The sequence below is a fragment of the Rhizobium sp. CB2179 genome (genome assembly GCF_057653455.1).
Genome location: NZ_CM172781.1, coordinates 3,313,834 through 3,426,031, shown reverse-complemented (window position 1 = coordinate 3,426,031; position 112,198 = coordinate 3,313,834). Strand labels below are relative to the sequence as shown.

Annotated in this window: 105 protein-coding genes, 1 tRNA gene and 7 pseudogenes (2 of these 113 running past the window's edge); 52 read left to right on the top strand and 61 right to left on the bottom strand. The window is 58.9% G+C overall.

The window, feature by feature from the left end; genetic code table 11:
* Positions 1-29, top strand: partial view of an RNA polymerase sigma factor gene (locus tag AC244Q_RS17145; protein WP_003542247.1) — the 3' end only. It extends 529 nt beyond the left edge of the window; 29 of the gene's 558 nt are visible here — the last part of the coding sequence; the start codon falls outside the window, past its left edge; it ends in the stop codon at positions 27-29.
* Positions 30-285: 256 nt separating this feature from the next.
* Here the strand turns inward: AC244Q_RS17145 and AC244Q_RS17140 are convergent, their stop codons facing one another.
* From AC244Q_RS17140 to hemP, 7 genes are all read right to left on the bottom strand, one after another.
* On the bottom strand, positions 286-687 hold the full coding sequence (locus tag AC244Q_RS17140) for a hypothetical protein (RefSeq protein WP_012758655.1): 402 nt from the start codon (positions 685-687) through the stop codon (positions 286-288).
* Between the two features lie 9 nt (positions 688-696).
* Entirely contained in the window at positions 697-1,041 is a 345-nt protein-coding gene (locus AC244Q_RS17135; protein WP_012758654.1) for a DUF883 family protein, read from the bottom strand.
* 147 nt (positions 1,042-1,188) lie between these two features.
* Entirely contained in the window at positions 1,189-1,983 is a 795-nt protein-coding gene (locus AC244Q_RS17130; protein ID WP_113546096.1) for a heme ABC transporter ATP-binding protein, read from the bottom strand.
* A 36-nt stretch (positions 1,984-2,019) separates the two neighbouring features.
* Entirely contained in the window at positions 2,020-3,132 is a 1,113-nt protein-coding gene (locus AC244Q_RS17125; RefSeq protein WP_128406843.1) for a FecCD family ABC transporter permease, read from the bottom strand.
* A gap of 2 nt (positions 3,133-3,134) precedes the next feature.
* Entirely contained in the window at positions 3,135-4,064 is a 930-nt protein-coding gene (locus AC244Q_RS17120; RefSeq protein ID WP_012758651.1) for a heme/hemin ABC transporter substrate-binding protein, read from the bottom strand.
* 11 nt (positions 4,065-4,075) lie between these two features.
* Entirely contained in the window at positions 4,076-5,125 is a 1,050-nt protein-coding gene (locus tag AC244Q_RS17115; protein ID WP_128406842.1) for a hemin-degrading factor, read from the bottom strand.
* 8 nt (positions 5,126-5,133) lie between these two features.
* Positions 5,134-5,316, bottom strand: a complete 183-nt coding sequence (hemP, locus tag AC244Q_RS17110; protein ID WP_012758649.1) for a hemin uptake protein HemP — start codon at positions 5,314-5,316, stop codon at positions 5,134-5,136.
* A gap of 177 nt (positions 5,317-5,493) precedes the next feature.
* Here hemP and AC244Q_RS17105 point away from each other — a divergent pair, with 177 nt between their 5' ends.
* From AC244Q_RS17105 to hmuQ, 5 genes are all read left to right on the top strand, one after another.
* Positions 5,494-5,916, top strand: coding sequence for a hypothetical protein (locus AC244Q_RS17105; protein ID WP_003542212.1), 423 nt, complete (start codon positions 5,494-5,496; stop codon positions 5,914-5,916).
* Between the two features lie 54 nt (positions 5,917-5,970).
* Complete coding sequence (locus AC244Q_RS17100) at positions 5,971-7,302, top strand: TonB C-terminal domain-containing protein (protein WP_128406841.1); 1,332 nt, start codon at positions 5,971-5,973, stop codon at positions 7,300-7,302.
* A gap of 109 nt (positions 7,303-7,411) precedes the next feature.
* Entirely contained in the window at positions 7,412-7,819 is a 408-nt protein-coding gene (locus AC244Q_RS17095; protein WP_012758646.1) for a DUF2325 domain-containing protein, read from the top strand.
* Positions 7,816-8,088: a hypothetical protein gene (locus AC244Q_RS17090; RefSeq protein ID WP_003542206.1), complete on the top strand. Its 273-nt coding sequence runs from the start codon at positions 7,816-7,818 to the stop codon at positions 8,086-8,088. The genes AC244Q_RS17095 and AC244Q_RS17090 overlap by 4 nt, the downstream gene beginning before the upstream one ends.
* Before the next feature lie 9 nt (positions 8,089-8,097).
* Positions 8,098-8,412 (top strand): heme-degrading protein HmuQ, encoded by a 315-nt coding sequence (hmuQ, locus tag AC244Q_RS17085; RefSeq protein WP_128406840.1) that lies wholly within the window; start codon positions 8,098-8,100, stop codon positions 8,410-8,412.
* A gap of 241 nt (positions 8,413-8,653) precedes the next feature.
* Here hmuQ and AC244Q_RS17080 read toward each other — a convergent pair whose 3' ends face one another.
* Positions 8,654-9,025: a DUF423 domain-containing protein gene (locus tag AC244Q_RS17080; protein WP_128406839.1), complete on the bottom strand. Its 372-nt coding sequence runs from the start codon at positions 9,023-9,025 to the stop codon at positions 8,654-8,656.
* On the bottom strand, positions 9,022-9,432 hold the full coding sequence (locus AC244Q_RS17075) for a group II truncated hemoglobin (RefSeq protein WP_011653148.1): 411 nt from the start codon (positions 9,430-9,432) through the stop codon (positions 9,022-9,024). Before AC244Q_RS17075 ends, AC244Q_RS17080 begins: the two co-directional genes overlap by 4 nt.
* Positions 9,433-9,600: 168 nt before the next feature.
* On the opposite strand from AC244Q_RS17075, the gene AC244Q_RS17070 reads away from it, so the two are divergent.
* From AC244Q_RS17070 to AC244Q_RS17055, 4 genes are all read left to right on the top strand, one after another.
* Positions 9,601-10,164: a TetR/AcrR family transcriptional regulator gene (locus tag AC244Q_RS17070; RefSeq protein ID WP_012758642.1), complete on the top strand. Its 564-nt coding sequence runs from the start codon at positions 9,601-9,603 to the stop codon at positions 10,162-10,164.
* A gap of 18 nt (positions 10,165-10,182) precedes the next feature.
* On the top strand, positions 10,183-10,524 hold the full coding sequence (locus AC244Q_RS17065; protein ID WP_003542195.1) for an SMR family transporter: 342 nt from the start codon (positions 10,183-10,185) through the stop codon (positions 10,522-10,524).
* A 191-nt stretch (positions 10,525-10,715) separates the two neighbouring features.
* A complete protein-coding gene (locus AC244Q_RS17060; RefSeq protein ID WP_012758641.1) occupies positions 10,716-11,501 on the top strand; it encodes a ThuA domain-containing protein in 786 nt (261 codons plus the stop codon).
* 9 nt (positions 11,502-11,510) lie between these two features.
* Positions 11,511-12,554 (top strand): Gfo/Idh/MocA family protein, encoded by a 1,044-nt coding sequence (locus AC244Q_RS17055; RefSeq protein WP_003542190.1) that lies wholly within the window; start codon positions 11,511-11,513, stop codon positions 12,552-12,554.
* A gap of 93 nt (positions 12,555-12,647) precedes the next feature.
* Here AC244Q_RS17055 and AC244Q_RS17050 read toward each other — a convergent pair whose 3' ends face one another.
* From AC244Q_RS17050 to AC244Q_RS17025, 6 genes are all read right to left on the bottom strand, one after another.
* Complete coding sequence (locus tag AC244Q_RS17050) at positions 12,648-13,043, bottom strand: DUF1236 domain-containing protein (RefSeq protein ID WP_003542187.1); 396 nt, start codon at positions 13,041-13,043, stop codon at positions 12,648-12,650.
* A gap of 120 nt (positions 13,044-13,163) precedes the next feature.
* A complete protein-coding gene (locus tag AC244Q_RS17045; RefSeq protein ID WP_003542186.1) occupies positions 13,164-14,273 on the bottom strand; it encodes an ABC transporter permease in 1,110 nt (369 codons plus the stop codon).
* A 1-nt stretch (position 14,274) separates the two neighbouring features.
* Entirely contained in the window at positions 14,275-15,402 is a 1,128-nt protein-coding gene (locus tag AC244Q_RS17040; RefSeq protein ID WP_128406838.1) for an ABC transporter permease, read from the bottom strand.
* Complete coding sequence (locus tag AC244Q_RS17035; RefSeq protein WP_017994937.1) at positions 15,399-17,144, bottom strand: ATP-binding cassette domain-containing protein; 1,746 nt, start codon at positions 17,142-17,144, stop codon at positions 15,399-15,401. The genes AC244Q_RS17040 and AC244Q_RS17035 overlap by 4 nt, the downstream gene beginning before the upstream one ends.
* A complete protein-coding gene (hlyD, locus tag AC244Q_RS17030; protein WP_128406837.1) occupies positions 17,141-18,154 on the bottom strand; it encodes a secretion protein HlyD in 1,014 nt (337 codons plus the stop codon). The genes AC244Q_RS17035 and hlyD overlap by 4 nt, the downstream gene beginning before the upstream one ends.
* Positions 18,151-18,852 (bottom strand): CerR family C-terminal domain-containing protein, encoded by a 702-nt coding sequence (locus AC244Q_RS17025; RefSeq protein WP_012758635.1) that lies wholly within the window; start codon positions 18,850-18,852, stop codon positions 18,151-18,153. Before AC244Q_RS17025 ends, hlyD begins: the two co-directional genes overlap by 4 nt.
* 843 nt (positions 18,853-19,695) lie before the next feature.
* Between AC244Q_RS17025 and AC244Q_RS17020 the strand changes: the two genes are divergently transcribed.
* Entirely contained in the window at positions 19,696-20,010 is a 315-nt protein-coding gene (locus AC244Q_RS17020) for a hypothetical protein (protein ID WP_012758634.1), read from the top strand.
* A gap of 45 nt (positions 20,011-20,055) precedes the next feature.
* On the opposite strand, the gene AC244Q_RS17015 is transcribed toward AC244Q_RS17020, so the two are convergent.
* Positions 20,056-21,072 (bottom strand): NAD-dependent epimerase/dehydratase family protein, encoded by a 1,017-nt coding sequence (locus AC244Q_RS17015; RefSeq protein ID WP_017994933.1) that lies wholly within the window; start codon positions 21,070-21,072, stop codon positions 20,056-20,058.
* A 281-nt stretch (positions 21,073-21,353) separates the two neighbouring features.
* On the opposite strand from AC244Q_RS17015, the gene AC244Q_RS17010 reads away from it, so the two are divergent.
* Positions 21,354-22,310 carry an endonuclease/exonuclease/phosphatase family protein gene (locus AC244Q_RS17010; RefSeq protein WP_128406836.1) on the top strand — a complete coding sequence of 319 codons (957 nt, stop codon included), beginning with the start codon at positions 21,354-21,356 and terminating at the stop codon, positions 22,308-22,310.
* Between the two features lie 37 nt (positions 22,311-22,347).
* Here the strand turns inward: AC244Q_RS17010 and AC244Q_RS17005 are convergent, their stop codons facing one another.
* The 3 genes from AC244Q_RS17005 to AC244Q_RS16995 form a co-directional block, all read right to left on the bottom strand.
* Positions 22,348-22,653, bottom strand: coding sequence for a hypothetical protein (locus AC244Q_RS17005; RefSeq protein ID WP_026157454.1), 306 nt, complete (start codon positions 22,651-22,653; stop codon positions 22,348-22,350).
* A gap of 118 nt (positions 22,654-22,771) precedes the next feature.
* On the bottom strand, positions 22,772-24,199 hold the full coding sequence (locus tag AC244Q_RS17000) for a mannose-1-phosphate guanylyltransferase/mannose-6-phosphate isomerase (protein ID WP_012758630.1): 1,428 nt from the start codon (positions 24,197-24,199) through the stop codon (positions 22,772-22,774).
* A gap of 39 nt (positions 24,200-24,238) precedes the next feature.
* Positions 24,239-25,663 carry a phosphomannomutase gene (locus tag AC244Q_RS16995; RefSeq protein ID WP_128406835.1) on the bottom strand — a complete coding sequence of 475 codons (1,425 nt, stop codon included), beginning with the start codon at positions 25,661-25,663 and terminating at the stop codon, positions 24,239-24,241.
* A 236-nt stretch (positions 25,664-25,899) separates the two neighbouring features.
* Here AC244Q_RS16995 and ung point away from each other — a divergent pair, with 236 nt between their 5' ends.
* The 3 genes from ung (at position 25,900) to AC244Q_RS16980 (ending at position 28,340) form a co-directional block, all read left to right on the top strand.
* Positions 25,900-26,601 carry a uracil-DNA glycosylase gene (gene ung / locus AC244Q_RS16990; RefSeq protein ID WP_128406834.1) on the top strand — a complete coding sequence of 234 codons (702 nt, stop codon included), beginning with the start codon at positions 25,900-25,902 and terminating at the stop codon, positions 26,599-26,601.
* Between the two features lie 189 nt (positions 26,602-26,790).
* Entirely contained in the window at positions 26,791-27,723 is a 933-nt protein-coding gene (locus AC244Q_RS16985; protein WP_128406833.1) for a VOC family protein, read from the top strand.
* Between the two features lie 11 nt (positions 27,724-27,734).
* Positions 27,735-28,340 (top strand): alpha/beta hydrolase, encoded by a 606-nt coding sequence (locus AC244Q_RS16980; RefSeq protein WP_113546082.1) that lies wholly within the window; start codon positions 27,735-27,737, stop codon positions 28,338-28,340.
* Positions 28,341-28,441: 101 nt separating this feature from the next.
* Here the strand turns inward: AC244Q_RS16980 and AC244Q_RS16975 are convergent, their stop codons facing one another.
* Entirely contained in the window at positions 28,442-28,684 is a 243-nt protein-coding gene (locus AC244Q_RS16975) for a KTSC domain-containing protein (protein ID WP_012758625.1), read from the bottom strand.
* Between the two features lie 348 nt (positions 28,685-29,032).
* Here AC244Q_RS16975 and AC244Q_RS16970 point away from each other — a divergent pair.
* Positions 29,033-29,347: pseudogene (locus AC244Q_RS16970) on the top strand (TolC family protein); the annotation flags it as partial.
* Positions 29,348-30,139, top strand: coding sequence for a metallophosphoesterase (locus AC244Q_RS16965; protein ID WP_113546081.1), 792 nt, complete (start codon positions 29,348-29,350; stop codon positions 30,137-30,139). It begins immediately after the preceding pseudogene.
* Between the two features lie 114 nt (positions 30,140-30,253).
* On the opposite strand, the gene AC244Q_RS16960 is transcribed toward AC244Q_RS16965, so the two are convergent.
* Together AC244Q_RS16960 and AC244Q_RS16955 are read right to left on the bottom strand one after the other, a co-directional pair.
* Positions 30,254-31,582, bottom strand: a complete 1,329-nt coding sequence (locus tag AC244Q_RS16960; protein ID WP_113546080.1) for a UDP-glucose dehydrogenase family protein — start codon at positions 31,580-31,582, stop codon at positions 30,254-30,256.
* 268 nt (positions 31,583-31,850) lie between these two features.
* On the bottom strand, positions 31,851-32,450 hold the full coding sequence (locus tag AC244Q_RS16955) for a transglutaminase-like cysteine peptidase (protein WP_026157453.1): 600 nt from the start codon (positions 32,448-32,450) through the stop codon (positions 31,851-31,853).
* A 308-nt stretch (positions 32,451-32,758) separates the two neighbouring features.
* On the opposite strand from AC244Q_RS16955, the gene AC244Q_RS16950 reads away from it, so the two are divergent.
* The 5 genes from AC244Q_RS16950 (at position 32,759) to AC244Q_RS16930 (ending at position 39,499) form a co-directional block, all read left to right on the top strand.
* On the top strand, positions 32,759-34,183 hold the full coding sequence (locus AC244Q_RS16950) for an O-antigen ligase family protein (protein ID WP_017994926.1): 1,425 nt from the start codon (positions 32,759-32,761) through the stop codon (positions 34,181-34,183).
* Positions 34,184-34,472: 289 nt separating this feature from the next.
* Positions 34,473-35,684: a polysaccharide biosynthesis/export family protein gene (locus tag AC244Q_RS16945; protein WP_050563528.1), complete on the top strand. Its 1,212-nt coding sequence runs from the start codon at positions 34,473-34,475 to the stop codon at positions 35,682-35,684.
* Positions 35,685-35,762: 78 nt separating this feature from the next.
* Positions 35,763-36,467, top strand: coding sequence for a sugar transporter (locus tag AC244Q_RS16940; protein WP_206641087.1), 705 nt, complete (start codon positions 35,763-35,765; stop codon positions 36,465-36,467).
* A 51-nt stretch (positions 36,468-36,518) separates the two neighbouring features.
* A complete protein-coding gene (locus AC244Q_RS16935) occupies positions 36,519-38,795 on the top strand; it encodes a polysaccharide biosynthesis tyrosine autokinase (RefSeq protein WP_003561870.1) in 2,277 nt (758 codons plus the stop codon).
* Positions 38,795-39,499, top strand: a complete 705-nt coding sequence (locus AC244Q_RS16930; protein ID WP_012758618.1) for a hypothetical protein — start codon at positions 38,795-38,797, stop codon at positions 39,497-39,499. The genes AC244Q_RS16935 and AC244Q_RS16930 overlap by 1 nt, the downstream gene beginning before the upstream one ends.
* 148 nt (positions 39,500-39,647) lie before the next feature.
* Here the strand turns inward: AC244Q_RS16930 and rapA2 are convergent, their stop codons facing one another.
* Entirely contained in the window at positions 39,648-40,346 is a 699-nt protein-coding gene (rapA2, locus tag AC244Q_RS16925; RefSeq protein ID WP_012758617.1) for a calcium-binding lectin RapA2, read from the bottom strand.
* 688 nt (positions 40,347-41,034) lie between these two features.
* Here rapA2 and AC244Q_RS16920 point away from each other — a divergent pair.
* The 4 genes from AC244Q_RS16920 to AC244Q_RS16905 all read left to right on the top strand — a co-directional run bounded on the left by AC244Q_RS16920 (position 41,035) and on the right by AC244Q_RS16905 (position 47,053).
* The gene (locus AC244Q_RS16920) at positions 41,035-42,648 is read left to right on the top strand and encodes a right-handed parallel beta-helix repeat-containing protein (RefSeq protein ID WP_164902323.1); all 1,614 of its coding nucleotides are present in this window, start codon (positions 41,035-41,037) and stop codon (positions 42,646-42,648) included.
* A 476-nt stretch (positions 42,649-43,124) separates the two neighbouring features.
* Positions 43,125-44,891, top strand: a complete 1,767-nt coding sequence (locus AC244Q_RS16915) for a type I secretion system permease/ATPase (RefSeq protein ID WP_012758615.1) — start codon at positions 43,125-43,127, stop codon at positions 44,889-44,891.
* Between the two features lie 15 nt (positions 44,892-44,906).
* The gene (locus AC244Q_RS16910) at positions 44,907-46,214 is read left to right on the top strand and encodes an HlyD family type I secretion periplasmic adaptor subunit (RefSeq protein WP_012758614.1); all 1,308 of its coding nucleotides are present in this window, start codon (positions 44,907-44,909) and stop codon (positions 46,212-46,214) included.
* Between the two features lie 143 nt (positions 46,215-46,357).
* The gene (locus AC244Q_RS16905) at positions 46,358-47,053 is read left to right on the top strand and encodes an SGNH/GDSL hydrolase family protein (RefSeq protein WP_113546079.1); all 696 of its coding nucleotides are present in this window, start codon (positions 46,358-46,360) and stop codon (positions 47,051-47,053) included.
* A 45-nt stretch (positions 47,054-47,098) separates the two neighbouring features.
* On the opposite strand, the gene AC244Q_RS16900 is transcribed toward AC244Q_RS16905, so the two are convergent.
* The 12 genes from AC244Q_RS16900 to AC244Q_RS16845 form a co-directional block, all read right to left on the bottom strand.
* Positions 47,099-47,575, bottom strand: coding sequence for a glycosyltransferase (locus AC244Q_RS16900; RefSeq protein WP_003561862.1), 477 nt, complete (start codon positions 47,573-47,575; stop codon positions 47,099-47,101).
* Positions 47,572-48,030 carry a glycosyltransferase family protein gene (locus AC244Q_RS16895; protein ID WP_033180050.1) on the bottom strand — a complete coding sequence of 153 codons (459 nt, stop codon included), beginning with the start codon at positions 48,028-48,030 and terminating at the stop codon, positions 47,572-47,574. Before AC244Q_RS16895 ends, AC244Q_RS16900 begins: the two co-directional genes overlap by 4 nt.
* Before the next feature lie 210 nt (positions 48,031-48,240).
* Positions 48,241-49,221, bottom strand: coding sequence for a glycosyltransferase family A protein (locus AC244Q_RS16890; RefSeq protein WP_113546078.1), 981 nt, complete (start codon positions 49,219-49,221; stop codon positions 48,241-48,243).
* Positions 49,218-50,102, bottom strand: a complete 885-nt coding sequence (locus AC244Q_RS16885; RefSeq protein WP_113546077.1) for a glycosyltransferase family 2 protein — start codon at positions 50,100-50,102, stop codon at positions 49,218-49,220. Before AC244Q_RS16885 ends, AC244Q_RS16890 begins: the two co-directional genes overlap by 4 nt.
* Positions 50,103-50,126: 24 nt before the next feature.
* The gene (locus AC244Q_RS16880) at positions 50,127-51,071 is read right to left on the bottom strand and encodes a glycosyltransferase family 2 protein (protein WP_113546076.1); all 945 of its coding nucleotides are present in this window, start codon (positions 51,069-51,071) and stop codon (positions 50,127-50,129) included.
* A gap of 83 nt (positions 51,072-51,154) precedes the next feature.
* Positions 51,155-51,976 (bottom strand): hypothetical protein, encoded by an 822-nt coding sequence (locus AC244Q_RS16875; protein ID WP_012758608.1) that lies wholly within the window; start codon positions 51,974-51,976, stop codon positions 51,155-51,157.
* A 39-nt stretch (positions 51,977-52,015) separates the two neighbouring features.
* Positions 52,016-53,020: a polysaccharide pyruvyl transferase family protein gene (locus AC244Q_RS16870; RefSeq protein ID WP_113546075.1), complete on the bottom strand. Its 1,005-nt coding sequence runs from the start codon at positions 53,018-53,020 to the stop codon at positions 52,016-52,018.
* 31 nt (positions 53,021-53,051) lie between these two features.
* On the bottom strand, positions 53,052-54,554 hold the full coding sequence (locus AC244Q_RS16865; RefSeq protein WP_003561854.1) for a lipopolysaccharide biosynthesis protein: 1,503 nt from the start codon (positions 54,552-54,554) through the stop codon (positions 53,052-53,054).
* A gap of 151 nt (positions 54,555-54,705) precedes the next feature.
* Positions 54,706-55,608 (bottom strand): exopolysaccharide glucosyl ketal-pyruvate-transferase, encoded by a 903-nt coding sequence (gene pssM, locus AC244Q_RS16860; protein ID WP_113546074.1) that lies wholly within the window; start codon positions 55,606-55,608, stop codon positions 54,706-54,708.
* Positions 55,605-56,111, bottom strand: a complete 507-nt coding sequence (locus tag AC244Q_RS16855) for an acyltransferase (protein ID WP_003561851.1) — start codon at positions 56,109-56,111, stop codon at positions 55,605-55,607. Before AC244Q_RS16855 ends, pssM begins: the two co-directional genes overlap by 4 nt.
* Positions 56,111-57,262, bottom strand: coding sequence for a glycosyltransferase (locus AC244Q_RS16850; protein ID WP_012758605.1), 1,152 nt, complete (start codon positions 57,260-57,262; stop codon positions 56,111-56,113). The genes AC244Q_RS16855 and AC244Q_RS16850 overlap by 1 nt, the downstream gene beginning before the upstream one ends.
* A 31-nt stretch (positions 57,263-57,293) precedes the next feature.
* Positions 57,294-58,367, bottom strand: coding sequence for an endo-1,4-beta-xylanase (locus tag AC244Q_RS16845; RefSeq protein ID WP_128406831.1), 1,074 nt, complete (start codon positions 58,365-58,367; stop codon positions 57,294-57,296).
* Between the two features lie 206 nt (positions 58,368-58,573).
* Between AC244Q_RS16845 and AC244Q_RS16840 the strand changes: the two genes are divergently transcribed.
* A complete protein-coding gene (locus AC244Q_RS16840) occupies positions 58,574-58,948 on the top strand; it encodes a hypothetical protein (RefSeq protein WP_012758603.1) in 375 nt (124 codons plus the stop codon).
* Positions 58,949-58,979: 31 nt separating this feature from the next.
* On the opposite strand, the gene AC244Q_RS16835 is transcribed toward AC244Q_RS16840, so the two are convergent.
* On the bottom strand, positions 58,980-59,870 hold the full coding sequence (locus tag AC244Q_RS16835; RefSeq protein ID WP_017994918.1) for a DUF6030 family protein: 891 nt from the start codon (positions 59,868-59,870) through the stop codon (positions 58,980-58,982).
* A gap of 501 nt (positions 59,871-60,371) precedes the next feature.
* Here AC244Q_RS16835 and AC244Q_RS16830 point away from each other — a divergent pair.
* The 7 genes from AC244Q_RS16830 to AC244Q_RS16800 all read left to right on the top strand — a co-directional run bounded on the left by AC244Q_RS16830 (position 60,372) and on the right by AC244Q_RS16800 (position 66,025).
* The gene (locus AC244Q_RS16830) at positions 60,372-61,064 is read left to right on the top strand and encodes a class I SAM-dependent methyltransferase (protein WP_128406830.1); all 693 of its coding nucleotides are present in this window, start codon (positions 60,372-60,374) and stop codon (positions 61,062-61,064) included.
* A 171-nt stretch (positions 61,065-61,235) separates the two neighbouring features.
* Complete coding sequence (locus AC244Q_RS16825; RefSeq protein ID WP_012758600.1) at positions 61,236-61,661, top strand: helix-turn-helix domain-containing protein; 426 nt, start codon at positions 61,236-61,238, stop codon at positions 61,659-61,661.
* 9 nt (positions 61,662-61,670) lie between these two features.
* Complete coding sequence (locus AC244Q_RS16820; RefSeq protein ID WP_012758599.1) at positions 61,671-63,518, top strand: SARP family transcriptional regulator; 1,848 nt, start codon at positions 61,671-61,673, stop codon at positions 63,516-63,518.
* A 20-nt stretch (positions 63,519-63,538) separates the two neighbouring features.
* Positions 63,539-63,751, top strand: coding sequence for a hypothetical protein (locus AC244Q_RS16815; protein ID WP_003561841.1), 213 nt, complete (start codon positions 63,539-63,541; stop codon positions 63,749-63,751).
* Between the two features lie 42 nt (positions 63,752-63,793).
* Positions 63,794-64,969 carry a YcaO-like family protein gene (locus tag AC244Q_RS16810; protein ID WP_113546070.1) on the top strand — a complete coding sequence of 392 codons (1,176 nt, stop codon included), beginning with the start codon at positions 63,794-63,796 and terminating at the stop codon, positions 64,967-64,969.
* Positions 64,966-65,673: a TfuA-like protein gene (locus tag AC244Q_RS16805; RefSeq protein ID WP_017994914.1), complete on the top strand. Its 708-nt coding sequence runs from the start codon at positions 64,966-64,968 to the stop codon at positions 65,671-65,673. Before AC244Q_RS16810 ends, AC244Q_RS16805 begins: the two co-directional genes overlap by 4 nt.
* Positions 65,674-65,776: 103 nt before the next feature.
* Complete coding sequence (locus tag AC244Q_RS16800) at positions 65,777-66,025, top strand: hypothetical protein (RefSeq protein WP_017994913.1); 249 nt, start codon at positions 65,777-65,779, stop codon at positions 66,023-66,025.
* Positions 66,026-66,429: 404 nt separating this feature from the next.
* Here the strand turns inward: AC244Q_RS16800 and AC244Q_RS16795 are convergent, their stop codons facing one another.
* Positions 66,430-66,636, bottom strand: a complete 207-nt coding sequence (locus AC244Q_RS16795) for a hypothetical protein (protein WP_003542083.1) — start codon at positions 66,634-66,636, stop codon at positions 66,430-66,432.
* 269 nt (positions 66,637-66,905) lie between these two features.
* Here AC244Q_RS16795 and AC244Q_RS16790 point away from each other — a divergent pair, with 269 nt between their 5' ends.
* Positions 66,906-67,202, top strand: coding sequence for a hypothetical protein (locus tag AC244Q_RS16790; RefSeq protein ID WP_128406829.1), 297 nt, complete (start codon positions 66,906-66,908; stop codon positions 67,200-67,202).
* 639 nt (positions 67,203-67,841) lie between these two features.
* Here AC244Q_RS16790 and AC244Q_RS16785 read toward each other — a convergent pair.
* Positions 67,842-68,225, bottom strand: a pseudogene (locus tag AC244Q_RS16785) (glycosyltransferase family 2 protein); the annotation flags it as partial.
* Between the two features lie 137 nt (positions 68,226-68,362).
* Between AC244Q_RS16785 and AC244Q_RS16780 the strand changes: the two are divergent.
* Together AC244Q_RS16780 and AC244Q_RS16775 are read left to right on the top strand one after the other, a co-directional pair.
* A pseudogene (locus AC244Q_RS16780) lies at positions 68,363-68,479 on the top strand (non-homologous end-joining DNA ligase); the annotation flags it as partial.
* A 219-nt stretch (positions 68,480-68,698) separates the two neighbouring features.
* Positions 68,699-69,775, top strand: coding sequence for a glycosyltransferase family 2 protein (locus tag AC244Q_RS16775; protein WP_245460522.1), 1,077 nt, complete (start codon positions 68,699-68,701; stop codon positions 69,773-69,775).
* Here AC244Q_RS16775 and AC244Q_RS16770 read toward each other — a convergent pair.
* Complete coding sequence (locus AC244Q_RS16770) at positions 69,738-72,785, bottom strand: trifunctional glycosyltransferase/class I SAM-dependent methyltransferase/polysaccharide deacetylase (protein ID WP_113546068.1); 3,048 nt, start codon at positions 72,783-72,785, stop codon at positions 69,738-69,740. The two genes, AC244Q_RS16775 and AC244Q_RS16770, sit on opposite strands and share 38 nt — an antisense overlap.
* A gap of 115 nt (positions 72,786-72,900) precedes the next feature.
* On the opposite strand from AC244Q_RS16770, the gene AC244Q_RS16765 reads away from it, so the two are divergent.
* From AC244Q_RS16765 to AC244Q_RS16750, 4 genes are read left to right on the top strand one after another with little or no spacing between them, the layout of a single operon-like run.
* On the top strand, positions 72,901-73,749 hold the full coding sequence (locus AC244Q_RS16765) for an ABC transporter permease (protein WP_012758593.1): 849 nt from the start codon (positions 72,901-72,903) through the stop codon (positions 73,747-73,749).
* Positions 73,746-75,047, top strand: coding sequence for an ABC transporter ATP-binding protein (locus tag AC244Q_RS16760; protein ID WP_113546067.1), 1,302 nt, complete (start codon positions 73,746-73,748; stop codon positions 75,045-75,047). Before AC244Q_RS16765 ends, AC244Q_RS16760 begins: the two co-directional genes overlap by 4 nt.
* A complete protein-coding gene (locus AC244Q_RS16755; protein WP_113546066.1) occupies positions 75,047-76,231 on the top strand; it encodes a glycosyltransferase family 2 protein in 1,185 nt (394 codons plus the stop codon). Before AC244Q_RS16760 ends, AC244Q_RS16755 begins: the two co-directional genes overlap by 1 nt.
* Entirely contained in the window at positions 76,224-77,591 is a 1,368-nt protein-coding gene (locus AC244Q_RS16750; RefSeq protein WP_113546065.1) for a glycosyltransferase, read from the top strand. The genes AC244Q_RS16755 and AC244Q_RS16750 overlap by 8 nt, the downstream gene beginning before the upstream one ends.
* 20 nt (positions 77,592-77,611) lie before the next feature.
* Here the strand turns inward: AC244Q_RS16750 and AC244Q_RS16745 are convergent.
* The 3 genes and pseudogenes from AC244Q_RS16745 to AC244Q_RS16735 form a co-directional block, all read right to left on the bottom strand.
* Positions 77,612-77,927: pseudogene (locus AC244Q_RS16745) on the bottom strand (glycosyl transferase); the annotation flags it as partial.
* A 28-nt stretch (positions 77,928-77,955) separates the two neighbouring features.
* Positions 77,956-78,909, bottom strand: coding sequence for an NAD-dependent epimerase/dehydratase family protein (locus AC244Q_RS16740; protein WP_012758588.1), 954 nt, complete (start codon positions 78,907-78,909; stop codon positions 77,956-77,958).
* A 337-nt stretch (positions 78,910-79,246) separates the two neighbouring features.
* A pseudogene (locus AC244Q_RS16735) lies at positions 79,247-79,390 on the bottom strand (NAD-dependent epimerase/dehydratase family protein); the annotation flags it as partial.
* Positions 79,391-79,545: 155 nt separating this feature from the next.
* On the opposite strand from AC244Q_RS16735, the pseudogene AC244Q_RS16730 reads away from it, so the two are divergent.
* Positions 79,546-79,729, top strand: a pseudogene (locus AC244Q_RS16730) (ABC transporter permease); the annotation flags it as partial.
* A 21-nt stretch (positions 79,730-79,750) separates the two neighbouring features.
* Here the strand turns inward: AC244Q_RS16730 and AC244Q_RS16725 are convergent.
* The 6 genes from AC244Q_RS16725 to xylF all read right to left on the bottom strand — a co-directional run bounded on the left by AC244Q_RS16725 (position 79,751) and on the right by xylF (position 85,868).
* Positions 79,751-81,127, bottom strand: a complete 1,377-nt coding sequence (locus AC244Q_RS16725) for a peptidoglycan L,D-endopeptidase MepK (protein ID WP_113546064.1) — start codon at positions 81,125-81,127, stop codon at positions 79,751-79,753.
* 463 nt (positions 81,128-81,590) lie between these two features.
* Positions 81,591-81,953, bottom strand: a complete 363-nt coding sequence (locus AC244Q_RS16720; RefSeq protein WP_245460520.1) for a hypothetical protein — start codon at positions 81,951-81,953, stop codon at positions 81,591-81,593.
* Positions 81,954-82,168: 215 nt separating this feature from the next.
* A tRNA-Arg gene (locus AC244Q_RS16715) sits at positions 82,169-82,245 on the bottom strand.
* A gap of 205 nt (positions 82,246-82,450) precedes the next feature.
* Positions 82,451-83,233, bottom strand: coding sequence for an ATP-binding cassette domain-containing protein (locus tag AC244Q_RS16710; RefSeq protein WP_003561812.1), 783 nt, complete (start codon positions 83,231-83,233; stop codon positions 82,451-82,453).
* Between the two features lie 14 nt (positions 83,234-83,247).
* A complete protein-coding gene (locus tag AC244Q_RS16705; protein WP_012758585.1) occupies positions 83,248-84,561 on the bottom strand; it encodes a sugar ABC transporter permease in 1,314 nt (437 codons plus the stop codon).
* A gap of 266 nt (positions 84,562-84,827) precedes the next feature.
* Positions 84,828-85,868, bottom strand: a complete 1,041-nt coding sequence (gene xylF, locus AC244Q_RS16700; RefSeq protein ID WP_003542055.1) for a D-xylose ABC transporter substrate-binding protein — start codon at positions 85,866-85,868, stop codon at positions 84,828-84,830.
* Between the two features lie 227 nt (positions 85,869-86,095).
* Here xylF and AC244Q_RS16695 point away from each other — a divergent pair, with 227 nt between their 5' ends.
* Positions 86,096-87,346, top strand: a complete 1,251-nt coding sequence (locus AC244Q_RS16695) for an ROK family transcriptional regulator (RefSeq protein WP_113546063.1) — start codon at positions 86,096-86,098, stop codon at positions 87,344-87,346.
* A 143-nt stretch (positions 87,347-87,489) separates the two neighbouring features.
* Here the strand turns inward: AC244Q_RS16695 and AC244Q_RS16690 are convergent, their stop codons facing one another.
* Positions 87,490-88,698 carry a helix-turn-helix domain-containing protein gene (locus AC244Q_RS16690; RefSeq protein WP_128406828.1) on the bottom strand — a complete coding sequence of 403 codons (1,209 nt, stop codon included), beginning with the start codon at positions 88,696-88,698 and terminating at the stop codon, positions 87,490-87,492.
* 337 nt (positions 88,699-89,035) lie between these two features.
* The gene (iolG, locus tag AC244Q_RS16685; RefSeq protein WP_012758583.1) at positions 89,036-90,028 is read right to left on the bottom strand and encodes an inositol 2-dehydrogenase; all 993 of its coding nucleotides are present in this window, start codon (positions 90,026-90,028) and stop codon (positions 89,036-89,038) included.
* Positions 90,029-90,341: 313 nt separating this feature from the next.
* On the opposite strand from iolG, the gene AC244Q_RS16680 reads away from it, so the two are divergent.
* Positions 90,342-90,623, top strand: coding sequence for a hypothetical protein (locus tag AC244Q_RS16680; protein ID WP_026157448.1), 282 nt, complete (start codon positions 90,342-90,344; stop codon positions 90,621-90,623).
* Between the two features lie 170 nt (positions 90,624-90,793).
* Positions 90,794-91,020, top strand: a pseudogene (locus tag AC244Q_RS16675) (hypothetical protein).
* Between the two features lie 120 nt (positions 91,021-91,140).
* On the opposite strand, the gene AC244Q_RS16670 reads toward AC244Q_RS16675, so the two are convergent.
* The 3 genes from AC244Q_RS16670 to AC244Q_RS16660 form a co-directional block, all read right to left on the bottom strand.
* A complete protein-coding gene (locus AC244Q_RS16670) occupies positions 91,141-92,019 on the bottom strand; it encodes a Hint domain-containing protein (RefSeq protein ID WP_012758580.1) in 879 nt (292 codons plus the stop codon).
* A 310-nt stretch (positions 92,020-92,329) separates the two neighbouring features.
* A complete protein-coding gene (locus tag AC244Q_RS16665; RefSeq protein ID WP_128406827.1) occupies positions 92,330-92,803 on the bottom strand; it encodes a hypothetical protein in 474 nt (157 codons plus the stop codon).
* Positions 92,804-92,985: 182 nt separating this feature from the next.
* Positions 92,986-93,990, bottom strand: a complete 1,005-nt coding sequence (locus AC244Q_RS16660) for a LysR family transcriptional regulator (protein ID WP_020487016.1) — start codon at positions 93,988-93,990, stop codon at positions 92,986-92,988.
* A 270-nt stretch (positions 93,991-94,260) separates the two neighbouring features.
* Between AC244Q_RS16660 and chvE the strand changes: the two genes are divergently transcribed.
* The 6 genes from chvE (at position 94,261) to araD (ending at position 102,582) form a co-directional block, all read left to right on the top strand.
* Positions 94,261-95,325, top strand: coding sequence for a multiple monosaccharide ABC transporter substrate-binding protein (chvE, locus tag AC244Q_RS16655; RefSeq protein WP_012758577.1), 1,065 nt, complete (start codon positions 94,261-94,263; stop codon positions 95,323-95,325).
* A gap of 92 nt (positions 95,326-95,417) precedes the next feature.
* The gene (mmsA, locus tag AC244Q_RS16650; protein WP_012758576.1) at positions 95,418-96,956 is read left to right on the top strand and encodes a multiple monosaccharide ABC transporter ATP-binding protein; all 1,539 of its coding nucleotides are present in this window, start codon (positions 95,418-95,420) and stop codon (positions 96,954-96,956) included.
* A complete protein-coding gene (gene mmsB / locus AC244Q_RS16645) occupies positions 96,953-98,164 on the top strand; it encodes a multiple monosaccharide ABC transporter permease (protein WP_003561801.1) in 1,212 nt (403 codons plus the stop codon). Before mmsA ends, mmsB begins: the two co-directional genes overlap by 4 nt.
* Positions 98,165-98,282: 118 nt before the next feature.
* A complete protein-coding gene (gene araD1 / locus AC244Q_RS16640) occupies positions 98,283-99,278 on the top strand; it encodes an AraD1 family protein (RefSeq protein ID WP_128406826.1) in 996 nt (331 codons plus the stop codon).
* Between the two features lie 69 nt (positions 99,279-99,347).
* Positions 99,348-100,781 (top strand): aldehyde dehydrogenase family protein, encoded by a 1,434-nt coding sequence (locus AC244Q_RS16635; RefSeq protein ID WP_012758574.1) that lies wholly within the window; start codon positions 99,348-99,350, stop codon positions 100,779-100,781.
* A 61-nt stretch (positions 100,782-100,842) separates the two neighbouring features.
* Complete coding sequence (araD, locus tag AC244Q_RS16630; RefSeq protein ID WP_017994899.1) at positions 100,843-102,582, top strand: L-arabinonate dehydratase; 1,740 nt, start codon at positions 100,843-100,845, stop codon at positions 102,580-102,582.
* 90 nt (positions 102,583-102,672) lie between these two features.
* Here the strand turns inward: araD and AC244Q_RS16625 are convergent, their stop codons facing one another.
* From AC244Q_RS16625 to AC244Q_RS16605, 5 genes are all read right to left on the bottom strand, one after another.
* On the bottom strand, positions 102,673-103,734 hold the full coding sequence (locus tag AC244Q_RS16625) for an HD domain-containing phosphohydrolase (protein WP_012758572.1): 1,062 nt from the start codon (positions 103,732-103,734) through the stop codon (positions 102,673-102,675).
* Between the two features lie 362 nt (positions 103,735-104,096).
* Entirely contained in the window at positions 104,097-104,921 is an 825-nt protein-coding gene (locus AC244Q_RS16620; protein ID WP_012758571.1) for a transglutaminase family protein, read from the bottom strand.
* Between the two features lie 12 nt (positions 104,922-104,933).
* Positions 104,934-105,875: an alpha-E domain-containing protein gene (locus AC244Q_RS16615; protein ID WP_003561792.1), complete on the bottom strand. Its 942-nt coding sequence runs from the start codon at positions 105,873-105,875 to the stop codon at positions 104,934-104,936.
* Entirely contained in the window at positions 105,875-107,284 is a 1,410-nt protein-coding gene (locus AC244Q_RS16610) for a circularly permuted type 2 ATP-grasp protein (protein ID WP_012758570.1), read from the bottom strand. Before AC244Q_RS16610 ends, AC244Q_RS16615 begins: the two co-directional genes overlap by 1 nt.
* On the bottom strand, positions 107,266-107,433 hold the full coding sequence (locus tag AC244Q_RS16605) for a hypothetical protein (protein ID WP_155248925.1): 168 nt from the start codon (positions 107,431-107,433) through the stop codon (positions 107,266-107,268). Before AC244Q_RS16605 ends, AC244Q_RS16610 begins: the two co-directional genes overlap by 19 nt.
* 218 nt (positions 107,434-107,651) lie before the next feature.
* Here AC244Q_RS16605 and AC244Q_RS16600 point away from each other — a divergent pair, with 218 nt between their 5' ends.
* Complete coding sequence (locus tag AC244Q_RS16600) at positions 107,652-108,551, top strand: DMT family transporter (protein ID WP_128406825.1); 900 nt, start codon at positions 107,652-107,654, stop codon at positions 108,549-108,551.
* A gap of 95 nt (positions 108,552-108,646) precedes the next feature.
* Here AC244Q_RS16600 and AC244Q_RS16595 read toward each other — a convergent pair whose 3' ends face one another.
* From AC244Q_RS16595 to AC244Q_RS16585, 3 genes are all read right to left on the bottom strand, one after another.
* Complete coding sequence (locus AC244Q_RS16595; protein WP_128406861.1) at positions 108,647-110,374, bottom strand: DEAD/DEAH box helicase; 1,728 nt, start codon at positions 110,372-110,374, stop codon at positions 108,647-108,649.
* A 246-nt stretch (positions 110,375-110,620) separates the two neighbouring features.
* Positions 110,621-111,736, bottom strand: a complete 1,116-nt coding sequence (locus AC244Q_RS16590; protein ID WP_128406824.1) for a DNA alkylation repair protein — start codon at positions 111,734-111,736, stop codon at positions 110,621-110,623.
* A 151-nt stretch (positions 111,737-111,887) separates the two neighbouring features.
* Positions 111,888-112,198, bottom strand: partial view of a LacI family DNA-binding transcriptional regulator gene (locus AC244Q_RS16585; RefSeq protein WP_128406823.1) — the 3' portion only. It continues 718 nt past the right edge of the window; the window shows 311 of its 1,029 coding nt (coding positions 719-1,029); its start codon lies beyond the right edge, outside the window — the gene reads right to left on this strand; its stop codon occupies positions 111,888-111,890.

The following is a 112,198-nucleotide window of genomic DNA, read 5'->3' as shown; positions in this document are numbered from 1 at the left end:
CGCTGACGTCGAAGGCTTTCGCGTTCTGACAAGAGTCATATTTGGGAGGAAAGCCGGTTGCCCTTCGGGGCGCCGGCTTTTTTGCGTTTTTCGGTTATGCCATTGATATAATTGTGTGTATTCGCCCCTCATCCGGCTGCCGCCACCTTCTCCCCGCGAGCGGGCGAAGGAACATGTCGCACCCTCACCGTTCCCACCTCGCTCTCGCAGGGCACGTCCCCTCTCCCCGTTTTTACGGGGAGAGAGTTAGGGTGAGGGGCAGCCGCTTGCTGCGCGTCTCCTCAATCAATCCTCGCGCTTTGACCCTACCAGATTGGCCGCGACGATTGCCGCCAGAACACCGGCGGTCAGGAGCGGCTGGGCGCGGATAAGACCGAGCCCGACCGTTGCCAGCGATTCGAGCGACGCACGGCGTTCACGGGCGCGGCGTGCTTCCCGGGCGTTGATGATCGACATCGCCACCAAGGCGATGATGGCGATCAGCAGCGCGCAGGCGGCCAGGAAGAGAGCAGCGCCGACCGGGCCGTAGATGCCGGCGAGCCAGATAGCGCCGGCGGTGACGGCCAGCGCGTAGGCGGTGAGGAGGAAGAGCACGGCAAGCGCAATGAAGATGCCATTGCGCTTGGCGCGCGCAACGGTCCGGTGCACGCTTGCGCCCGTCAGCAGGCTGAGGATCGGTAAGAGCATCGCGCTTCCTCAGCGCCGGGCGAGGAAGGCGATGGCAAGGCCGAAAGCGGCCGCAGCGCCGATGGTTGCCAGCGGATGCTTGCGCACGGTCTCGCGCATTTCCGTCGTTCCACGCTCATAGCCGTGCTGCAATTCGCGCAGCAGATCCTCGCTGCGGCCGAGCAGTTCCTCATAGCCGGCACCAGCCTGGCTGCGGATTTTTTCGCCCTGATGGCGTGAGCTCTTGCCGACGAGGCGCGTCAGTTCGGCGAGTTCGCCGCGCAGCGCCTCGATCTGCTCCTCGATGCCGGATTCCAAATTGTGGAAGGTGCCGTTGCGGCGGCTGCGGCCGGACTGGAAGATAGAATAGCTCATGGCTGTCTCCATTGGCTGGGGCGCGCACAAGCCCGCCTGTTTCGCACGAGGGTCACCACCGTCCGTTGCATGAATGATATCGCCCGGCATTGACCCAGATCATGCCGGAAACGTGCCGGGCGATCAAAAGTTCCGCTCGCGCGGTGCTCAGGGGCGGGAAACGGCGCTATGGGCGAGTACGAAGGGCGTGCCATCTGATGGTACCTGGTTGATCCGCAGCGCGCAGCCGAACACCGAGAGCATCGTTTCGTTCGTCAGCACTTCGCCTATGCTGCCGGCAGCGGCGAGACGGCCGGATTTCATCAGCACGATGCGGTCGGCAAAGAGCGCCGTCAGGTTGAGATCGTGCATGACGGCGATGACACCGCCGCCGCGTTCGCAGAAATTGCGGGCGAGCGTCATGATGGTCAGCTGGTGGCTGATGTCGAGGCTCGAGACCGGCTCGTCGAGCAGCAGCCAGCAGGGCTTGCCGTCGACGATGGGCTCGGCGATCTGGCAGAGCACGCGGGCAAGCTGCACGCGCTGCTGCTCGCCGCCGGAGAGTTCCTGATAGAAACGGCCTTCGAAGCCGGTCAAGTCGACGGAGGCAAGCGCTGCCGTCGCCGTCTGCTCGGCCTTGTCGGGACGCAGGTTGAGGCCTGACGTCAGGCCCATGCGGACGATCTCGCGCACGGTGAAGGGAAAGGAGATGGTGCTTGCCTGCGGCAGTACCCCACGAATGGCGGCAAGCTGCCAGGGTTTCAGCGCCTGTACTTCGTCGTCGCCGATGCGCACCGAGCCGCCATAGGCAAGTTCGCCGGAGATGGCTTTCATCGTCGTCGTCTTGCCGGAGCCGTTCGGCCCGGCAATCGCCGTCAGTTCGCCGGCCTTTGCCGCAAAAGTCACGTCGCTGATGATGGTTTTGCCGGAAAGGCGCACGGAGACGCCGGAAACTTCGATCATCTCAATGTCACTCACGGGGGTCACTCACGACATCACTCACAGGGCAAGGCGCGAACGCTGCCTCAGCAGGATCCACAGGAAGAACGGCCCGCCGACCGCCGCCGTGATGATGCCGATCGGCAGCTCGGCCGGGGCGACCAGGGTGCGCGCCAAGACATCTGCGAAGATCAGCAGGGAGCCGCCGAGAAGAGCTGCGGCCGGCAGCAGGAAACGATGGTCGGGGCCGATCGCCATGCGCAGGATATGCGGCACGACGATCCCGACGAAACCGATGCCGCCGCTGACGGCGACGGACGCGCCGGTCGCCGCAGCGACACCGACGATCGCGACATTCTTCAGCCGCTGCACCGGCACGCCCATATGAAAGGCGGCCGCCTCACCGAGCGTGATGGCATTGAGGCCGCGGGCCATGAAGGGCAGGGCGGTAAAGGACAACAGGATGATCGGGCTGGCGGCGGCGATCTTCGTCCACGTGGCGCCGGCAAGCGAGCCCATGCTCCAGAAGGTCAGGTCGCGCAGCTGCTGGTCGTTGGCCATGTAGATCAGCAGTCCCGTGATGGCGAGGGCGAGCGCGCCGAGCGCGATGCCGGCAAGCAGCATCGTCGCCACCGAGGTCTGTCCGTGACGGGTGGCGATCCTGTAGAGCAGCAGCGTCGTGACGAGGCCGCCGCCGAAAGCGGCTGTCGGCAGAGCGTAGATGCCGAGAAGCGCCTCGATCGGCGCTGCGAGACCGCCACCGAGGACGATCATGGCAACCGCGCCAAAACTTGCGCCGGAGGAGACGCCGACGAGGCCGGGATCGGCCAGCGGATTGCGGAACAGGCCTTGCATCACCGTGCCGGAAACGGCCAGCGACGCGCCGATCAGGAAACCGAGGATCGCCCTTGGCAGGCGGATATCGAAGATGATGATCCGGTCACGCGTGCTGAGCGCCGTCTCGGAACCGGCCATGTTGCTGATGACGTCGAGGATCGAGGCATCCGAGGCGCCTGTCGTCACCGAAAACAGCATCGAAAAGACCGAGCCGACGACGAGCAGCGCGATCGCCAGCAAGGCGAGCCGCGTCCTGTCGCCCGCCTGCCTGATTTCGCGGATGTCCGCCATCGTGAATCGTCGCCTTTGTTCCATCATGGCTTGCGGCAGGGCCATGATCAGCCCCCGTAGATCGCCGTGTTGAGCTCGCGCGCGGCGGCTGCGGTGCGCGGGCCGAAGCCGAGCAGGTAGACGCCATCCATTCGGATGATCGCTTTTTTCTCGCCTGCCGGCGTCAGCGCGATCGCCGGCTGAGCCAGCAGGTCCTCGTTCTTGGTGCCGGCGCCGTCGCCGCGATTCATCATCAGGATGATGTCGGGCTTGGCTTCGATGATCGCCTCGTCCGTCAACGGCTTGTAGCCCGGGAATGCGCCGACTGCGTTGATGGCGCCGGCGAGCTTGACGATGCCATCGGCGGCCGTGCCGGTGCCCGATGCCATAATCCGGCCGTTCTGGGCGCTGAGGATGAAGAGAACGCGCTTGCGCTCGGCCTCCGGGCGCTTTTCGGCATCGGCGATCGCCGCGTCGAGATCGGCCGCGACCTTTTCTTCAAGCGCCTTCGCCTTGTCGGGCACGCCCAGCAGCGTGCCGACACGGTCGATCTTGGCGATGATGCCGTCGCGGGTAAAGGCGCTCGGCACGGACTCGAAGGGCACGCTGGCATTTTTCAGCACGGAGAGCGCCTCCTGCGGGCCCGAACCTTCGACGGCGATGATCGCCGTCGGGTTCATGGCGAGGATGCCTTCCGGCGAGAGCGCGCGCATGTAACCGACATTGGGCAGCTTCAGCGCCGCCTCCGGATAGATGCTCGTCGTGTCGCGGGCGATCAGCCGGTTTTCTTCGCCGAGCGCATAGACGATCTCGGTGATGTCGCCACCGACAGAAACCAGGCGCGACGTGTCGAGCTTCTTTTCTTCGGCGTGGGCGGCGCGGACGAAGGCAAAGCCGTCGACCGCCCGCGCCGTCGGGATTAGCGGCAGCGCCATGACGGCCGCCGTCAGGGCCAGTTCCCAAGGGCGGATCCGGCGCAGATTGTTACGCGTCGTCATCGTTGCGATCCTTATGCGGCCACGCTTGCTGCCCGCGGCAGGTTTTCGATGATCTCGCGCCACTCCGCGCGTTCGTCGGAACCTTCCTGCCGCTTGCCGAAGAACTGGATGATCATCTCGCCTTCGGCATTGTAGGCCTCCAGCGAGGTGACGTGGCCGTCGGTGGTCGGCTTGCGTACGGCCCAGGTCTCGGCGATGTGATCCTGGCGCAGATGCAGGTGAAAGGTCGGGTCCATGATATTGATCCACGGACCCATCGGCTGCACGTTGAAGATCGGGCCGGAATGGATCTGGACGATGCCGTTATTGGCGACGAAGCACATGATCGGCAGGCCGGATTTCACCGAGGCATGCATCATGTCTGCCGTCGCGCTGTTGTCGAGCTTCCAGGCATAGTCGTCGCCGACGGTGCGCACGGCCGCCTGGCGGCCGATCTTCAGGCGCTTCAGCATGCCGAAGAACTCATGCGTATCGGTGAGCTTGCTCCAGTTGTCGCGCAGTTCGTCGCGGTTGACGTCGGCGGTTTCATCGACGGCGTTCGAGGTCTCAGCCTCGACAAATTCCTGCGACTGTTCTTCCAGCTTCAACTCGGCGACGATCGCGTGATAGGCCTCGACATTCGAGCTCGGGCGCAGGTGCACCTTGTGCACCGCGTTGCCCGCCTTATCGAAATATTGCAGGCTGAGGCGCTCCTGGTCACCATCCTTCTTGGATACGGCGAAACCATGCTCCCAGCGGCTCGGGAAGATGCGCAGATCGATATTCTCGCCGAGAACGATCGCGGCCTGCGCGCCGCTCTTGATGTTTTCGAAGACACCGATCTTCTCGTGAACGGCACTTTCGTTGCGCGACAGCGCCATGACTTCGCCGAGGCCGGCCACGCGCTCGAGAAGCTTCAGCGCACTGCCATCGATTCGGGTCACGCTGATGCCTGTTTCGGCGGCGACGAGGGCTGCCTCGGAAATCTTCAGCTGGGCGGCGATATCACGCTCGCGCATCTTCGGATTGTCAGCGCGAAACGCACGGATTTCGGCTGGCGCCGGTCTTGTCTGTTCGGTCATATCCTACCCTACTTATTGAGAATGAGCTTGCCCTGACGGGTGATCTTCAGGCGATAGACCAAGCCGTCATGTCTTATCATGATCTCGTTCGTGCCGCGGAAAAGATCCGCGCTTTCGACGATCCGGTGCTGCGCCGCAGGCTCGCTCTGCAGCGGCACGTGCTTAAAGTTATCTGGCTTTTCAACCATCATTTCGGTTGGCAATTCCATAAGGCCGGTGATCAGGGGTCCCCGGTTGTGATGACAATTATCTTGACTTTCTTACTCATAGTTTTTTAAAGACGCAATAGGAGACAAATGCAGTCAAGTTTTTGAGATTGCTGATATGAGGCCGCCTGGCGGCGGTTCGCGACAATGGCGGAGAAGATGATGACGGGTAGGTTTGCGGCTGTTGCAGCCGGCATGGTGATGGCGGTTTCAGGCATTTGCCAGGCGCAGGATGCGGCAACCGCCAAGCTGGATGTCGAACTCAACGCTCTGGCGCCATCGCAAAAGGGCTGCATGATGACTTTCGTCGCCGAGAACAATCTCCAGACCCCGATCAACAAGATCTCCTTCGAGCTTGCTTTTTTCAACGACAAGAATGCCGTCGACCGCATCACCGTGCTCGACTTCCGCGATCTGCCGCAGGGCAAGAAGCGCGTGCGCCAATTCGATATGCCGAATGTGAAGTGCGAGACGGTCACCCGCATCATCATCAACGACACGCCGGTCTGCGACGGTCCGGCGGCCGGCGAATGCATGAAGGGTCTCGTCACCCGCTCGCAGATTTCGGTTCCCTTCGAGGGCTAAGAATACGCCGGGAATGAATCCCGGCGGGCATGTCCAGACTGTCCGAGGCATAAGATGGCAATTTCAGCGAAGACCAGATCGAGACAGGTGCTCATCGGGGAGCCGGACGCTGACGGCGGTCTGAACGATAACAACATGCATCCCGGCCACGAGCTTTCCGACCTGCGCAATGTGCAGCGGCAGCCGGCCGGTGAGGCGGTGGTCCACTACGCGCGCTTCGCACAGATCTCCTCCTTTCCCGATCATCCGGAAACCGAACCGACAGCCTCTGTCCCTGCGCCGCCGATGGATGCAGCGGTGGAAAAGCAGGAGGACGAGAAGGCACCGGTGCGGCGACGGGTGGCGCTGACTTGTGTCGGATCGTTTTTTTTTCATACTGCACTGGCCGTCACGCTGTTCCTGGTCATACCCAAGCCTTCGGATGAAACACTGATGGAGGCGGGCGAAGCGATCAGCGTCGTCATGCTCGGCAGTTCTGACGCCGATCAGAGCGCCGCTGGCGAGACCGAGGTGACCATCCAGCAAGAAATTGTTCCGGAAGCTGTCGAACCCGACACGGTCAAGCCAGTAGAAACAACGGAAATGCAGCCGGAGGCCGTCCAACCGGAAACCGTCCAGCCGACCGATGCAGAGCCGGTCGAAGCCGTTCAGCCCACGCAGGAAGTCACGCGTCAGTCAGCGGAGACAGTGACGACAGCGGAACCAGAGGTGCTCGTATCGGAAACTCCTGCGGAAACTTCAGTTGCGCAGCCAATGTCGGCAGTGGTGCCGGAGCAATCCCCGGAGATGCCGATAACATCCACCGCGCCACCCGTCGCAACCGCGATGCAATCCGAACCGGACGAGATCAAGCCTGTCGAGACGGCCGCGATTTCTCCCGAGCCGGAACCGCCGACAGAGATCGTCACGCCGCAGCCGAAACCGAAGTTGGAAAAGCCGGTAGAAAAGAAGCCGATCGAAAGAAAGCAGCCCCCGAAGAAGGCACAGGGTTCAGAGGGAGAGGCCAAACAGGAGTCACGTAGGGGCGCCGCGGACGGGCAGGCAGACGCCAATTCAGACAATAATTCACGCACGTCGGGCGGACGGAGTGGATCGGGCGGTGCATCCGAAGCCAATTACAAGGGCAAGATCGTCTCGCGACTGTTCCGTTGCGTTGACCGGATTGAATCGCGATATCGTCGCAATTCTGCATCCTTGAATGTCCGCATTACGATCAATCGCAACGGAGATGTCACCGCGTCGGGCCTTGTCCGAGGTTCGGGCTTGGCCGAGGTGGATGGCGCCGTTTTGTCCCGGATCGCTTCCTGTAATCTTCCCGCTATGCCGGATGACTGGGCCGGATCCTCGCGCTCGTACAGTTTTCCTGTCCAAGTCACGGCTCGATAAAATATGATAAAAATAATCAACTTTATACTTTACTCTAAAAATCAAGTTTAATAAGGTCCGCTCGCACACGCAGGAATCGTGTGACGATCAACGAGCGAACGGGTGGCATATGGCTCGCAAGGGCAAGAAGGGTTCGAACCGGGATGTCCGCGATAGCGTGGGCGAGGACGCTGGTCAGGCATCCCTCGGACGGTCCAAACTGGATGGCCGCAGTTTCCTCTATGTCGGTGGCCGTGACTGCCAGGTGGCGCATCTTCGCCAGATCTGCAGCAATTTCGGCGCTGAGCTCATCCACCATGATGGCGGTCTGCGCGAAGCGGTTTCCCGCATTGATACTCTGCTTCCCTCGGTCGACTGCGTCTTCTGCCCCATCGACTGTATCAGCCACGATGCCTGCCTGCGTGTGAAGACCGGCTGCAAGAAGTTCAGCAAGACCTTCATCCCGCTTCGCAACGGCAGCAAGTCCAGCCTAGAGCGTGCGCTGCAGACGATGAACGAACGAGACAATTCCCGATGAACGACCAGCGCCCCGACGGCTTCACCATGATCGGCCTGCATAAGCTCGCCGCGCAGACAGGCGAGGGCCTCGTGCCCGAACTCTACGAACTTTTCCAGCAGCATGCCGAACGCCAGCAGATCTACCAGAATGTGACGCTGTTCCCGACCTGGGAAGCGCGCATGCCCGGGGAAGCGACAACAAGACCGCTTGGCCCAGCAGCGGCAAACGGCGATAATGTTCTCGCCTTTCCCTTGCGTTCTGCAAGGGCGGGCAAGAGGAAGGCGTAGGGAGATTCCATGTATATCGCAATGAACCGCTTCAAGGTTGCAACCGGGAGCGAAGGCGATTTCGAGACGGTCTGGCGCAATCGCGATTCCAGCCTGCCCGAGGTGCCCGGTTTCGTCGAATTCCGCCTGCTGCGCGGCAAGGTCAACGACGAGGAAGGCTATACGCTCTACTCCTCGCACACGATCTGGAAAAGCGAAGCAGATTTTCAGAACTGGACGAAGTCCGAGAGCTTTCGCGCGGCGCACCGCAATGCCGGCGATCACAAGGCGATCTACAAGGGGCCGCCTGTTTTCGAGGGTTTCAACGTGGTCGACGGCATTTAATTGCGGTTGATGCGGCGTGACTTAGCTCTTGGTTGAAATCTTGGCTTTGTATTCGCCTTGGCCCCACGCGCATCCTCATTCCTGTGCTCGTCACAGGAATCCAGCCACGGTGCGTCCGCGCCGTGAATGAACCCATATCGCGGGGGAAGAGTCTTTTGCGCCCAAGGACTTGGGCGCACTGGATTCCTGTGACAGGCACAGGAATGAGGGAGGAGAGGGCTTGAACGGTCAGTAAAAGCTCTCAAGCCCTGACGCGCAGAACCGCGCCTGCCGCAACGGCCAGCCAACCAAGCATCATTGCCCAGCCGCCGGTCGGCGCGGCATAGGGGAAGAGGCCGGAGCCGGAAAAGCGCAGAGTGACGAGATCGCCCGCAAAAAGCAGCGTTCCGACAATCATCAGCAAACCGGCCAGCCAGGCGGTTCTGAGCCTGACGTTGCCGAGAGCCAATGCCAGCAGGGCAGGGGCGTGGGCAAGGCACATGGCAGATGCGGATGCCGCAAGATTGGCCTCGCCGCCGCCATGGGCAGCAAGGGCGGCAAGCGCCACGCCGGCTACGCCAAACAGGCCGGCAAAGAGATAGAGCACCGGCTCCAGACGCGCGTTCAAGCTCATGGTTGTTCCTTGTCGTCAGGGGCCTTGTTCTGCATGTGATAGGCGAGCCGTTCGACCGGTGCCCAGATGAGATCGCGCAGCTCCTGGCTCGATATCGTCTCGTCCAGGGCGCGGCGAAAACAGAGCAGCCACTCGTTGCGCTCGACAGGGCCGATCTCGGCGACGAAATGGCGGCTGCGCAGACGCGGATGGCCGCGCTTGTCGGTATAGAGCGGCGGGCCGCCGAGATAACCGGTCATATATTCGTAGAATTTCTCTTCGCTGCCCTCAAGGCTCGGCGGGTGCACGGCCCGCACGTTGCTCGCCTCCGGCAGCCTGTCCATCAGTTCGTAGAAGCGGTGCGTCAGTGCCCGCACGACAGGATCGCCGCCGATCGCCTGATATAAGGTGGTGACCTTCTCCGTCACGAAACCATCCCCATTGCCTCAACCATTCCCCGGCCTCTTCATGCACCGGTCGGAAAATGATCGCAACTGTCATCAAGTTGCCGCGGCATTTCGCGCATAATGCCGGCACGGCAGGGGTTGCGGCCGATTCTCCTTGACAAAACCGTCCGGACGGTATCTTTTATCTGCATGTCGAACGCTCATCATCGCAAGAAACAGCCCGTGCTCGTGCGCCAGCAGTTGCTGGAGGTCGCCGCGCGCCTTGCTGCCAGCGACGGCATGGCCGCCGTCACGCTCGATGCGGTTTCCGCTGCGTCCAGCGTCAGCAAGGGCGGGCTGCTGCATCACTTCCCGACGAAGAATGCGCTGCTCGATGCGCTGTTCGAGAGCCTGCTCGAAAAGTTCGACGCCGATATAGAGGAACTGATGCGCGGCGATCCGCTGCCGCAGGGGCGCTTCACCCGCGCTTATCTGAGGGCGGTATCCGGTCTCAAGGAGCGTCCCGACGATTCCAGGAGTTGGACGCAGGTGACGATCGCGCTTCTTGCCGAACCCCGGCTGCGTCTTCGTTGGCGCCAATGGGTGCAGGCGCGGGCGGAGGAATATATCGGCACAGACTCCTCCCTCGACGCGCAAGTCGTGCGTTTCGCCGCCGACGGTCTTTGGTTCGCAGATACGTTGGAAAGCCATGATATCAACGGCGTTGTGAGGCGGGATCTTATCGATCGCCTTGTCGAACTGACCGGCAAGTAATTCGAAAAGGAATTCGCCATGAGCCAGGCCGCCGTCTACGGGCTGCTGTTTGCAGCCATCGTGCTCGAGGTCATCGGCACGACCGCACTGCAGCTGTCGCAGCAGTTTACCCGCATCGGGCCGACGGCACTCGTCGTCGCCTGTTATGCGGCCGCCTTCTATTGCCTGTCGCTGACTCTGAAAAGCATCCCGGTCGGTATCGCCTATGCGATTTGGAGCGCTTTGGGAATCGTGCTGATTTCCTCGGTCGGCCTGGTGTTCTTCAAGCAGCGCCTCGACCTGCCGGCGATCGTCGGCCTTGGGCTGATCATATCGGGCGTTATGGTCGTCAATCTGTTCTCGAAGTCCGTTTCGCATTGATATTGCTGTGATATTGGCAGGCGGCTTCTCCGCCTTCGGCCGATAAATTTTCCCCTTTGTCAAAATACTGACAAAGGTCTATGTGTTCCTTGGACGTGGAGGAGACGAGGCGCAGCCAGCGCCGTTTTCCAAAGCGCTTTGAATCCTGCCTTCCCGCCTATCGATATTTCCAGGTTCTACAGGAGCACATCATGGCCATTCGCACCGTCGTCTGGGGAGAGAATATTCACGAGACTACCAATGAGATCGTCCGGGGGATCTATCCCGAGGGCATGCACACTACGATCGCCAATGCGCTGAACACCGATCCAAGTATCTCGGCGACGACAGCGACGCTGCAGGAGCCGGAGCACGGCCTCAGCGAAGCACGTCTTACTGAGACCGACGTCTTGACCTGGTGGGGCCACAAGGATCACGGCGCGGTCTCCGATGTGGTTGTCGAGCGTGTCGCCAAGCGCGTCTGGGAAGGCATGGGCCTGCTTGTGCTGCATTCCGGCCATTTCTCCAAGATCTTCAAGCGGCTGATGGGCACGCCCTGCGCGCTGAAGTGGCGCGAGGCGGGTGAGCGCGAGCGACTGTGGACGATCAACCAGCGCCATCCGATCGCCGCCGGTATCGGCGAGCATTTCGAGCTTGAGAACGAGGAAATGTATGGCGAGCAGTTCTCTGTGCCGGAACCGCTCGAAACGGTGTTCATCTCCTGGTTCCAGGGCGGCGAAGTGTTCCGCTCAGGCCTGACCTGGCGCCGCGGCGCCGGCAACATCTTCTATTTCCGCCCCGGCCACGAGACCTATCCGACCTATCATGACGTCAATGTCCAGAAGGTGCTGATCAACGGCGTGAAGTGGGCCTATAATCCCGAGGGTGCATTGAAGAGCATTACCGATGCTCCAAATGTGCCGGTAGAAAAAGCACTGGAGCCGATCGTCGAACGCGGCCCAAGACTGCACCAGGCCGGCGAAGCCGGTTACCGCTGAGGAGCATCCATGCGACTACTCGTTCTTGGCACGGGGGTGATGGCGAAAAACCAGCTCGCCCGCTTCCCCCTCATCGACGGCGTGACGGTGGTCGGCGCCGTCGACACCGATCCCGAGCGGCTTTCGGCCTTTGCCGACAAGTTCAACATCGAAAAGCGATTTCTTTCGCTGGAGGAGGCGATCGCCTGGGGTGAATTCGATGCGGCGACAAATGTCACGCCCGACCGCATCCATCACCCGACGACGATGGCGCTGATTGCTGCGGGCAAGCATGTGTTCTGCGAAAAGCCGCTGGCGGAGAACTATGCGAAGGCGCTGGAGATGACGGAGGCGGCCGAAAAGGCCGGCGTCATCAACATGGTCAACCTCACCTATCGCAACGTCGCGCCGCTGCAGCGCGCCCGCGAGATGGTGCTCGCCGGCGAGCTCGGCACGATCAGACACGTGGAAGCCTCCTATCTCCAGAGCTGGCTGGTGTCGCGCGCCTGGGGTGACTGGCGCACGGAATCGACCTGGCTGTGGCGGCTTTCCACCGGCCACGGTTCGAACGGCGTGCTTGGCGACGTCGGCATCCATATTCTCGATTTCGCCGCCTATGGCGCGGCGACCGACATCGATCACGTCTTTGCCCGGTTGAAGACGTTCAACAAGGCGCCGGGCGGCCAGATCGGCGAATATCTGCTCGATGCCAATGACAGCTTCACCATGTCCGTCGATTTTGCCAACGGTGCGCTCGGCGTCATCCATGCCAGCCGCTGGGCGACAGGGCATCTGAACGAGTTGAAGCTGCGCATTTATGGCGAGAGGGGCAGCCTTGAGGTCATCCATCGTCCCAGCGGTTCCGAGCTGCATGGCTGCCTCGGCGAGGATGTCGAAACCGCCACCTGGACGAAGATCGAGGTTGAACCGGTGGCGACCAACTACCAGCGTTTTGCCGAGGCCGTGGCAAGCGGCATCCAGCCGGACCCGAACTTCCGCCACGCCGCCAACCTGCAGAAGGTGCTCGACCTCGCGATGGTGACCGAACGCGAGCGCCGCGAGCTGAAGGTCTGATCCGCCCGATCAGACAGCACGACCGCCGTCCTTTCCGGGCGGCGGTTTTCGCTTAGAGAAGAAAGGGTCCGGAAGCGGACCCTTTCTTCCTGTTTATTCAATCACCTGCACCACGCGGTGGGTGCGCGGTTCGACAATCACGTGTTGATTGTTGATGACCGTATAGGCATATTTCGGATTGTCAGGTACCGGTGTCACGACGACATCCGCCGGAAGCGGCTTGCCGACGACAATCGGTTCCTGGACGACCACGGAAGCGGTCGGGGCCGGCTGCTGCTGGACATAGGTGACGACCTCGCGCGGCGGCGGATCGACAACGGCACCGGCAACACCGCCGGCCACGCCGCCAATGGCAGCACCCACGGGGCCGCCGACGATTGCGCCGGTGATGGCGCCACCGGCTGCACCGGTGACGGCTCCGTCAGCCAGCGCATTGGTGGCGAGCGACGAAAGCGCAAGGGCGCTGGAGACAAGTAGGATCTTGTACATTTTGCTTCTCCTTTGCTGGGGTTGCGTTTGGGTAACGACCGCGCCAATCCGAGGTTCCGGCAGGAGAGAGTCACGCTTTGGAAGGCCGGTTCACATTCTGTGAGGCGGCCGAAGCATTGGTTATTCCAGCCGCCGGCGGAAGAGCCAGGCGGCGGCGCTGAGCGTAACAGTGGCGATCAGCGCCAGCGGAATCGTCTGGTTCACCACCTCGCTCAGCGGAATATCCTTGAGGAAGACGCCTTTGACGATCACCAGGAAATAGCGCAGCGGATTGATCAGGGTCACCGGTTGCAACCAGCCCGGCATGTTCTCGATCGGCGTCGCAAAGCCTGAGAGCAGCATGGCCGGAACCATGAAAAGGAAGGCGCCGAGGATCGCCTGCTGTTGTGTCATCGACAGCGCCGAGATGAAGAGGCCAAGGCCGGCGACCGAGCCGAGATAGAAGATCGCGCTGCCGTAAAGCAGGAAGAGCGAGCCGCGCAGCGGCACCTCGAAGAGGAAGACGGCGGCCAGGATATAGACGGTAATGTGGAAGAGGCCGATCATCATCGGCGGGATCAGTTTGCCGATCAGGATCTCGTGGATGCGCAGCGGCGAGACCATCAACTGGTCGAAGGTGCCGAGTTCGCGCTCGCGGGCGATCGACAGCGCCGTGACGATGAGACCGATCAGCAGCGCGATGCTGGCGATCAGGTTCGGCACCATGAACCATTGATAGGTCAGGTTCGGGTTGAACCAGTTGCGCGGCACTGTCGAGACGATGTCGGCGCCGGCACGTTTGCCGGCTGGCGTCTCGGCGGCGAGGGCGGCGCCGATCTGCGAGAGATAGCCCGCGACGATCTGCGAGGCGTTGGAGCGGCGGCCGTCGAGCACCACCTGCAGGTCGGCCGGCGCTCCCGCCTCAATATTGCGGGAAAAGTCCGGGCCGATCTCAACGGCCGCAATGGCCGTCTGGTTGTCGATCGCCACCCGGACCTCCGCCTGGCTTCCTGCAATCTCGATTTTCCGGAAGGTTGGCGAGCCATCGATGCGCTCGATCAGTTCCTGGCCCCAGTGACCGTTGTCGCGGTTGAGGATCATCACGTCGACATTGCGGACTTCGAGCGTCGCCGCATAGGAGAAGACGAGAAGCTGGACGATCGGCGGGCCGATCAGGATGGCGCGGCCCTTGGGATCACGCAGGACGGCGAGCAGTTCCTTGACGATCAGGGCGTAGAGCCTTGTCCACATCTCAACCGATCCTCTTTCTGGTGCTGCGGGCTGCAAGCACGAACATGATGGCGCCGATCGTCAGCATCACGCCGATCGCCTGCAGAAACATCGGCCAGATATCGCCGGCCAGGAACACCGTCTGCAGGCTGGGGATCAGGTAGCGCGCCGGCACGATGAAGGTGATCCACTGGATCGCGGTCGGCATGGAATTGATCTCGAAGAGGAAGCCAGACAGCAGGAAAGCAGGGAGAAAGGCCGAGATCAGCGCCAGCTGCGAGGCAAGGAACTGGTTCTTCGTGGCCGTCGATATCAACAGGCCCTGGCCAAGCGCCGGGATCAGGAAAGCGGCCGACAGCGCATAAAGAGCAGCGACGGAGCCGCGGAACGGCACGCCGAAGAGAAAGACCGCAAGCAGCACGCAGAGCGTCATCGAGGTGAGGCCGAGCAGAAAATAGGGCAGGATCTTGCCGGCGAGCAGTTCGACCGCTGTCACCGGTGTCGCCATCATCGCTTCCATCGTACCCCGCTCCCATTCGCGGGCGACGACGAGCGAGGTCAAAAGCGTGCCGACCAGCGTCATGACGATGGCGATCGAGCCGGGCACGAGGAAATTGCGGCTGGTCAGTTCAGGATTGAACCAGAAGCGCTGTTCGACCGAAATGGCGGGACTGTGGGAGGCGACGTCCGCCTGCCTCTGCCGCTCCCAGTTGGCAACGGTGCCTTGGGCATAGTTCTGCACGAAATTCGCCGTGTTCGGTTCGGAGCCATCGACGATCACCTGGATATCGGGGCGGTTGCCGGCGGTGTAGCGCGTGGTGAAGTCGGCGGGGATGACGACGATGCCGCGCAGCTTGCCGAGCACGAGGTCTTCCTCGAACAGACGCCGGTCGCGGCCGATGGCCACATCGAAATAGCGCGAGGCCTGGAAACTGGCCGAGAGATCCTGCGTCAGCGGCGTCATCTCCTCGGTCACGAGGCCGATGCGGGTGCGGGTGGTATCGAGCGAGACGCCGTAGCCGAAGAGAAAGAGCAGGATCAGCGGCAGCACGAAGGCGATGAGGATGCTGCTCGGATCGCGGATCGCCTGGAAGCTTTCCTTGCGCACGAGGGCCAAGAGACGTCGCATCCGGCCGGAAGAGGTGCTCATGCTGCATCCTCCTTCTCGGATTGCTGCACCAGGGCGATGAAGGCATCCTCCATTGTCGGGTCAGGCAGCTCCTTGGTCGCGACGCGGGCCTTCAATTCATCGGGCGAACCAAGCGCGATCGAGCGGCCGCGATAGATCAGCGAGATGCGGTCGCAATATTCCGCCTCGTCCATGAAATGGGTGGTGACGAGCACGGTAACGCCCTTTTCGACCAGCGCGTTGATATGCGTCCAGAATTCGCGCCGGGTGATCGGATCGACGCCGGAGGTCGGTTCGTCGAGGAAGAGGGCGCGTGGCTCGTGCATGACGGCGCAGGCAAGCGCCAGGCGCTGCTTCAGGCCAAGCGGCAGGTCCTTGGCCGGCTGGCTGATATGGCGGCCGAAATCGAAGATGCCGGCCATCAGGTCAATGCGCTCGCGCCGGTGTCTTCCGCGAAGGCCATAGACGCCGGAGAAGAATTCGAGGTTCTGCATGACGGTCAGATCGCCATAGAGCGAGAATTTCTGCGCCATATAGCCAAGCTGGTTGCGGGCTTCGGCGGCATCGCGACGAAGGTCGAAACCGGCGACGCGGCCTTCGCCACCGGTCGGCTTCAGCAGGCCGCAGAGCATCTTGAAGGTGGTGGATTTGCCGGCGCCGTTCGGGCCGAGCAGGCCGAAGATTTCGCCGCGACGGATATCGAAGCTGATATTGTCGGCAGCGGTGAAATCGCCGAAGCGCTTGGTCAGCCCCTTGGCCTCGATCACCGGCCGGTCGTCATCGCCTTTCGTCGGCCCTTGCGCCTCGGCCAGTCTCGATCGGCCGCCAGGACCACCACCCAGCATGTCGATAAAGGCATCCTCGAAGCGCGGCGGGGCAGGGGTGAGCGTCGCGCCATCGCCGGCCGCGCCGATATCCGGTTTCTTGTCCCTGGCGGCGACGAGGCGGATCGCTTCGCCCTGGATCACGCCGTCGATGACGCCATCGGCCTGCAGAAGCCCGGCGAGCACCTGCCGGCGGCGCCCTGTCATGCCCGAGACGCGGAAAACCCGGTCGCTAACACGGCCGGTCATGTCATCAGGTTTTCCCGAAAACAGCAGCTTTCCCTGGTTCAAGAGCAGCACATGGTCGCAGGCTTCAGCCTCGTCGAGATAGGCGGTCGACCAAAGCACGCCGATGCCTTCCTTCGTCAGGTTCTCGACCATCTTCCAGAGGTCGCGGCGCGAGATCGGATCGACGCCGACGCCCGGCTCGTCGAGCAGCAGCAGGCGCGGCTTCTTCAGAAGCGCGCAGGCAAGACCAAGCTTTTGCTTCATGCCGCCGGAGAGCTTTCCGGCGAGCCTGCCGGTGAAACGCTTGAGGTCGGTAAAAGTGAGCAGTTCGTCGAAGGCGCTTGCGCGTTCGCTTTTCGGCAGGCCCCGCAGATCGGCATAGAGATCGAGGTTTTCCTGCACCGAAAGGTCCTCATAGAGACCGAAGCGCTGCGGCATGTAGCCGATCGCCGCCTGGATGCCGGCGGGGTTCTTGCGCGTGTCGAAGCCGAGAACCTCCATCGTTCCCGTGTCGGGCAGCATCAGGCCGGTCATCAGGCGGATCAGCGTCGTCTTGCCGGCGCCGTCAGGGCCGACGAGACCGGTGATTGCGCCGCTGCCAATCGTGCCGGAGACGGCGTCAAGGGCGGCTGGCGCATCGCCGAAGCGCTTGGTGACACCGTCGATCCGGACGAGCGGCTTGTCGCCCCGGCCGGTCTCGGCGGCGGTCATTGTCCGCCCGCCGTCGGCGTGGGAAAACGCACGGTAACCGGCATGCCCTGGCGCAGATCCGGGCCGGGCTTGTCGATGACGATCCTGAGGCGATAGACGAGGTCTGTCCTCAGTTCCGGCGTTTCCACCGATTTCGGAGTGAATTCGGCAACCGGCGAGATGAAGCCGATCGTGCCTTCATAGGGTTTGTCGGGCGCCGTATCGGAGGTGACCGCAACCTTCATGCCGGGATGGATGAGGCCGAGATCGGGTTCGGCAACATAAGTGCGCACCCAGACGGGTTCCGTCAGCGACAACACGAAGACGGTGTCGGCGGGGGAAACGATAGCGCCGTTCTCCCGCACACGGGAGAGCATGACGCCGTCGTTTGGCGCGCGCAGTTTGGCATCATCAAGCGAGGTGCGGGCCGAAGCGAGCGTTGCCTGCGCCGCCTTCAGCTGGGCGTCGGCAGCGGCGATATCCTCGACGCGGGAGCCTTCCAGCAGTAGTTTCAACGCCTCGTTGGCGGAGTCGGAGCGTGCGGCGGCCATCGCCCTTGCAGCGGTCGCCTGATCAAGGCTCGCCTCGGAAATCGTGCCCTGCGGGCGCAACTGGCGGGCGCGGTCATAGGCGAGGTTGGCATTGCGGAGATCGGCGATACTTTCGTCATAGGCGGCGCGCGCCTGGGCGATCTCGGTCGGCCGCGGACCGGCCTTCAGCTTGTCGAGCGTTGCCTGAAGGGCTGCGACATTGGCTTCGCCCGAGCGGACCGCGAATTCATAGGGTGCTGCATCGAGCTTTGCCAGAACCGTTCCAGTTTTGACGAGGTCGCCTTCGTCGGCATGGAGTTCGGCGAGGCGGCCGCTGACGCGGAAGCCGAGCGAGACCTGGCGGATATCGACATTGCCGTAAAGGACGAATTCGCGGCTGGCCTCAGGCAACCAGCCGAGCTTTTGGGGCAGCGCGTACCACCAGGCGGCGGCACCCGAAGCAACGAGAAGAAGGATGACGAGGGGAAGGACGCGTTTCATGCTGCACTTCCTTTCGGCGGGCCGATGGCATCGACCAGCTCTGCGGCAAGGCCCCGCACGGTTTCCACCTGTTCCGGGCCGACGCCGTCCCATTCCATCTGGGCGAGCACGGCTGCATGGGCGACACGAAAGACGAGGATGCTGCCGAGAAGGGTAAAGGTGCGCAGGCGCACATGTTCCGAGGCGGGATCCTCATGAAGGATGGCGCCGATCAGCCGCCGGCCCATCTCGATCATCGGCCGCATGAGGCCCTGATAGACCCGTGTGAAGGCTTCGGTCGGTTCCATCTGCTCGCGGATCAGGAAGCGCGCCCAGGATTCGGATTCCTTGCCGACGAACAGCGTCACCATGGTCTGCAAAATCTCGGTCAGGAAATGGCGAGCCTCCGCTTCACCGAGCGATTTTCCCGCCGCGTCGAGCGCCAGCAAATGCGCGCCGACGCGCGCCCTCATGTCACCGACATGCGTATTGATCCGCATCATCAGATATTCGGCGGTGGCGATGTAGAGACCTTCCTTGCTGCCGAAATAATAGGGGATTGCCTGCAGGTTGACGCCGGCCGCTTCTGTGAGCTGGCGTGTCGAGGCGCCGTCGAAACCATAGCGGCCGAAGACGTCGAGGGCGGCGGACAGCATCTTCTGGCGCGCGATATCGGCACGGGCGGAGGCCGGTGACTGGCTGTCGTGTTCTTTGATCATGACAGCTTTATAACATTGACGACAAAATAAGTCAATCGATTGATATATTCTGAGAGCAGATGTTGTCGACCGATGCCTTTGCTGATGCGAAGGTGACATCGCTCATGGCTGGATGCTTTGCCTGATTGGGGATCGAGATGTGCCGTTCAGCGGTTCAGCGTCAATTCGGACCAGGCGGTCTCAGCTGTTCTGCAATGTCCGGAAAGAAGGCAAAGAGGCCCGTGGGAACGGGCCTCTCAGGGTTCTAGGGGTAGGGAAGATGAACCAAGCCTCGGGGTCGGCTGCTAAACAGGTAGCGATACAGTATCGCTAATTTTCACGACACTAATGTGTCTGGCGCCAACCGACTGCGAAACAAAAAGCCCGCCACTTTTTCGTGATACCTGTGACCATGTTTTGACACAAAACTGCCTTGCTCGTTCCGTATCGCCGGTTCGATGCGTATTCAGATTTATATCATCGCGCTACTGCTCAGCGCCATCATGTGGTCGATCTCGTTCGATGCGGCCCGCGAATCCTATCATGCCGCGCAAAGCGCGGGAGTGATGCCGAACCTTCATATAAACAAGAAGCTGGATCGCATTTTGTAGACTGCGATACAGCGTCCAGGTCATTGCCGATGTTGCATTCCCGGCTCGCGGCCGGGATCTATTTCCTTATGCGTTCCGAGCCCTTCCGGACAGAAAATCAAATTTCGTAAAATTTGACCGATCCGCTTAAAAGCCCTGAAAATACTGATGTGTAGAGTGGTCTCATGAAAGCGACCGAAGCGTGGACAGACGCGTCGATCGTTTGGAGCCGGGCAAACCGAACGCCCGCCGATCCGCAAACGGGGACTTCGACATGCACAGAACTTTTGCCGCCATCGCCTTGAGCCTGACCATCACTGCCGCTGCCGAGCCGGCATTCGCCATCGGCCCAGCCAGCCTTGCCCGCGACCTGATGTACACCTCCGCCATCGGCCATTCGCCCGAGGTTCCGTTGACGACCCGCGCCGGTTTCGTGCGCCCCGGCGTTCCGTTCGTCCTGCGCAGCCCGGCCGAGATCGAAGGCGAGGGTTACCGGCTCAAGACCTATTCGCAGAGCCTGACCGTTGTTGTCGACTACGTGTTTTCGACGGCGGTCGAGGCCGTACAAGCGGTTGCGTTTCTGCGCTGACACCTGACTAGATTCTAGGTCGATCCGGCCTAGAATCATCCTGATCTAGGCGTCGAGTTCGCTGCGGACGTCGAGATACCAGTCGACGAAGGCCTTGACGCCGACATCCAAGGTCGTAGCCGGCTTGTATCCGGTCAGCGCGACCAGCAGATCCGGGGCTGCGAAGGTGCGCGGCACGTCACCCTTCTGCATTGCCAGCATCTTGCGAATGGCAGGACGGCCGAGCGCCTTTTCCACCGTTTCGACGAAATCCATCAGGCTGACCGGCTGGCCTCCGCCAATATTGACGACACGGAAGGGCGCCTGGCGCGAGAGCGTTTCGACAGCCGTGTTTTCGAGGCGATTTTCCTCGGACGGGACGACCGCCGATAGCCTGACGATCGCCTCGATGAGATCGTCTATATAGGTGAAGTCACGGCTCATGTTGCCTTCGCCGTAGATCTCGATCGGCTGGCCTTCAAGCATGTTCTTGGTGAATTTGAACAGCGCCATGTCGGGCCGGCCCCATGGGCCATAAACGGTGAAAAAGCGAAAAGCCGTGGTCGGAATCTTGTGAAGATGGGCATAACTGTGCGCCATCAGTTCCATCGATTTCTTCGTCGCCGCATAGATGGTCAGCGGCTCGTCGGCGCGATCGGTCTCGTGAAAGGGGACGGTCGCATTGGCGCCATAGATCGATGATGTCGAGGCCAGCATCAGATGGCGGATTTCGACGCGCCGCGCAATTTCCATGATGTTCCACGAGCCTTCGACATTCGAGCGAAGATAGGCCTCTGGATTTTCCAGGCTGTAGCGCACGCCGGCCTGCGCGGCGAGATGAATCAGGATATCGGGCTTGGCCGCCAGAACCGCCGCTTCCAGCGCTGGCCGGTCCTCAAGCATTGATATGACGGGTCTGAAGGCCGGAAACTGGGAGAGTGCGGCATGGCGCATCTCCTTGAGCTTGACGTTGTAATAGGGAGTGAGTCCATCAAAGCCTGTGACGTCATGCCCTTCCTGCAGCAGGCGCCTGGCCAGATGAAAACCGATAAAGCCGGCAGTCCCTGTAATGAAGTAGCGCATTCCCACCTTTTCTCGGCTCCCTGCCGACGGCAAAGAGCCGATTCCGTATCAAGTGACCCCACTTACAAGATAAAAAGAGGCCGAGTCGATAGGCCTTTGAAAGAGAAGGCCACAGCACTGTCCCTACTGCCGGCCGCCTGTCCGCCGCTGCCTTGCCGGATGAGGACGAGACTATCGATATCGTCTGCCGGTCAGCCGCAACTCTCTGCCGTTATGCTGCGTTGCAACATGATTGCTGGCATGTTATGGCCGGCCGGTCGTCTGCAAGCAGGTCAGGATCGATGAGAGATATAGTTTATTGGATTCTCTGCGCCTTTCTGACCGTTGCCATCGCCATCGTGTCGTTACGCTATGTCACGAACTTCTGGCTTCTGTCCTTCGTCTACAGCTTTCAGGTTCACCTCGGCGTCGTGTTCGTCGCCGCCAGCCTCGTCATTCTGGCCATCAAGAGACAGATTTACGGCTTCATCCTTCTGCTTGCCTCGCTTCTTCTCGTCGCTCACGGCGTCATCATGCTGCGCGAGTTCTCGGAGGGCGACAGAGGCACCGACAGGCCGCCGCTTTTTCGTCTGATGTCGTTCAACATCGCGATCGACAACTGGAAAAACTCGACTGAAATCACCGATATGGTGATCGCGTCGAATGCCGACGTCGTCAATCTGCTCGAAGCCAAGCCGCTGACGTTCCACCTGCAGCAATTGTTCAAGGCCTACCCCTACCATATCGGTTGCGATGCCGGGAAGGATACATGCGATACGCTGGTGCTCTCCAAACGCCCGTTCGTCAGCCGTCAGGTCGCAAGTATGGGTAGTCTTCGAAAAAACAGGCTTGTTATAGCAAGCGTCGACTTCGGCGGCGAAACTATCAATCTGGTTTCGGCGCACCTGACCAAACCATATTTCGACGATTTCCAGATGGCTGAATTGGAAGATCTCGGCAAAGCGCTTGGCTCGATCGACGGCCCTCTGGTGCTGTCAGGTGATTTCAACTCTTCGGCGATCGCCCCGAGCATCCAGGTTTTCCTGCGCGAGCAAAAGCTGAAAACGATCACGCCAGAACCAGCAACATGGCCGATCGGCGCCGGCGCGCTCGGGATCGCCATCGACCACATATTTGCGCGCGCGCCGCTTCAGCTGACATCGCTGAAACGTCTCGATGATAATCTCGGCTCGAACCATTCGGGCCTGGTCGCCGACTTCGTTCTCGACAAGGACGGCGAAACTTCACCGGCAAAATGATGTTGCCTGGGCACGGAAATCTTGCCGGGGCCACAAATCAGAATCTGGTTCGGCCGCCTTTTTTGTCGATCATCTGAAACCTCTTGCCGTCGGTCTTCACGTTGACGCAATCGGTCTTCTTGCTGGGGAACAGGACGCACACCTGGCCATTGGTTATCTTGTAGCCATTCTTATTGCCGTCGCGATATTCGTAGCCGTTCTTGGCTTCTTTCAGTTCGGACGTACCGGGCAGGTGCTGGCGAATTTCCGACTCGTTTGCGGTTCGCATGCTTGCCGTTTCGGCAAACGCCATTCCCGGCACCATGATTGCAAGGAATCCGGCGAGGACGGGCAAGGTACGCATCAGGGGGATATCTCCGGTCATGTCTGTCGGTACATCCATTCTACGAGAACCCCAAGAGGAAATTCAACAGTGAGGAAGGTCGCGCCGGAAAAGGCCCGACCATCGCTCCGGCTGCGATTTACGTTCTTCCAAACTCATCGACGATACGGATGATGTCGTCCTCGCCGAGATAGGAGCCCGTCTGAACCTCGATGAGCTCGAGAAGAATCTTGCCGGGGTTGGCGAGGCGGTGGACTTCGCCGAGCGGGATGTAGACGCTTTCGTTCTCGCGCAGCATCCGCACGTTCTCGCCGACCGTCACCTCAGCCGTTCCCTTGACGACGATCCAGTGTTCGGAACGATGGTGGTGTTTTTGCAGCGAGAGCTTCTTGCCCGGCGTGACGAAGATACGCTTCACCTGGAAGCGGTCGCCGTTGAAGATCGAGGTATAGCCGCCCCAGGGTCGATAGGATGTCGGATGGGTTTCGGTGAATTTCGCGGTAATGGAAGAAGACGCCAGCATCTTGACCAATTGTCCGACATTCTGGCTGTCTTTGAGCGGTCCGACATAGACGGCGTCCTCGCTGGCGATAACGGCGACATCCTCCATGCCCTGGACGGCAAGATGCACACCACGGGTCATGACGAGCGAATTGCGGGTATTGACGACGGTGGTGTTTGCGGCGGCGACATTGCCGTTGTCGTCGCGGGCGCCTGATTTCCAGACAGAATCCCAGCTGCCCATGTCCGACCATTTGAACGGCGAGGGGACGACGGCTGCCTTGGAGGTCTTTTCCATGATCGCATAATCGATGGAGATATCGGGGCTCTTGGCGAAATGGTCGGCGTCGAGACGGGTGAAATCAAGGTCGCGGCTCGCCTTCGAAACGGCCTTGCTGGCCGCCTTCAGCACATCGGGTGCATATTCCTGCAGTTCGGCGATAAGTTCCGTCACCGGGAACATGAAGATGCCCGAGTTCCAGTAGAAGCCGCCGTCGGCGAGCATCTGCTCGGCCTTCTCAAGTGCCGGCTTTTCGACAAAGCGCTTGACCTTGTGCGCACCGTTTTTGAGGGCATCGCCGATCTCGATATAGCCGTAGCCTGTCGCCGGCTCAGTCGGGTTGATGCCGAAAGTGACGAGGCTGCCGTCGGCAGCGGCATCGCGGGCGATGCGGATGCAATCGAAATAGCTCTTGTCGGCGAGAATTTCGTGATCAGAGGCGAGCATCTGGATGATGGTGCCCTTGCCGAACAGCTCGCCAGCGAGCGTTGCAGCGGCGGCCACTGCTGCGGCTGTGTTGCGGGCGACCGGTTCGAGCAGTACGGCAGCGAGCGGGATGGCAAGCTCGCGTGCCTGCTCGGCGACCAGGAAGCGGAATTCCTCATTGGTGACGACGATCGGGGCTTCATAGAGCTCGGGATCGGAAACGCGTTCAAGAGTTTCCTGAAACAACGTCTTGTCGCCGACGAACTGGATGAATTGTTTCGGTGCGGTGGCACGGGAAAGCGGCCAGAGCCGCGTGCCTTTGCCGCCGGCCATGATCACGGGAACGATTTTCTGCGTCATAGGCGGGTTCCTTGAAGTAAACGGCTTGTTGGTCGCATGTTACCGGGCGCCTGCCCAGTCTGTTATTCGATTGAGCCCTGTATTCAGCAGCTCCAGGGCTGCAGCTTCGCTGCCGGCCTCCGTGTAGCAGCGCATTTCCGGGGCATTGCCGGACGGGCGGAAATGAATGATGCCGCCATCTCTCAGCGTCACCCGAAGTCCGTCGATGTCGGATTTCGTCGCTACCTCGCCGATCGGCTGCAGGAAAGCCGAGAGATTTTCGTCCGAAGCACGCAGATGTTCCATCAGTGCGGCACTCGTCTCCAGCGGAAAATTCTCCAGGCGGTCGGCGGCGGCAAAGGGCAGCTGATAGGAGGCGGCAACGGCCGAAAGCGGCTGCTTGCGGATGGCTGCGAGCGACAGGATCGCGAGCATCGGGATAAAACAATCGCGTGTCGGCAAGGCACGCACGTTCCGGCCGTTGATATCAAAGGCGGTTGCGGTCAGCAGCCCGCCATTGGCTTCAAAGCCCATGACATGATCCTTGCCAGCCGCCACGGCCTCTTCCATGCCTGAAATGACGAAGGGTGAGCCGACGCGGGTGCGCCGCACGGCGAAAGAGCCCGCGGCCTCGATGCCGGAATTGGAGGTAACCGGTGTCACCACCGTGCCGGCGTCGAGGAAATTGGCTGCCACAAGGCCGAGAAGGTCACCGCGCAACGGCGTGCCGGTTTCGTCTGCGACCAGCGGACGGTCGCCGTCGCCATCGGTCGAGACGATCGCATCGAACTTGTGCTCGGACACCCAGCGCTTCATCAGCGTGATCGTCTCGTCTGAAACGGCTTCGGTGTCGACGGGAATGAAACTCTCCGAACGTCCAAGAGCGGTGATCTCGGCGCCGTAATGGGCGAGAACATCAACCAGCAGGTCGCGGGCGACGCTGCTGTGCTGGTAGACACCGATCTTCATGTCGGACAGCGCGCCCTGCGGAAGCAGGGCTGCATTGCGTTCGAAAAAGAGCTGCCGGCAGATCGCTTCATGCTCCTCCGTCTCGGCTGGCGCCTGCGCCACCGTTTCACCGGTTCGCTCGATCTCGGCCGCCAATGCGGTGATAGCAGCCTCGTCCGATTTGTCGATCTCACCATCCGGGCGATAAAACTTGATGCCGTTGCGGTCCGCCGGAATATGCGAGCCCGTCACCATCAGGCATGCGGCCTTGCTCTCGAGACCATAGAGGGCAAGGGCGGGTGTGGGGACGGTGCCACAGTCGAAGATCCGGAAGCCGAGGGCGGCAAGCGCACCGGCACAATTTCCCGAGATTTCAGGGCTTGAATCGCGAAAATCGCGGCCGATCAGAATGACGTCGCCGGCCCGCGCCTTGCCGGTCTGCAGCAGATATTTGCCGAACGCGGTGGCGTAGAGGGCAGAGGCGCGTCCCTTGAGGTCGACGGAAAGTCCGCGAAGGCCGCTCGTGCCGAATTTCATGGGAAGACATGGCTCCGATTTCACCATCAAAGTTCTACTCAGGCCGCCTGCCGGCGTAAATACCAAAGCCATCATATAGTTAAATACGGACGACGATGCCTCGGACAGCCTCGCAATCTTCTCTCACCGAATTCTGAGGGTGTAGACCATTGCCGAGCCGGCAGGCATTGCAGCGTAGATCGATTTTGTTAGAACCGTGTGTCCGTTGTTTCGTCATATGCGAAGGATTTTCCTAGATGAGCGATACATCCATCAGTCTCGAGGGGAGCTGGAAGGCCGCGCTGGAGGGGGAGTTTTCGAGCCCCTACATGCAACAGCTCAAATCCTTCCTCGTCACGCAGAAAGAGGTCGGCAAGCGGATTTTCCCCAAGGGCAGCGAATATTTCCGCGCCCTCGATCTGACGCCGATCTCCAACGTCAAGGCCGTCATCCTCGGCCAGGATCCCTATCATGGACTTGGGCAGGCCCATGGGCTGTGTTTCAGTGTCCGGCCGGGCGTGCGCATACCGCCCTCCCTGGTCAATATCTACAAGGAGATGGAGACGGATCTTGGCATATCGCCGGCACGTCACGGTTTTCTCGAACATTGGGCAAAGCAGGGCGTACTCCTGCTGAACAGCGTGCTGACCGTCGAGGAAGGGCAGGCGGCTGCTCATCAGGGCAAGGGGTGGGAACGCTTCACCGACGCCGTCATCCGCAAGGTCAACGATGAATGCGAATCCGTCGTCTTCATGCTCTGGGGTTCCTATGCCCAACGCAAGGCCGCCTTCGTCGACACGACGCGGCATCTCGTGCTCAGAGCGCCGCATCCCTCGCCACTTTCGGCCCATAACGGGTTTTTCGGCTGTGGGCATTTTTCGAAGGCGAATGCCTTCCTGCAGTCGGGCGGCCGTGCGCCGATCGACTGGCAATTGCCGGCCGATCCCCATGGGGCCTAAGCGGGACGCAATCTTTCAGATTCGCTGATGCACACTTTTGCGCGACATGCTTTAGTGTGAACACAAGTCGATGTTCGTTCACTAAAAGAAGACAATGCGTTTTGCTCTGCGGGTCTGTTATACGGGCGCTTCAGCGCGCATCTTAGCCTCATCGAAAGCCCGCAACGGCGGGCATGAAAGGGGTTTGACATGCTCGATCAGATCAAGGGTCTGCACCACGTCACGTCGATGGCGCAGGACGCCCGCACCAACAACCAGTTTTTCACCCATGCGCTCGGCCTGCGCCGCGTCAAGAAGACTGTCAATTTCGACGCGCCTGATGTCTATCACCTCTATTATGGTGACGAGACCGGTGCGCCCGGCACGGTCATGACCTATTTCCCGTTCCCGAAGATGGCGCAGGGCCGTCCCGGCACCGGAGAGGTCGGCACGACGGTGTTTTCCGTTCCCAAGGGTTCGCTCGGCTTCTGGAGCGATCGCCTTGCCGCGCTTGGTGTCGGCGGCCTGAAGGCCGAGGAAAGTTTCGGCGAAATGCGGCTGAATTTTTCCGGCCCCGATGGCGATGGCTTCGCCCTCGTCGAGGTCGAGGATGATACCCGCCAGTCCTGGACACATGGCGGCATCAGCGAGGACCATGCCATTCGTGGCTTCCACTCCGTCGCCATACGGCTGAGGGACGAGGGCGCAACGGCCGAACTCCTGAAGTTCATGGGCTATGAGGTCGCCGAGGAAAGGGACGGCGTCAGGCGGCTGATCATGCCCTCCGGCAATGGCGCGCATCTCATCGATCTCGAGACCATGCCGAACATTGCCCGCGCGCTTCCCGGCGCCGGCTCCGTCCACCATGTCGCCTTCGCCGTCGAAAACCGCGAGAAGCAGCTCGAAGTGCGCAAGGCACTGATGGACACCGGCTATCAGGTCACGCCGGTGATCGACCGCGATTATTTCTGGGCGATCTATTTCCGCACGCCGGGCGGCGTGCTGTTCGAGGTCGCGACCAATGAACCTGGCTTCGACCGCGACGAGGATACGGCTCATCTCGGCGAAGCCCTGAAACTGCCGCAGCAGCACGCCCATCTTCGCGCGCTGCTCGAGCAGCACCTGCAGCCGCTCGAAGCGTAAGGAGAGGCGATATGACCGAAACCGGATATGTGCACCGGCTGCATGCCGGTGCACCTGATAAACCCATCCTGCTGGTGCTGCACGGCACGGGTGGCGACGAGAACCAGTTTTTCGACTTCGGTCGGCACCTGCTGCCCGAAGCGACGATTCTCTCGCCGCGCGGCGATGTTTCCGAACACGGCGCGGCGCGGTTCTTTCGCCGCACCGGGGAGGGGGTCTACGACATGCCCGACCTTTCCCGGGCGACGGAGAAGATGGCCGCCTACGTCAAGGCATTCGCGGACGAGTACCAGGCTTCCAATATTCTCGGCCTGGGTTTTTCGAATGGCGCAAATATTCTTGCCAATGTCCTGATCGAGAAGGGTATCTTCGATGCCGCGGTTCTGATGCACCCGCTCATTCCGTTTCAACCCGAAGCCCAGTCGCCGCTGGCGGGAAGAAAGGTGCTGATGACGGCCGGGCAGCGAGACCCGATTGCGCCTGTCTCCATGACCGAGGCGCTGTCCGAACATCTGAAAAACCGAGGGGCGGAGGTCAGGACGGTCTGGCATCCCGGCGGTCACGAGATTGCGCCGCTCGAGATCGATGCGGTTCGCGATTTTCTCGGCCGTTATTGACGTGTGCACCGCCGCTCGGCGGGAAAATGATTGCGGGACCGGGAATGCCGGTCCCGCATCTTTGCTGGAACAATGATCCTATCGTCGTGATCGATAGGACATTAGGGGCGAGGAGGATATTTGCCCCTGATTGCCTTCATGTAGAAATTTCCCGGTGATTCCGCCATCGTCAACCCGACGACGACGCCCTTGGGAACGCCTTCATATTCTCGCCTCTGACCGTTGGTCAGATAGACCCGTAGATGCCGGCTGTCTTCGTCGTAGGTGATCGCCTCGATAAGTTTCGAATCAACCGCAGTTTCCACTTTGCACCCCGCAGTTTTGGATCTGAGATTCCTGATCAAGAAATGTCATTCACACTCGCAACGCGCCATCATCATGCTGCGCCGCGGGGGCGTCAAGCATCATCTTCTTTAACGTTTATTTTTTCCTGATGGCTCTCGTTATGGTTGATTTTTGCAGCTTTTCCGAAGGTCTCGCCTGTGGATATCCGATACCCGTGGCTCCTCCATTTGGGGAATATTAGCCGATAACGTCGGGAGAAACGCAATAATCGCCGGTTTAACGTCGGATTAACCATCATATAGCAAACTATAGCGTAATATTAACCGCAGCACCCTCCCAAGTATGAATGATTACATCCGCAAGACCTCGCCGCTGCAACGACCAATATCGGTGTTGCCGAGTCGCAGGCGCTGCGCGCTCAGATGAAGACCACGCAGGAGACTCTTGCGCTTTCAATCGGGAGCCACAAGGATGGACGATCATCCTTGCTTGATGTGCTGGATGCGCAGCGTTCGGCCGCGACCAGTCAGACCAACCTGGCGCAGGCGGTGCAGCAAATGGCGAAGGACTATGTCACTCTGAATGTGGCAATTGGTTCCGGTTACAACTTCGGTGGGCCGCGATCAGGCCAAATTCTTATGAACACTGAGCCTCATGCCGTTGCAGCGATGGATAAGAGATGGATTATTTCCGACAACCCGCCATTCGGTCGGGTCTCATAAATGGGTTCCATGTTTAACTATCTGGGGCCATGGCGACAACAGATACAGATACTGGCTGGCAACCGTAAAAAACGCGCTCGGCTGACGTTTGCCGAAGGCGAATTCGCTGCGGTCTACGCGATGAGCGATGTTCACGGCTGTTATAATGAACTCGTTGAGGCACATCGCCGCATCGAGCAGGATGCCGCGCGCATTCCGGGACCGAAACTCATCGTCATGCTCGGCGATTATGTCGATCGCGGGCCCGATTCGAGCGCGGTGCTGGAGTTCCTGAGCAAGACCCCGCCGCCGGGGTTTCAACGTCTCGTCCTGTGCGGCAATCATGACGCGGAGCTGGTGAAGCTCTATCGCAAACCGGCGAGCATTCTCGAATGGCTCGGCTTTGCCGGAACGGAGACGCTGCACTCATACGGTATCGATATCGAGCATCTGCTGCAGTCGGCGGCTGGAAGCGAAACAATCGCCCGCGTCATTCGCAACATGATACCCGAACGGCATATCCAATTCCTTGAATCATTGCCGATCATGGTGCAGATGGGAAGGGTCGTCTTTGTTCATGCGGGCATCAAGCCGGGCATCGACCTCAAGAAGCAGAAGGACAGTGACCTCATGTGGATCCGTCAGCCCTTCCTGAATGAAGGGCCGCAGCTTCCTGTCCTGGTGATCCATGGGCACACCCCGGCGCGAATCCCGACATTCGGTCCGCAACGCATCGGCATCGACACTGCGGTTTCGGCGACGGGCCGGCTGACCGTGCTGACGATAAAGGGAACGCGGGTCGGAATTCTTTAAGTCGGCGAGCATGGTGTCGTCCGAAACGCTTGCACTTTCGGCATCATGCTCAAAACCAAACGCCGCGGTTTATGCTCCGCGGCGTCAGGACGATCAGATATTCAGCAGGCTATCTCAGGCGCCGGTCACGTCCTGATAAAGGTTGGTGCCGATGCCGGTATAGGTAAAGCCGTGTTTGCGGACCTCGTCGCTGCGGTAGATATTGCGCAGATCGACCAGGTTCGGAGCGCGCATCGACTGCTTCAAGCGATTGAAATCGAGCGCGCGGAACTGGTTCCATTCGGTGACGATGACAAGCGCATCCGCACCAGCGGCTGCTTCATAAGGGCCGCTCGCATATTCGATGTTCTCGATCACCTTACGGGCGTTTTCCATGCCCTCGGGATCGTAGCCAACCACTTCGGCTCCGTTGTCCTGCAGGGTCTGGATGACTGCGATCGCCGGGCTGTCGCGCATATCGTCGGTGTTCGGCTTGAAGGTCAGGCCGAGGATCGCGATCTTCTTGCCGCGAATGTCTCCGCCGACGGCCGAAATGACTTTGCGTCCCATTGCCCGCTTGCGGTTGTCATTGATCGAGATCGTCGTCTCGATGAGACGCATCGGCGCGTCGTAATCCTGCGCCGTCTTGGCAAGGGCAAGCGTATCCTTGGGGAAGCACGAACCGCCGTAACCCGGGCCGGCATGCAGGAACTTGGAGCCGATACGGCCGTCGAGACCGATTCCGCGCGAAACGTCCTGGACGTTTGCGTCGACCCGTTCGCAGAGATCGGCGATCTCGTTGATGAAGGTGATCTTCATTGCGAGGAAGGCATTGGCCGCATATTTGATCAGTTCCGAGGTGCGGCGGGTGGTGAAGACCAAGGGGGCCTGGTTGAGATAGAGCGGGCGGTAGACCTCGGTCATGGTTTCGCGCGCCCGGTCGTCGTTCAGCCCGATGACGATACGGTCGGGCCGCTTGAAGTCTTCGATCGCCGCACCTTCACGCAGGAATTCCGGATTGGAAACGACGGCGACATCCGCCGCAGGATTGGTTTCGCGCATGATGCGCTCGACCTCGTCTCCCGTGCCGACCGGCACCGTCGACTTGGTGACGATGACCGTGAAGCCTTCCACATAGGTGGCAATCTCGCGTGCAGCGGCATAGACATAGGAAAGGTCTGCGTGGCCGTCGCCGCGCCGGGACGGCGTGCCGACTGCGATGAACACGACATCGGCGCTGCGGACACTTTCGCCGACATCCGTCGAAAACGACAGTCGGCCGGTGCTGGTATTTTCGGCGACCAATTGTTCCAGACCCGGCTCGTAGATCGGAATACGGCCTTCGCGAAGGGCTTCGATCTTACTCAGATCCTTGTCGACGCAGATGACGTCGTGGCCGAAATCCGCAAAGCAAACGCCTGAAACGAGGCCGACATAGCCTGATCCAATCATCGTGATGCGCATATTTCCCTCAAATCATTAGAGTAGAACGTCATGCTGCGTCGCAGCATGAGTTCGTCATAGTTAATCTGGACGAAAAGACAATACCGAAGATCGCCTGGTACCCATATCGGAAATCGAACTCCGGGCACCGCAGCTTACCGCGCGCTGCCCCGTCGATAGCCAAAACATAGGTTTGTGTGGGCGATATGACAAGTCGAGCGGCTCGTCAGAGCAGGCTCGACTTCAATCCGGAAACTGGATCAATCAGTCTATGTCGCTGCCTCGGCTGTTATAGCCGATACCAGACGTAGGGGTCTGTTCCCGATTGAATCTTGTCCCAGCGCAGATCGGTATCGCGCCAGTTCTTGATGCTACTTTTCCGGTTGTCGAGGACGAGATCGCCTCTGTCGGTTCTGACGACGAGGACCGCATGTCCTTCACCGGAGGGCGTATATGCCGTCGCGATCCGCAAAGCGCGCGACGACCAGCCCATCGCGATTAGCCGGCTGCGCTTGGTCAACGCGAAATCTTCGCAGTCGCCGCTGCGTACATTCACCTTCCAGACGTCGCCATTCAGTTCGTTGCGGGAGTCGTTCCGGCCGACCATCGTGCGATTGACGGCGGTGTTGACGTCCTTCAGTTGCAGCATTTGCTTATCGGTCATCGCAACGACCGCCAAACCGTTGTTGTCGCGGCATTCGGTCGGGTTCTGGGCGCAGAACAGCACCTGGGCGAAAGGCGGAATGATCTTGCCTTTTTCAGAGATATAACTGACCGCCGAATTACCGGTCAGACCGCGGGCAAAACCTGCGGGACCGGCGGCAAATGCCGAGCACGCATTGCCTGCTGTAAGGGCCAGTGCCAGAAGTGTAACGAATGTTTTCTTCATCTCTTAAATCCCTGTCAGGACAACCGATTGAGATCAGGCTTGCCTTTTTTCTCGGTCAATGGCATGGCGATCTGATGATTTGCCAAGTATTGGGCGCAGAATATCTGTCCCGTTTCTGCTGCTTGGAAGGAGCATAGCCGGACCTTGTCTCGATTGGCTTAAACCTTTCGCGACAATTTTAAACGATGTGGAATTCTGTTACACTTTAGCACGCAAGTGCTTGATGTTCAACTTATGTTAGTACGAGTAAATTAATCTCTTTGGTTGCAATGGCTTTGGTCGCTGCCTACTCTGGTAAACGAATTCACATGTTCTCCAACCTCATCAATAAGCGGGTCTTGCGAGAGGTTTTGCTTTTTGCCTTCATCGGCCTCGTTATATTGACGCTCATACCGTTCGGGAGCGTTACACCCTTTCCCTTCGCCTTCGCCGCGATCGGGATGTTTGCCCTCGCCATCATTTCGGGATTGCTGTTTAGAGAGCCGAGACAAAGCAGATGGGTTTTCAGTATCGCTTTGTTTCTACTCGTCGTCCTGGCGGGCTGGGCGTTCATCCAAACCACCGAACTGCCCGCCAATTGGTTGGCGAATCCCGCCTGGAATGCTGCGCGTGACCTTGCAGGTGCCCAGTCCGCGGCGATCTCGGTCGAACCGGCCGACACGCTCGCGTCGATCCTCTGGGTCGCGCTGCCTTTCGTCACGTTCCTGACCGGGCTTCTCTTATGCGATACCGATCAGCGCGCGAGGAAAGTGCTCACCGGGCTCGGGCTTACGGCGGGTATCATCGCTGTTTTCGGCCTGATGCAGTTTTTGCTGTTTCCCAAAATTTTGATCGTCGTCGAAAAACACGCCTACCTCGACAGCCTGACTGCGGTCTTCGTCAACCGTAATACTGCTGCGACCTTCCTCGGGCTTGGAACGCTGCTGATGCTGACCTTGGTCAGGGATATTACCCGAGCCTATTCGAAGTATCCGCCCGGCGAGCCGGGCCGAAACGCTCTCCTCTTGAGATCGTGGATCTATATCCTGTTCTTATGCGCATGCTTCACCGCGCTGATGCTGAGCCGCTCGCGCGCCGGGATATTTGCGACCTTTGTTGCCGCTCTCGTCTATTTTCCATGGCTTGTCATTAATTGGAACGGCTCGAGGCGTCATCTGAGACCGGCGCCAAGATGGCGTTCGCTGCTGAAGCTCCTCTCGGCGATTGCTTTCGTCGTACTGTTGCTGACCGTGTTTGCGGGCCAGGCGATTTTGCGTGCGCAAGAGCGGCGACTCGAGGATGACGATCGGTTTTGCATTCTGCCGGGCATATGGCGTGCCATCTCGGATCATTGGTTGACGGGAACGGGGCTCGGAACCTTCCGGACCGTGTTTTCCGCCTACCGCGATCCGGCTTGCGGTATTTTTGGAGTCTTCGACCGTGCGCATAATTTCTATCTCGAAGGATTTCTGGGCCTCGGAATATTGTTCCCGATTGCGACAGTCCTTGCCTTGTCGGTGCTTGCCAGAGTGTTCTGGCACGGGCTCGCCCAAAGACGGCGTCTCAGGCACTATGTTCTTCTTGGCCTAGCGGCGACCGTTTTGGTCGCCCTTCATGCGGCGGTCGATTTTTCGCTGCAGATACCGGGTTTTGCTGTGTTTTACTCCGCCTTCCTGAGTGCGGTTGTCGCGATATGTCTCGGGCGTAGCAACGGAGAGGCGGACATGGCATATGAGCGGCCGTTAACCACGTAAAGTTTAAATGGATGGATTTTAATAAGATTTTCGGAAAAGATCGATTGTGCAGGTGCGAACGGTTGACTCTGAAACCCAAGAAATTTTATAGCGGGTGCAGCCTTCGGATTGTTGCGACGCAAGAAAAGTCGGGCCGAAGTCGTTTTTCGCTTCCTAAGGGGCTCGGCGTTGCCAGCCTGCCACAGTTAGGGGATTGTTAATCGGCTTTCAGTGTTATTGATCGGGGATTGTCTTGTATTTTGTCAGATCGCGGGGCAGTAGCTTCAAGGGCGTCAACACAGGGTATTCTATGGGTTGTTCTCGTATCGGTAGTACACGCGTCGCCATTGTTGTAGCGCTGACGACTATATTGGCAAGCTGCACGTCGTTACCAAGATCCGGTCCCGATCACAAAGACGTTGATCGAGATGCAGCGGTGAAAGTGACGACGAAGGAACGTCGTGTCGGTATCGACTACGCCCTGGTTGATCTCAGCAAGAACGTTCTGTCGTATTTTACCGCTCCCCAGCCGACCTCGTTCAAAGGGTTTGGTGGTGGCCGAGGCGGGGCGCCCGAAATTCCGCTCGGTTACGGCGATGTCGTTTCGGTTGCCATCTTCGAAGCTCAGTCCGGCGGTCTCTTCATTCCGTCCGATGCAGGTAGCCGACCCGGCAATTACATCTCGCTGCCAGAGCAGACCATCGATAGAAACGGAACGATCACAATTCCCTATGCGGGTCGGGTTCCGGCTGCCGGTCGCCTGAAGGAGACCGTAGAGCAGGACGTCGAGGATCGCCTGGCGAGCCGCGCGATCGAACCGCAGGTAGTTATTACGACAACGACAAGCCGCTCCAGTCAGGTTGCCATCCTCGGCGATGTCAACAATCCGCAGCGCGTTGAGATCAGCCCGGCGGGTGAGCGTGTTCTCGATGTCATTTCCGCCGCGGGCGGTTTGACGACCAACAATATCGAAACGAATGTGACGCTGCAGCGCCGCGGCAAGACGGCAACCGTTGCCTACACCACGCTGTTGAAGAACCCGGCCGAAAATATCTATGTCGCACCGGATGATACGATCTCGATCGATCATGAGCGCCGTACCTTTCTTATGCTCGGCGCCGCAGGCACCAGTGGCCGCTTCGATTTCGAAGAGTCTAACCTGACCCTTGGAGAGGCAATCGCCAAGGCGGGCGGCCTGCGCGACGACCGCGCCGATCCGGCTCAGGTCTTGCTCTATCGTCTTGTCCCGAAGAAAACGGTTCAAGCGATGCACGTGGACACGACGAGATTTGCGAGTGAAATGGTTCCGGTGATCATCCGTGCGAACATGCGCGATCCGGCAACCTTGTTTGCTGTTCAGCAGTTCAAGATGGAAGACAAGGATATTATCTATATTTCCAATTCGGACTCTGTTGAACTGGTCAAGTTCCTTGACATCGTGAACTCGGTATCATCCACTGTTTCCGGAGTGACCGACGATGCGAATGATACCCGTAACGCGGTACAGGATCTTGGAAATTGATTGAAATAGGTCGCCGGCATCGGTCTGAATGATCGATGCCGGAGGCTTATAGCGGATTTGATGAAGGAAATTGTGGTTATGGCAAGATCGGCTGTTTATCGTAAGCTTGCATATAGCGGAATTGCCGTCGCGATGTATGTCGGCATGAATTCAAGCGCCTTTGCGGCAGCCTGCCTAGGACCGGCAAATCTGACATCCGTCGATATAAGCGGGTTTACGGCTAGCCCCGCCGTCCTGCTCGACATGTCCGATCCGTTGGTTCTGTCCTCGCGTGTTCGCGCGCTGGTCGGAAGCAGTAATGATGCGCTGTCGCCGGTGATCGAGCAGGCCAAGAAGGCTAACGCCGCACAGATGGCGGCGATCGGCTCCGGTCTCGGGCGGGCTGCAAACAGCTGCCAGGTGACGGATCCGCAATTCAAGCTAGCGATCGAAAAGGCTGTTGCCGACGCGGCGAGCGCTGATCCGAACCTGGCGCCGCTGCTTGCAGCCTTTGCAAAGGTCCTTGCCGAAGGCGGGACCGCGGCGCTCGGCCCGGGTGCAAGTGCCGCCGCCGCATCCGGCATCGGCAATGACGGGCAAGTTGGACAAACCGGGCCTGGAGCGGACGATGGTACGCCGTTCGACGGCGCTGCGACGACTGCGGGTACGCTGAAGGTTTCGAATGCCGGCTCGGATGATTCATCGTCGACTTCAACGACGACGATCGTCAGCACCGGAGCGGGAGGCCAGTCGTCTACCGACCCGACGGAGTCGACGAGCCAGAGTGTCCCGGTCATACAATAGCTGGAATTGCCCTTAGATCTTAGCGCTTGACGCCTTTGTTGGAGATCGAAATTGCTATCGCCAGATAAACTTACGCCGCGTATCGACCCCTCCCGCGATACCGGAAATGATGCTGATTTCATCGATTTCGACAAGCTCATCGCAATCGCCCGCCGACAGTGGCGGATGGTTGCGGCGTGCGGTTTCGCCTTTGCCATTCTCGGCATTGTGTATGTCTTGACTTCGGTGCCTGTCTACACCGCCGACACCAGCGTGCTGATCGACCGCAGCGATAGTCAGGTGATCAACCAGCTGGCGGCGTTCGGCCAGATGGACGATGACGAAGGTACTGTCCTCAGTCAGGTCGAGCTGTTGAAGTCCGACACCATCGCCTATGCTGTTGTCGACAAGCTGAAACTCGTCGACAATCCGGAGTTCATGGGACCGAAAAGCTCGCTTTTTTCTGTTTCAACGTTGAAATCCTTTATGAATTTTCGGTCGTGGTTTGCCGATGACGCAGCCGTCGCACCTGATCCGGAAATGAGGCGGCGAGGCGCTGCCGAGACTGTCGCAGGCAATATCGATGTCGAACGCGTCGGCCGCTCCTACGTCCTCGATGTCAGTTATACAGCGCAGTCGCCGGACCTAGCGCGTGATATCGCGGCTGGGATCGCCGACGTCTATCTGGTCGACAAGCTCAATTCGAAATACGAGGCGACGCGCCGGGCCGGCCAATGGCTGCAGGAGCGCATCGAAGAACTCCGGCAGCAGGCGCTGGACACCGACCTTGCGGTTCAGAAATTCCGCGGCGAGCATGGGCTTGTCGAGGCCGGATCCGGTACGCTGATCAGCGAGCAGCAGCTTTCCGAGATCAATACGCAATTGATCAATGCGCAGGCCGAGACGGCAAAGGCCGAGGCACGGTATGCGCGCGTCAAGTCGATCATCGACGCCAAGCAGACCGATGCGATCGTCACGGATGTGCTCGACAGCTCCATTTCCAACGACCTGCGCAAGAAATATCTGGAGGCTTCCAAGCTCGAGACCGAAATTGAGGCGCGGCTCGGTCCCGATCACGTCCAGGCGGTTCGGCTTCGTGCGGAAATGGAAGAATATAAAAGGCTCATGTTCGATGAGTTGAACCGCATCGCCGAGAGCTACCAAAGCGAGCTGCAGGTCGCGAAATCGCGGGAAAACTCTTTGCGCGACAGTGTTACACAGGCGACGGGCGTAGCCGCAACGGCTGGCGAAACGCAGGTACAGCTTCGCGAGCTCGAGCGCACGCGCGATACCTACAAGAATCTCTATCAGAGCTTCTTGACGCGCTACCAGGAAGCAATTCAGCAGCAGAGCTTTCCGATTACCGCTGCGCGCATCATCACGACGGCGGAGACGCCGACGAAGCCGAGCGCTCCGAAGAGAGCTCTCGTTGTTGCTTTCGCGATGTTCGTAGGATGTGCATTTGGCAGTGGTATAGCGGCCTTCCGCGAATTCCGAGATCGGTTCTTCCGCACCGGCGATGATGTCCGGGACGTGCTTGATGTCGAGTCTCTCGGGGTCATGCCGCTGATTGAAAATAACGTCGACGATCCGACGCTCGTTGATCCCAGCAATCCGCGAAGCATCGCCAGGGGCGGAAAGACGACGACCTATGTCGAGGAGCATCCACTCTCGGCATTTGCCGAGACGCTTCGAAGCGCCAAGATTGCGATCGACCTCAGTGCTGCCGATCAGCGCTGCAAGGTCATCGGCGTCGTGTCGAGCTTGCCTGGCGAGGGGAAGTCGACGACATCCATCAATTTCGCCAAGCTCCTGGCAATGCAGGGTGCGCGTTGCCTGCTTATCGATGGCGATATGCGCAATCCCGGTGCCACCCGGGCGATCGGCCGCCATGCCGAGGCCGGCTTGCTCGAGGCGATCGTCGACAGCCGTCCGCTCAAGGACCTGATCCTTCTCGATCCCAAGACAAAGCTGGCATTTTTGCCGACGGTGGCAAGGTATCGTGTTCCGCATTCGTCGGAACTGCTTGCCTCACGCGGCATGGATCAGCTTCTTGAAACGGCGCGTCAAAGCTTCGACTATATTATCGTCGACCTACCGCCCTTGGCGCCGGTCGTGGATGCGCGCGCTATCAATTCGAAACTCGATGCGGTGGTTTTCGTTATCGAGTGGGGAAAGACATCGCGCAAGGTCGTGCAGTCGACCCTGCTGTCCGAGCCGGAACTCTATGCGAAGTGCGTCGGTACTATCTTGACCAAGGTCGACCCGTCGCAGATGAAACTCTACCGGACATTCGGTTCGAGCGAATACTATTATAAGCGTTATTCGCGATACTATACCGAAAGCTGATGTTCCGCAGTCAGTCCGTTTCGATTACCAGGATCGCCTTCGTTATCGTCAGCGTCGTCTTGGTGGTGCTGGCCGGTCGAGAGCTCTACGCTTCGATAAGAACGGCCAGCATCTCGATCGTCGCCGAAAGGATCGAGCGTGGCGAGACCGTTGCGGATGATGTCGTGACCAAATATGCGTCGCGCAGTGTCGACGTCGTTGACGGACACTATTGCCGATCCGACATCGTGGCTGCTGGCGTAACCCTCGTTCTGGCGCAACTCGATCGGCAGAATGTCAATGTCAATTACGACGGCTGGGCCGCTGCGGCCTCGAGTGCGCGCCAATATCTGCGGCATGCGCTTTCGTGTATGCCGACGAACAGCAATTTTTGGCTTCGTCTGGCGGCGGTGCAGTCGACAATTGCGGAAGAGCCGGCCTCGATCGCGGGAATGATGAAGCGTTCGGTTGCGCTTGCGCCGTACGACCAGGTGATGATCCTGACGCGATTTTATTTCTGGAACGATTTCACCAATGCAACACTCGCCGCGGCAGCGCGCGCGCTCGATAGCGATCTCATGACCATGCTGAAACGGGGCGATCGTTGCAGGGTCAATGCCACGATAAGAGAGATCAGCCCACAGCTTCGCCCGATCTTCGATCGAAGCTGGACGAGCGTTGGAGAGGCCGCGACGGCGCGGTTCCGACAGCGCTGCAGCAAGTAAATCATCGAGACAGGTTTTTAAAGACTGTTCCGAGTTCGTTGCCAACAGGCTGAGCACCCATGGCTCTTTCTCTTGACGCGACTCAACTTGCACAAAACAACGCCCGCCGTCTTCGCTGCGGGCGTTGTTTTTGATTGGCTATTGACGATCAGACTTCTGCGTCCGCGCCATTGATGTTGAGCGTCAGAACACCGGCGTCGGTGTGGCCTTCGCCGTCGGAGATTTTGTAGAACTGGATGGTTTCCGTGACGTGATCGCCCGGAGCAACATCTACTGCCAGATCATAGGTGAATGATCCATCCGCTTTTACATGGAACGTGCCATAGGTGCCGGCGACGTCGGTCGTTGCGCTCGGGTCGCCGTTTACGGTCGTGGTGCCGAACTGACGGAGGAAGAGATGACCATTGTCGCCGGCAATGTCGTTGTCCAGAGCGTTGCCGCCGATGGCGTCGCCTTCGGTGAAGCTGTAGTGGTCGTCGACCGCGATCGGCTTTACCTGGGTTACGCCCTGAATGTTCAGGGTGAACAGGCCGACATCGGTATGACCGCTGCCGTCGGAGATCTTGTACGCGACTTTCTCCTGGAGCAACTCACCATTGGTGAAGTTGACCTTGGCAGCATCGCTTAGCACATAGGTGTAGCTGCCATCGGGCTTAACGAAGAAGGTGCCGTAGTCGCCCTGGATCTCGGTGACCTGGCTGTTGCCGCTCTTGGCGCCTACGCTCGCGCCGTCGAAGGCGCGCAGGAACAAGTGTCCGTTATCGGATGAATCGTTGGAAAGCAGATTTCCTGAAATGGCGTCGGTTTCCAGGAATGTTGCACTATCGTCGGTTGCGTGAACAGCCATCAGTTCTCTCCTTGAATTATTCTTTGCTAAGTCAATTCTGACCTTTAGCGAGCTGGTCGATTAAGGATATCTTAATACAGAGAGTCAAGGGTGCAGTTAACAGCAAGTGAACATATTCGGGTGTATAGTACAATAATGACACACCTGTAACACGCATAAGGCGATGAAACCCATGGTAATTATTGCGTTAATAATAAGTGAAAGTGCCAAATGGCAGATGAGGACTTCTGTTTCTTCAGAGGAGAAGAATGTTTATTCAGGGGCAATTTATAAGAATACGTTGCGGTTCTGATGCGCAGATGAGATGTTGATATAATCACTATGGGTTACAGCGTGAAAACTCAATCTTGCTTCGGCTCCCGCACCGGCGCCTGCTTTTCGACGAAGTAACTGGTGCCATGATTTTGTAACATTTGTTTATCAAGTAATGCTTCTCTCGAGGCGCAATTGGCGTAAACTAATACGCGATGCGTGGAGAGTAATTTTATTTACACTAGAGATATTTGGTAACATCGCACCTAACTGTGCGACGCAATTTTGTTGCAATGCAAAATATTCAAGAAATGAAGATGTTTTGTGGTCAGCTTAAGAATTATCGCGAGATAGAACGCATTTTAGTGTTCCATTTTAGCAGGCAGAGAGAGGTCCGCGGTTAAAAGATTTTCCAGTATCTTTGGGAGATCACGGCGTGACCGTCTACTATGTAAATTCGGCAACAGGATCCAATCAGAACAGTGGAGTGAGCGAGCAGTCGGCTTTCGCGACGCTTTCCGCTGTCGAATCCCTGAGGCTAAAGCCGGGAGACAGCGTGCTGCTTGCCGCCGGAAGCGTGTTTAACGAGCAATTCGACCTGAAATACTCCGGCACTGTCAGTTCTCCGATTACAATTGGCAGTTACGGCGTTGGCGATGCGCCGGTTATTCACAGCAGCAATGACGGTATCCACGGCTCGAAGGCTTCAAACATCATCGTGGAGAACATCAAGATTGCTGATACCGGGGGTGCGGCGATATATGCGGGAAATGTCTCCAACTGGACCGTCCGCAACGTCGAGGTCGAAAATACCGGACTTGCCGGCAAGCCCGGTTCCGTCAATTTCCAGAGCAGCCAGAACATTACCATCGAGAACAGCAAGATTTCCGGGGTAAATGGAGACGGCATCTGGATGGATAAAGTGATTGGCGTTACCATCGTTAATAATCTGGTCATCAACAGCCAGGGCGCTGCGGCAGACGCCGTTCAGTTGAACGACAGCAGCAATATCCTGATCAAGGGTAACCACCTAGAGCAGACGGAGACCAATAGCGCAAAGGGCGTCCTGGTGCTTGTTCGGGCTGTGGATGCAGCGGTCGAGGACAACACCGTGATCGGCGGCGGTTTCGGGATAGGTGCCAACGCGGGCACGAATATCGCCATCCACGACAACGACATCTCGGGATACGGCGGCTATAGTTGGTCCTACGGTATCGGCCTTGGCGATCAGGGCAATGCGACAAATTACGATATCAGTGGAAACTATATTCATGACGGCGTCTGGGGCGTGTCGATCAGCGCTGCAGGTTACCCAAGTTATACACGCACCGATATCGATATTTATGGTAATGTCTTTGACGACCTGTCGTCCTCGGCGCTGAAGGTCGACAGGCCTGCATCCGGCTCTTTCTATGATAATATCATCGACAGCGCGGTGTCGACGTTGACGATGCCGGTCGCAATTGTCCTCCAGAGCACCTTCTCGATCAACGACAATAAGACGCTGGAGCAAGCGCAGGCCGAAGTCGACGCTGCGACTGGCAACACCCAGTCCAACAATGAGCAGACGCCTACCACGCCGGTTGTGGAGCCGTATGTCGAACCGTCAACACCGACGCAGACAAGCACTCCGGCGCCCGCGGCCGAAGCGCAGGTTCCGACCGCACCCACCGTCGCCGTTCCCAGGATTGTCGCAGCCCATGACAGCCTGAAAATCTCCACGGACACGGGCAGCGCCTATCATGGCAACCTTCTCGAAAACGATAGCGCAATCAATGGAACCGTGCTGCTTCGTCGCTTCAGTGACAGTGCAGTGGATAAGCATGGCCTGACGCTGACCGGGAAATACGGCGTCATCCACGTGGAGAGCGATGGTGATTACACCTATACCGTCGATGCGGTGAAAATCGCCGGTCTCAGCGGAAAGGTCAGTGAATCCTTCCAATACAAGATTTCTGACGGCGCTTCTCACATCGATACCGACTCGCTTGGCGTGTATATCAATGTGGACGCGTTCCATAGCAGCCAAGCGTCGCACCTGCTGGTTTGAATCACGCCAAATTTAGAGAGCGCCGGCCCCGCTGTTCAACACTTGAAAGCTTGATGATGAAGGGGTGTCGGCGGTCGAAGGCCGGGGAGATGCGGATAAAAAAATATTTCCGCCGTTCATAGGAAAAATGAACTATAGATTGAATTTATAGTTAATGCCTCAGTAAACGTCGCCCATATGCGCGCCACGCGTTCATTCCTCTGCGCCGTTGTTGGGCAATTTGCGATTTTCACTTGCTTAGGTTGGTATATTTAGCGTAGCGTCAAGTCAGAATCCCTGAAACCGCTCGTTATAAATTGGAATTTTTGGTCACTTTTTGGTTGGATTCATGTAATAGGTCGTGGGCTTGCAAGCGGGTCCGGCGCCGTGTCGGGGTCCAAGGCAGTCGTGTCATTGATCGGGCGTGATGGACCCGGAGCTAGAGTGTGCGCGGGCATATTTGCTTTCGTGCGATGCGGTAAGAGAGGGATTACTTCGTGTTTCAGAGTTCAGCAGCTGATGTCAGCGAGCCATCCAAAGCATTGAGGAAATGCAAGGGGGGACTTGTCTTCATTGGAATAGCAAGCGCGCTTATCAATATCCTCTATCTTACAAGTTCATTTTTTATGCTTGAGGTGTATGACCGGGTCATCCCCAGCAAAAGCATACCCTCGCTGGCGGTCCTGGCAATACTTGCATTAATGCTTTACGTCTTCCAAGGAGCGTTCGAGGTTCTGCGAAGCAGGATGCTCGTGCGTGTTGCCGGCGCGCTTGACGAGATGGTAAACGGACGTGTGTTCCGGGCGCTGATCAAGGCTCCGTTGAAGGTCAAGATCGGCGGCGACGGGCTTCAGCCGCTGCGCGACTTCGACCAGATCAGAACCTTCCTGTCCGGCATGGGCCCGACGGCGATGTTCGATCTGCCCTGGTTGCCGTTTTATATCGTGATCTGCTTCCTCTTTCATCCGGCGATCGGATATATCGCGATCGGTGGATCGCTGGTTCTCGCCATTCTGACCTTCCTGACCAATCAGGGAACGCGTACGCTCTCAAAAAAGCAGTCTGACTCCGCCAATATGCGAAATGCCTTTGCGCAGACCTCGATCCGCAATTCCGAGGTCATTCACGCCATGGGCATGGCGGGTACGATGGCCGAGATCTGGGACCGCAAGAACAGTGAATACCGGACGATCACCCGGCAGGCATCGGATGTCGGCAATGGGTATGCCACCTTGTCGAAGATTTTCCGTATTGCTTTGCAATCGGGAACGCTCGCGACCGGCGCAATTCTGGTCATCCAAGGACAGGCTTCTTCGGGAATTATCATCGCCGGCTCGATATTGACCTCTCGCGCCCTGGCGCCTGTCGAAGCGGCGATCGGAAATTGGCGTGGTTTCGTTTCTGCCCAGCAGAGTTGGGCGCGGCTTTCGAGCCTGCTGAAAACCATTCCTGAGATTCCAGCCCCCCTTGCGCTCGCGGCTCCCACCAAGCAAGTCACCGTCGAGGGCTTGGCAAGCGGACCGCCAGCGGGCCAGCGCCTGGTCATCTCCGATGTCAGCTTCGGCTTACGGGCAGGGAGCGCGCTTGGGGTCATTGGTTACAGTGCCTCGGGTAAGTCGTCGCTGGCGCGGGCGATGATGGGCATCTGGCCGACAGTCAGAGGATCCATTCGCCTCGATGGCGCGGCACTCGACCAGTGGGACGGTGACGCACTTGGCCGGCATATTGGTTATCTCCCGCAGGATGTGGAGCTTTTCTCGGGGACCGTCGCGCAGAATATCTGCCGTTTCGCGAAGGAAATGTCGCCAGAGACGGTGGTTGCCGCAGCGAGGGCGGCGCGTGTTCACGATCTCATTCTTCGTCTGCCGAACGGTTATGAAACCGAAATCGGCGAAGGTGGTGCCGCGCTTTCAGCCGGCCAGAGGCAGCGTATCGCGCTTGCAAGAGCGCTTTACGGCGAACCATTCCTCGTCGTGCTCGACGAACCGAACTCCAATCTCGACGAGGAAGGCGAGCGGGCGCTGAGTGCCGCGATCATGAGCGTGCGTGCACGCGGCGGCATTGTCGTTGTCATCGCACATCGGTCCGGCGTTCTGGCGGTCTGCGACTTCGTGCTGATGATGCAGGATGGCCGCATGATCGCGTTCGGTCCCAAAGAGGAAGTTCTCGCAAGGGTCAGCCGGCCGGAAGCGGCGCGCACGCCGATTGCCGAGCGCGTGGCTCAGCTTAAAGTCGTGGTCGACGGCATGAATGCGGCCGAATAGGCCAGAGGGAAGATTGTGAATAAAGTTATCAGTGAATCGAAACGCTCCCTCAATCGGCATGTTGCCGTTGTCGGTGTGTTGTCGATAGCCCTCGTTTGCGGCATTGGCGGTTGGGCGGCGACGACAGAGCTTTCGAGCGCAGTCATCGGCGAGGGCGTGATCGTCGTCGACGGTGATGTCAAGAAGGTCCAGCACCTGACAGGCGGTATCGTGTCGGAATTGCTAGTCTCCGAAAACGACCATGTGACGGCAGGGCAGGTGCTGATACGGCTCGATGGGACGACGACAAGAGCGAACCTCTCGATTGTCGAAAGCACGCTCGCTCAGCTTTATGCACGCCGCGCCCGTCTGAAGGCGGAACGAATCGGCGCCGATTCGTTCGAGGTCGAGGAAAACATCAGCGATCTGACTTCCAGCACCTCCGCGGCGAAGCTTCTCGATGGCGAGCAGAAGTTGTTCGACAGTCGCAGGACGGCGCTTATCGGAATGAAGAGCCAGTTGGCATCGCGCAAGGACCAACTGGGCGAGCAGGTAAAGGGGTTGGTCGTTCAGATCAATGCCACCAACGATGCCTTGGGCTTGATCGAACAGGAGCTCGAGGGCATTGATACGCTCTACAAGAAGGGGCTCGTCACGCTTCAGCGTTTGAATACGCTCAAGCGCGCCCGCGCCGATCTCCAGGGCAATAGCGGCCAGGAAATCGCAGCTAAGGCGGAGGCCGAGGGTAAGGCAATCGAGATCGATCGCCAGTCGATCCAGCTGGATGAGGATCGTCGTTCGGAGATCGCAAAGGACCTGACCGACGTCGAGGCGCAGATCGCCGAATATGAAGAGCGCCGCGGAACGGCGCTCGATCAGCTGCACCGTCTCGACATTACCGCACCGTTGACGGGGCGAGTTCACGAACTTTCGGTTCACACCGTCAATGGTGTCATTGATCCCGGTCAGACGTTGATGCTCGTCGTTCCCGAAAATAACGAACTTATGGTCGAGGCGAAAGTCGCCACCCGCGATATTGACCAGGTTCACGTCGGCCAGTCCGTCGATGTGCGTTTCAGCGCTTTCGATCAACGCACGACGCCTGATGTGAGCGGTGAGATTACCTCGATCGCGCCCGATATCGTCAAGGATGAGCGCACAGGCATCAGTTACTATCCGCTGCGCGTCAAGCCGAAGGCTGAAAGCATTGCCAGGATGAAGACGATAAAGCTCTATCCGGGCATGCCGGCCGAGGTCTTTATCAAGATCGGCGACCGGACCGTAATATCCTATCTGACGAAGCCGCTCACCGATCAGATGCAGCACGTATTTCGCCAGGAGTGATTGGCGGCTGTTTCACGTCGTTAATATCCTCGGCGTCCCAAAGCAGCCATCCGCCAAGGTGAGGTTGGATAGTTTCGTCTTGCTCGAAGGGGCATAATCGGCCATTTCACGAAATTGTCACAAGCCTGCTGCAAGGTCTCCCCATGATGTGTTTGCTGCCTTGGCGAGCCGGGCCGACTGCGAGGCGACCGGTTTATGGATTGGTTCTGTTTCTGGCGTGTCTGGTGATGTTTTCAGCGGTCAAAAGCGGCCATGCCGATAGTCCACAACCGCTGAAAATAGTGGCTTTCGGAACATCCTTGACGGCCCGCGGGGGATGGCAGTCCGCTCTCGAGACAGGGCTTTCAGCCTGCCTGCAAAGGCCCGTGAAAGTCGAGAGCGTTGCAAAGAGCGGCGAGACGTCACTATGGGCCCTTGCCCAAGTTGATCGCGTCATTGCCACGCAGCCGGATATCATCCTGATTGAACTCTATGCCAACGATGCGACATTGCATCGGTTCGTGTCGCTTGCGCAAAGCCGAAAGAATATCGGCGATATCCTCGACCAGCTCCGGCAGCGCCTGCCGCAAGCGCGGATCATTGTCATGGCCATGAATCCATTTTCAGGATTGCGTGGGCTGATCCGTCCCTTTGTCGACAGTTATGTCTCAGCCCATCAGGCAGAGGCGGAAAAACGTGGTCTGGAGTTTGTCGACCACCGGCCCAACTGGGAGCGTCTGACGCCGGATGATCTGGCCACGGCGATTCCTGATGGCGGGCATCCTCAGCCCGACATGGCCTCCAAAATCATCGCGCCTGAACTCATCAAACGTATCGCCGGCAAAAATTGCGGAGAATGAAAATATTCGCTCGTCAGCGTCAAAGTCTATGACGGCTCTTGGGGGTCAGACTGTCGTAATATAGTTTTTCAGGTAGGTGACCAGTGAAGCCCGACCGGCTTCCGACGAATCTTCGTGAGATGGGCTATCCAGCTCTTCGAGCAGATAGTTCCGGAGATCGTCATCGGTGTTTGCGACATAGATGCCCGGCCGGCCCACGAGCTGGCTCACCGTGGCGAGCTGATGATCGTTTCGGTGTTCGCCGAGAGCCGCCTGGCGAGGAACGAGAATGATCGGCTTCCCAAAACGCTTGGCCGTAAGCACAGTGCCAATTCCCGCATGAGAGACGATGACACTTGCATCGCGAAAGACGTTATCAAAGTCTTTGGGCTCGATATTCTTGATCCATTTCATATTCTGTGGCGTGTAGGTGCCCTTGCCGATCTGCGCCAGAACCGGTTTCGACAGTTCGTTTGCGAACGTGTCGACAGCCTTGACGAGGCGATCAAACGGCAGCTGCGTTCCAACGGTGACAAGGATCAAAGGACAGCTCCTGCGTAATGGGGGCCATCCGGCCTCGACAGATGTTGCCATTGCGTGAGCCAGAGCGTCGCAATATGGCCGGCCAATTTACCCGATAGGGACAGCTTCTCGACATTGGCGACGCTATCGATCCAGATCGTCCGCTTGCCCGTCAATTTGCCGGCCAGCAGGCAAAAAAGGCCGGGTGCGGCACCGGTCGAGATGATGACGTCGGGCCTCTGCTTGATGACGATGGAGAAGGCGGTGAAAAAGCACCGGATCGACATGGTAATCGAGTCGCGGCTGCAATCGGGAAGGACTAGTCCGCCCCGAATGTCGTATTTTGCAAGCAGTCCGGGGATGGTCGTTGCGAAGACGATATCGCAGCCCTCGAATGCGCCGCGCATGGCCATCAGCTGTTCCCAGTGACCGCCTCCCGACGAGGCAGCGAGAACCTTCAATTTTTTCTCAGTCATAGACAGGCATCTCCTATATTTGACCGATGGATAAGAGCGAAAGCCGTTCTGTTCGAACAGCGATTGTGTCACGATAGTTCAATAGAAGTGTACCATTTTTGGCCCGGTTGATTGAAGCCTTGAAGTTCATGGACAGCCAATCACTTGTGATGTTTCAGCTGGAAGATAATAAGGGTCAGAACTCTTCCAAGGGCGCGTGCGCAAACAATATCAGAGAGCGGCATTGGGCTTGTATTCCTGGTATGCATGTCCGAGAATCCCATTAACCATGCCCGCGCCGCGTAAAACGTGGGTGAGGGCTCGCATGCCCCAATAGGGTGAAATCAAGATCGAGGGTAGCATGAAGAGCCCAAGCATAACTCTCGAGGCGCCATAGGCGCCGCGATAGATCCGGCGCTTGAGGTTGCCATGCAGGACCTCGCTGACTGCGAAGGTATTGCCGAGCCGGTATTGTCTTTGCAATACCCATTTCCAGGTCATCCGGCTAGCCGGAACGATATCATGGACAAGCGCCTTGTCAGCCCAGAAGACCTGCATGCCACGGCGGATGGCTTGGTTGAAGAAAAGGTAATCCGTGCCCCCGGTGAAGCGCATCTTCTCTTCAAAACGCAGATTCCATGAGCGGATCAGAGGATAGTCGAACATGACGTTGTTCGATGCCGCATAAGAAATGGATTGACCGTCCTTGTTCTTCTTGCGCTCGAACACCCGTGCCTTGATGAAATATTCCGGCGGGTTTTCGGGATAGACCGGTTGGACTGGGCCATAGACGCAATCGGCGCGGGTTTTCTCCCGTGTCTCCAGCATCGCATCCAGCCAGCCGTCGACCGGCCATTCGTCATCGTCGAGAAAGCAGAAGAGGTCGGTGCCTGGAGGTGCCGAATCCAGTGCGCGATTGCGTGCAAAGGGTATGCCCTGGTTTTGTTCGATGACGTAGATCAGGTCGTAGGCACCTGTCTGGCCAAAGCTCTCTACCGTAGCTCTTGCGCTGCCGGCCGCATCATTATCCACGATCACCATGGTGAGATCATAGGGGCGGGCCGGGTGCCTGACCTGGCGCGTCATGACGTCAAGCAACTTGGCGATCCCGTCGAGGCGCCGATAGGTCAGCACACCGACGGCGATCTTCAACGGTACGGCGCTTGCTTCCGTGCCCACGGATGAATGCGGAAAAGTCTCCTGCTGATTCATGACTGTCCTTTCCGCAGCATATTTCCCAAACGCTTACGCGCCGCCATCAAGGCCACTTCGGTCGCGGCAGCATCGCCGAACGGACCGCCGGCCACCGTATTGCGAGCTTCGCCCCGCAGCTTCAGCAACGATGTCGTTTCGGCAATTCCGCCGGCCACCAGGCTCTTGCCGAGTGCCTGCAGCCCCTCATAGCGGCGTGCCAGTTCCAGCCCAGTCGCGATCATGATCCGCGGGCGCAGTGTCTTTGCCCTGCTTGTGCCGGTGTAGCGGTTCGACTCATGAATGCGCTGAAACGTCAGCGGTGTTTCGACGATCGCGCCGCGGCCGAGAAAGGCAGCGGCAAACTTGATATAATTGTCGCTGAGCACGACGTCTGTCGCGACGGACATCGGCAGTATCTGGGACAGCAGATTGCGGCGGAAGCTCAGGCCCGATGTCGGAACCGGAAGCGAGGGAAAGCCACCCCTGCGAAGCGTGTCCCGCTTGTCGAACTGTGTCACTTGCAGCTCTGCAGGAGGCTGGTCGCTTTCCTCGGTCGTCACCCGGTCGAAGCACCAGTCGATCTCGTTGCGATCGTAGATCTCGGCGATACGAGCGAGCTTGCCCGGCAAAAATGCATCATCGGCATCGAGGAGAAAGAGGATATCGCCGCTTGCGGCCGCAAAACCCGCATTGAAGCTCGAGGCCTGGCCACCATTTTCCTTCAATACCGTCAGGATCTGTTCCCCGTAGGAGGCAAGGATCTCACGGGAATCGTCCGTCGATCCGTCGTCGACCACCACCACTTCGAAGTCGGGATAGGCCTGCGACAAAACGCTGTCGATGCATGGACGCAAAAAGCGACCATAATTGAAATTGTTGACGAGCACCGAGAGTTTCAAATTACTGCCTCCTGGGCCAATCGATCACCGCGCGAGCGTCTGGGGCGCATATCGGCGAATTCCAGCACGATATCCACGCATGTAGTAATATTTCCAGATAGCCCAGAAACGCTTCTTCGATTGCGGCAAGAGATAGAGCATGGCTGCCCGAAATGCCCACTGCGCGCTTTCGATCCAGATCGGTAGCGGAACTCCGCTCAGCCTCACCCCTGCAGGCACCTCGTCGGGAAAAAGCGCCGGCATGCCATAGCCAAGCCGTTCGCCTCGTTTCTGCACCCAATCCTCGGTGACACTTGATGCCGGTATCCAGTGATGAACCACGGCCTCTGCGCATCGATAGGATTTGGCGCCATTTGCGGCCAGACGAATGATGATTTCCGCATCTTCGCCCATGGCAAATATCTTTCCTGGAAGAGGGCCGATATCTTCCCGGTAGCGGACGCTTGTTCCGAGCAACTCTCGCCGAATGATCGTGTTCGGACCCCAGACTTTCGTCGGGTCACACGGTCCGCTTTGCGTTTCATCGACGATCGCAAACGTGGATCCCATGGGAATCCAATCGATAAAGCGGCCCTTCGGCTCCTTTTCCCAATCGGGGACGATTCTGCCTCCGAACACACCATAACCCGGATGGGCGATGGCGCAGTCGACGATCGCCTGCAGCCAGTTGGGTTCCGCGCGGATGTCGTCGTCCGTAAAGACAATGAGATCGCCCTTGACCCGATCCAAAGCAAAATTCAGCGCGCCGGATTTTCCGGGCTTGCGCTGCTGCAGGATGGTGATGGGAAGCTTCTCGCTGTACGATTTCAAAAGATCAAACGTATCGTCATTGCTATTGTTGTCGACAGCAATCAATTCCCATCGATCATGGGGAAGCTCCTGGCGCACCAAGGAATCCAAAGTATGGCGCAGCCGGCGGCTGGCGCCATTGTAGGATGAAAAGAGCACGCTGACCAATAGATCCGACATCAGTTACCAACCCTCTTGGTGAAGTCGAAAGAGAAAAGCTTCATATTTTGACTGCCTGTGCGATGTTCGAACGAGATCGGCTGTTACGCGGGGTTCGACCGTGTCTTGCCGAAAAACTCGCGCCTGTGACCCTCGCCGACCACCCTCAGCTTACGAAGATTGCGCAACCACCGCCGCGGTTTGGTAAGCACGCCGCGGTTCAGGAAATACTGTCGCAGCAGGCTCGGTGCCTGGCTATGCGATCCGCCATGAGCGACCCGATAGACCGCCCCGCGAAAGGGAAGCTGCGTGAGCGGTGCTCCCCGTTGCGCAAGAATATCCGCTATGCGGACGTGGCTGCCCAGCATCGACTTGATCCAGTCGAGCGAAGCATCTTCAAACCGGGTCGGCAGTTGGTAGAGATCGGCGCGAATAATCAACGAGGTACCGCAAAGATGACTGAAGTCGTCGTGGCCAAACAGGAAACTACCGCCATCGTCCCAGATATAACCATGGTCGATCGTCCATCCGTTGGCGTTTCGATTCTCGGACACGTGTTGAACGATCCGAGAGCTGACAAAATCGTCGTCATCGACAATCATGAAGAAGCGACTGTCGGTGGCGGTCAACATGCCACTTAGAACGCGACGGCCTTTGTCTGCCCGGAAGGCATCAAGGAAGTCTTCCTTGCTGCCCTTTCCAAGCTCATGCAGGTCGTTCGGCGGAAAGGTGACACGCACGGCAGAGAATTTCTCCGGCAGGTCTGGCAGATCGGCGCCTTCGTTGGCCACGATGATGCCACGCCAGTCCCCATTGGTCTGGTTGGAAATTGAGGCCACGGTCTGGGTCAGATTTGCCTTCAGCCTGCTCCAGTCGCGGGCATTGTCCTGATGTCTAACCGGGATAATGAAGGTGACAAGGGTCATCGGATTACCTCCTGATCCTGCAAGCGCGCAGCGTCTCAGTCATCCGCGAGCTCCTTGCCCGGCCTGGTGACGCGCCCATTCGATTCCATCTTCAAGCGACGTTGCCTTGTAAGAAAGGTCCGTCCCGCCGGAGAAGGCATTCATGAAGCGGCGGATCTTTCCGTAGCTGTTGTCCAATACGGCATGCGGCCGACCAAGCAGCAGCGAGCAAATATGAACGTGCAGGCGATCGGTGACGATGGCGCGGGCGCGTGAAATCTGGCTGATGCCGCGCTCGAAGCGGTTGTGCGCCGCCGCGTCCAGCTTGCGCAATGCCACTTCGCTCGGCTTCAGTGCCAGGAAAGCCGAAGCTGCCCCCAATTTCTTGGCGATATCAACCTTGCGTTTCGACTCGGTGATCCAGTCCTCCACAGGAATATCAGAAGGGATCTTGCGATCGGTGCCGCCAACCCGTTCCGCATCCTCTCGCAGCATGGCGAGGACGGAAATCTGCGTTGCCCTGTCCGGCAGCGGCCCGATGGCGAAGGCCATGTCGGGGCATAGCCGTACGGTGCAGTCGAAGTGCTTCTCGGAAAATTCCTTCGATTCTTCGTCGCGCACGAGCAGCACGAAATTCTTATGACGCGCGATTGCGCGTGCAGATTGCTCGATGCGCTCAGGTGAACTGTAGTGAATAGACTGCGGAAACTGGACGATCTGCCGATCCGGGAAACGCTCCATGATGGCTTCGCGGAAATCCTGGTGGGAAACCCAGATGTCGCCGAAATTGCCGCCACCATGAATGAAAATCGGACCGGTCGGCACGCGCTTTTTCAGCTCGTCTGCGGAGAAGTCCGTCGTTCTCGAAACATAGTCCGGGCGTTTGCCGAAGCGATCCTTCAGATAGGCCATTTCGCCCAGCCAGATTGCGGAGTCGCCGCAATTGCGGATGTCGGGAAAATCGAGGATCGCAAGCGGTTCATCGCGTGAGACATAGTCTTTCAGGCAATCGTGGATCATACCATTAAGTTTTGCGATCAGCTCCGTTCTGGATTGGCTGGTCATTCTGCCTCGCTTGTTGATGTTCGTTTAGCTTTTAGGCCGACTTGGGTACGGCCATACGTTTGGCTTTTGACAGGAACTTGACAAAGATACGCTGAACTTCGGTTTCCGGGCCATTTGGCTTCTTCATCGCGAGCCAAAGGACAAAGCTGGAACCGAGATAGAGAATGCCGCCGGTGACGACGAGGATGGCCAGGTGGAGTGCCAGCGCCAGCTTGTCGGTAGGGGTGTTCAGAAGATGCGACAATCCCCAGACGCCGGCAGCCATCAAGGCAACGCTGGCAAGCGCGCGGAAGTTTGCCGCGAGCTGCTGGAAGAATGGCAGATTGATCAAGCGCTTGACCAGAAGCATGTTGACTACGGTGGAAATCAGACCCGTCAACACGCGGGCATAAACGACGCCCGGAAGCCCGGCCATCATCAGACCGGCGATGATGATGGGCACGCGGACCACCAGCATCTGCGTGTCGCGGATGAACAGCATCTTGGTATGGCCCTTTGCCATGCCCAGCGGTTGGACGAGCGAACCGAGGGTCTGCAGAGCGAAGACCGATGCGAGTGCCTGTACGATGAAGATGGCGGGAACCCACTTTTCCCCCAAGGCAAGCCGCATCATCGGATCAGCTACGACTGCCATCCCGATTCCGGCCGGAAGCGCCACCGCCGCCAGAAGCGCCTGTGCACGCTGATAGGCGGCGACAAGCCGGACCGGGTCGTTGCGGACTTTCGAAAAGCCCGGGTAAATCGTCTGGTTCAACGGCGCCGTCGCCTCGCGCGTCGGCAGAGTCGAAAGGGTGTTGCCGACGGTATAATGGCCGAGCTGCGTGGCGCCCAGCATCTTGCCAATTAACAGATACTCGACCCGCCAGTTCAGGGTGTTGACGATCTGTCCGGCCGTCAGCCAGAGCGAGAACGAAAACAATTCTCGTGCATGCCGGAAGGTCACCCGTGGCCAGAATGGCAAGACGGTGTAGGAAACGATGATATTGGTAATCTGATAGGCGAGGGTACCAAGAACGAGAGCCCAGTAGCTCTGGTAGATGGCAGCGATTGCCACCGTCACGACAAAGCCAACCAGCTTTTGCGACACGTTGAGAACGAATTCTTGCCAGAAGATCAGATCACGCTGGAGCATGACGCGACGCGGATTGGCGAGACCACTCAGGAGCAAGCTGAAACTCAAAGCAAGCATGACGCTTGTCAGCCGGGGCTCGTTATAAAATTCGGCTATTGGATAGGCACTGGCGGCAAACAGCAACGCCAAGATCGCACTTCTTGTGACGCTCAACGTCCAAACCGCACTGAAATGAACCTCGCTCGGCGCCTCGTGACGAATGAGCGCCTGGTTGAGTGAGAGTTCGGTGACGGAGCTCAAGATGACCTGGATCGTCGTTGCAATGGCAACGAGACCGAAGTCGGCCGGTGCGAGGTACCAGGCGAGAACGAAGGTGCTGAGCGCCGAGAGCCCGTTGACGATGGCGCGGGATAGGCTCAGCCACATGCTGCCTTGAATCAGTCGATCGGTAACACTGCTCATGGTCGAACGGCTCCGCACGTCAAGGATACTGACCGTCTAAGCGGGCCGAGCGCCCATCCAAAGTGCTTGCCCCCCTTGCGGGAGGAGGGAGTGTTGGTGGAGTTTGAAAGGATCATGCCTTATCGCCTCGTCATGAATCCGGTTTGCATCATCACAGGACGCTTGCCGTTTTCTTGGAAAAATCCTGCTTCAGCCGATCCAGCTCCAGCAGCATTCTGTTGTGCGCATTTATCATGGACTCGTCGGAACTCAGCTGTCCTGGTTTCTCCGCCACCCGCTGCAGCGTCTTGACCGTCGACCCGAAGACATAATTGCCAGTGAGCTGACGGATGCGGCGGTGGCGGAACGTTATGTTCTTCAAAAGGTAGGTGTTTTTCCGTACCAGTGACGCTCCTGCTTCGACGAGGTTTGACGGGCCAATCGCGTCGAAGTCGATCTCGAGATCAAGCGCACTTGCCCAATCGTACCATTTGGCTCGATTCCCCGGCGCGATCGGCCGGATAGCCCGCCAGGGAACGCGCAGCGCGTCTGAGATGATGCAGCCATGCATCGCCTCGGACACCACTTTATGCGATGCGCTGATTTCGGTCAGAACCTTTTCCACCGGCCAGCGCGGATCGATATAGTGAATGCCTGCGAGTTCGCAGGCCTTATCCCAGCTGCCGTACATGGCGCTTTCGTAATGCGGCATGAAGGAGACCGGATAACGCTTCTCGATGCTTTTCGCATCCCAGCAGCTGCGCGTGAGGATGCCCGAATCGCCGATGGCGTAGCTCGGATCGATGCCGAGGATTTCGGCTGTCTTCTTTCCGCGCACGAAATAAAACGTCCAGTTGCGATCGACTTTCGGCGGGTTGGTGTAGCCGCCATAACCCGAGCCAAAGACAATCTTTTGCATGTTCGGGTCGAAATTGTCGTAGAGGATCGAGCCGATGCCGAGAAAGAGCTGACCTTCGTCGTCATCGAAGAAGACGGGCAGCAGACGCTCCCAGAGCCAATGGTTCAGTTCGTCGCCAAAATTCTCGTGTTTCCCCCGGTAGGCAAACATCTTCATCGTGCTTCTCCAGTCGGCAAGTGCGTCACGATCTGCGAGACCGTCTCGTCTTCGCGTGCCATGCGTCCGTAACGCGAAATGATCTTGATGTCGCTGCGGATTATCTTTGCCGGATTGCCCGCGACGAGCGAGCGCGGCGGCACGCTCTTGGTCACCACCGAGCCCGAGCCGATGACGCATTCGTCGCCGATCTCGACGCCGGGCAGAATGATGCTGCGGGCGCCGATAAAGCAGCGCTTGCCGATCCTCGTGTGAAGATAGAGCCCGCGCGTGAGATCGTGGGTCAGAATCGCCGCCTCAAAGGCGACGTAAGTTTCCGCGCCGATATGCAATCCCTTCGGGTTGGTCTTGTCGAAACGCACGCTCAAGGAAAAGCTGGCCGTCGGATCGATGTCCATTCCCCAGAATTTCGTATAGTAGAGCCACTTGGCCTTCACAAATCCGTTCCGCAGTGGCCGAAATACATTCAGTCCCCACTTCGGCTTTTTTCCTGTCTGCACCATCAAGTCCGACCCCGGCTGGAAAATTCGTCTAGCACGGAACTGTAATAGTCCTCGAGCGTCCCCGTCTGACGACGTAAGTCGAAGCGTTCGGCCACCAGAAGCGGTGCCCGCGCGCTAAAGGCTGTCCACAGAGCCTGGTCGTTGAGCAGTCTTCCGACCGCCTCCGCCATTCCTGCGACATCCCGCTCCTCCACGAGATAACCAGTTTTCCCCTCTTCGATCGCTTCGCCGACGCCTCCCGAGCGAAATGCGACGACCGGAGTACCGACGGCTTCCGCCTCGAGATTTGCGAGGCCGAAAGCTTCGGCGTGACCATTGTCGAGGGTCACGCTTCCATGGAGATAAAGCTCCGCACTGGCGAGCAGATCTCTTATCTCAGTCTGCGACAGATTTTCATGGATCGTGACGCTTGGCAAGGAACGACGCGCCAGTGCTTCGATTTCCTCCTTCAAGGGACCCTGGCCGACCATGACGAATTCGACCGGAGTGCCGGCGGCGGCCACACGTGAAAGCGCATCGATCATGAAACGATGGCCCTTATAGTCGACGAAGCGGGCAATTGAAACCACGCGCCCTTTTTTTCGTGGACGAGGCTCCATTTTGAAGAGATCGAGATCGATGCCGATATGATGGCGATAGACGCGTTCGGCCGGAAAGCCGAGTGCCAGCAGCCGATCTCGGATGAAATCGGAAACGGCGATGTTCCAACTGTTCCAGCCGGCCATCTCGTTCCGGCCCTTGGCGAAGAAGCGCACCTGATTGAAGCCGCCCGGCTTTTTCGGGTCGCCGCGATAGGTGGCGTCGAAGCCGTGGAAGGTCGTGATCAGCGGCTTGCCGGCGGCCCGGGCCAACGGGCCGATGACATACCCGTTCTTGCCAAAATGGGCGTGAACGAGATCGGCTTTGCCGATCGCAGGAAAGAGGAAGGGAAGGCCGATCTGCGGGATTTTCAGTAGCAGTTCACCGGCCCGCGCAATGGGAGACCGACGGATGTCATGAACCGGAACAGTGGATTTTTTTGTATGCGCCGAAGAAATTCGCGAGCCGGCAAGAATTTCAGCTTCGAAAGAACGAAACGCTACCGCCTGGTTGAGAACAAATGCCTGGCTGGCAGGCAAAAATTTTTCCACATAAATAACGGCTTTTTTCATGAATCTGTTTGCGTCTCCGTTGTCTTGTGCATCACATCGCCTCTATTGCCCGCCGGATACCGTCGATCGCACTTCTTGGCGCATTATTTTCGTCGTAAAGATTAACGCGCTTCGTGCAAGCCGCGGCGGGATCGGCCGCTTTCTCATCGTGCTCGCCGTATTTTTCCGACATGCCCCATACTGTCACGCCTTTCAAGTCGCCATGTTCGGCCGCCACGGTGATCACGTCACTGAAAATATCGGCGTAGGATGCCGGCGTGAAGGCTTTGTCGCGGTTCAGGAAGTGGCAGGACGCGTCCAGTTCGGTGATGAAAACGCCGACACCCATGTCCTTCAGCGCCGCGCAGAAGCGCCCCATTCCTTCCGGATCGATCCGGTCGAGTCCGGGGCGGAAATGCGCCTGCAGACCCACCGCATTGATCGGCGTTTTTTTGGCGACGAGATCCTCGACGATTTTCAGGATACGCGCGCGCTTCTGTTCGAACACGTCGGATTTTTTCTCCAGATGCGTTTCGTTGAGCACCAGCGTCGCGCCGGGATTGGCCTGGTGCGCCATGTCGAAACTCATACGGATATAATCGTCGCCAAGAAGGCGTCGGAAAACACAATCCCGCAGATCCGGTGCATCATACTCCAACGGTTCGTTTACCACATCCCATGCATCGATTGAGTTCTTATAGCGAGTGACAACCTGTTTTATATGACGGTTCATGGCCGCCTGAATGGTCTTTGCGTCGTTGATGTCAGACACCCAGCCCGGGACGCGATACCAGATCAGCGTATGGCCATAAACCCTCATGTTGTTTTTGCGCGCAAATGCAACCATGCGGTCGGCGCTGCCGAAGCTGAAAACACCCGGTCTCTTTTCCGTCGAATTCCACTTCAACTCGTTTCGCGGCGTTATTGAATTGACGTTGTCGATGTAGATCTCGGCAGCGGTTGGATCGTTGATGTTTTGCAGGTCGATTGCCGATCCGAATCGGAACGACTTCCTGTCGGCAAGGACGCGCAGCCCTGCGGAGGCAGGCACCTGCGCGAGGGCCTGGCCCGCACGGACATACAACAGGGCGAGCGGAACCGAGGCGAGGAAACGTCTTCTATTCATTCTATCTCTCACTGTTAGCTTTTTTCATGTCCGCGGTGGAATTTGAAAGGCCGGGCTCGTCGGCACCGATCCATCACGGGGCCTCGCGTTCAATTCAGCAGAGTAATACAACCTCAAATATACTTTCCCGGCAGGGGATATTGTTCGCGTCTGCTAGACTTTTCAGCATATTCCAAGATATAAACCGCTCGGGGAGGGCGCTCGTGATGGAAGATTGGTCCAGCTATCTGATGAGCTATTTTCACATGGCATTTCAAAATGCCGTTTTTTTTATGGCGGCCGTTCGAAACGGTCTGTCTGTTCTCGATGACTGGCAGTTCGCAGTCCTTGTTCTCGGCATTATCGGCATCATTTTTTTCCCGTTCGCAGCGCTGGTCAGAATGTCGTGGCGGTTGCGCCGATCGGAGGTCGTCATTCGCTCGCTGAACGAAGACCTTGCGCAAGTCACGCAGGACCTCAATGTCGAGCGTGTCTGGCGTCTGGCGGGTGGGGACTGTACCGAACGGCCGAGTGCGGACAGTTTGAAAGAGCTCTACAAGATAATGGCCAGACATCACGACGATGCCAGTCACATGGCGTGATCAGCCGACGCGTGGCATGAAGCCGAAGAACCTAATGCCGATGTTCCTGACTTTCAGCCGGAGCCTGGGTATGGGGAGGCTTGGAGACTGATTCCGGTTGTGGGCTGTCGGTCTCGACTGCGGGATCCGGCAACGGCAGCCATCTTCTGCCGGAAAAATAATTTCTGGTTCTTTTCTGAGGTCCTGAAGTTGCATCCAGCGAGAGCGTGAAGTTGTAATTCCCGGGATTGAGAACCTCGCGGCTGAAGCTGATACCGGCTCCGAAGCCGTCTTCCTTGATGTCCTTCAGATTCGTGATCGCGTTCAGGGTTTCGTGAAAATCGAGCCATTGCGGCTGGCGCAGCATGATTTCGAAAATTCGCAGAATGCCGGGATCGAGCTGGCCATTTTCATCGGTCTCGGGATTGATGATTTTCACGCGCATATTGTTGATCGTGCCGGCGGCGTCGCCGCGAACGATGACGAAGATAGAGCTCGAGAGCTGATCCTTCTCGCGCTTGCCGCTCCGCTCGAAAAAGCATTCGAACGTATCGGCGTTGAAGCTCGCCGCCGCCCAATCGCTGGTTTCGATGCCGGCATTGCGCAACGCCGCACACATTGCGGCGCCGGATATCCGCCATGTCCGCAGGAAAGTCGACGCGGTCTCTACCACGGGCGGTTCGATGACATGCAATGGAAGCGTGAAGGTGGCCGGTGGTGTCGGGCGGGGAAGGGCTTTGGGGGGAGGCGGTGTGACCTCCTGGGGAAAGAGATCGAAGCCAAAATAATGGCTGACCGTCTTTAAGTGTTTCATGTTGTTGGAAAGCAGCACCGTTCCCATGATCAGCGAGAGGGAAATCGTCAGCAGCAACCAGAAGACCACGGGAATCCGCGGTTTTCCCACAGGCTGTTTCGCATATGCGGACGACGAATTATCGGGCAAGCTTGTCTTCTCCGGCGCGAGAAGGGTTTCGATCGGGCTGTCTAAATCCAGCAGTATACATTTATCCGTTAAATATCTTTGGCTTCTTGTCGGCAATTGGGCACCTTTGTGCCTCGCCATCAGGCAGGGGCTACAGATCTCGGCGCCGCCGCCGTAACACCATTTCAATCGGCAATCTCCAATGTAACTGCGGGAAATCGCAATGGCAGATAGCGGATGATCTTGCCATTCGGCCTATGAATCGTCCGCTTTTGCATAGATTTTGTTCGCTCTCATTATGGATTCCGTTGAATTTTCTAGGGTATTCCTTGGTATTATTAGGTAAAATGCCAAACTATATTATTATGTATCATGTTTATAAATAACATTCACGCAAAAGTTTTATTTTGCATTATAAAACTATAGATTATATTCTGACTATCCTTGTGATTTGGCGGATTTCAATCAAATTTTCGACGTATTCTTCGATATGGTTGCCGCGCAATCGCCCAGGGGAGGAACATGTCCGTCGAGCTAGACGCAACCACCTATGTTCACGCCAAACCAACAACCGCGCACGCCTATATCTTGCCCGCGGTGGTCGACGTGCTGGAGAGCCATTTCGACGGTTCTCTCGAGAACGACGTCTTTGATTTGGGATGCGGTACCGGCGGGGCGGCGGCGGCTCTTGCGGGAAAAGGATATTATGTCGTCGGCGTCGATCCTTCCAGCGATGGCATCGCCAAGGCCAATGTCAATTATCCCGAATTGCCGTTGAATGTCGGCTCGGCCTATGACGACCTTTCCAGGGAATACGGCACCTTCAATGCTGTCATCAGCCTGGAAGTCGTCGAACATGTCTACGATCCGAAGGCTTTCACCTCGACGATGTACGATCTCGTCAAGCCGGGCGGCATCGCCGTGATGTCGACGCCTTATCACGGTTATCTGAAGAACCTGGCCCTGGCTGCGATGGGGAAAATGGACGATCATTTCATGCCGTTGAAGGATCATGGGCATATCAAGTTTTGGTCAAAAGACACGCTGAGCACGCTGCTGCTGGATGCCGGCTTCGACAATGTTCATTTTGAATATGTCGGAAGGATTCCCGTTTTCGCCAAGTCGATGATTGCCGTTGCGCGAAAGCCTCTTAGAGATGGCGTCGGAGCGACACTGATTTGGGAGGGCATTCGTGCGCTGCGACGGGTGCGATAGAGCACGATGCGCATCCGCGCCAGATGGTGCTGGCTACGATAATCCACAGGTTGTTTTTACTGTGTGTGCTGCTGAAAAAATTCCTTACGAAATATTTACTTTTAGTTGCATTCTTGCTTAAACTCTCCATTATACAGCCGGGCGTGCTGATAAAGCGGGAGACTTATTCACATGAAGGCTAAATCGCCGAATTCGATTGACGTTTATGTTGGCAACCGCGTGCGCGTTCGGCGAAAGACGCTCGGGATGACCCAGAACGGCTTGGCCGAACTTCTGGGCATTACCTTCCAGCAGATCCAGAAATACGAAAAGGGAACGAATAGAATAGGCGCCAGCCGTCTTCAGCGCATATCCGAGATTCTTCGCGTGCCCATCGGCTTTTTCTTCGAGAACGGCGGCGCCGGACCGATCGACGGCGCGACGAATGAATTGAACAGCTTTTTGTCCTCGAAGGAGGGGTTGGCGCTCAACAAGGCATTCATCGCCATCGAAGACCCGAATATCAGGCAAAAGCTGGTGGCGTTGGCCAAAAGCCTGGCAGTCACGGGATTGTCTGACAGCGACAATGAGTTGCAAGATTCGGTTGTGAACAGCTGAGGATGGATCGTGCTTCATCTGCAGACATTTGGCGATCTGCGGTTGATCGAGACGAATGGCGACCAGGTTCGCTATCCGATCAAGGGCCTGTTGATGATGGCCCATCTCTATGCCGGCGCGAGCCATGAGCTCAGCCGGTACGAATTGGCCCAGTTTCTGTGGAATGATGTCGAACCAGAGCTGGCGCGGCTCAATCTGCGCAAACTGCTTTCCCGCATCCGCGAGACAGACGGCGGGCGCGCCGAATTGCCCTTCGATTTCACCGCCACCACGGTTCGTCTCAACACGCAGGCAGTTTCCAGCGATCTGGATATTTTTCGCGCCGGCGGTTCGCCGCTGGAGCGGCTGAACGCAATCGCCGAATTAACCCAGCGCGGGTTCATCGGAAATATCAAACCAGCGACAAAGCTGATAGACGCCTGGATCAGGGCCCAACGGGACGCTCAGGCGCTGCAGTTGCGGCAGGCACTGCTGGACGCGTTGCCGGATGCGCAAAAGCCCGGCGCTACGCGCTCCATTTCCGGCGCCGCTCTGCAGATCCTCGAACGGGATCCGAATGACGAGCAGGTCAGAGCCTTACTGCACCGGCTATCCGGCGGTTCGTCCCTCAGCGAAAGATTGCCGAACGATGACGGCCATGCCAGGGTACAGGTGAAGCGTTCCGAGGCCGGCGGTGAGGCAACTGCCGACATCGAACGCATGTCGCCAGCGCCGCTGATCCTGCCTCGACTGGTGCTGCTTCCCCCGACATCGAAACATGCCGATGCCGGGCTTGCGCTTGCCAATGCCCTGATCGAAGACGTCACGATCGAACTCTGCGCGCTCAGAAACATTTCCATCGTAGCGCCCCATACGGCCGGCCAGATCCGCCGCGATTCCGAGAAGGCTGCTGTGGTCGCCCGTCACTCGATCGCCTATCTTCTGGATACACGGCTTTCCGAAGAGGGATTGTTCGCCCAGCTGGTTTATTTTCCCACGGACGAGATCATCTGGGCCAATCGCTTTACGATGACGCCCGATATATTGCCGCGTCAGAGACGGCTGATTGCGCAGCAGTTGACTATGTCGGTGGCCCGCGAGCTGGCTGAAAACGAGGAAGAGCGCTTACGCTTCGAAGCCAATCCTGAGGCCTATCACGCCTATCTGGTCGGCTCGAGCCTGATGAGCAAATTGACATTGCCGCATATCCGCCGGGCACGAAAAGCTTTCAAGCAGTCGCTGTCGCACAAGGCGGATTTCTCTCCGTCATTTACCGGGCTGGCGAGAACCTTCACCAGCGAGTGGCTCGTGACGGCGCAGGGTAACAATGAGCTGCTGCATCTGGCGGAGCAGAACGCGCTTCGGGCCATCGAGCGGGATCCGGCCTCGGCGGCGGGCCATCGCGAGCTTGGCGTCACCAAACTCTATCTCGGCGATGTCGATGCCAGTGTCGCCGCACTTGATCTGGCGGAACAACTCAGCCCGCATTTTGCCGATGTCATCTACAGCCATGCCGACACGCTCGTGCATGCATCCCGCCCTGGCGACGCGCTCGCCAAGATCAGAAGAGCGATTTCGCTCAATCCGATCGCGCCTGACGCCTACCTCTGGTGCGCTGCGGGAGCGAGCTTCTTCCTGGAACAGTACGAGGAGGCCATCGCCTATGTCGAGGCGATGAAAGACAAGGCGCCGGCCCATCGCATCGCCGCGGCCAGTTGCGCAATGATCGGCGATCGAAAACGGGCGCTTTTCCATCGGCAACGAGCCGAAAGCATCAACCCGGTCTTCGACGTCGAGAAGTGGCTCACCATCGTTCCCTTCAAGGAAGATTGGCAAAAAGAGCTTTATCGGGAGGGCCTGCTGAAGGCCGGTTTTTAACAATAGCTGAGGGGCGTTACATGGCAAAAGCTGTTATTATAGGAATACCTGGTGAGGCGGGTCTCTGGCTTGCCGATCTCGACGCGGGTACGGTCAAGCCTCTCAATCCGACGGGGGAATTGGCGACTGCAAACGGCCTGCGCAAGGCCGGCGGCACTTTCGTCAAGGGCGTCGACCTCGCCGTTGCGGTTTCGTCGGCGCAGGTTGCCCTTTCCGGTCACGTCGACGGCTGAGCCGGCATTCTGACGCGCCGGTCCATATATTCCGACAGGATCATGTCGCCGCGGGAAACCCTTTCCCGCGTCGAACCTCTTTTGGCCGGGTTCGGCATTACCAGGGTTGCGCGACATACCGGACTGGACGACATCGGCATCCCCGTCTGGTGCGCATACGCTCCGAATTCCCGCTCGATCGTGATTGCCCAGGGAAAGGGCCTGACCGATCTCGATGCCAAAGTCTCCACTGTCATGGAAGCCCTCGAACGGGCGGTTGCCGGCGAACCCTCCGTCGATCTCGTCCGCGGCACCTCTTCCCGTCTGCAGGAAATGGGGCACAAGACCGACACGCTGAACTGCCTCACCGCTCTTCATAAACCCGATCTCGGACCGGACGAGGAGACGGAATGGGTTGCCGGCGTCGATATCCTCACCGGCGGCGAGGTCTATATCCCCCTTGAAGCGGTGGTGCTCGACCGCACACGTGACGCGCGATACTGGATGTCGTCGGACGGCCTGGCATCGGGAAACAATGTCGAGGAGGCGATCTTCCACGGCGTCCTGGAGCGTATCGAACGTGACGCCCATGTGCTGTGGCAGGTGGGCGCGGAACCGGATCGTTATGCCGGCTGCGTCGATCCCCGCGGCTTTAAGGACGGCGCCCTGGACGGGCTGATCGACAAGATCGAAACATCGGGATTGGCGCTCAGGCTCTTCGATATCACCAGCGACATCGCGATCCCCTGTTTCACCGCCATGCTGGGCCCTGGAGATCCGATTCTGGGCCACCGGGATATTCGCCTCGTCGAGGTAACCGGCGGAACCGGCGCTCATCCGTCTCCCGTGCGCGCGGCCATTCGGGCGGTGACGGAAGCCGTGCAATCCCGGCTGACCTATATCAGTGGAGCCAGGGACGATATTTCTCCCGCAACTTTCTCACGATCGTTGCCGCCGCTGATGCGGCGGGCCTTCGATGCGGTTGCCGCACCGCCCGCTGCCGCCATCGGCAATGCCGGGGCGGCAGGACTTCGGCAACAAAATCTGGCGCACTTGCTGCAGCATGTGCTCGATGCGCTCAGAAACAGGCGGATCGCTTCGGTGATCGCCGTGCGCCTCAGCGAGGACACGCTTCCCTTCAGCGTCGTCAAGATTGTCATCCCCGAGCTCGAAAATCCGGAGGGGGAGCGCGCCCGGCGGTTTGGAACGAGGGCGCTTGCCAGGGCAATAGGGTTTTGAAGATCATTTTCGCAGGTCCCAGTCTTCCCGATGCGGCGTCGCTTGCCGGCGAGGGGATACGCATCCTGCCGCCTGCCACGCAAGGCGATGTCCTGGCTGCTGTGGAACAGGGCGCCAATGTCATCGGCCTGATTGACGGCGGCTTCGAATATGCCGCACCGGTCTGGCACAAGGAAATTCTCTATGCTCTTTCGCTGGGCGTCGCGGTTTTCGGGGCGGCAAGCATGGGCGCGTTGCGCGCTGCGGAATGCCATCCGTTCGGCATGATCGGGATCGGCCGCATTTTCGAAGATTATCGCACCGGCCGGCTGGTCGACGATGCCGCCGTCGCACTCACGCACGCGCCGAGCGCGCTGGGCAGCAAAGCGCTGACGGTACCGCTCGTCAATGTCAGCGCAACGCTCGATGTGATGGTGGATCGCGGGCTGCTGCCAAGTGGGGTGCGCCAGGAGCTCGAAGATGCCGCAAGCGCGATCTTCTTCAAGAAGCGGTCATGGCGATCGATCGTCGAGCAATGTGGAGGGCTGGCCGAGCGCGATCGTACGGATCTGCTCGCGGTACTACTGTCGAATGCCATCGATCAAAAACGCATCGATGCCTTGGCGTTGCTGAAAGCCGTGCAGGACGCCCGTGACATTCGCTCGAGTGCCGATCTGCCCTGGAAACTGCACGAAACCTCATTCCTGACGCGCCCTGCATTGTGAACCGAAGCCGGCAATAGTCACCGAGGGTTGTGTCACGCTTTTTTCACGGGCTGGATCACCTCCACACGCGTATCATTTCTTCAATTCATTGGAGAAATGGGGCATGGGCGTGACATCGGTTTTCAAGATAGATGCAGACCAAGGGGCGGAAGACGGTCTGGAAGAGCTCGTCGCGTTGGCGCGAATGATCGCCTATGCGCGACAGGTCGCTCAGGATGTCAAACTGCCGTTCGCGACGAACTGCCTCGACCTTGCGCTCGAGGCCGTGAAGCAGGAGGTGGGGGAGGGGTTGACCAGGGAACTGGCTGAATTGAGCTCTCCAGTTCCGCAAGTGAGTGTGAGAAGTCATTAGTACGGCGCGTCCGATCGGACACGCCGAGAACGCTCCACCACTTCAAACCCGCGATAACCCCGAAAATCAGCTTCGATTTTCGGGGTTATGCGTGTGGTTGCGCGCAGCCAAGCAGTCGTCAATCGAACGGAGCCGTTTATTTCAATCGCCGTGAGGCAACGCGCTGAAACGGACGCCCGGTAAGGGCCTATGGTTCGGCGTTTCGTGTCAATTGTAGGTTAGGGAAGCCCGGCTCGTTTCCGGCCGCTGGCGCTTTATTCAGAAGCTGTTCGACATCCATCTCACGGATGGTTTCGAGCGAGGGGCAAGCGGCTTCACTGACGTTGCCTCCGGGCAGGGAGGCGCCGCGATTTCGCACTCAATGTCTTCTGCACGACCAGCCTTTCGACGACCGACCCTTCATCTTAATGGGTCAGGTTGCGCTTCTGTGCCAGCAACAGAATGTAGTCGTCGGCGATGTCTGCGATGGCCATTGCGACTTCCGCCGGATCGCATCCCTCGACCTTCGTATTTGCAATGAACTGATAGACCGCCTTCTCGATCTGCTTCCGGCAGATCATCACGCGCTCATCGTAACCAAATTCCGGAATCTGCGATGCTATATCACTCATCAGGTCGGCTCCCTCACTACTTACAGTGACCATGACACAAATTATAAGTTGAGCAAGCAAATGCTTTATGAAGGGTTAATTCGTTGGCGAGGTGCGACCATTTCGACACAGGTCGGGGTGTGAAACAGGCTATTGGCGTGTTGAATCAGGACTGACCAACTTCGCCCAAGCGTATCGGTTGTTTCGTATCGGGAGGCTCGCCAAAGGGGATAGGTATGTCCTGCGCCGCGGGTTGTGGGTCATATTTCCATTGGCGAGTGCAGGCTTATATGCCGACCTTTGAAATGACAGGCCGAATGCTGTTGGCTGAATCGATCGGTACAGGTCGCGTGGAGTTGGAAAATATCTTTATTTATCAATATATTACCTTTTTGTTCGGCAGTCTTGAATTGCATCGTCAGCTTTTTCCCGCGCAATCATCCCGAGATTGTTGGGCTACGGCTGGGACAACCTCACCAATGATGAAGGCAGTTGCCGGGTCGTTGAGAGCCCCGGGGCGGGAAGTGGCTGTCGGTAGATCTTCTGTTCCCGCGTCGAAGGTAATGCCGATGCTTTTGAAACTTTAGGCACAATAAGTTTGTATCGGTAACTGACTTTAGAAAGTAAAATTTTATCAAAAGGTAAAATTATTAATTACAGATAATGGTTGTATTTAAAAATCAATTATAAGATGACTAAGGAGTTTCATCCCGATAATCATAAGGGTTATTATGCTTCCGTGTGGCATCGATACTTATGATGTTTTACCGGATGATAATCTCGACTTTATGACAATCTTTCTGTCTCTGCAATTCATTGCGGATCCGAAAACACCCCCGAGATGAATTGAAGCGCCGGTCGAAATATTGACAAAAAAGAACCCGAGCTTTGACCTTCACTTGCCGATGATGGGGGATTTTCTGATCAAGCCGATCTCAACAGCATGATACCACTATCCAAGTAAGATCTAATTATGCTGATGCAGCGAGAACGGCGACCGCATTATGGCAACCAGCCGGGAAGCAAAGTTGAGGACCCGCCGGGGTGGTTGGCGGGTCCTCCAGTAGGAATGCTTGCACAGTGCGTACGTATGATTGCAGTTAAAATCGACATTGTCGAAGTTCATTATTGGGGTAATTCTTTTTTATGTAGATTACTCCATTTTTTAGCAATTACTATTCTGTTTTAATATAAAATTTTGTAGTACAAAATAGTGGAGATAGTCGTCAGGCCTCCTGCGAAATCGCCGCAGAGCATTCGCCAGACCGATCGATCTCAGACAAGCGGCTGAGCAATGCCTCCGTTCTAAAGCGAGACCAACCGCCAACCAACGGGAGAAGCGGGTCTATCTCGTCGAATTTCCTGAGATTCTTTTGCTTTTGTTCCCTCGCTGGCCAGACTTTCGATAACGCCCTGCGTGAGGCTCTGTTGGCTTTTGTAAAGATCAATCTGGTGAGGATGCCGGAGGCGAGCATTGGGCCATGATGATAAATGTGTCTGAGCGAGGTCGCAGCGCTGGACCAGTCTTTCAAAGCGGCAAATTTTGAAAATGCATAAAGATGCGCCGACGCGCGGGCGCAGCAGACGACAAAAGCTGGTAGAGTTTCATTATCGATGGCTTACAGGGTTGTTTTCGGCACGAAGGTCGCGAGGATCGGGCCAGCAGTGCGATCGTACGGATAGAGGTTCGCCGGGCGAAGTCATTCAGGTTGCAGAATGGACGTTGGACCGGGCGTTTTGCATCGGCATGGGGCCGGCGTTGATGATCATCGATGGCGGGGCAGTTGTGCTCGACGAGGAGGGGCGGCCGGATTTCGGGCTGCTGCAGCGATCGCTGGAAGCACCCGGCAAGAAAGCTGGCAATCACACCTGTGCACCGATGGATACGGATCAGCTTCCTCACAGGTAGATGATAACCGTCTTTTTGGCGGCGCGCGTCACTTTTGCACCGGCAATCTATCGACTACGAACAGCTGCTGGCTAGAAATATCTTTGTCGAATAACCATTGCTCCATTTATTGAAACTCAAACGTCCATCTTGGTGTAACTTCCTTGCGATCGTGTGGACTTCGGAGTTGAGAGCTTGAAGAAATCGGCAAAAAGTGAAGTAACTGTTGCTGTTGTAATCCCGGCCTACAACGCGGAACGAACTCTGGCTGAAACAATCAGCAGCGTTCGCAATCAAACGCATCATGCGCTCGATATCGTCGTGGTGGACGACGGTTCTAAGGACGATACCCTGGCTGTTGCGCAAGAAATCGTTAAAATTGATCCGCGCGTGCGAATATTGAAACAAAGAAATTCAGGCGTCGCTGCTGCTCGAAATGCGGGTTGGCGCTCCACCCCTGCCGACCTAGTGGCATTCCTAGATGCTGATGACCTTTGGTCACCTGATAAAATTGAGCGACAATTGGTGGCATTGGAGACAGGCGGCCCACAAGTTGGGCTAGTCTACACGTGGTATGCGATGATCGACCACAAGAATTACGTCATTTACCGGAGCAATGAGATTTCTGTCGAGGGAGATGTGCTCGACGAAGTACTTGCCAAAAACTTCATCGGAAATGGAAGCTCGCCACTCGTACGACGGAATGTCCTCGACGCGACGGGAGGATTTGACTCCTCACTCCAACAGCGCGAGGCGCAGGGATGTGAAGATTATCTCTTCTACTGCCTTGCCGCTGAACTCTCGCATTTTGTAGTGGTGCCGGATCATCTTGTCGGCTATCGCCAAACCCCCGACAACATGTCAGCCAACCTCACGCGAATGCTTCGGTCCTGGATTCTGGTCGCGGATGAAATGCTAAAAAGACACCCGGAAAGGGGCTTTGCAATCCGGGCCGGCCTACGCGGCTGCGGCCGGTGGCTCGCCCAGAGGGCGGTTGAACAAGGCCGATACCGCGCGCTCATCGGACTTGTGGCTACCATGTCGCGACATGATAAGCCAATTGCCGCCAAGATGCTTGTGGTCGACGCGAGATCAAAGGCAATGAAGAGCCTCAAGAAAAAGGCCCGGTCATGGCTGAAGCAGGAACCTTATTTCTCTCCAAATCCCAATCATCGCTTTGCTCTAGGAACAAAGTACGATGCGGGTTGGACGGTGGCCCCCCCCCATTCTTGTCTCAGCCAAATAGCAGATTTGCAAACTCTGACTGGCTGATCCCGCGAAAGACCTCCTGTCTTTTCAATGCGAGCTTATCGGCATCCGCCCGCACCGTGCCACCGACGCAGCTTAACCCGATCCGGTAACCACATTGTTCGGCTATGTCCCGGATAGCGGGGTCGAAGTCGCCGTACGGATAAGCGACCGCCAGCACTTCTCGACCTAGACGTTTTTCAAGCATTGCTTTGGCGCCAGCAAGCTCTCGCAATAGGCTCTCCGGTGCCAGGGCAGATAAACGCACGTGCCGGACACCGTGGGCGCCCAGCGTCACGTCGCTGTTCGCGACTGCCGCAAGTTCCTCCCAAGTTAGCAGTGGAGCTGGCGATCCATAGGCCGAATCCCATATTGCCGAGCCGCCGACCCGATCGGTTGGGACAAAGAGTGAGGATGGGAAGCCGTATCGATGGAGCAGTGGGAGGGCATGCGTCATGAAATCGCGTGTAGCGTCGTCAAAGGTCAGAACTAATGTCTTTTCGGGCGGTTTGGCACCTTCATCGAAACAAGCAAGCAGCCGATCCAAAGTCATCCCGCGCCATCCGGCGTCGCGCAGGAAGGCCAGTTGAGTTTCGAAAGCCTCCGGAGACTGGCGGTATCGAGCAAGCTGTTCAGCACCGTCGTCCGAAACCTGATGATACATCAAGATCGGGACATCGTTCCAGTCGGCGGCCGCTTCCACAACTTGCCCCCCTCTCCAGCGTACTTGGCTGGCGACCTGAAGAGGCAAGGGTTGCGCCGTGTTTACTTCCACGCGTGTGGGCTCAAGGAAGCCCCCGTGCTCCACCTTCTCGAACCTTTGGATTCTATAGAGCGGACTCTTGGCTTCGACCGAGAGAGTTAAATCCGGATGCTGGTCAAACATCTCACCTATGCCGACCGCACCGAATTCATGCGGCCACCCAAATCCAGTCTCATGCGGCATATCAATCAGGAGGTTGGCGTGGGCAGTAACGAACCAACCACCCGTGCGAAGACTGCCCGCAATCTTATCGACTATCTGCTGGAGTTTTTCTCTGTTCTCGAAATAGTACAGAACTTCACTGCAGACGATGAGATCGTAAGGCCCTTCTAGCGCGTCGCTCAAAAGATCCAACTGCCGATAGGCTACCGCGGAACCATGGTCCTGAAGCGAGGCCGCTCGAGCGACTGCCGACGCCGAAATGTCGGTCGCCAGCAGGTTGTCGACGCGGGGGGCCAACATCCGTGTAAAGGTTCCTTCCGCGCAGGCCAGCTCAAGGCCGTTTGAAAAGCGCCGATCGTCCAACAACGAGAGTGTTTGAAGATATTTCACAGTCTCATAGTTGTTTCGGTAGTCCCAAGGGTCTACCTGGGAAAACAGCTCCTCCCAGTACGCCTCCGTATCGTATCTCGGCACCTCATCGCCCACTGGGCCGGTTTTTTTCGACGGCATCTCCATGGACATCTGCGTTGAGGCTGCAACCGCCCGCTGGCTTTCCTCTTCAACGATTCGATCGAATTCGGCGCGCCCGGCGTGCGCCATGCCTGATATCGAGTCGACACGTGTTGGTGTCGGCTCTTTCTTGCTCCACCAACCCGTTACTGTCTTTGCTTCGGCCCAATATGATACTTTCGCCATGAGCTTCAGCACCTGTTGAGCTACTCCGCTGTAGCTTGGCGCTGCCACGCTGGCGGCGGCGCGCCCGTCATCCTGATCAGAAAGATTGACGAAGCCATCTTCTGCCAACAAAGCTGCTGCTGGGTGGTTCAGATCGTCGAACTCCGGGCCGAACTCCCTCCTAAGTCGATTTCGTATAGCATCCGCTTCGATTGCTCCGAAGACAACAAACTCCAGTTGCCCCAGCAGCGTCGAACCTCGCCAGATGCAACAGCGCAACCGCTCAATGCCGGGCAAGATAAGGTCGACGATAGGTTGATCCAAATCAATTGGCTGTATCCTTGTTCTCCCGATCGTGGTGGGCACGTTGGTCGGCAGCTGGTCAGCGACCTTTCGCTCCAGTGAACGAACCAACAGGGAACCAAAAGCTTCTTGGGGAGCATGCCGATCAAGCCAGGCCTCTAGGTCCGGAAGCTTGTCCTGGATCTTCGACCAGAGTCCGGGCCAGATCGGCTCGTCGGGGAAGGCGCCGACCACAATCCCGTCTATCATTATTGCGCAGAACGCGTAGACATCGGCGTCAGGTGGGATAGGCTCTGCCACCCGCTCAAGCAGTTCGACAGGATTGTCGCCCTGACCTATTGAGGCGCCGACAAGCCAGATCGCGAGATACCAGCACGCCATTCCCAAAGCAGCTTTTGTTATTCCCTGGGCGAGCGCCGGCACCGGATAGGCAATGCGCGGATCGGAATTGTGGCCGCGCCGGATCACCTGAAGACCAAAATCGAGATGCTTAACCCTGTTTGACGACAGCGAACCGGCCGCTACGCTAACGTCAGCCATCAGGCCTTCGACCGGCGCGAATTCGGCGCCAGCTCGAGCGAGACGCTGCCACAGGTCCCAATCCTCGCACATTTTCATCTCTGGATCGAAGCCGCCGACTTCTGCAAGCCGGGACCGGCGAAGCAAGGCGGCGTGGATCGCGAAGGGGCAATAGCGCGCTGTTTCGGCAAACGGATTGTCCATTTTTACTGCGGGGTGAGACTGCCACCAGGGAGCACCATTTTTCAGACGGCGCCAACCGCAATGCAGAATGTCGGCCTGCGGCAAAGTTCGTGTGTGATTCAGCATGGTTTCGAGATGGAAGGGTGCCAGCGCGTCGTCTGAGTCGAGAAAGACGACCCAGTCGCCTTTCGCCTGTGCCAGGCCCGCATTGCGAGCAGCTGAAACGCCGCTCTGCTCCTGCCGTAGCACACGGAAGCGCGTATCCCGAGCCGCGAAACGGTCCGCGATCTCAGCGGTCTGATCGGTTGAACCATCATCAATGATGAAGCATTCCCAGTCGGGATGACTTTGCGCTATCAGGCTCTCCAAAGTCGAAGAAATCGTTGTTTCCGCTCCATGCGCCGGTGTGATGATGGAAACCATCGGCATAATTGTTGCTTCCTACGATAACGATCACGCTAGTGTACCGTGTCAGTTCGCGAGTATGATGATCTTTACTACTTTGAGGCAAGGTGTATTTAACCGGTGGCAAAAGTGAGCCGAAATGCCTGAACAGCTCAAGGATGATGCGCTTGATCGCGCGAAGCGACGGGACCAATACTGGCGCCGTGATCAGTGGAAGTCCTTGATCCACATCTGTCTGCAATGGAACGATTTGCTGTTAGAACTTCTGGCACGCGATCTGAAGATGAGATATCAACGGTCCGCAATTGGCCTCGGCTGGTCCTTGATGCGGCCATTGAGCCAGCTGCTGGTTTTTTCGCTGATCTTTCGTCACGTTCTGCCCCTAGATATTCCCCATTACACCACTTTCGTCTTTTCCGGCGTGTTGGCCTGGGGTTGGCTCAGCACTGCGGTACCCGCAGCGACGACTTCCATAACCGGCAGCAGCGAACTGGTGCGCCGGCCGGGCTTTCCGGTCGGCATACTTCCTGTTGTCGCAGTCATCACACAAGCAGTGCACCTTCTGCTCGCTCTGCCACTCCTCTTCATCATCTCGTTTATCGAGACCGGGGGCCTGACTTTGAGCGTCGTCGCACTTCCACTCGTCTTCCTTGCGCAGGCGCTATTCACGATGGGCCTGTCCTATCTTGTTGCGATTGCGCATGTCCACTTCCGGGATACTCAACATTTGGTAGGCGTAGTTTTGATGCTGGGTTTTTACCTGACACCCGTGTTCTACAGCCCACTTAAGGCGAGTGAGCCGATGGCGTTAATTCACACCTTGAACCCGATGGCCTGGATTCTTGAGGGCTACCGCGCCATTTTCGTCGAACACGCGTGGCCTCCCGTTGATATCTATTGGAAGACTGCGCTGATTTCTTTGCCGATGCTATTTGCTGGAATTTGGCTGGTCGAGCGTGGCAGCGCAAGCCTAGTGGACGAACTATGAGACAAGGCGCCATCACCGTCCACGACGTCGGCAAGCGCTACCGTGCGCAAGGGGGTGCACGCTCCACCACGTTGAAGGGTTACCTTTTGTCCGGACGGTCCGTGGTGCCGTCGAAAAGCTTTTGGGGCCTGCGCCACATCAGCTTCGCGGTTGCGCCAGGGCAAGCTGTCGGCGTGGTCGGGCTAAACGGGGCCGGGAAGTCCACTTTGCTGCGTCTGATCGGCGGCGTTGGTCGTCCCGACGAAGGGCAGATCAAGGTGATGGGTCGAATTGGCGCCTTGCTCGACATCGGGGCGGGCTTGACCGACGATTTGACGGGGCGCGAGAACATCTTCCTGCTGGGTGTTATCGCGGGAATGCGGCGGACCGAGGTTGCCGAGCGGTTTGACGAGATTGTAGCCTTCGCCGAGCTGGAGGCGGCCGTTGAGAACCCGGTTCGCAGTTATAGCACCGGGATGCGCATGCGCCTGGCATTCGCCGTGGCAGTCCATGTGCGCCCGGACATCTTGCTTATCGATGAGGCCCTCGCTGTAGGCGACCAAGCCTTCCAGCAGAAGTGCATTGCAAGAGTGAAGGAGATACTGAACGACGGCGCCACTATCTTCTTCGTGTCACACGACGTCTCGCAGGTAAGAGAAATCTGCGACTACGTGCTGTTCCTGAGAGGCGGACGCGTCGTGGGCTACGGACCAATCGACGAAATGCTCCCACTTTATACCTCGGCTGTCGAGGCGAAGGTCGCCAGTGTCCAGCACGAACCGTTCGGCGTTACAAAATTGCCCGTCGAGCTTGTGCCGCAGGTCAGCCGGTTCGGCAATGGCGAACTCCAGATCACAGCCGTAGCATTGCTGAACGAGCAAGGCATGCCGACAAGTACCATCGTTGCGGGCGACCGGCTGTCGATTTCACTGACCTATGTGGGCGCCACCAGAGATCGCAACGCCGTTATCGTCATCGGCATCTATGCGGCGGACGATACGTGCTGCTTCGAGACCGACAGCAAGTTGGCCGAATTCGCCCCTCTCGTAGATACGGACACGGTGCGCATCGAAACAACACTCAATCGTATCGACCTGGCGCCAGGCGACTATCGCGTTACGGTGGGCCTTTTTTCGGCAGACTGGCAGCAGGTTTACGATTATCATGCTGAAGTCTATCCTCTCGCCGTGACCGGCCCCGGCCCAAGAAAGGGTATGCTGAATCCCCCGACACAGTGGCAGCAGGTGCAGGCGCGCCCCACCGCGACCTCGCCGGACCACGGCTCATTGGGGCAGCACAGCTTGGATCCGAACTCCTGATGCGCCTTGCGGTCCGAGACATCGACATTCTTGACCTTCCGCCAGATTTTGGGCCGACTGGTGACTATCAGGGTGCACTTGTGCTGATCCGGGTCGCCGGTCGTCCGTGCGGCCAAGCTGTGATCGCCTTCGACACCGATGGCGGCAAGACGCCAATTAAGGATCGGATTCTGTCTGCGGCCAGTTCGTCGGTGTTCGAGGCTTGGCTGAGGCATCGGCTGGCCCTCCCTGACCCGTCGCCGACTCCAAATCAGCTGCCGAAAGCTTCCGTCGTGATCTGCACGCGCGATCGTACCGAAGATCTGGAGCGCTGCCTCACCGGGCTTTTGGCTATGCCCGATAAGGCCGATATTCTAGTCGTCGACAATGCCCCATCGAACGAGGCCACGCGAGATTTAGTCGGGCGCTTCGATACTGTGAGATATCTGCGCGAGCCGCGTCCTGGTCTTGACGTCGCGCGCAATACTGCCCTTCGCAACACAGAAGCAGACGTCGTCGCCTTCATCGACGACGATGCGGTCCCCGACCCGCTATGGCTTAGAACCTTGCTTCGCAATTTCGAGGACCCCCTGGTGCTGGCCGTAACCGGCCTTACTATGGCGTCCGAGCTGGAAACGGACTCGCAGATCGCCTTTCAACATTTTGGCGGTTTTTGCCGTGGTTTCAGGCGTCAGGTCTATGACGCCTACAACCTGGACCCTTTCACCGGATGGCATGCGGGTGCCGGTGTCAACATGGCATTGCGCCGAACGATGGTTGACGTGGTGGGGTGGTTCGACGAGGCCCTCGACGCTGGAACACTAAGTCTGGCTGGTGGCGACACAGACATGTTCCGGCGCGTGCTCGAAGCCGGGTATCGGATCATCTACGATCCCGAAGCTCTGAACTGGCACCGCCATCGTCGCTCAAGCAAGGAACTTCAGCAGCAGATGTATGGCTACGAGGCTGCATCGCTCGCCATCTTGACGAAGGCCCTCGTGTTCGAGGGAAACCCGCGCGCGCTCCCTCGCATGGTTCGTTCGTACATCAGGCTTTTTCGGCGATTGTTTCAACCTCGACGGACACACCAATTCAGCCTGCCTTACAACGACGCCTTAACCCAGTTCAGAGGGGCTGCGAGCGGCCCGGTTCGTTATCTGAGGGCGCGGGCGCGAGCAGTGAAGGCAGGGCATAAGCGTGGTTGACATCAGCGTTATCATACCAACCCATAATCGTGCTGCCATGCTGAGATCGCTTCTGGGCAAGCTCGACGCCCAGCGAGATGGGACCCCAGCGTTCGAAGTCCTGGTTGTGGCTGACGGGTGTGAGGACGACACGTCGACAATGCTCGCGTCGCTTCGTACCCGCGTTCCGCTTCGTACCCTGTCGTTGCCGGGCGTCGGTCCGGCACTCGCCCGCAATGCGGGGTCGCAGGTCGCGAGCGGCCGTTTATTGATCTTCCTTGATGACGACATTGAGCCCGGGGAAAACTTCGTTGGGGCGCACGTCGTTGAACATCAGCGCCACCCTGGGGGCGTAGTGATGGGCCCCTATCCGCCACTTCCGCACATTGCAAGGGACCGCTTCCGCCTCAGCGCGCGCGCATGGTGGACGAGGCACTTCGAGCGCGTGTCCCTCCCTGGACATCAGTTCGCCTTTACCGATGTGCTGACAGGAAACCTTTCGCTGGATGCGGAACTATTTCACGCAATGGGCGGCCTCGATCCTCAATTCGCCCGTGCACGAGAAGACTTCGAATTTGGTCTGCGTCTGATCAAAAAGGGAGTTCCAATTCGTTTTGCTCCTGACGCATTGGGCTATCATCTCGAACATCAGACGGCGACACTGACCGGAAAGATGGTGCGCAGGCATCAAGAGGGACGCTCCGATGCCTTGATGGCTCGCAAGCACCCCGACATACAGCGGCGGCTCGAGATTCATCGGTTTGCCGGAAAAAAGGGGCGGAAAAAACGTCTGCAAAGGATCATCGCTACCCGCGCCGGTTCTGTCCTTGACCCCCTCGTCAAGGCTGGCCCCCGCGTCCTCCAAATGTTGGAAAAGGCTGGCCTTCGCAGGCTCTATGAGAAGGTAGAGCGACAGCTCAATGGATATCATTATCTTCGCGGCGCCGCGGAAGTTTTGGGTGAGGATTGGCGGCTTCCGACGGATCCGACAGCTTCCGCTGACGAAATCGAGGTGCTCGAGATCAATCTGGACCAAGGCCTTGAGGCAGCCGAAGCTATGCTGGCGGAACGCCGACCCCTCGCTGCTCGTATCGTGAATGGGACGGTACCCGTCGGCGACATGGGTCACCAGATCGGCGCCGAACCGTGGGACGCACGGCATCTCCGTCCGTGGCTGAACGGCCAGGCAATACGCGGATATCTTCCTGTGGCGCTTGCCGAATGGCAGATTCAGCCGAACAACGTCCCCCCGCATTTGTCCGACTTCACATTGAACACTCTCAATAACCCCGGTTTCCGCGCGCATATAATCGAACAGCACGTCCAATGGATGCAGGCGAAACTGAGTTCAGCACTCTATGACAATACGACTAAATCGTAGCGGCCGACGCTGCTGCGGCCGAGTGCCAGGTTCAGACGCCCTACCGCGCTCATGCCGATGCGCCTGCCGTGGGGCAGTTCCGGCTGTCGAGTACGGCACGCTCGGCGAGTGCCGCCGCCGTCTCAGGCCTTTCGATTAGGCTTGTCCTACGGGAAGACCATCCGACAGGAAGACCACGAGCCCATCGGAGACCAGGAGCGAAACGGCATCACGGTGAGAGGTGGCGAGATCAAGATAGTGAATCGATATGAGAAAACTTATATCCTTCAGATCGGACGGAAGTGGTTCCCGCATCATCACTCTCTCAATCACGTCGTGAACATACGCCATCTGCAGCTGGGACGAGAATCTCGAAAGTCATAGTTTATTCCGCGGCGTGCCTCATTTGGTCCCTGAACCAGTCGAGAGTCATCGCCACGCCCTGTTCGTAGGTGATGTTGCACGACCATTCGGGCATGACATAGTGCGCATTGGTCAAATCAGGCCGTCTGTTCGTGGGGTCCTGCGGTGGTGACGGCTCGAAGACGATCGGCACGCCGCCAACGAGCCTGGAGACATATTGCGCGACCTCGAGAACCGAAATCTCGCGATCATTGCCGACGTTCAGAGGCCCCTTATAGTCGGTTTCATTTATCCAGAAATATCGCGCGAAACCATCGACAACGTCATCGACATAGCCCCAACTGCGTGACTGAAGACCGTCACCGAACACGGTAATCGGGCGACCCGAAAGCGCCTGGGTGATGAAGTTGGAGACCGCGCGCCCATCGTCGGAGCGTGTCCGGGGACCATAGATATTGAAGGGGCGAACGATCTTGACGTCGAGCCCCTGGGTACGCTGCATCTCGAACAGCAGCGACTCAGTGCACCTTTTGCTTTCGTCGTAGGACGAGCGCGGTCCGGTGCAGTCGACCTGACCCTTGTAGGATTCCGGCTGCGGCGACACCAGAGGATCGCCATAGACTTCGGAAGAGGAGGTGAAACCGAAACGTCCGCCCTTCTTCAGCAAGTCGAGCAACCGGAATGCCCCGAGAAGATTGGCGGAGATCGTTCTCTTCGGCTCCTTCATGTACCACGGCGGCGATGCGGGGGATGCAAGGTGATAGATTTCGTCGAACTTATCCGAGGTCTGCAGCGTCTCGACATCAGATTTCACGAAGTGGAAACGGGGGTCCCGGATGTGCGCGATATTTTCGAAAAGCCCGGTCCAGAGGTTGTCAACAACGACCAGCTTCTGGACGTCCTTCCTCAGCAAAAGTCGATCGCACAAGTGGGATCCGATGAAGCCAGCCCCGCCAGAAATCAATACGCTTTTCATTGCTTCGTGCCTCGTGACTTGAGATTAAGCTGCTTGCTTATTAGCATCACCTGTAATGCATGACAATTATTTAGAAGAGTTCTAAGAATTACTCACTTATTAATGTCAATTGTTAAAAGTAACCACTTTAAGGTGTTTCTGACGAGCTGCGCTCGACAACGAGCAGCCGGGCCGGACCGGATGCTACAGATGTTCGTCGCGCGATCATCGTGACCTGCCCAATCTCGACCATCCGTTCCATGAGACGGCCGCGACCATTTGCGGATCGATCGGAGGAATCGGCATGGTATCGAGAACCTCTCCAACGAGTTCCGGATCCAGGGAGCTGAGGTTGCCTGTGGAAAGGAGGGTTCCGAATGTGTGTTATATTTTCGAAAGGTCCGGTGCAAAGATTGTCAACAACAACCAGTTTCTGGGTATCATTTTCGAAGTAGAAATCGTCACATAAATGCGATCCAATGAAGCTGACCCCGTTTCTCACATCGTTTCGCCTCGTTACTTGAGAATATATTATTGTTATTACAGCGATCGACGGTTTAGTATGGGCACGAAGTCCGGGGTGGATCGGACTTTGGTCTGAATTTCGCGCGCGTGGAAACGTCGTCATGGAAGTCGACAGCGCTTCTGGTTCGGGACGCTTATCTCGGCTTCCCGCCATTCGTGGTGACGCTGGGCTTGCTATCGATTGCCCGAGACCGGCAGGCGTTACATCGAACAATACCGTCGTCTGGCGCTGGGCAAGGGGCGCTTGGTTTTTCGAGATCGCAAAGCCGGTTCTCACCGGGTCGTTCTGGCGCGGCTGACCGGCTTCGTGCAGCGTATCAAGCCTTGATGATTGAGGTCAGCCCTCCGGGGGCGACGCAAACCGGCTCGCATCGAACAGGTCTGTGGCGGCGACCGGAATGATATCCTCACCTGACGTCGCGACATTGACCTCACGATGAACCGTGCGGGGGGAAACGCGAGGCGCGTTCAATCCCATTACTTCGCCGGGAGAATGCAGCGCCCATTTCATCAGCGCCGCGTCGGACGTCGATTCAAAGAAACTTGCTTCTTCCCAGGAAGCGGTCATGGGCAGGGAGGCGATCATATCAGCGCCCTGCTTGGAGGCCTGGTGTGCAACACGGAGGGGTTCGAAGCGGGCGTAGGCCGGCAATGCAGGCGCCGGCCTGTCCGGAAGAACATCAATTGGGCCGATCGACGCAGTCTCCAGTTTGTCATCTGCGCCCGCGTCGTGCTTGAGGGCGGGCGGGCGCATCGCCGGTATCGGAATCGGCAAAGATGAAACATCCCCAGCGGACCGTTTGTCGTCACGCTCGACCGCGCCGGTTTGCAGCGCGAGCGCATTCAATGCCCGGCTTCTGGGCGCGGGCAGAAGCGCCGTCACGAGCTTATTGTCTGTGGTGTCGCCGTTCGGCCTGGCCGACGCGCTCACGTCTTCGTCTTCTCCCGCGGTGCTGGCGATCTGGATCGAGGTGGGGCCGCCGCGCTTCTTGTAGTTTGCAACCGCCTGATTGTATCCCGGCAGCGGCCTGCCATCGGCCGGGAGATGGATCGTCTGCCCATTCGGGAATATTCGAGCGAGTTCCTGCCGGGACATGCGGGGCCAGGCCCTGACATTGCCGACATCGAGATGCACGAAGGGCGATCCCGAGGTAGGGTAATATCCGACACCGCCGACCTGCATCTGCATTGCAAGCGCACGCAGCGTCGAAAGCTTCACGCCGGGAACGTAGAAGTCCATCGCCTTGCCCAGCATGTGCTGGCTCTTCTTGGCGACGCCCGTGATGCGCGAGCGGTTGCGGAGCATGTTGTTGGTGGTGGGCGAACGATAGGCGGAGACGATGTGGATGTAGTCCTTGCCGCCGCTGCGCTTGTACACCTCCCAGACCAGGTCGAGCAGCCGGGGATCCATCCGGGTCGGCTCGTTCCTTCGCCAGTCGCGCAGAAACCGATTGATCTGGGTGAGGCCCTTTGGATCGAACTTTCCGTCCCGCTTGTAGGTGATCGTGGCCCTCTCGCCTGTATGGGTAAAGAACAGCTTCAGGGCCCGATCTTCCGCCGAGGCAAATGTTGCGGAGCCGACAAGTGCGGGCAGCGCAAACAGAGCCGGCAGAATGGTCTTTGCGACGAACCGTTCCGCACGCGACAGCAGTGTGGCAATTCCGCCCAAGGCTCCGCCCGATAATCCTTGCACTGGATACTTCAACACGAACAATTCCGTCCTACACCAAACACTCGACGGTGTGCGGGAATCTCCGCATCCATCACGCTTAGTAAAGCCAGCTTATGGTCAACAAATTGCTAACGAGCGGATGCGTATGCTCGGCGAAGTGAGGATGCGCGTCATCACAAGCGCAATCGGACCCTACGCCCGCGAGAGGAGAGCATCGAGCGCATTCTGTGCTGCTCTGAAATCCCCGCCGCTCTGAAACGGTTACAACCGCTCCCAACCTTCAGTCTCCCGGAACACGCGACCTCAACTCCCGCCTAGCGGCTGACCAGAACATGCATCGACCTTAAACCCGGATCAATCAATAGGGCGGGCCAGTTGGGAATGAGGCATCCGATGCGCTGCTAACCGCCAGCCTCGTCGATCGGTGGAGACGCGACGCCTTGCCCAGAAATGCGTACCTCGGTCGGAACTGGAAAAGTTCGCTGAACAAACTCTGGCTATGTCCTTAGAAGTTTGGACTATCCTCATGGCCCTCCAACTCAGGACACCCCCTGATGTTGCCGAAACCGATCGTTCGCCGGTCGCCCGATTCATCCAGACCACTGAGCACGATGACATTGTCATCCTGCTGTATAATCTCGCTACGATAGATGCCGGCCCGAAGCGCCCGGTTTTTCGCCTGGCTTATGTTGCATTGCCCGGGCGGCGGAGTGACGTGCCAGTATCTCGTCCCTTGCCCATCCGAGTGCCATCCGCCCGAAGCTGCGAATCCTGACAGGCTGGATAGCAGTATCCCAGACGCCAATATTGCGCTGCCTAGAACCAGTTTCATGTAACCTCCGTAAGCTGCGGCAGGGCTGGTCTTCATTCTGCTTGTCCTGTTTTCAACGGACAGCCGGGTTTCCCATGGCGTCACCACATTAGGTGGCTCGCGCTAACACTGTGCTAACGCCCGCTTCGGCGGCAATTTCCGGATACTAAAAACAAAGGTTTTTTTCGACGCGGTTCGCCTTGTGCTACCGATGTCACCGCTCGGAGGAAGAGCAAGTAAAGGGAAATATTTCAATAATTTCAATGTGTTTGTGGCGCACCCGACAGGATTCGAACCTGTGACCTTTGGAATCGGAATCCAACACTCTATCCAGCTGAGCTACGGGTGCATGCCTAAGGCGGTTTGAATCGCCTGTCCGATGGGTGGTTCTTAGCCTAGCTTGCGGCTGGCTTCAATCGCGAAATTCTCAGAAATACGGGTGCTTGCGCTTTGAAGGGTGTTTTTATCCGTCGGCCCGGGGAATGCTTACAAAAATCTCCGCCGGCCTTGCGGGCGGCGGAGTGTGTTTGTCGCGAGCTGTCGCTTTGTGGCGGTCAGATCTGCATGGCGCCGGGGCCGGGGATGGCCTTTGACGGTACCTTGCCGAGGATGATCATGCCGAGGACCTCGTCCTTGGTCACATCCTCGGTGCGGGCGTGGCCGACGACCTGGCCGTTCTTCATCACCGAGACGCGGTCGGCGAGGTCGAAGACGTCGTGGATGTCGTGGCTGATGAGGAAGATGCCGATGCCTTCCTTCTTCAGTTGCTTGATCAGCTCGCCAACCTGCGCCGTCTCCTGGGGGCCGAGCGCTGCCGTCGGCTCGTCCATGATCAGGATGCGGGCGTTGAAGAGGATCGCACGGGCGATCGCCACCGATTGCCGCTGGCCGCCCGAAAGCGCCTTCACCGGCTCCTTGAAGCGCTTGAAGTTGGGGTTGAGGCGCCCCATCACCTCGCGGGCCGAGGCTTCCATCGCCACGTCGTCGAGCGTGCCCCAGCGGGTCTTCAGCTCGCGGCCGAGATAGAGGTTGGCGGCGGCGTCGACATTGTCGGCGACGGCGAGCGTCTGGTAGATCGTCTCGATCCCGTATTTCTTGGCATCGCGCGGATTGCGGATATCGGCAGGCTCGCCGTTGATCAGGATCTCGCCGCCATCACGCTTGTAGGCGCCGGAGAGGATCTTGATGAGCGTCGACTTGCCGGCGCCGTTATGGCCGAGCAAGGCGACCACTTCGCCGGGGTAGAGATCGACCGAGGCATTGTCCACGGCGTGAATGCCGCCGAAGGAGATCGAGATGTTTTTCAGTTCCACGAGGGGAGTGCGTTGATCAGCCATGTCTGGGGCTCCTCTCACTTGGCACGGGCGCGGTAGACGGTGTCGAGCCAGACCGCCACGACAAGGACGGTGCCGACGACGACGCTCTGCAGCGGCGTATCGACATGCGCGAGCACCATGCCCGACTGCAGCGACTGCATGACGAGCGCGCCGAGCATGGCGCCGGCGATGGTGCCGGTACCGCCTGCCAGCGACGTTCCGCCAATGACGGCGGCGGCGATGGTGTAGAGCTCGTCGAGCGTACCCTGCGAGTTGGTCGCGGCATTGAGGCGGGCGGTGGAGATCGCCGCTGCTATGGCTGCGAGAATGCCCATCAGCGCGAAGATGCGCACGGTGACCCAGCGGGTCTTGATGCCGGCGAGCTCGGCCGCTTCGGGGTTGCCGCCGATTGCGAAGACGTAGCGGCCGAAGCGCAGCCTTGTCGCGATGAAGGTCATGATGATGCCGACGACGATGGCGATCAGCACCGGCACGGCGATACCGTAGGGGATATCCAGGCCGGTCTCGGGCCAGGGAATATTGTTGGTCTCGGCATATTTCTTGGCGATGTTGATCGGCCAGTAATAGCTGTTGGCGATCCAGACCGCGCCGAGGATGAGCACGCAGCTCAGGATGGCGAGGAAATATTCAGCCCACATCGGCCGGCGGGGGAAACCGAAGCGCCGGCGCTGCCGGCGCGAGCCGACGATGCTGGCGATGACGAAGAGGCAGGCGCAGATGCCGACAATCCAGCTCCAGGTGGCGCCGATCGAGCCTTCGGCACCGCCGCCCATGATGCGGAAGGTCTGGTCCATCGGCGCAACCGTCTGGCCGCTGGTGACGAGCCAGGTGGCGCCGCGCCAGACGAGCAGGCCGCCGAGCGTGACGATGAAGGAGGGAACGTTGAGGAAGGCGATGATGATGCCCTGGAAGGCGCCGATCAGGCAGCCTGCCGCCAATCCGACCAGCAGCGTGATCGCCCAGGTGAAGGGGCTGTCGAAACCGATATATTCCGGCAGGATCTTGGCCTGCGTCACGCCCATGATCATGCCGCAGAGGCCGAGCACGGAACCGACCGAAAGGTCGATGTTGCGGGTGACGATGATCAGCACCATGCCCGTCGTCATGACGGCGATGTCGGTCGTCTGGACCGAGAGGTTCCAGAGATTGCGCGGAGTCAGGAAGAGGCCGCCGGTGATGATGTGGAAGCCGATCCAGATGATGATCAGCGCGCCGATCATGCCGAGCAGACGCGTGTCGATCTCGGTGGCGCGGAAAAAGCGGGTCACCGGACTGGCTTCCGCCGCTCGCGGTCCGCTTGATGTTGTGGATTTTACCATTTCGGCCATGGGTTTGCCGTTCCCCCACTTTGTTTGGACGGACGCGCCGGCGTGCTAGAGGCTGCCATCGGCGTCATGCATCTGTTCTTCAACTCACCATCGCGATGCTTCCGGAAGCCGGTCGCGTGGCGTCGCGACACCCTTCCGGCAGGGAATGAAAACCCGCGATGGTGCGGCGAGGCGGAGAAAACTTCGTCGTTGGAATTCTCATCCGCATCCGGCGCCGCAACGGTGTTTCGCTGCGGCGCCGGCAATTCCAGTTTACAAGCCCTGGCTTACTTGCAGGCAGCGACGCTGTCGGCCTTGACGCCCTGGCACGCTTCCGCCTTGGAGATCCAGCCGGCGTCGATGACGACGTTCAGATTGTCCTTGGTGATCGCAAGCGGCTTCAGGAAGACCGACTGCATTTCGACGCCCTTGGGGCCGCCCTTGAAAGCCTGGGCGCCGTCGATCTTGCTCATGTCCTTGCCGCCGGCGAGGTCGAGAGCGATTTCAGCGGCGCGCTGGCCGAGTTCGCGGCTGTCCTTCCAGACGGAAACCGTCTGCGTGCCGAGAGCGATGCGGTTGAGGGCCGCCTTGTCACCGTCCTGGCCGGAAACCGGAACGGAGCCGGCGAGGCCCTGTGCGTCGAGAGCAGCGATCGCGCCACCGGCGGTGCCGTCATTCGAGGCGACGACGGCGTCAACCTTGTTGTTGTTGGCGGTCAGGAACTGCTCCATGTTGCGCTGAGCGTTCTCCGGCAGCCAGCCGTCGGTATAGGCTTCGCCGACATTCTTGATCTTGCCGGCGTCGATGGCGGCCTTCAGGACTTCCTGCTGGCCCGAGAACAGGAAGTCAGCATTCGGATCGGAAGACGAGCCCTTGATGAAGACGTAATTGCCTTCCGGCTTGGCCTTGAAAACGCCTTCAGCCTGCAGTCGGCCGACTTCCTTGTTGTCGAAGGTAATGTAGAAGGCAGCTGGGTTTTCGATCAGGCGGTCGTAGCCGACGACGGGGATGCCTTCAGCGGCGGCCTTCTCGATGGCCGGGCCGATCGCATCGGAATCCTGGGCGAGAATGATCAGCGCGTTGGCGCCCTGGGAGATCAGCGATTCGACGTCGGTAAGCTGCTTTGCGGCAGAAGACTGCGCGTCAGCGGAAATATACTTGGCGCCCTTGGCTTCGAGAGCCTTCTTGATGGCGGCTTCGTCCGTCTTCCAGCGTTCTTCCTGGAAATTCGACCAGGAAACACCGACGACGAGATCGGCAGCCATGGCAGCGGTATGCACGGAAACGAGGATGGCAGCACCTGCCATCAATTTCAAAATAGACTTCATAATGTCCTCCCGAGTGGATTGCGACCGGCCCAGCCCATGCTTCCTCCGGCCACCGCGAATAGCTGTCGAGAAAGGTTCGGATTTTTTTCTCGACAGTCGAGAAATTTAGTGTCAGAGATTTTTTCAACTGTCAACACTGCACTGCCAGCTTAATTTCCTTGCGAAACATCGGCTGGAGATGCAGTGGAAACCACGGGAAGAGCAAGCAGGAGGAGAGGGCGGCATTCATGCTGACCAAATCGAGCACGGAGCTGGTCCGGCAGAGAAACAGCGTGCTCGTGCTGTCCGTGCTGCGTCGCCACGGTGCGCTCGCGCATACCGAAATATCCGATTTCACCGGGCTGTCGTCGGCCACCATTTCGGCGATCACCACTGAGCTGGAAAAAGCCCAGATCATCGAAAAGTCGGAACATCAGCCGGCAAGCGGCCGCGGCCGGCCACGCGTGCTGCTGCGCCAGCGGCGCGATTGCGGCTATCTTATCGTCGTCATCATCTCCTCGGATGCGGTGCAATATTCGCTGGTCGATTATGCCGGCAAGCTGATCGACCGCTTCAGTGAGGAACGTTCGCATGATCCTGCAGGCGCTGCCCGCTTCGTCGCTGCGGTGCGGGCCGGGCTTTTGCGTATTCTCGATCGTTCGAAGATCAGCCAAGAAAAGGTGCTGCTGATCTCGATCAGCAGCAAGGGGCTGGTCAATTCGACGGAGCCGGTTCTGGTATGGTCGCCGATCTTCGGCAGCGACCAGATCGATTTCGAATCGGCACTCCGGCCGGAATGGCAGGCCAAGGTGATCCTCGACAACGAGACGCTGCTGGTCGCAGCCGCGCTCGGCGCGCGTGAGGAGATGGTGAAGGGCGCCGATTTCCGTTCGCTCGCCGCCCTTTCGCTCGGCCACAGCGTCGGGCTTGGCATCGTCAGGCGCGGCAACCAGACGGGCCAGGAGATATCGGCGCCGAATTTCGGGCACATGCTGCACATGGCCAACGGTGGGCTCTGCCGCTGCGGCACCCGCGGCTGCATCGAGGCCTATGCCGGTTTCTACGCGATCCTGCGCAGCGCCTTCGAAGTGCCGCTCGATACGATCCCGGCAAAGTTCGTGCCGGTGGCGGAACTGGACAAGATCGCCGCAAAGGCGCGCCAGGGCCACCGCGTCCCCGCCTTTGCCTTCCGCCAGGCGGGGCTGGCGCTCGGCAACGGGCTGTCGCGCATGCTGAGCTTGACGGAGCGCATGCCGATCGCCATCACCGGGCCGGGCACGCGTTATTACGACCTTCTTCGGCAAGGGATCGAAGAGGGTCTCGGGCAGTCGCATATTGTGCGCATGGAAGGCATGCCCGAGATCAGGGTGGTGGCCGACGAGCAGATCCTCGTCTTCGAAGGACATCTGAACCGGGCGCTGTCTGTCATCGACGAGGATATCGTTCTCTCGGGCGTTCAGGGAATCCAGGCATCGGCGATTATTCAGGAATCGGGTTGAGGGTTTCTTTGAACCGACGTGTGGTGATTGCAGCAGCAACGGGCCAGTCGGTAGTATGCGACTTTGAGGGGTGTGCCGTGCCAGCCCCCCTCTGGCCTGTGTCCAGCCGATAGATGGGTAACAGATTGAACCGGATAGATGGGTTACAGTTCTCCCCCTTGTAGACCAGTGTCCGCCCCTGCGCCGGCTGGTCGGGGTTGCAGGGCGCTGGGGCGGACAAGCCGCTTGGTCTTCTTGTCGATGATGCCGAGCGGATGGGCATGGAAGCGTAGCGTCCAGATGCCCGCTTCACTCTCCTCGATCGCCACGACCTCGCCGGCCAGCGCTGCTGCGACATAGACGAGGTCACCGTTCCATTTGATCTCGCCATTGGAGCGCACCCGGCGCACCGCCGCCTCGGCCGGATAGTCCGGTTCAGGCAGGCGGTCGGGCAGGCGCCGCAGTGATGGTCGGTAATGATCAGCAGGCACGTCCATAGCGAGCGCCTCGTGTGGACGCTCGGCGTTGTAATTCTGGCGAAATGCGTCAAAGACCGCCTGCTGCGCGGCATGGTCGACCTCCGGCGCCATGGCCAGCGGCAGCATCGTCAGATGGAAGCGTTCGTGGCGGCCGTTCTGCTGCGGTTTGCCCGGCTGGATGCGCTCCAGGCTGATGCCGAGCTTGATGAACCGTACAGCAAGCGTCGTCAGCCCGGTGACGCCGATCGCCGCGAAGGGCGAACCGTTGTCGCTGCGAAAGCGCTCCGGCAGTCCGTGCTCGGCAAACAGCCGCTCGAACACCGGCCAGGCCTCTACCTCGGCCGGCGTCGCGCAGGCTTCCAGCGCCAGCAGAAAGCGGCTCGCCGTATCCATCACCGTCAGTGGCTCGCAGCGCCGCCCATCGCGGGTCCTGAACCAGCCCTTGTAATCGGCGCTCCACACCGCATTGGGCCCGTTGGCCGGCGCGAACGGGCCGCAACCAGCCGCCCGCCAGCGATGCCGCCGGCGCCCGACCAGCCCGTGTCGCTTCAGGATCTCGCCTATCGTCGAGGCCGCCGGCCAGCAAAGCTGCGGCGCCGACCGCTTCAGCCGCGCCAGCACCTTCTTCGGCCCCCACTGCGGATTCGCCTCCTTCTCCGCCACGATCCGCGCCACCAGCTCCGCCGCCGTTGCCCGCCCGTGCTCAAGCGGCGCCCGCGGCAGGTCGATAAGCCCCGCAGGGCCGAGCGCCCGATACCGCTCCAACCATTTGTAGCCCGTCTTGCGCGATATCCCGTAGGCCGCACACAGCGCCGTCATCGTCTCCTCGCCCGCAAGACATTCCCCAACAAAGCGCAGCCGCTCGTCCATGATGCCAGTCTCTCTCCAAACCATCGCCGGGCCCTCCCGGCTGCTAGAGAACTGTCACCTATGTAAACGGTCCGTTCTGTTACCTATCTATCCGGGTCGGACACCTGCCGGCCATCTCCCCCACAGGTGGGGAGATCACAAGTGGCTAAACCTTACCGCCCGTCTAGCGTTTCGTCGTGCTGTGACGCCTGTTGTCGGGCGAGCAAGCGCGGCCAGCCAATCTCCCCACCTGTGGGGGAGATGGCCGGCAGGCCAGAGGGGGGCGTTGCGGCACGCCGTTCACCAAAAGATCTCTGAAACGCGAAATGGCCGGGCAAGTGCCCGGCCATCTCATGCATGGCTTCCGGCCGGGAGAGGGCCGTCAGCCGATCTTGATGAGCTTGCCTTCCTTGACGGACTGGACCGCGGCATCGGCGAGTGCCAGCGCTGCGAGGCCATCGGCGCCTGATGGAGAGATCTTGGAGCCCTTCTCGATCGCGGCGATGAAGCTGGCGATCTCGTTTGCATAGGCTTCGGTATAACGGGTCATGAAGAAGTCATGCAGCGGCGGGCGGGTGTAGCCTTCGCCGTTTGCGACTTCGATCGAGACCGGGCGCTGGTTTTCGGCCGAGACGAGGCCCTTGGAGCCGTGCGCCTCGATGCGCTGATCGTAGCCGTAGGTGGCGCGGCGGGAGTTGGAGATGATGGCCTGCTTGCCGGATTTCGTCTGCAGGATGACCGAGACGCTGTCATAGTCGCCAGCTTCGCCGATCGCCTTGTCGACGAGCACCGCGGCGGTCGCGAAAACCGACACCGGTTCTTCGCCGAGCAGGAAGCGGGCCATGTCGAAGTCATGGATCGTCATGTCGCGGAAGATACCGCCGGAGCGCTTGATGTAATCGACCGGCGGGGCGCCGGGGTCACGCGAGGTGATCGTCACCATCTCGACATCGCCGATCTTGCCTTCGTCGATGACTTTGCGCACCGCCATGAAATGCGGGTCGAAGCGGCGGTTGAAGCCGACCATCAGCTTGGCGCCGGTCTCTTCCACCACCTTGATGCAGGCCTTGACGCGGGCGACGTCGAGGTCGATCGGCTTTTCGCAGAAGATCGCCTTGCCGGCGCGGGCGAAGCGCTCGATCAGGTCGGCATGGGTATCCGTCGGCGTGCAGATGACGACGGCGTCGATATCCTTGGCTGCCTCGATCGCCTCGATGGTGCGGACCTCGCAGCCATAGGCGGAGGCGATCGCGTCGGCTGCCTGCGGAAAGGCGTCTGCGACCGCAACGAGCTTTGCATTGGCGTCGCCGCTGACAGCCTTTGCATGAACTTTGCCAATGCGGCCGGCGCCGAGAAGACCAAATCTCACTGTCATTCTAACCTCCCTTGAATTCGGAACAAATAAACCGAACTGCCAAAATTATGGAATTTTCATTCCACCTTCTGTGGACCGCGTCAAGCCCGCGGATCTTTCACATTTGCAAGATTCGAACCAGGCCTGTCCTGGTCGGATTGAACTATTCTGCCGGAGCAGGTTTTGGTCAGGGCAGAGCCGATCGCTTCTGATCCTGGCGGAAAGATGCCCGGCCTTTCAGCCAAGAGAATACTTTAATCTGACCAGGAAAGGCTCTAGAGACAATCACGGCATGGGCCGAAGGCAGTGCGACAAATGCGACCGCGGGGCAGGAATGCAACTCATAGATCCGAATCATCCGGCATATCGGCGCCTCTGGGTGCGAATTGCCATTGTTGCCGTCTGCTTCGGCTGGGCCGTGGTCGAACTTGTCACCGGCGATCCGTTCTGGGCGGTGCTGGCCGGCGGGGCAGGCGCCTATTCCTTCTATATATTGTTCTGGACCTTCAATCCGCAGCCTCCGGCCATCGAGCTGCCCGTGCAGCCGGACCCCGAGGACGAGGACGAACCCGCGGCGGCCGCTGAAAAACCTCCTAAGGACGGGCAGGCGGAATAGTCAGCGGCTCAATCGCCGCAGCGCTTCGTCGATCAGCAGATTGGCCAGCATCATGCGCTTCGTCGCATTGTCGCGAAAGAGCAATTCTATGCCATCGGGATGATTGGCGCGCGTGAAGGCGCGGCGCTTTTCACGGAGCGTCAGCGGCCTACCGGCACCTTTGGTTCCGCGTGCTCATTGTCGTCGTCTGTTTTGGATGGGCGATCGTCGAATTCGTCGGCGGCGACCCTTTCTGGGCGTGCTGGCCGGCGGTGCGGGTGTCTATTCCTTCTATATGCCGATCTGGCTATATGCTGATCTGGCCTTCGATCCGGCGCCGCCCGAGACTGCAGTCGTCACACCCGATGACGCGGACGGGAACGAGCCGGCAGGTGACGAAGAGAAGAAGGCCGAATAATCAAAGCGTGCCGCGATCTTTCCGATGCGCGCCACGCTTGACGTCTGGCTTGATACTCTCGCAAAACCGACGCACGGCTTCGCGTGCAGCCAGCCCGATCCCCGGCGCATTCCCGTCCTGTCAGAGTGACAATTCCTTGGCTTGCGCGTCGATCTTTTCGCAGGCATTCCCGAATGGATCGTGCATCGGTACCAGCGGCGAAACGCCGAGCAGGAGAAGCGCCTTCAAATGTGACCAGCCACCTCCCAGCAACGGCGCAAAGGATGTCATCACGATGCGTTCCTTGCCATAGAGACGCTCGTACTCTGGAAAATTGCAGAAGTTCTCGTGATTGCTGTTCTTCAGATGGAAGGACTCGGCCTCAGCACCTTCGGCAAGGATAGCTTCGTGCGTATCGAGCATGACGGCATAGTACTCGATCGATACGTCGGCGGCGGGAGTGACCGATGCAATCGTCGTGCCGTTCACGAGGTCCTTTACCTGGATCAGAATGCCGTTCAGGTGCAGCGCATGGCCAGGCGACAGATAGAGATCCGAATGGGGTGCGTGCCCGCCCAGTGCGTGGCGTGAAACCCGGATAGGCACGACGTCCTTCTGCCAGCGCGCGCCGCTCTTCTTGAAGCTTTGGCGGCCGACCCACTTTACGGAACGCGTGCTACCGTCAGGAAGGGCAACGCGATCGCCGATGCGCAGATCCTCGACAGGCTTCTCACCGCAATCCGTGAGGATCGCCGTTCCCCGCAGGAAACATTGTGCGCCGCTCCCGCTGCCGCCACCGCCACTGGAGCCACCACTTCCGCCTGAGCCACCGCTCCCGCCAGAGCCTCCACCGGAGCCGCCCCGTCCCCAAAGCCGCCCCAGCGCATTGGCCGGAGAGGTGGTAATTGCTGCGGCCAAGGCGGCCACGCCGGCAATACGAGCTCCGGCGGCTGCGGCTACACCTAGAAAATGTCTGCGCGCAGTGTTGCGTGGTAGCTTCGGATCTTCCGTAGATGACATGTCGGCGCTCTCCTGAAAAACATTTACACCACCCTATGTTACACTGGGTTGTATCGCATTCAATTTCGCTAAATTGCGCTAGGTCCTACCGAAAAGGGCGTAGGCATGGTCTATTGGGGTCCCGAAATACGCTATTGCCGCTGCCAAAAAGCGGGAGATTTATCTGCTACCCGAACGCGAAAGAATCAAACTGATTACCATGGCCACAGGTTGAAACGCAGGAAAAGCAGCCCATATAGAATTCGCGAATCGAGCCGGAAACGGCGGCTCTTCCAAAGCCTCGGAACGTTTGTCTGCGTTCGAGAAAGCTTCAGCTGTGCGGCAGCCGGCGCATCGCCTCGTCGATCAGCAGATTGGCGATCATCATGCGCCTGTTGGCATTGTCGCGGAAAGGCTCTGCGATGCCATCAGGATGATTGGCCTTGGCAAAGGCGCGCCGCTTCTCGTTCAGCGTCTGTTGGGTATCGGCGGCAGCGATCGCGAGTTCCGCGGCGATCTCTTCCGGAGCGATGCGGGCGAGATGGTCCGGCATGACGGGCTCGGGTGGGGGCGCAGGCGCCGGTTCCTCCGCGATCGCGGCGGCGGGATCGAGTTCCAGATTGTCGAAATAGGCCTGGCCGACGCGTTGCGAGACGGCCGAGACGCCCTCCATGACATCGAAGGCAAGCCCGGTGCCAAGACCGGAGACGCGATGGACGGCCGGCGCTTCGGCGTCTTCGGCCGTCTCGTCCTCCGCCTTCAGCCGCTCGAGGACTGATTGAAATACCGACCGTCCGAACAGCATCCCGCCTTCCTTGAGAGCATTTCCGTTTTTCTTCGAACCACGGAAATGCTCTATCTCCTTGTTCACGCAATTCCTGGGAAAGTCGCTTCGCGCTTTTCCCGGCAAAACCGCTGCACACTTTTGCTGGAATTGCTCGAGGCGCATTAAAAGAGAGCAAGATGGTGCAGGGCTTGCGGGTGTCGTCAGCCGGCCTGCTTGCGGCTCTCCTCAAGGATGATGTCGTAGAGCAGCCTTGCGCTCGGCGGCAGCGCCCGTTCCCTCGCCGTGATCATGCTGTAGGGCTTGACGTTGATGTCGAAATCGATCGGCAGCATGCGCACATCCGAGGCATTCGAGCCTTGGCTGGCAAGGAACTGGGCGACGTCGACGGCGACCGGAGCGATCGCATCGGTCTCGCAGATGATGGCGCAGGTCAGAAGCAGCGAGGAGGTGTTGACGATGTTTTCGGGCAGCGCCACGCCACGCGACAGGAAAACGTCCTCGATCGTGCGGCGCAGCAGCGTGCCGGGCGGCTGGAACACCCAGTCGTAATCCCTGACGTCGGCGAGGCTGCTCATCTTGTGCTTCATAAGCGGATGGCGGCTGCGCACGATCAGGCAAGCCCGCTCGATGCCGATCTCCGTCACCTCGAACAGGCGCGGGTTGAGATCATCGGGAATGCGGCCGATGATGAAGTCATGGCGGGCGGCGAGCAGTTCGCGGGCAAGCACATTGCTCGTCTCCACCTGGATGTTGATTTCGATGCCGGGATAAGCCTTGCGCACCTTGTTGATCGCCGGCACGACGAGGCTCATGGCCGGCGCGGTCACCGCGCCGATGAAGACCGAACCGCCCTTGCCGCTTTTCAATTCGCCAATCTCGCGGCTCGCCTCGCGCAGTTCCAGGAGGATCTTCCGAGCCCTTCGGGCAAGCGCTGCGCCGAAGGTCGTCAGAACCACGCCGCGGGCCACCCGCTCATAGAGCGACGTCTTGGTGATCGATTCCATTTCGGACAACATCCGCGATGCGGCGGGCTGCGAAATGTTCAGGACTTCCGCAGCTGCGGAAATCTGTCCGCTATCTTCGATTGCGACGATCATGCGCAGGTGATTCAGCTTAAGTCCTGCACGCAAAAGGCTGTCATCGCCGAAATTATCGCTGTGGATATCGACGTGATCCATCAAAAATGGCTCAGAAATAACCGTCATGGTTGCAACCTCCTCGCTGCGCTCCATCAAAAGTAATACTTTTTAACGATATACCAAAATTGTTATGCACGTTAGCACTTATTCTATTTGACAGTTATAGGAATCCATACCAGTTTGCCGCCGTGTGCTGGTTGGCACTCAACACGTGTGAGATCGTGGAGGAGACCTACTTCGTTTCTCACCATCTGAAGTAACTATCCAATACGGAACCTGCCACAGTTTCGGGGCGGGCGATTTTTCGTCCGCTGCTTATTAACAAGGGAGAGAGAAATGAAATCCATTATCTCATTGATGGCTGCGGCTGCCTTCGGCGTCGCTTCGTTCGTTGCACCGGCTCTGGCCGCGGATAAGGGCACTGTCGGCATCGCAATGCCGACCAAGGCTTCTGCCCGCTGGATCGACGACGGCAACAACATCGTCAAGCAGCTCCAGGCTGCCGGTTACGGCACTGACCTGCAGTATGGCGACGACGACATTCCGAACCAGCTTTCGCAGATCGAAAACATGGTCACCAAGGGTGCCAAGGTTCTCGTCATCGCTTCGATCGACGGCACGACGCTTTCCGACGTTCTCCAGAAGGCACACGACGCCGGCATCAAGGTCATCGCTTATGACCGTCTGATCCGCGATTCGGGCAACGTCGACTACTACGCGACGTTCGACAACTTCCAGGTCGGCGTTCTGCAGGCTGGCTCCATCGTTGACGGCCTCGGCCTCAAGGACGGCAAGGGCCCGTTCAACATCGAACTGTTCGGCGGCTCGCCTGACGACAACAACGCCTTCTTCTTCTATGATGGCGCCATGTCCGTCCTGCAGCCTTACATCGACAGCGGCAAGCTCGTCGTGAAGTCCGGCCAGACCGGCATGGACAAGGTCGGCACGCTGCGTTGGGATCCGGCAACGGCCCAGGCCCGCATGGACAACCTGCTCTCGGCTAACTACACCGACGCCAAGGTCGATGCCGTTCTGTCGCCTTACGACGGTCTGTCCATCGGTATCATCTCCTCGCTGAAGGGCGTTGGTTACGGTACTGCGGCTCAGCCGCTCCCGATCGTCACCGGTCAGGACGCTGAAATCCCGTCGGTCAAGTCGATCATCGCTGGCGAACAGCACTCGACGATCTTCAAGGACACCCGCGAACTCGCCAAGGTCACTGTTGCCATGGTCGACGCTGTGATGTCCGGCAAGGATCCGGAGGTCAACGACACGAAGACCTACGACAACGGCGTCAAGGTCGTCCCGTCCTATCTGCTGAAGCCGGTTGCCGTCGACAAGACCAACTACAAGCAGATTCTCGTCGACAGCGGTTACTACTCTGAAGACAAGCTGAAGTAATGAGAAGGACCGGAGCCCGCGCTTGCGGGTTCCGGTCTTCGATTTTATGATCGCCCGGCTGGTTGACGGCTGCAGGCGCTGGAACTTTGACTATGGACAATACTATCCTCGAAATGCGGAGCATCACCAAGACGTTCCCGGGCGTCAAGGCGCTGGAGAATGTGAACCTCAAGGTTCGCCAGGGTGAAATCCACGCATTGGTGGGCGAAAACGGGGCCGGCAAATCGACCCTGATGAAGGTGCTATCCGGCGTCTATCCGACAGGAAGCTATGAAGGCGACATCATCTACGAAGGTGAGACGCGCAACTTCAAGGTCCTGAAGGACTCCGAAGAAATCGGCATCGTCATCATTCACCAGGAACTGGCGCTCGTGCCGTTGCTGTCGATCGGCGAAAACATCTTCCTTGGCAACGAGAATGCCAAGAGCGGCGTCATCAGCTGGGACGAGACATTCAACCGCACCAAGCAGCTGCTGAAGAAAGTAGGCCTGTCCGAATCTCCGAACACGCTGGTCACCGACATCGGCGTCGGCAAGCAGCAGCTCGTCGAGATCGCCAAGGCGCTGTCGAAGAGCGTCAAGCTGCTCATCCTGGACGAGCCGACCGCCTCGCTGAATGAACGCGATTCCGACGCGCTGCTCACTCTGCTCATGGAGTTCCGCAAGCAGGGCATCACCTCCATCATCATTTCCCACAAGCTGAACGAGATCCGCAAGGTCGCCGACCAGATCACGGTCCTGCGTGACGGCATGACAGTCAAGACGCTCGACTGTCACGCGGACGAGATCAGCGAAGACATCATCATCCGCAACATGGTCGGCCGCGATCTTGAAGACCGCTATCCGCCGCGTTCGGTGCCGATCGGCGAAACCATTCTCGAAGTGAAGAACTGGAACGCCTACCACCAGCAGCACCGCGACCGTCAGGTCCTGCACAATATCAACGTCACCGTCCGCAAGGGCGAAGTCGTCGGCATCGCCGGCCTGATGGGGGCAGGGCGCACAGAATTCGCCATGAGCCTGTTCGGCAAGGCCTATGGCCACAAGGTTTCGGGCGAGGCGCTGATGCACGGCAAGCCGGTCGATGTCAGCACCGTGCGCAAGGCAATCGATGCCGGGCTCGCCTACGTCACCGAAGACCGCAAGCAGCTCGGCCTCGTGCTCAACGACACGATCCTGCACAACACGACGCTCGTTAATTTGGCGGCGGTGTCGAACGCGTCCGTTATCGACAGCTTCAAGGAAGCGCGGGTTGCGACCGACTATCGGTCGAAGTTGCGTATCCGTTCCTCCAGCATTTTCCAGGAGACGGTCAATCTTTCCGGCGGCAACCAGCAGAAGGTGGTGCTGTCGAAATGGCTGTTCTCCAATCCCGATATTTTGATCCTCGACGAGCCGACGCGCGGCATCGATGTTGGCGCAAAATACGAAATCTATACTATCATCAACCAGCTTGCCGCCGATGGAAAGGGCGTTCTGATGATCTCGTCGGAAATGCCCGAACTGCTCGGCACGTGTGACCGCATCTACGTGATGAACGAAGGACGCATCGTCGCGGAACTGCCGAAGGGAGAAGCAAGCCAGGAAACCATCATGCGCGCTATCATGCGCTCAGGGGAGAAGAAACAATGACGCCGATCAATCAACCCATCGCAGAGCAAGGGCGTGTCGTCTCCATCGGAGACTACGTTCGCGGCAACATCCGCGAATATGGCATGTTTATCGCGCTTATCGCGATCATGGTGTTCTTCCAGTTTTCGACCGGTGGCGTTCTCTTCAGGCCGCTCAACCTGACAAACATCATTCTGCAGAACTCGTTCATCGTCATCATGGCGCTCGGCATGCTGCTGGTGATCGTTGCCGGCCATATCGATCTTTCGGTGGGATCGGTCGTCGGCTTTATCGGCGCTATCGCCGGCGTAATGACGGTGCAATGGCACACCAATTATGTTCTGGCGGGTATCGTCTGCCTTGCCATGGGCGCGCTTGTCGGCGGCATCCAGGGCTATTTCGTCGCGTATCACAAGATCCCGTCCTTCATCGTCACGTTGGCCGGCATGCTGGTCTTCCGCGGCCTGACGCTGTTCGTGATGACGGCATCGGGGACCGGCACCAGCATCGGTCCTTTCCCGCCGGCTTTCCAGCTGATCAGCATCGGCTTCCTGCCGAACGCTTTCGATATGGGCGGCATCAACTCGACCTCGATCATTCTGACCGTTGTCGGCGCCGTAACCCTCTTCTATCTGGCATGGCGCAAGCGCCTATCGAATGAAAAGCATGGCAATGATGTCGAGCCGCTGGGCTTTTTCCTCGCCCAGAACGCCCTCGTCACGCTCGCCATTCTGGCGCTCGGCTACCAGCTGTCGATCTATCGCGGCTTCCCGAACGTGCTGATGGTCATGCTTGTTCTGGTGGCCGCCTATGCCTTCATTACCCGCCGGACGACGATCGGCCGCCGCATCTACGCCATGGGCGGCAATGAGAAGGCGACGAAGCTTTCCGGTATCAACACCGAGCGGCTGACCTTCCTGACGTTCGCAAATATGGGTCTGCTTGCCGGACTGGCCGGACTGATCGTTGCCCTGCGTCTCAACTCGGCGACGGCCAAGGGCGGCTTTGGTCTTGAACTCGACGTGATCGCGGCCTGCTTCATCGGCGGCGCATCCGCCCAGGGCGGCGTCGGCAAGGTGACCGGCGCTGTTATCGGGGCTCTGATCATGGGCATCATGAACAACGGCATGTCGATCCACGGTCTCGGCACGGACTCGCAGCAGATGGTCAAGGGTGCGGTGCTTCTCGCTGCCGTGTTCTTCGACGTCTACAATAAAAACAAGGGCTGAGCGTCTCAAGGCGTCAGCCAGGCATTCGCAGTCATATGAATGATGGATTCCGGCTCCTGATGGAGCCGGACAGGCGGAGCTTTTTCCTGTCTTCGCCGAAACGAGAAGGATCGAAGACGTGCTTATTTCACAGATCAAGGGTGTAAACGGAGAGATCATCGTCGCCGTGCGTGAGCAGGGCGGCGCTGCAAGGTCGATCAAGAACGCCGTCAGCGTCTATGCGCTGGCGATGGAAGCCGCCGACGGCGGCAAGTCTCTTGCCTCAGTCATCGAAGCGCATGGCTACGGGGACGCCGTCGATCTTGAAAAGGCCTATGCGGAAGACCGCTTCCTTCCGCCGATCACCCATCCAGATGCCGCGCACCTGCATCTGACCGGCACCGGCCTGACACATTTGGGCTCGGCAGCAACGCGCGATTCCATGCACAAGAAGACCACCGAGGCCGCCGAGGAAACCCTCACGGACTCGATGAAGATGTTCAAGATGGGCCTTGAGAACGGCAAGCCGAAGGCCGGCGAAAAGGGCGTCCAGCCCGAATGGTTCTACAAGGGCAACGGCCATGGCGCCGCAGCCCCTGGCGCGCCCCTCCTCTCGCCCTCCTTCGCGCTCGACGGCGGTGAAGAGCCGGAGATGGCCGGCATCTACGTGATCGGCAAGGACGGCTCGCCCTTCCGTATCGGTTTTGCGCTGTCGAACGAATTTTCCGATCACGTCACCGAGCGGATCAACTATCTCTATCTCGCCCATTCGAAGCTGCGCCCGGCCAGCTTCGGCCCGGAAATCCGTGTCGGCGCTGCCCCGGAGGATATTCGCGGCACCTCGCGCATCAAGCGCGGCGACAAGGTGATCTTCGAAAAGCCGTTCCTATCCGGTGAGGCGAACATGTCGCACACCTTCGCCAATCTGGAATATCACCATTTCAAATATGGCCTCTTCCGTGCTCCGGGCGATGTGCATGTCCATATGTTCGGCACGGCGACCCTTTCCTTTGCCGACGGCGTCAAGACCGAAGAGGGCGACGTCTTCGAGATCGAAGTTGCCGAATTCGGCCTGGCGCTCCGCAATCCGCTGAAGGTGGCCGCCGAGGAAGAGATCGCCGTCAGGCAGCTCTGAATTCAAGACCTGGCCGCATCCGGCGGCCGGCTCTTTGCTCGTAAACGGTAAAGGAGGCTTGTTAAGCCCATGACCATTTATCAAAACCTGATCGCCGGCGAATGGGTCGGCTCGAACGCGACGAAGAATATCAACCCATCGGATACGAATGAGGTCGTCGGCCTCTATGCCGATGGCAGCGCAGACGACACGAGAAACGCCATTGCTGCCGCCAAGGCTGCCTTCCCAGCCTGGTCGCGCTCCGGCATCTGGGAGCGCCACGTCATCCTGAAGAAGACAGGCGACGAGATCATGGCGCGCAAGGATGAGCTCGGTGCGCTGCTTGCCCGCGAAGAAGGCAAGACGCTGCCGGAAGCCACCGGCGAGGTGATCCGCGCGTCGCAGATTTTCGAATTCTTCGCCGGCGAGGCACTGCGGCTGGCCGGTGAGGTCCTTCCGTCGGTTCGCCCGAATATCGGTGTCGAGATCACCCGCGAGGCGCTCGGCGTCATCGGCATCATTACGCCGTGGAACTTCCCGATCGCCATTCCCGCCTGGAAGATCGCGCCGGCGCTCTGCTACGGCAACACTATCGTCTTCAAGCCGGCCGAACTGGTGCCCGCCTGTTCCTGGGCGATCGTCGATATCCTGCACCGCGCCGGCCTGCCGAAGGGCGTGCTGAACCTCGTCATGGGCAAGGGCTCGGTCGTCGGCCAGGCCATGCTCGAAAGCCCCGACGTTCACGGCATCACCTTCACCGGTTCCACCGGCACCGGCAGACGCGTCGCCGCCGCCTCCATCGAGCATAACCGCAAGTTCCAGCTGGAAATGGGCGGCAAGAACCCGATGGTCGTGCTCGACGATGCCGATCTCAACGTCGCCGTCGAGGCGGCCGCCAATTCCGGCTTCTTCTCGACCGGCCAGCGTTGCACCGCTTCCTCGCGGCTGATCGTCACCGAAGGCATTCACGACAAGTTCGTCGCCGCGCTGACCGATAAGCTGAAGACGCTGGTCGTCGACAACGCCCTGAAGGCCGGCACTCATATCGGCCCCGTCGTCGATGAGCGGCAGTTGAAGACCGATACGGACTATATCGAGATCGGCAAGTCGGAAGGCGCCAAACTCGCCTTTGGCGGCGAGGTGATCTCCCGCGAAACGCCCGGCTTCTATCTGCAGCCGACGCTGTTCACCGAAGCGACCAACCAGATGCGGATCTCGCGCGAGGAGATCTTCGGGCCCGTGGTGTCGGTAATCCGGGCGAAGGATTACGACGAGGCGCTGGCGACGGCCAATGACACGCCGTTCGGCCTTTCGGCCGGCATCGCCACGACTAGCCTGAAACATGCCACGCATTTCAAGCGCAATTCCGAGGCCGGCATGGTGATGGTCAACCTGCCGACGGCAGGCGTCGATTTCCACGTGCCGTTCGGCGGCCGCAAGGGCTCGTCTTACGGCCCGCGCGAGCAGGGCAAGTACGCCGCCGAATTCTACACAACCGTCAAGACCGCCTACACCCTGGCTTGAGACAAGTGCGATAACCCGGGCCGTACGAGGCGGTCCGGCGATATCCTGAAGGATAGAGACTATGAAAAAGAAAGCGGAATGGCCGCGCAGGCTGAGGTCGCAGGAATGGTACGGCGGTACGAGCCGCGACGTGATTTATCACCGCGGCTGGCTTAAGAACCAGGGTTATCCGCACGACCTGTTCGACGGCCGGCCGGTGATCGGCATCCTCAACACCTGGTCGGATATGACCCCCTGCAACGGTCATCTCAGAGAGCTCGCCGAGAAGGTGAAGGCGGGCGTATGGGAGGCCGGCGGCTTCCCGCTCGAGGTGCCGGTGTTCTCGGCATCCGAAAACACCTTCCGCCCGACCGCGATGATGTACCGCAATCTTGCCGCGTTGGCGGTAGAAGAGGCGATCCGCGGCCAGCCGATGGATGGCTGCGTATTGTTGGTTGGCTGCGACAAGACCACGCCGTCGCTTATCATGGGGGCGGCTTCCTGCGACCTGCCTTCTATCGTCGTCACAGGCGGACCGATGCTAAACGGCTATTTCCGTGGCGAACGGGTCGGCTCGGGCACGCATCTGTGGAAGTTTTCCGAAATGGTGAAGGCCGGCGAGATGACGCAGGCCGAATTCCTCGAGGCTGAGGCCTCGATGAGCCGTTCGTCGGGCACCTGCAACACCATGGGCACCGCCTCCACCATGGCTTCCATGGCCGAGGCACTCGGCATGGCTCTGTCAGGCAACGCCGCGATCCCGGGCGTCGATTCCCGCCGCAAGGTCATGGCGCAGCTGACCGGCCGGCGTATCGTGCAGATGGTCAAGGATGACCTGAAGCCCTCCGAGATCATGACGAAGCAAGCCTTCGAGAATGCCATCCGCACCAACGCGGCCATCGGCGGATCGACCAACGCCGTCATCCACCTGCTCGCCATTGCCGGCCGTGTCGGCATCGATCTTTCGCTTGACGACTGGGATCGCTGCGGCCGTGACGTCCCGACCATCGTCAACCTGATGCCATCGGGCAAGTATCTGATGGAGGAGTTCTTCTATGCCGGCGGCCTGCCGGTGGTGCTGAAGCGCCTCGGCGAGGCGGGCCTGCTGCACAAGGATGCGCTGACGGTATCCGGCGAAACCGTCTGGGACGAGGTCAAGGACGTCGTCAACTGGAACGAAGACGTTATCCTTCCGGCCGAAAAGGCGCTGACAGCTTCGGGCGGCATCGTCGTGCTGCGCGGCAATCTCGCGCCGAAGGGCGCGGTGTTGAAGCCTTCGGCGGCTTCGCCACATCTGCTGGTGCACCGGGGCAGGGCGGTCGTGTTTGAGGACATCGACGACTACAAGGCCAAGATAAACGACGAGAACCTCGACATCGACGAAACCTGCATCATGGTCATGAAGAACTGTGGGCCGAAGGGCTATCCCGGGATGGCCGAGGTCGGCAACATGGGTCTGCCGCCGAAGGTGCTCAAGAAGGGCATCCTCGACATGGTGCGTATTTCCGACGCCCGCATGTCCGGAACTGCCTACGGTACCGTCGTGCTGCACACCTCGCCGGAAGCGGCGGTCGGCGGTCCGCTCGCAGTCGTGAAAAACGGCGACATGATCGAGCTGGATGTGCCGAACCGTCGTCTGCATCTCGACATTTCCGATGAGGAACTGGCGCGGCGGCTCGCTGAGTGGCAGCCGAACCATGACCTGCCCACATCCGGCTATGCCTTCCTGCATCAGCAGCATGTCGAAGGGGCCGATACCGGCGCCGATCTCGACTTCCTGAAGGGATGTCGTGGAAACGCGGTCGGCAAGGACAGCCATTAACAGGTGCAATCAGGACAGTGAATCGACGAAGAGGCGGGGTATCACCCCGCCTCTTTTTTTGTCCGCCGGTTCCTTGCAGGCTAATGGTGATCAGGCGTTTGAGACCACCATGCTGTGATCTTCGTCGGCGCCATGTTCGAAGAGCGCGCGGATTGCCGGCCATTTGCGGCGGAAAGCGGCGACGCAGGCGGGGTCGAAATGCGATCCGCTGCAGGCGATGATTTCCTCGTAAGCCCGCTCGATCGGCCAGGCCTGCTTGTAGGGCCGGTCGGAGCAGAGCGCTTCGAAGACGTCGGCGACGGCGACGATGCGCGCTTCGATCGGGATGGCGTCGCCGGACAGGCCCTTTGGATAGCCGGTTCCGTCCCATTTCTCATGATGGCCGGCGATGATGGCGGTCGCGACGCGGGAGAGCTCGGCGGAGCTGTTGGCCAGAATGGCGACGCCGATTGGGACATGCTCGCGCATGCGTTCGATCTCGTGCCGCTCGAGCTTGCCCGGCTTCTGCAAGATGGCATCGGGAATGGCGATCTTGCCGATATCGTGCAGGGGAGCAGCGAGATAGATATTGCGCCGCTGGATGCGATCGAGGCCGAGGCCTTCGGCGATCAGCTCGGCGATATTGGCGACGCGCTCGATATGGTCGCCGGTATTGCCGTCGCGCGAGGCCATCGCTTGGGCAAGGCACCAGATGATCTCCTGCTCGCGCATGTCGGCCTGTTCGGTGGCGTGGCGGAAGGCCATGTCCAGTGATTTCGCCCGGTCGGCAAGCGCCAGCTGGGCCTTGTGCAGGGCCATCAGGTTGAGGACGCGTGCCTGCAGTTCCAAGGGGTCGAAGGGCTTGGCGAGAAAATCCGTGGCGCCGGCCTCCAGCGCTTCCAGCCGAACCGACCGCTTCGCCTGCGAGGTGATCATCACGACGGGCACATCCTCATAACCCGGCTGGCGCCGCAGCCTGCGGATCATCTCGATACCGTTCATCTCAGGCATCATATAATCCACCAGCACAACGTCGAAATCGACCTCCCGGCAGCGGGCAAGGGCTTCGAGCGGATTGGTGAAGCTTTCGACCACACAGCCGGCGAAACCACAGACTGCGGTCTCAAGGGCGAGAAGGCTGGATTCGCTGTCGTCGACGATAAGAAGAGGCATGGACGATCCCGTTAAATCCCAGAAGCAAACAGGCTGCCCTCATCGGAGGGCGCGTTCGTCGCCTCATCCATGCCGGCAACTGAAGATCATTATGAAAGCTTGCATCATGCCGCTTCTTAAACGACGCCTGCCGAAATACACTAGGCGTCGCCGCAGACAAGCTTGTGCCTGCGGCCTTAAAATAGAGTTAGTCTGCAATGAAAAATTGACGAACGGCAATTATGACGTGTGATGGGTGTCGGAAAACAGCGGAATTTCGAGACCGTCGGTCGCTATATTCAAGTCCAACATGTTTGTTTCGCGACGAGTTCGGCAGCTATTCTACCGGCCAATCGCAGGGTGCGATAAAGCTGCATGTATGTTCAGCTCTGGCTCTGGCTTTGCATCTGTCCGCCGTCCTCGACCTTCACGGTGACCGTCAGCGTTTCGCCCGGCGTGCCGATGCGCATGCCTGAAATCGGCGCGGCATCACGATAGCAGAGGCCGGAGGCGACTCTGATGTAACGGGCATCCGGGCAGATCTCGTTGGCGGGATCGAAGCCGACCCAGCCGAGGCCGGGAATATGGGCCTCTGCCCAGGCATGGGTCGCCGCCTGTTCGATCTTTTCCTCCATCATCAAATAACCGGAGATGTAACGCGCCGGCACCTGCAGGGCGCGGGCGGCGGCGATGAAAATATGCGCATGGTCCTGACAGACGCCGCTCTTCCTCTCCAGCGCCTGCTCGGCCGTCGTCTCGGTATTGCTGGTGCCGGGCCTATAATCGACCGTTTCGTGGATCGCCGCCATCAGCGCATGCATGCGGGCGAGCTCGTTATCGCCACCGACGCCCTTGATCAGTTCCTTCACCAGCTTGCCACCCTTTGTCAGCGGTGTGTCGCGCAGGAAGAGCCAAAGCGGGCAGAAGCCGGTATGCGGACCGGTGACGCCGTTGTTGTCCCCCGTCTCGACCTCGCCTTCGGCGAGGATACGCGTCACCTCTTGTTCGCCTTCCAGCGAGACTAGATTGACGTGATTGCCGTACTGGTCGTCATATTCGACCTCCGGCGTAGCGCCCTCGACCTTCAGGGCCCAGCCGAGTACTTTTTGAGTGGAGTTCGTTGGCGGCGTCAGCCGCAGCCGTTGCAGCGAGAACTGCGCCGGTTCGTCGTAGCGGTATTCGGTGAGGTGGCTGATCTTCAGTCTCATGTTGTTATCCGCTTATACATAGAACCGGTAGCCATCGGAAATTTCCGCGCCGAGCTTGTTGTTGCGCGAGACGAAATCCTCCAGGAACTCGTGCAGGCCCTGATCCATGATATCCCGGATCGCCCTCGTCTGCAGCGTGGTGCGGATTGAATCCGCGGTATCGTGGGCAGGGAGCCGCGCCTCGTAATCCTGGGCAAGATAGCCGAGATTGCTGACGATCTTCTCGTAGCAATAGGCAAGCGAGCGTGGCATCTGGACATTCAGCGTCAAGAAGTCGGCGATGTTCATCGCCCGGTATTCGCCGTCATAGGCCCAACTATAGGCGCGGTGCGCGGAGACCGATCGCAGGATCGATTCCCACTGCACATTGTCGAGGGAGGAGCCGACGGCCGAGACCGAGGGCAGCAGCACGTAATATTTCACGTCGAGGATGCGGCTGGTATTGTCGGCCCGCTCGATGAAGGTGCCGATGCGGGCAAAATTATAGAGCTCGTTGCGCAGTGTCGAGCCATGGAAGGCACCGCGGATGAGGCCGGCGCGGCGCTTGATGACATCGATCACCTCGGGCATTTCAGCCGCCTTGACGCGCTTTTCGAGCAGCGACTTCAAGTCGATCCAGCATTCGTTGGTGGCTTCCCAGGTCTCCCGCGTCAGCGCCGTGCGCACCATGCGGGCATTGTTGCGGCCGGAATCGATGCAAGACATGACGCTCGACGGATTGGTGCGATCGCGCAGGAGATAGTCGATCGCGTCGGCGTTGGTCAGCTTGTTATGGCCCTCATCATAAGCCTCGCGCACGCCCGCACTTTGTAGAACGCCATCCCAATTGTCATCACCGGTGCTGCTGCGGGTCAGCGACATGCGCAACCCCGCATCGATCAGGCGGGCTATATTTTCGGCGCGCTCGATGTAACGAAACATCCAGTAGAGGCCGTTTGCTGTTCTTCCGAGCATCAGTCCTCCAATACCCAAGTGTCTTTGGTGCCGCCGCCCTGGCTGGAATTGACCACCAGCGAGCCCTGCTTCAGCGCTACGCGGGTGAGCCCGCCCGGAATGATCTGCACCTTGTCGGATACAAGCACATAGGGGCGAAGGTCGACATGGCGCGGCGCAATGCCCTTGTTGACGAGGATCGGCACCGTGGAGAGCGACAGCGTTGGCTGGGCGATGTAATTGTTCGGTTTGGCCTTCAGCTTTTCGGCGAAATCGGCGCGCTCCTTCTTCGATGCCGTCGGGCCGACCAGCATGCCGTAGCCGCCGGAGCCGTGCACCTCCTTGACCACCAGCTCTTCCAGGTGTTCCAGCACATATTTCAGGCTGTCGGCTTCCGAACAGCGCCAGGTCGGCACGTTTTCGAGCAGCGCCTTGCGGCCGGTATAGAATTCGACGATCTCGGGCATATAGGAGTAGATCGCCTTGTCGTCGCAAATGCCGGTGCCCGGCGCATTGGCGATGGTGATGTTGCCGGAGCGGTAGACATCCATGATGCCGGGAATGCCGAGCGCGGAATCGGACCGGAAGGTCAGGGGATCGAGGAAGTCATCGTCGACGCGGCGGTAGAGCACGTCGATCGCCTCGTAACCGCGTGTCGTCCTCATTTTCACCTTGCCGTCGATGACGCGCAGATCCGCGCCTTCGACCAGTTCGACGCCCATCATGTCGGCGAGGAACGAATGCTCGTAATACGCGGAATTGTAAATGCCCGGCGTCAGCACGGCGACGCGCGGCTTGCCCTTGCAGCCGGGAGGGGCAAGCGAGGCGAGGCTCTGACGCAGCAGGTAGGGATAATCCTCGACACGTTGCACCTTGTTCTCATGAAAGAGCTCAGGGAACATCTGCATCATGGTTTCCCGGTTTTCCAGCATGTAGCTGACACCGGAGGGCGTGCGGGCATTATCCTCCAGCACGTAAAACTGGTCCTCTCCGGTGCGCACGATGTCGGTGCCGACGATGTGGGTATAGACGCCGCCGGGCGGCCGGAAACCGATCATTTCGGGGATGAAGGTGACGTTATTCTCGATCAGCTCACGCGGAACGCGGCCGGCGCGGATGATCTCCTGCTTATGGTAGATATCGTCGAGAAAGGCGTTGAGCGCGATCACCCGCTGCTCGATGCCTTGGGCGAGCTTGCGCCATTCGCGGGCGGAGATGATGCGGGGAATGATGTCGAAGGGGATGAGCTTTTCGGAACTGTCGGCATGGCCGTAGACCGCGAAGGTGATGCCGGTCTTCCGGAAGATGTTTTCCGCATCGCGGGACTTGGCAATCAGATGCGCCCGGTCTTGGCTGTTGTACCACTCGAAGTATTTGTCGTAAGGCGGGCGAGGGCTTTCGTCCCCGGTAATCATTTCATCAAATGCCAAAAGCGCGGCTCCCCTTTTTGTTCATTTGAATACAACGCAAATGGCAATGCAAGAACCATGCGCAGTTCAGGGAAAAGATTTTGCGCTGCGGGAAACGGGTGAAAATCTGGGCATTTAAAGTGATGCGCTGCGGCATGGCGGATATTCATCCAAGGTGTCTGCGCAAAATCTGAGCATGTGACCGTTTTTCGTTCTGTCAAGGCGATCGAATATGGTCATGTGTGCGAGGCTCGCCGCCCCTTGCCGAACCGCCATCGGTCTCTGCATCAGTGAAATTTCAAATAAGCATCAACCCTTCGCTTTTGACTACAGCCGCCGGGTGGGGCTATCAGCACGGCGAACCCTCCTCTGTCGAGCCGCGCGCCCCATGTCCCTCGATCGCCTTGCCCCCGCCGTTTTCGTCCTGCTCTGGTCTACGGGCTGGGTGGTGGCGAAATATGCCTCGCTGCATTCCGAGCCCTTCACCTTTCTTTCGATACGTTATGCGCTGTCGGCGGCGGCATTCCTGGCACTCTGCCTTGTGGTGCGGGCGCAATGGCCCAGCCGGGCGAGGGCGCTGCGCGCCGTCTATTCCGGCTTCTTCCTTCATGGTTTCTATCTCGCCGGTCTCTGGTGGGCGATCGCCAATGGCGTGCCGGCCGGCATATCGGGCATCATCGCGGCGCTACAGCCACTGTTGACGGCAATGGCAGCTCCCTTCCTCATCGGCGAGCGGCTGCAGCCGGCACAAAAACTAGGCCTTGCCCTCGGCTTTATCGGCATTGCCATCGCCATTTCGCCGAAGCTACTCGATCCGGCGACCGCCGATCTCACACATGCCGCCCTGCCGCTGGCGATCAACCTGGTCGCCATGGCGTCCGTCACCTACGGCACGCTTTATCAGAAGAAACACCTGCAATCCGGCGACCTCAGAACCATCGCGACCTTGCAATATATCGGCGCACTGATCCTCACCCTGCCGCTGTCGTTGATCTTCGAGCACCAGCATTTCGACGGCGCCGCGCAGGCTTATGGCGCGCTGGTCTGGTCGGTCTTCGGCCTGTCGATGGGCGGCGTCGGACTGCTGCTCTATCTGATCCGCCGGGGTCAGGTGTCACGCGCCGCCTCGCTGATCTATCTGATGCCGCCAGCGGTTGCTCTCGAAGCCTTTATCGCCTTCGGAGAGCCGCTGACCCTGCCGTTGGTCGTCGGTACCGTGGTGGTCGTGACAGGCGTCTATCTTACGAACCGCAGGGCGTCCAGCGAGCACAGGCCTGCGGAGGTTTAGAGCGCCGCGCGTCCTTTCGGACGCCCAAAGCACGATGCGCTAGATAACAAAAAGGCCGGAGATCCCCGGCCTTTTGCTTTTCAATCTTTCAACGATCAGGCGCGTTCGCGGCGCTGGCCGCCGCCGTTGCGGGAGCCACCGCGGTGGTTGCCGCCGTTGCCGTCGCGGCGTGGTTCGCCAGCCTGGGCCTGCTGCGGGCCGCGGTCCTCGCCGTGCTTGCGGGCCGGGCGGCCGTGGGCATGGCGGCTGTTGCCGCGGTGATGACCGCTCGGCTCACCATTGGCATGGGCGCCGTGATGGGCCGGACGCTGCGGCTTTGCAGAGGCGCGGAAATCGGAGGTCGAGGCCAGATCGTTGTCGGGGCCGAGATCCGGCGTCGTTTCACCGCGGCGCTGACCGCGGAAATCCTCGTTGCGGTTGGTCTGGCGTTCCGGACGCGGACGACGCTCCTCGCCGCCGGCGCGGACTTCGCTGCCTTCACCTTCGCGGCGCGGGCGGCGTTCCTGACGGTTGCCGCGATGCTCGGAGCGATTCTGGTCGCCACGGCCTTCGCCACGACCCTGACCTTCGCGACCCTGGCCGCCATTGCGATTGCGGTTGTTGCCGTTGCCGTTGGCGCGACGGGGGCCGCCGCTGATGTTTGCCGGCGCTTCGCCGCTTGCGACAGTGATGTCGATGCCCATCAGGCGCTCGATATCACGCAGCAGCTTGGCTTCGTCGGGAGCGCAGAAAGCGATGGCGATGCCGTCGCGGCCGGCACGCGCCGTGCGGCCGATGCGATGCACATAGGCGTCGGGCACTTCAGGCAGGTCGTAGTTGTAGACGTGGCTGACGGCCGGAATGTCGATGCCGCGGGCGGCGACGTCGGTGGCGATCAGCGTCTTGATGCTGCCGTCGCGGAAGGCCTTCAGCGCCCGCTCGCGCTGACCCTGGCTCTTGTTGCCGTGGATCGAGGCGACGGAATAGCCGATGTTTTCGAGATGCTTCATCAGCTTCTCGGCACCATGCTTGGTGCGCAGGAAGACCATGGCGCGGCCATCGGGGTTTTCGGTCAGCGACTTGCGCAGCAGCTCCGTCTTGTCGTTCTTGCCGGCGACGAAATGAACGTACTGCTCGACCTTGTCGGCAGCCTTACCTGGAGGCGTGACTTCGACCTTGACGGGATCGACGAGATATTCGCCGGCAAGATCGGCGATCGCCTTCGGCATGGTCGCCGAGAACAGCATGGTCTGACGCTTTTTCGGCACCATCTTGGCGATCTTGCGCAGATCGTGGACGAAGCCGAGGTCGAGCATCTGGTCGGCTTCGTCGAGCACGAGATAGCGAACGGCAGTCAGCGTGATCGCGCGGCGATTGATGAGGTCGAGCAGGCGGCCGGGCGTGGCGACGAGAATGTCTGTGCCCTTTTCAAGCTGAAGCTGCTGCTTGTTGATCGAGACGCCGCCGACGACGACATTGATGCGCAGCGACGACTTGCGGATGAACTTCTTCAGGCTCTCGGCGATCTGGTTCACCAGTTCGCGGGTCGGCGCAAGGATCAGCGTGCGCGTCGTGCGGTTGTCGGGGCGGCGTTCATCGGCGAGCAGCTTTTCGATAAGCGGCAGGCCGAAAGCGGCGGTCTTGCCGGTGCCGGTCTGGGCAAGGCCGATCAGGTCGCGGCCTTCGAGGAGGAGAGGAATTGAATGTTCCTGGATGGGCGTCGGCGTTTCGATGCCGAGCTGGAACAAAGTAGCGACGATCGGCTTGGAGACACCAAGCGATTCAAAATTAGTCAAGGTATAACCTTTCGGGGCGCCACAATGACTATCGCCGGAACGCACCATGCGATCCGGTTTCATTCTGGCGTCAAGAACCCCGCGTGAAGTGGGAACTTGTGAGTTGGAAAAAGCTTTCCAGCGCTTCTGGCCGCTCATGGGAGTGCGGCGCTCTATCGAAATGCGCTTTTGTCCCTTCTTCCTGCATCTGTATTTTTCAGCAGGGGCACGCTCACGCGGCGGCCGGAAGGGTGAAAGCTGACCCGCATTTGGGCTAGTTCGCGTGGAAAGTCAAGTGCGGTGCACAAGAAAGCCTCAGCCTTGGTCAGGTGAGGGCATGACGAGGACGAAGCTTTGCGATGCTGTCTCTGCGCCGTTGACGAGGATGGCGATGCGATGTTCGCCTGGATAATAGCGCCGCGTCGTGATTGGCCGCATGGCGTGACGACGCTCAACTGTATGGCTTTGCCCCGGAGCGAGCAAGATCGCCTTGCACTTGAACACCTTGGGTGAGAGCGAACCGTCGCTCTTCACATGGTGAACGGCGTAGTCGATCATCAGCGACTGCGCTCGCTCGCCTGCATTCGTCACCCGGATTTCGAAATCCAGCCCTTCGCCGAACATCACCTCGCCGTTTACGAGCCGCAGTTCGCATTCGAGCGAATCGCTGGCCGCGAAGCCGAAATTGGCGAGCGCCTGCGCGTGGCCGTTCTTCATCAGCGTGCGTGAGGCATGTTTCAGCAGCCAGCGGCGTTCGGGCGAAGCGCCTTCGATATGACTGGCGATGAACGCGGCGACCAGATCCGGGTGGTCCTTGGCGACGTCGTTCAGGCTGTTGGCCACGGAGCGGCGCACATAATCCTCCGGATCATCCATCAGCGCGGTCAGGATGGGCAGGATCGGAGCCGGATCCTTGACGAGCTGCGGCAGGCGCATCGCCCAGGGCAGGCGCGGCCGCGTTCCCTCGCTCGCCAGCCGGCGTACATGCTGGTCGGGATCGTCGACCCAGCCGGAAATGATGGCCAGCGCGCGCTGCTGGTCGCGGTGGATGAAGGGGCGGATACCGAATTCGGCGGTGAAATGCGGCGTCAGCGCCTTCAGGAGCTCGAGCCCGAGATCGAAATGATCAAGGCCGCGTGCGGCGATGAACTGATTGATCGGCAGCAGCATCCAGCCGGAGAGCCCCGGACTCCCGGCAGTGGGCAGGCTGGCCTTGAAAATGGCTGCGGCCTCCCGGAAATCACCGGGAAGCGTGGCAAACAGCGCGTCGCGGATAAGCGCCGAGCGCTCCATCAGCTCCAGCGCTCCGAGGCCATCGGTCGCCAGCATCACGAAGCGTTTTTTATCGAAAGTTGGCGCGTTGCCGGCAATGCGATCGGCCATATCGCCGACCAATGCCTCATGCAGCAGGTTCTTGAGCGGTTCCGGCATGCTGGTCCTTCCTCTCTATGCGGCCGCCGCATGCCGGCCGCAAGGGCAACATGGTCTGCGAAACATCTGGCGATTTGCTATCGGAGAATAGAGTGATCGCACCCGCTCGAGCAATCGTGTGCAGATAGCGGGGGTGTGCGTGTGGCGCGAGTTAGCGTAGCGGTGTCGTCGATTTCCTTGGAATAAGTGTGGGGGCCGAGATCCGAATACGCTCGTCGGCGGGACTGTTGTCGCCGGCAAGAAGATCGAGGGCGTTTGCTGCAATTTGCTCAAACGGCACCCGCAACGTCGTGAGCGGCGTAGGGAGGTGGCCGACAATCGGAATGTCGTTATAGCCTACGATCGAGATGTCCTGCGGCACGGAAAGACCAAGTTTCGTCAGTCCCGACAACGCGCCGATAGCGGTATTGTCGTTGACGGCGAAAATAGCGGTTGGGCGGGGATTAAGATGCATCAGGGTTT

Excerpts from the sequence above, each read along its gene's own strand:
- AC244Q_RS17140 (WP_012758655.1), bottom strand. The coding sequence starts at position 687 with ATGCTCTTACCGATCCTCAGCCTGCTGACGGGCGCAAGCGTGCACCGG.
- AC244Q_RS17135 (WP_012758654.1), bottom strand. The coding sequence starts at position 1,041 with ATGAGCTATTCTATCTTCCAGTCCGGCCGCAGCCGCCGCAACGGCACC.
- AC244Q_RS17130 (WP_113546096.1), bottom strand. The coding sequence starts at position 1,983 with ATGATCGAAGTTTCCGGCGTCTCCGTGCGCCTTTCCGGCAAAACCATC.
- AC244Q_RS17125 (WP_128406843.1), bottom strand. The coding sequence starts at position 3,132 with ATGGCCCTGCCGCAAGCCATGATGGAACAAAGGCGACGATTCACGATG.
- AC244Q_RS17120 (WP_012758651.1), bottom strand. The coding sequence starts at position 4,064 with ATGACGACGCGTAACAATCTGCGCCGGATCCGCCCTTGGGAACTGGCC.
- AC244Q_RS17115 (WP_128406842.1), bottom strand. The coding sequence starts at position 5,125 with ATGACCGAACAGACAAGACCGGCGCCAGCCGAAATCCGTGCGTTTCGC.
- hemP (WP_012758649.1), bottom strand. The coding sequence starts at position 5,316 with ATGATGGTTGAAAAGCCAGATAACTTTAAGCACGTGCCGCTGCAGAGC.
- AC244Q_RS17105 (WP_003542212.1), top strand. The coding sequence starts at position 5,494 with ATGACGGGTAGGTTTGCGGCTGTTGCAGCCGGCATGGTGATGGCGGTT.
- AC244Q_RS17100 (WP_128406841.1), top strand. The coding sequence starts at position 5,971 with ATGGCAATTTCAGCGAAGACCAGATCGAGACAGGTGCTCATCGGGGAG.
- AC244Q_RS17095 (WP_012758646.1), top strand. The coding sequence starts at position 7,412 with ATGGCTCGCAAGGGCAAGAAGGGTTCGAACCGGGATGTCCGCGATAGC.
- AC244Q_RS17090 (WP_003542206.1), top strand. The coding sequence starts at position 7,816 with ATGAACGACCAGCGCCCCGACGGCTTCACCATGATCGGCCTGCATAAG.
- hmuQ (WP_128406840.1), top strand. The coding sequence starts at position 8,098 with ATGTATATCGCAATGAACCGCTTCAAGGTTGCAACCGGGAGCGAAGGC.
- AC244Q_RS17080 (WP_128406839.1), bottom strand. The coding sequence starts at position 9,025 with ATGAGCTTGAACGCGCGTCTGGAGCCGGTGCTCTATCTCTTTGCCGGC.
- AC244Q_RS17070 (WP_012758642.1), top strand. The coding sequence starts at position 9,601 with ATGTCGAACGCTCATCATCGCAAGAAACAGCCCGTGCTCGTGCGCCAG.
- AC244Q_RS17065 (WP_003542195.1), top strand. The coding sequence starts at position 10,183 with ATGAGCCAGGCCGCCGTCTACGGGCTGCTGTTTGCAGCCATCGTGCTC.
- AC244Q_RS17060 (WP_012758641.1), top strand. The coding sequence starts at position 10,716 with ATGGCCATTCGCACCGTCGTCTGGGGAGAGAATATTCACGAGACTACC.
- AC244Q_RS17055 (WP_003542190.1), top strand. The coding sequence starts at position 11,511 with ATGCGACTACTCGTTCTTGGCACGGGGGTGATGGCGAAAAACCAGCTC.
- AC244Q_RS17050 (WP_003542187.1), bottom strand. The coding sequence starts at position 13,043 with ATGTACAAGATCCTACTTGTCTCCAGCGCCCTTGCGCTTTCGTCGCTC.
- AC244Q_RS17045 (WP_003542186.1), bottom strand. The coding sequence starts at position 14,273 with ATGTGGACAAGGCTCTACGCCCTGATCGTCAAGGAACTGCTCGCCGTC.
- AC244Q_RS17040 (WP_128406838.1), bottom strand. The coding sequence starts at position 15,402 with ATGAGCACCTCTTCCGGCCGGATGCGACGTCTCTTGGCCCTCGTGCGC.
- AC244Q_RS17035 (WP_017994937.1), bottom strand. The coding sequence starts at position 17,144 with ATGACCGCCGCCGAGACCGGCCGGGGCGACAAGCCGCTCGTCCGGATC.
- hlyD (WP_128406837.1), bottom strand. The coding sequence starts at position 18,154 with ATGAAACGCGTCCTTCCCCTCGTCATCCTTCTTCTCGTTGCTTCGGGT.
- AC244Q_RS17025 (WP_012758635.1), bottom strand. The coding sequence starts at position 18,852 with ATGATCAAAGAACACGACAGCCAGTCACCGGCCTCCGCCCGTGCCGAT.
- AC244Q_RS17020 (WP_012758634.1), top strand. The coding sequence starts at position 19,696 with ATGCACAGAACTTTTGCCGCCATCGCCTTGAGCCTGACCATCACTGCC.
- AC244Q_RS17015 (WP_017994933.1), bottom strand. The coding sequence starts at position 21,072 with ATGCGCTACTTCATTACAGGGACTGCCGGCTTTATCGGTTTTCATCTG.
- AC244Q_RS17010 (WP_128406836.1), top strand. The coding sequence starts at position 21,354 with ATGAGAGATATAGTTTATTGGATTCTCTGCGCCTTTCTGACCGTTGCC.
- AC244Q_RS17005 (WP_026157454.1), bottom strand. The coding sequence starts at position 22,653 with ATGCGTACCTTGCCCGTCCTCGCCGGATTCCTTGCAATCATGGTGCCG.
- AC244Q_RS17000 (WP_012758630.1), bottom strand. The coding sequence starts at position 24,199 with ATGACGCAGAAAATCGTTCCCGTGATCATGGCCGGCGGCAAAGGCACG.
- AC244Q_RS16995 (WP_128406835.1), bottom strand. The coding sequence starts at position 25,663 with ATGAAATTCGGCACGAGCGGCCTTCGCGGACTTTCCGTCGACCTCAAG.
- ung (WP_128406834.1), top strand. The coding sequence starts at position 25,900 with ATGAGCGATACATCCATCAGTCTCGAGGGGAGCTGGAAGGCCGCGCTG.
- AC244Q_RS16985 (WP_128406833.1), top strand. The coding sequence starts at position 26,791 with ATGCTCGATCAGATCAAGGGTCTGCACCACGTCACGTCGATGGCGCAG.
- AC244Q_RS16980 (WP_113546082.1), top strand. The coding sequence starts at position 27,735 with ATGACCGAAACCGGATATGTGCACCGGCTGCATGCCGGTGCACCTGAT.
- AC244Q_RS16965 (WP_113546081.1), top strand. The coding sequence starts at position 29,348 with ATGGGTTCCATGTTTAACTATCTGGGGCCATGGCGACAACAGATACAG.
- AC244Q_RS16960 (WP_113546080.1), bottom strand. The coding sequence starts at position 31,582 with ATGCGCATCACGATGATTGGATCAGGCTATGTCGGCCTCGTTTCAGGC.
- AC244Q_RS16955 (WP_026157453.1), bottom strand. The coding sequence starts at position 32,450 with ATGAAGAAAACATTCGTTACACTTCTGGCACTGGCCCTTACAGCAGGC.
- AC244Q_RS16950 (WP_017994926.1), top strand. The coding sequence starts at position 32,759 with ATGTTCTCCAACCTCATCAATAAGCGGGTCTTGCGAGAGGTTTTGCTT.
- AC244Q_RS16945 (WP_050563528.1), top strand. The coding sequence starts at position 34,473 with ATGGGTTGTTCTCGTATCGGTAGTACACGCGTCGCCATTGTTGTAGCG.
- AC244Q_RS16940 (WP_206641087.1), top strand. The coding sequence starts at position 35,763 with ATGGCAAGATCGGCTGTTTATCGTAAGCTTGCATATAGCGGAATTGCC.
- AC244Q_RS16930 (WP_012758618.1), top strand. The coding sequence starts at position 38,795 with ATGTTCCGCAGTCAGTCCGTTTCGATTACCAGGATCGCCTTCGTTATC.
- rapA2 (WP_012758617.1), bottom strand. The coding sequence starts at position 40,346 with ATGGCTGTTCACGCAACCGACGATAGTGCAACATTCCTGGAAACCGAC.
- AC244Q_RS16905 (WP_113546079.1), top strand. The coding sequence starts at position 46,358 with ATGATGTGTTTGCTGCCTTGGCGAGCCGGGCCGACTGCGAGGCGACCG.
- AC244Q_RS16895 (WP_033180050.1), bottom strand. The coding sequence starts at position 48,030 with ATGACTGAGAAAAAATTGAAGGTTCTCGCTGCCTCGTCGGGAGGCGGT.
- AC244Q_RS16890 (WP_113546078.1), bottom strand. The coding sequence starts at position 49,221 with ATGAATCAGCAGGAGACTTTTCCGCATTCATCCGTGGGCACGGAAGCA.
- AC244Q_RS16880 (WP_113546076.1), bottom strand. The coding sequence starts at position 51,071 with ATGTCGGATCTATTGGTCAGCGTGCTCTTTTCATCCTACAATGGCGCC.
- AC244Q_RS16875 (WP_012758608.1), bottom strand. The coding sequence starts at position 51,976 with ATGACCCTTGTCACCTTCATTATCCCGGTTAGACATCAGGACAATGCC.
- AC244Q_RS16870 (WP_113546075.1), bottom strand. The coding sequence starts at position 53,020 with ATGACCAGCCAATCCAGAACGGAGCTGATCGCAAAACTTAATGGTATG.
- AC244Q_RS16865 (WP_003561854.1), bottom strand. The coding sequence starts at position 54,554 with ATGAGCAGTGTTACCGATCGACTGATTCAAGGCAGCATGTGGCTGAGC.
- pssM (WP_113546074.1), bottom strand. The coding sequence starts at position 55,608 with ATGAAGATGTTTGCCTACCGGGGGAAACACGAGAATTTTGGCGACGAA.
- AC244Q_RS16855 (WP_003561851.1), bottom strand. The coding sequence starts at position 56,111 with ATGGTGCAGACAGGAAAAAAGCCGAAGTGGGGACTGAATGTATTTCGG.
- AC244Q_RS16850 (WP_012758605.1), bottom strand. The coding sequence starts at position 57,262 with ATGAAAAAAGCCGTTATTTATGTGGAAAAATTTTTGCCTGCCAGCCAG.
- AC244Q_RS16845 (WP_128406831.1), bottom strand. The coding sequence starts at position 58,367 with ATGAATAGAAGACGTTTCCTCGCCTCGGTTCCGCTCGCCCTGTTGTAT.
- AC244Q_RS16840 (WP_012758603.1), top strand. The coding sequence starts at position 58,574 with ATGGAAGATTGGTCCAGCTATCTGATGAGCTATTTTCACATGGCATTT.
- AC244Q_RS16830 (WP_128406830.1), top strand. The coding sequence starts at position 60,372 with ATGTCCGTCGAGCTAGACGCAACCACCTATGTTCACGCCAAACCAACA.
- AC244Q_RS16825 (WP_012758600.1), top strand. The coding sequence starts at position 61,236 with ATGAAGGCTAAATCGCCGAATTCGATTGACGTTTATGTTGGCAACCGC.
- AC244Q_RS16815 (WP_003561841.1), top strand. The coding sequence starts at position 63,539 with ATGGCAAAAGCTGTTATTATAGGAATACCTGGTGAGGCGGGTCTCTGG.
- AC244Q_RS16810 (WP_113546070.1), top strand. The coding sequence starts at position 63,794 with ATGTCGCCGCGGGAAACCCTTTCCCGCGTCGAACCTCTTTTGGCCGGG.
- AC244Q_RS16800 (WP_017994913.1), top strand. The coding sequence starts at position 65,777 with ATGGGCGTGACATCGGTTTTCAAGATAGATGCAGACCAAGGGGCGGAA.
- AC244Q_RS16795 (WP_003542083.1), bottom strand. The coding sequence starts at position 66,636 with ATGAGTGATATAGCATCGCAGATTCCGGAATTTGGTTACGATGAGCGC.
- AC244Q_RS16790 (WP_128406829.1), top strand. The coding sequence starts at position 66,906 with ATGCCGACCTTTGAAATGACAGGCCGAATGCTGTTGGCTGAATCGATC.
- AC244Q_RS16770 (WP_113546068.1), bottom strand. The coding sequence starts at position 72,785 with ATGCCGATGGTTTCCATCATCACACCGGCGCATGGAGCGGAAACAACG.
- AC244Q_RS16765 (WP_012758593.1), top strand. The coding sequence starts at position 72,901 with ATGCCTGAACAGCTCAAGGATGATGCGCTTGATCGCGCGAAGCGACGG.
- AC244Q_RS16760 (WP_113546067.1), top strand. The coding sequence starts at position 73,746 with ATGAGACAAGGCGCCATCACCGTCCACGACGTCGGCAAGCGCTACCGT.
- AC244Q_RS16755 (WP_113546066.1), top strand. The coding sequence starts at position 75,047 with ATGCGCCTTGCGGTCCGAGACATCGACATTCTTGACCTTCCGCCAGAT.
- AC244Q_RS16740 (WP_012758588.1), bottom strand. The coding sequence starts at position 78,909 with ATGAAAAGCGTATTGATTTCTGGCGGGGCTGGCTTCATCGGATCCCAC.
- AC244Q_RS16720 (WP_245460520.1), bottom strand. The coding sequence starts at position 81,953 with ATGAAGACCAGCCCTGCCGCAGCTTACGGAGGTTACATGAAACTGGTT.
- AC244Q_RS16710 (WP_003561812.1), bottom strand. The coding sequence starts at position 83,233 with ATGGCTGATCAACGCACTCCCCTCGTGGAACTGAAAAACATCTCGATC.
- AC244Q_RS16705 (WP_012758585.1), bottom strand. The coding sequence starts at position 84,561 with ATGGCCGAAATGGTAAAATCCACAACATCAAGCGGACCGCGAGCGGCG.
- xylF (WP_003542055.1), bottom strand. The coding sequence starts at position 85,868 with ATGAAGTCTATTTTGAAATTGATGGCAGGTGCTGCCATCCTCGTTTCC.
- AC244Q_RS16695 (WP_113546063.1), top strand. The coding sequence starts at position 86,096 with ATGCTGACCAAATCGAGCACGGAGCTGGTCCGGCAGAGAAACAGCGTG.
- AC244Q_RS16690 (WP_128406828.1), bottom strand. The coding sequence starts at position 88,698 with ATGGTTTGGAGAGAGACTGGCATCATGGACGAGCGGCTGCGCTTTGTT.
- iolG (WP_012758583.1), bottom strand. The coding sequence starts at position 90,028 with ATGACAGTGAGATTTGGTCTTCTCGGCGCCGGCCGCATTGGCAAAGTT.
- AC244Q_RS16680 (WP_026157448.1), top strand. The coding sequence starts at position 90,342 with ATGCAACTCATAGATCCGAATCATCCGGCATATCGGCGCCTCTGGGTG.
- AC244Q_RS16670 (WP_012758580.1), bottom strand. The coding sequence starts at position 92,019 with ATGTCATCTACGGAAGATCCGAAGCTACCACGCAACACTGCGCGCAGA.
- AC244Q_RS16665 (WP_128406827.1), bottom strand. The coding sequence starts at position 92,803 with ATGCTGTTCGGACGGTCGGTATTTCAATCAGTCCTCGAGCGGCTGAAG.
- AC244Q_RS16660 (WP_020487016.1), bottom strand. The coding sequence starts at position 93,990 with ATGACGGTTATTTCTGAGCCATTTTTGATGGATCACGTCGATATCCAC.
- chvE (WP_012758577.1), top strand. The coding sequence starts at position 94,261 with ATGAAATCCATTATCTCATTGATGGCTGCGGCTGCCTTCGGCGTCGCT.
- mmsA (WP_012758576.1), top strand. The coding sequence starts at position 95,418 with ATGGACAATACTATCCTCGAAATGCGGAGCATCACCAAGACGTTCCCG.
- mmsB (WP_003561801.1), top strand. The coding sequence starts at position 96,953 with ATGACGCCGATCAATCAACCCATCGCAGAGCAAGGGCGTGTCGTCTCC.
- AC244Q_RS16635 (WP_012758574.1), top strand. The coding sequence starts at position 99,348 with ATGACCATTTATCAAAACCTGATCGCCGGCGAATGGGTCGGCTCGAAC.
- araD (WP_017994899.1), top strand. The coding sequence starts at position 100,843 with ATGAAAAAGAAAGCGGAATGGCCGCGCAGGCTGAGGTCGCAGGAATGG.
- AC244Q_RS16625 (WP_012758572.1), bottom strand. The coding sequence starts at position 103,734 with ATGCCTCTTCTTATCGTCGACGACAGCGAATCCAGCCTTCTCGCCCTT.
- AC244Q_RS16620 (WP_012758571.1), bottom strand. The coding sequence starts at position 104,921 with ATGAGACTGAAGATCAGCCACCTCACCGAATACCGCTACGACGAACCG.
- AC244Q_RS16615 (WP_003561792.1), bottom strand. The coding sequence starts at position 105,875 with ATGCTCGGAAGAACAGCAAACGGCCTCTACTGGATGTTTCGTTACATC.
- AC244Q_RS16605 (WP_155248925.1), bottom strand. The coding sequence starts at position 107,433 with ATGAATATCCGCCATGCCGCAGCGCATCACTTTAAATGCCCAGATTTT.
- AC244Q_RS16600 (WP_128406825.1), top strand. The coding sequence starts at position 107,652 with ATGTCCCTCGATCGCCTTGCCCCCGCCGTTTTCGTCCTGCTCTGGTCT.
- AC244Q_RS16595 (WP_128406861.1), bottom strand. The coding sequence starts at position 110,374 with ATGGTGCGTTCCGGCGATAGTCATTGTGGCGCCCCGAAAGGTTATACC.
- AC244Q_RS16590 (WP_128406824.1), bottom strand. The coding sequence starts at position 111,736 with ATGCCGGAACCGCTCAAGAACCTGCTGCATGAGGCATTGGTCGGCGAT.